This window comes from Pantoea sp. SGAir0184, from assembly GCF_043544755.1.
On the sequence record NZ_CP028050.1, the window covers coordinates 3,596,220 to 3,710,725 of the forward strand.

The following is a 114,506-nucleotide window of genomic DNA, read 5'->3' on the forward strand; positions in this document are numbered from 1 at the left end:
CGTGACTTCCAGCAGCCGCGGATTGCGCGCCTCACCGGTGAGGAAATGCACTGCTTCGCGCACTTCCAGCGCATTACCGGCGCTCGACGCCAGCACCTGGTTCATGTCGGTGAGCAGCGCGGTGGTTTTGCATCCCGCGCCGTTGGCGACGCCGACAATCGCCTGCGCCAGCTGCTGCGAAGCCTCAAAGGTTGGCATAAACGCCCCGGATCCGACTTTGACATCCATCACCAGCGCGTCTAATCCCTCGGCTAATTTTTTGGCGAGGATCGAGGCGGTGATCAGCGGAATGGAATCCACGGTGGCGGTGATATCGCGCGTGGCGTAGAACCGCTTGTCCGCCGGCGCCAGCGAATTAGTCTGACCGATAATGGCAACGCCGACCTGTTTGATGATCTGGCGGAAGCGATCGTCGCTGGGGAAGATATCGAAGCCGGGAATGGCTTCCAGCTTATCCAGCGTGCCGCCAGTGTGACCGAGGCCGCGCCCGGAAATCATTGGCACGTAGCCGCCGCAGGCCGCCACCATCGGACCCAGCATCAGCGAAGTGACATCGCCCACGCCGCCGGTCGAGTGTTTATCAACAATCGGTCCGTTGAGATTCAGCGCCAGCCAGTTGAGTACCGTGCCGGAATCGCGCATCGCCATGGTCAGCGCCACGCGCTCTTCCAGGTTCATGTCGTGAAAATAAATCGTCATCGCCAGCGCGGCGATTTGCCCTTCAGACACGCTGTTATCACGCACGCCGTTGATGAAAAAGCGGATTTCCGCTTCGCTCAGCGGCTGACCGTCGCGTTTTTTACGAATAATTTCTTGTGGCAGGAACAAGGTTGCCTCCCCGGAAAAGCGATGTATCGCTGAATGACAGCCGCCAGTTGCGCAGCAATGCGCACCTGACGGCAGTGACGCCGTGGGCCGCCATTTTAGCGACCGCGTGGATCAATAACCGGCTTTGCTGGTCGCCGTAGCGTGACCCAGGGTATTCAGCAGGCTGGCTAACAGGCTGGAAGCGCCGAAGCGGAAATGACGCGCATCCGCCCAGCCGCTGCCGAGGATGTCGTCGGCCAGCTGCAGGTAGATAGCGGCATCTTCCGCCGTGCGCACGCCGCCAGCCGGTTTGAAGCCCACCTGCTGCTGCACGCCTTTGTCACGGATTACCTGCATCATGATCGCCGCCACCTCTGGCGTGGCGTTGACCGGCACTTTACCGGTAGAGGTTTTGATGAAATCCGCGCCGGCATCGATCGCGATTTCGGACGCTGCACGAATCAGCGCTTCCTCTTTTAGCTCGCCGGTTTCAATGATCACTTTCAGCAGCACGTTCGCCGCCGCACAGGCCTCTTTACAGGCTTTTACCAGCGCAAAGCCAACGTCACGATTACCGGCAATCAGCGCACGGTACGGGAATACCACGTCAACTTCATCCGCGCCGTAGGCGATTGCCGCACGGGTTTCCGCCAGCGCGATGTCGATGTCGTCGTTACCGTGCGGGAAGTTAGTGACGGTCGCGATACGAATTTCCGGCGTGCCCTGCTCGCGCAGCGTCTTACGTGCAATCGGGATAAAGCGCGGATAGATACAGATCGCCGCCGTGTTACCGGCCGGTGATTTCGCCTGATGGCACAGCGCGATCACTTTTTCATCGGTGTCGTCTTCGTTCAGGGTGGTCAGGTCCATCAGTTGCAGCGCGCACTGCGCGGCCGCGTTCAGATCGGTCATGGTGCTCTCCAAAGTCAGGCCGGTGAAATCTGCTCACCGGAGAATGTGATAATTATAACAACCCACGCCGCGTAGAATTGCGAGGCTTGTCACAAGGAAAAGGAAACCGCGCTCTGATATACATGCATTTAGCGATTTTAATCACATTAAATCGCTATTTTGCCGAACAGCGCGGCACGATACGATTGTGATTATTATCACAAATGTTGCTGCAAAAAGGTATCGGATATCGTTAAAGCGTAGTTAATTTGCGACAGAGCGGGAGTTGTCAGCACATCAGCAGAAGTGGCAGAGGCGTTGCAGCGACGCGATTCATCGCGCAATAAATTGTGCCGCTGGCAAAACTGCAACGGCGATTAACCGTGACGGCGCTATTAGATGAAGTGAAGGGGCGGCAGGCGCAGGATCAATACTCAATCCGGCAGCGCGAACAAACGCAGGCTGTTGTGCCACAGCGCATCGGCGATCTCATCGAGCGGTTCCTGGCGCAGCTGGCACAATACTTCAAACACATTACGCGCGCGCTCCGGGCGATTGGGCTGGCCCTGAAAACCGTGCAGCGGCATATCCGGCGCATCGGTTTCCAGCAGCAGCGCCTGCAATGGCAGGCTGGCGATGGTGTGGCGGGTTTTGCTGGCGCGCGCATAGGTAATGGTGCCGCCGACACCAATCGCGTAGCCAAGCGCGATGAAACGCTCCGCCTGCTGCTGGCTGCCGGCAAAGCCGTGCACCACGCCGCGTCGCGGCACGTCGTGACGGCGCAAATACTGCGCCAGCTGATCGTGCGTACGTCGCGAATGCAGGATCACCGGCAAATCATAGCGCTTTGCCAGCTTCAGCTGCGCCTCCAGCAGCCGGGTTTGCCGCGCAAAATCCGGCGCTTCCATATACAGATCCAGCCCGATTTCCCCGATCGCCACGCGTTTTGCATCCGGCGTTTGCAGGTACTGCTCAAGGCGATCGAGATCGTCATCCTGATGTTGCGCAATATTGATCGGGTGCAGCCCGAGCGCGCTATACAGCGCCGGATGCTGCTGCGCCAGCTGGCTCACCACGGCAAAACGGCTGGCATCCACGCACGGCACGATGATGCGTTCCACGCCCGCCTGCGCCGCCTGCGCGATACTGTGTTCGGCAGCGGTGACAAATGGCGGAAAATCAAAGTGGCAGTGGGTGTCGATAAATCTCATGCCAGCGATCCTGCATCGTAGTCGGCGTCATTGCCCGCCAGCGGTGGCGTGCTGACCGGCCGGTTATCCGGCGCGTTTGCGACGGCGGCGGGCGGCGTCACGGCAATCGGTCGCGCCAGCGGTTCAGCATCGCTCAGCCACTGACCCAGCGTTGCCAGGAAATAGCGCCCGCTACGGCGCCCCAGATGATAATCCTGATTCAGCGACGCCAGACGACTGCCCAGCGCCATGCTGGCCAGCGGCTTTGGCGGAAAGATTTCAATGATGCGCAGATTATCCGGCGGCTGTTCAATAAACTGCTGAATCTGGCGGTAGCTCTCTTCGTGCTGATGCAGGATATTGATCATCGGCTGCAGGGCGCTGTCGCTCAGCCAGCGCTCCATGCGTTTAAACCACTTCGGCGTATACGCCATCTGTGACGGCACGGTACGGATCACCACAATAGTATCGGCGCCACGCCGCGCCGCTTCGCGCACCGGAATGGCATCACTGATGCCGCCGTCGAGATAGCTCACACCATCCATCAACACGCCGCTGCGGTAGAAACCGGGGATCGCGCTGGAAGCCTTAATGATGTCATGCCAGGTCAGATTGGTGGGATTGAAATACTGCGCGCTGTAATCATCGCTACGGCAGGCGCACATGTAAAATTCGCTGCCTTTGGCAAACAGGCTTTCGGCGCTGCTCAGCGCTAGAGGGAACTCCTGTTTAGTGATATCCACCAGCCAGTCGAGATCGATCAGGTGGCCACCGCGCACAAAACGCAGCGGATCGAAAAACAGTTTACTGGTGGTGTAACGGGTAATCACGCGCCGCGCATAACCGGGCTGAGCACAGACGAAGGCTGAGAGGTTTTGTGCACCGGCCGAAGTGCCGAGCATCAACTGAAAGGGGTTAAAGCCTGCGCGCTGAAATTCATCCAGTACGCCCGCCGTGAAAATGCCGCGTTGCCCGCCGCCTTCGCAGACCAGCGCGATTTTTTTGGATTTGAATGGCGTGAGTGCCAGTGGCTCAAAGGTGTCCAGCGACACCGGGATGCGTATTCCCAATGGATGTCCCTCAGTGTTTGCTGCTCTGAGGGAGGCGCTCAATCAGCATCCCGGAGAACCAGTCATTGTCGTTCCCTGACCAACCGCATCCTGCAATCGTCGCGGCGCACCTTCAATGGTGGCAATGACTGGCCTCCGCTTTATGTGACTAGCGGGTTAACATGGTTAACGCAGTGGGTCAGGGTCGTTTGCGCCCGGTAAACAGGCTCACGAGGAACAGAATAATACCGACAATAAAGACAATTTTAGCTGCCCATGCTGCCGTACCCGCCAGACCGCCAAAACCTAATGCTGCAGCAATCAGAGCGATGACCAGAAAGATAATACCCCAACGAAACATAAGCCTCTCCTTTACCATAGTGAAAATCGAACTGCTTATTCTTCACATCACTGTTTTTAATGCGGAACGGCACCGTTGGTGATGCCGTTCCGGTTGCGTTAAGATTTCACCTTGAGGTCATTCTTCACGCTTTTCACGCCTTCAATGGCTTTGGCGATCTTCTCAGCCCGATCGGACTGGGCCTGATTCGCCACTTCCCCGGACAGCTGTACCACGCCATCGGTGGTTTCCACCTTCACGTTGCGCGATGGCACAATGTCATCTGCTAAAAGTTTAGCTTTTATTTCACTGGTGGTTGCTGCATCACCTGCATAACCTTTCAATGAACTCTGTTTGCTGTCTCTGACGTGTAGTTTGTCGCTGACGGATTTAACCCCTTCCACCTTCTGCACCAGCGCCACAGCCTTCTCGGCCTGGTCCTGCGAGGTGACAAAACCGCTCAGCGTAACCACGCCTTGCTGCGTTTTGACGGAGATATCCGTACTTTTAATTGCTTCATCGTCCACCAGCGCGGCTTTGGCTTTGGCGGTGATGCCGCTGTCATCCATAAAGCCATCGACTTTTTTCATAGAACTATCGATTTTGGAACCCGCGCTGCTGCTGGTATCAGCCGCCATTGCCGCGCCGCTTAACAGTGCAGTACCGGCCAGTGCAGCAATCAGGGTTTTAGCAATCTTAGTCTTATTCATCGATATCATCCTTCTATCAGTTAACCCACTCGCAACCGCGAATGCGCCAGCAACACACCACGTTGCTGCGTGATGGACGTAATCAGACCCACAGGTCCGTTTTCTCGTCCGACAGAATAATCATAGTAGGGATTACAGCTTTTGCTGGCTTTTGTGGTTGATATCTCGCCAAAAAGCGATAACCGCAGCGCAATTAAGAGGAGTCTGTATCGGAGAAAACCGGGCGGCAGAAAGCAGCAGCCCGGTGAAGACGGCGAACTTAGTGCTCGCGCGTTTTACGGAAGGTCACGTCAGGATAGCGCTCCTGCGTGATGTTGAGGTTGACCATGGTCGGGGCGATATAGGTGAGGTTGTCACCGCCATCGAGCGCCAGGTTGATCTCGTTTTTGCGCTGGAAGTCGTCAAACTTCTTCGCGTCGCTGCACTCAACCCAGCGGGCGGTCGACACGTTGATGGCCTCGTAAATCGCCTCAACGTTGTACTCGCTCTTGAGACGCGCCACGACCACATCAAACTGCAGCACGCCCACCGCACCCACAATCAGATCGTTGTTGTGCACCGGACGGAACACCTGCACGGCGCCCTCTTCCGACAGCTGGACCAGCCCTTTCAGCAGCTGTTTCTGCTTCAACGGATCGCGCAGGCGAATGCGACGGAACAGTTCCGGAGCGAAGTTCGGAATACCGGTGAACTTCATGGTTTCGCCCTGGGTGAAGGTGTCGCCAATCTGGATGGTGCCGTGGTTATGCAGGCCGATGATATCGCCCGGATAAGCTTCCTCAACGTGCGAACGGTCGCCCGCCATGAAGGTCAGCGCATCGGAGATCACCACATCTTTACCGGTACGCACCTGACGCAGCTTCATGCCCTTCTCATATTTGCCGGACACCACGCGCATAAAGGCCACGCGGTCACGGTGTTTCGGGTCCATGTTGGCCTGAATCTTAAACACGAAGCCGCTGAACTTCTCCTCTTTGGCTTCGACTTTGCGGGTATCGGTCTGGCGCGGCATGGGCGCCGGCGCCCAGGCAACCAGACCATCCAGCATGTGATCGACGCCAAAGTTGCCCAGCGCGGTACCGAAGAACACCGGCGTGATTTCGCCGCTCAGGAACAGCTCTTTGTCGAACTCGTGCGATGCGCCCTGCACCAGCTCCAGCTCTTCGCGCAGCTGCTGCGCCAGCTCTTCGCCGACGGCCGCGTCCAGTTCCGGGTTCGCCAGCCCTTTTACCACGCGCACTTCCTGAATCGTGTGGCCTTTGCCGCTCTGATACAGGTAAGTTTCATCGTTGTAGAGGTGATACACGCCTTTGAACAGCTTGCCGCAGCCAATCGGCCAGGTGATCGGCGCACAGGCGATTTTCAGCTCGCTCTCGACCTCATCCAGCAGTTCCATCGGGTCGCGAATGTCGCGGTCCAGTTTGTTCATAAAGGTGATGATCGGCGTGTCGCGCAGACGGGTTACTTCCATCAGCTTGCGGGTACGATCCTCAACCCCTTTCGCGGCGTCGATCACCATCAGGCAGCAGTCCACCGCCGTCAGCGTACGGTAGGTATCTTCCGAGAAGTCTTCGTGCCCGGGGGTATCCAGCAGGTTAACCAGGCTGTCGCGATACGGGAACTGCATCACCGAGGTGGTGATGGAGATACCGCGCTGCTTCTCCATCTCCATCCAGTCTGATTTGGCATGCTGGCTGGAGCCGCGACCTTTAACGGTACCGGCGGTCTGGATCGCCTGTCCGAACAGCAGGACTTTTTCGGTGATTGTGGTTTTACCGGCGTCCGGGTGCGAGATGATCGCAAAGGTCCGGCGGCGCGCCACTTCTTCTAAAAAGGGAGCAATAGACATGAGTGAATTCTTCTTCAGGGCAACGCGCGAGCGGCGCGCTGCGAATAAATCATTCCGGAGCCAGTCCGGCGGATAACGGTGCCAATGGCGACGCATGCGCGTCGGGTCACAGCAGGGTGTGTGCGATCTACATTGGCGGCAGTCCGGTTATCCCATCAGCATTGAGGCGGCATAGCATACAATATTTCAGCAGGCGGGGGAATCTGCGGCAGGATGAGACGATGCTCGCGCAGTTCAGGACATGTCTTGTAAACACTAAGCGATGTCTGGCTGAGAATGCCTGTCCGGAACCGTCACCCCGGCAAGGACAGCAAAATGACTCTACAGCTTAACCCACATACCTACAGCCCGTCGCACCGAAACGCCGCCCTGTCGTCGTCCGCGCAGATGTACCGCAAACCCGGCGAGATGCTGCTGATCAACGCGCCGGATAACCCAGTGCTGCCTGCCACCGGCCGCGCTGATTTTTCCCGCAGCAGCCTGCCGGCGCACCTGCATTATCTGCTCACGCCGCGTCCCGGTTTTTCTGCCGGTCAGCATTTTGTCCCGGAGTATCCGTACATGCTGGACGCCGCGCTGTCGGTCACTGCCCGCCGGGGCGCGGTGTCGTTAGCACCGTATCACGCCGACAGCGACAAGTGCGCGCTGGTGATTGAGCGGCAGACGCTGGTGAAGTTTGATCTGCCGCCGCTACACGATTTGGTGCTGAGCTACATCGGTCTCAACACCTACTTTAGCGAAGTGCGCTTCTACAACCGTGCCGGACGCATCGTGGCGTTTCGTCGCCTGAACGCCAGCAAAAAGCGCCACGAAGTATTCTGCTTCGCTGGCATGAAGCCGGTCTCACTGGTGATTGAGACCAGCCAGCACAGCTCGATTTTGCTCGATGAGATGGTGTGGAATCAGACCGTGGGCGTGGGCGCGCGCTGAGGCGCGTTACCCCAGCATGCGCACCACTGCCGCCTTGAAGATTTTCACACCGATCTCCAGCGAACTCAGCTCAAAGCGCATCTGCGGATGGTGCAGTCCCGGCACCAGATTGGTTCCCAGCCCCCAGAAACCGGCTTTCACCTGCGGATTTTTCACCGGATAGTAGAAGAAATCCTCGCTGCCCGGCGTGGTTTTCGCCGCCAGTAATCCCTGCTCGCCGAGCACATCGACAATCGCGGCGCTCAGCAGCGCGGTGGCATCGGCATCAATTTCCGCCGCCGGCATCTCTTTCAGCACCACCACTTCAGCGGTTGCGCCCAGCGCGGCCACGCTGTGCTGAATCGCCTGGCTGACTTTCTCTTTAAGCAGTTCCATCGGCGCGTTCTCCTGCGAACGCAGATCCCACACCACGCGCGCCTCGTCCGGCACCGAGTTGGTCACGCCGGCGTCGCACAGGAAGCGCGTCGCTTTTACGCTCCAGGTGAGGCCCGGTGCCAGATGAATGCTGTTCACCGCCTGCACCGCCTGGACTGCCGCATCAAGCGCGTTGACGCCGAGATGCGGTCGCGCGGCATGGGCCGGAACACCTTTAATGGTGGCCTCCAGCGTGCTGCACGCTGAATAGATCACCGCAGGCGTCGCCTGCCCGACCTGGCACTCCTCCAGCGGGCGCAAATGGAAGCCGAGGATCATCTCCACGTCATCCAGCGCGCCGCCCTCAATCATCGCCAGCGCGCCGGCCCCCAGCTCTTCAGCCGGCTGGAACAGCAGCTTCAGCCGCCCTTTTTTAATAGCGCCTTCCTGCAGTAGCTCCTGCGCGGCGGTCAGCACCACCGACGAGTGGCCGTCATGGCCGCAGGTATGGCGGGCGCAGGCAACGCCGTCGATCACGTGCCCGAGCGCATCCATGTCGGCGCGCAATGCCAGCACCGGGCCGGGCACGCCGCTGTCGATCTCCGCCACGATGCCAGTGGTCTGGTTGATGCCGCGCGTGACCTTAATGCCAGCCTGTTCCAGCTGGCCGGCGATGTAGGCCGAGGTTTTAACTTCCTGAAACCCCAGCTCCGGGATTTCATGCAGAAAATGGTAGTGATCGAGAACTCTGGACACCGTTTCGCTCCTAAACAAAAAAACGCATCACGAACATAGCGATAACCGCATTGATAATGCTGGTGAGCATCAGCAGCGGCCAGTATTTTTTCGGCACATCGGCGACGCCCAGCAGGCGGCCCATGTACTGCAACTGTGACCCCATAAGAAAAATCGCCGGCGCGAGGATGGTGATGTCGGTACCGCTCAGCAGGCCTTTCGCCATCAGGCTTACCGCCACCCCGACGCTGGCCGAGGATGACAGCCACGCGGTCAGCAGCACGGTGATAGCCTCGCCGGGCAAACCGAAAATCCCCATCAGCGGTGCAAACGCGTGGCCAAGAAACTGCATGATGCCGAGCAGATTCAGCACTTCCGCCAGTACGTAGGCCATCACCACATTGGGCATCAGATTGTGAATAGCAATATGGAAGCCTTTACGCGCGCCGACAATAAAAATATCAAACGGATTATTATTGACCCGCGTCTGTACGTTATTTGACATCAGCAAAATCCTTCTTATAAACACTGTTTAACACAAAACGGACAAATGCCGCACCGACGAATTTCAGCACAAACATTAGCAGCAGCGGAATAATGATTGGTGCACTCATGGACGCAAATAGCGCCGAGCCAATGGCAAAATAATTATTGATCAGTCCGGCACCGGAATATTGCCAGGCGCTCATCACCACCAGCTCTTTTTTACCGATTTGCTGCTGATCCGCCATCTCTTTAGTGAGCGCCGCGCCGGCATCGGTACTTTGCAGATCGGTAATCAGCGCCAGGCCGCAGCGTCCCGGCAACCCCATCAGCGGTTTCAGCAGTGGCGTCAGCAGCGTGTGGGCGGCACGAATCGCGCCGTAGTGGGTGAAAATCTCCAGCACGCCCAGCGCCAGCATTACAGTAGGTGCCAGCGACAGCGCGAACAGAAAGCCGGCTTTGGCGCTGATGCCGCCGGCACCGAGAAAGGTGGAACCTGACTCTTTGATGGTGCCAAAGCTGCCACCCAGCGTGGTGAAATCAAACGCGCCCAGCCAGCTAAAGCCTTCGACCTTATAAAGCAAACCGGAAAAAAACACTATTGCCAGTATCAGCGCGAGATAATTTCCGGCGCTTGCCGTGACCGTTTGTGGCGCGGCCATGATTTTTTCTTCAGACATCTTTTCTCCTGCTGGCCTTATTTCTGCCAGACGTGGTTGCAATATACGGAACTATTAACCAAGCAGGATTTATGCCAATGCGTACTTTCTTTAATTTCGCTATGGCTAATTTTGTTCAGTAACAAGCAGCAGCCGGAATAAGCGTTTAAATCGCCGTGTCAGGTTTATTGCTGGTTGCGCCAGTGCTTATTTTATCGGCGGGGTGACTGGCGAAGAAGTGATCGGTGCAGTTGTGCGCTGCACCGCCAGCAGGCAACGCAGCTGCACTAAAACAGTGCTGCGGACTGTGAATGAAAATTAGTCAAAATTGAGAATTCTTCGCATTCAACTAGCGGAATAATTCCATTTATAATCAATAAGATAAATTCAACTTTTTTACGAAAAAACCTTCACAAAAAAGTATAGATTGATGCATAATTCGCCGTACTTCACCTGACAAATTAAAAAGGACTCAGCCATGTTAACCGCTGAAATGACCTCACGCCTGAACGACCAGCTCAATCTCGAATTCTTCTCCGCCAACCTCTATCTGCAGATGAGTGCCTGGTGCAGCGATAAAGGCTTCGAAGGTGCCGCCTCGTTCCTGAAAATGCACTCGCGTGAAGAGATGCAGCATATGCAGAAGCTGTTTGATTACGTCAGCGATGCCGGTTCACTGCCGGTGCTGGGCAGCATCGCCGCGCCGGCGATAAGCTGGAACTCGCTGAATGATGTCCTGGAAGAAGCGCTCAAGCACGAGCAGCTGATCACCAGCAAAATCAACGAGCTGGTGCACGCCGCGCTGACTTCGCAGGATTACTCCACCTTTAACTTCCTGCAGTGGTACGTTGCCGAGCAGCACGAAGAAGAGAAGCTGTTCAAAACCGTGCTGGACAAGTTGGCGCTGGTGGGCAACAAAGGCGAAGGTCTGTTCCTGGTGGACAAAGATTTGGGCCGCATGAACGTCGAAGGCCACGGCCAGTAAAAATAATAAAGATTATGCACAGCAGCATGCACAACGCCCGACCCTGTCGGGCGTTTTTTTGTGCTTACTCCAGCGCCTTCAGTCTGAGCTCCGACGGCTGTGGCCGGCCAAACAGGTAGCCCTGGAACAGCGTACAGCCCTCTTCGCGCAGGCGGACAAACTGCTCATTACTCTCCACGCCCTCTGCGGTGATCTGAATATCCAGGCTGCGGCTCATGCCGGTAATCGCGCGGATGATCGCCAGCGCCTCGCGGCTGTCGCCCATATCATTGATAAATGACTTGTCGATTTTGATCTTATCGAACGGGAACGAACGCAGATAGCTGAGCGACGAGTAGCCGGTGCCGAAGTCGTCGAGCGCAATCTGCACGCCCAGCGTTTTCAGGCTCTGCAGCGTACGAATATTGCCGAGCGTGTCATCCAGCAGCACCGATTCGGTGATCTCCACCTCCAGCCGATACGGCGCCAGGCCGGATTCGCGCAGCGCGCCCTCCACCACCGACACCAGCGAGCTGTTCTTAAACTGCAGCGGCGACAGGTTGACCGAGACCGACTGTTCGGTTTCCCAGCTCTGCGCCTCGCGGCAGGCTTCGTACAGTGCATAGGCGCCGAGCATGTGGATCAGCCCGGTCTCTTCGGCAATCGGAATGAAGTCATTCGGCATGATCAATCCTTTGATCGGATGATGCCAGCGCATCAGCGCCTCATAGCCAATGATGCCGGTTTCGTTGGTGATCGGCTGATAGTAGAGCTTGAGCTGCCGTCCGGTAATTGCCTCGCGCAGATCGTTCTCGATCACCCGGCGGCTGCGCGCCACATTATCCATCTCCAGCGTAAAGTGCTCATAACGGTTACGGCCGTTACGCTTGGCTTCATACAGCGCCATGTCGGCGCAGCGCAGCATGTGTTCCGGCGTATTGGTGGCCTGCGAGGTCAGCGCGATGCCGACGCTCAGCCCGACCGATAGGTTGTGGCCTTCAACATTCACCGGCGGGCGGATCGCCTCGATCAGGCGCTGCGCCACAATCGCAGCCTCATCGGCATTCCGCACGTTGGGCAGCACGATGGCAAACTCATCGCCGCCGATGCGCGCCAGCGTGTCCTGATCGCGCAGTACGCTGCGCAGCCGCTTCGCCACCACCCGCAGCAGATCGTCACCGATTTGATGCCCCAGCGCATCGTTCACGTTCTTGAAGTTATCCAGATCGAGACACAGCGTGGCGCTGGTCTGGCCCTGCTGCTGATCGACGCGCAGCGCCTCGCTCAGCTTCTGGCGAAACAGGATGCGGTTTGGCAGGCTGGTAAGATTATCGTGATGCGCCATGTGACGAATGCGCGCATCGGCTTCGCGCTGGTCGGTGACATCTTCCACAATTAGCATCACGTAATTCTGCCGCATGTCTTTGCCGCTGATGGTGGTGGCGCGGGTGTGCAGCACCCGCTCACCGCCAGCGGTCAGTAACAGCTGCTCGCGCGTGTGGATGCCTTCGCTGCGCAGCGCGATATCCGCCAGGCTGTTGAAGTAATCACTCAGTTCCGCCGACATACATTCGCGCGGCCGCTTATGCATAATCAGCGACTTACTGAAGCCAAACAGCTGCTCGGCTTTGTCATTGACCATCAGGATTTCGCGGCTGATGGCGTCTTCAACGATCACGCAGGAGGGAATGTTGCTGATGATGGTGTCGAGGAAGCCGGAAAGCTCCGACATTTTGGCGCTCTGCGCCTGCGCCAGATCGCGCGCGCGCAGCAGCTGCTGCTCGTGCTCGCGCCGCTCGGTGACGTCGCGGGTGATCTTGGCAAAGCCGATCATTTTGCCCTCTTCATCATGAATCGCGTCAATCACCACATGCGCCCAGAAGGCGGAGCCGTCTTTGCGGTAGCGCCAGCCCTCGTCCTCAAAGCGACCGGTTTTCAGCGCGATGCCCAGATTGGCATCCGGCGTGCGTGCCTGACGTTCCGGTGAGCCGTAGAACACGGAGAAGTGCTGGCCCACGATCTCGTCAGCCATGTAGCCTTTGGCGCGCTGCGCGCCGGCGTTCCAGTTCACCACCCGGCCCTGTAAATCCAGCATGTAGATGGCGTAATCCGTCACGCCTTCCACTAACAGGCGGAAGGTTTTCTCGTATTCACGCTGCTTGCGCAGCAGCGCCTGCTGTTCGGTGCAGTCGCGGGTGATTTTGGCATAGCCGATCAGTTTGCCGGCGTCATCGCGAATCGCGTCGATGATCACATGCGCCCAAAAGGCGCTGCCATCTTTGCGATAGCGCCAGCCTTCGTCTTCAAAGCGACCGGTTTTAAACGCGGTGGTCAGGTTGCGTTCCGGGATATGGTTCAGGCGATCCTGTGCGCTGTAGAAGCGCGAGAAGTGCTGACCGACAATTTCTTCGGCCACGTAGCCTTTGGCGCGCTGCGCGCCAGCGTTCCAGTTTTCGACGTTGCCGTCAAGGTCGAGCATGTAGATGGCGTAGTCCGTTACGCCTTCAACCAATAAACGGAAACGCTGCTCCTGTTCCTGTTGTTTACGCTGCTGCGCCTGCTGTTCGGTGCAGTCGCGGGTGATTTTGGCAAAGCCCAGCAGTTCGCCGTACTCATCGCGGATGGCGTCGATCACCACGTGCGCCCAGAAGGCGCTGCCGTCCTTGCGATAGCGCCAGCCTTCGGTTTCATAGCGCCCGGTGGCGGTGGCGATGGCCAGACCGCGCTGCGGCGCGCCGTTGCGCCGATCCTCTTCACTGTAAAACAGCGCAAAATTCTTCCCGACAATCTCTTCGGGGGTATAGCCTTTGGCGCGTTGCGCCCCGGTGTTCCAGTTAGCCACCGTGCCATCCGGCTTAATCATGTAGATGGCGTAATCCACCACGCTCTGCACCAGTAGCCGGTACATTACGTCAGAGTTATTGTTCATTGTTGTTCGCCTATGCTGGCCTGGTCTCGATGCGCAGTTAAGATAATTCTTAATCTTCAGGCAGACTTAAACGCAAAAGCGCATCGCTTACAAGCGCAAATCATCCGCTGACAAAAGTTGGTAGTGTGGTTATCGGCAGTGGCGAGAAAATGTTCAGTGGGATAGTGGATTTATTGCGCAAAGTTGACAGCACGCCGCGCGGAGATTCTCCGGCGGCGTGCTGTCAGGTGGCATTAACTGACGTCATCTGGCGCGTTCAGGTTAAATGCATGCCGATATAGCGCTCATAACGTGCGGGTTTCACGCGTGACAGATCGACCAGCACCAGACCATCAATGCAGTGATTGAAATCCGGATCGCTGCCGAAATCGATAAACTGCACGCCGCCCGGCTCGCACACTTCCGAATACTGTTTGTACAGCGTCGGAATCGCGGTACCGAGATTAGCCAGCAAATGCTTGAGACGCCGCAAATCGTCGGCGTAGTTATCGCCGGTGAACTGCGCCAGCACCTCCGGCAGCGACGCCGGATAAGGGCGGCGCGACTTCGCCAGCGGCAGATCGGTCGGAAAGTAGAGACGGTAAAACGCCACCAGCAGATCGCGTGCCGCCAGCGGCATGGTGCCGGAGATTGATACCGGGCCAAACAGGTAGCGCGTCTGCGGATAGCGCGCAATGTAAGCGCCGATGCCCATCCATAAATAATCCAGCCCGCGCTTGCCCCAGTAGGCCGGCTGAATGAAGCTGCGCCCCAGTTCCAGCCCCTGCTGAATAATCGGCAGCATGCGCTCGTCATAGTGGAACAGGCTGTCGCTGTAGATACCCTGCAGCCCGCGCCGCGCCAGCTGCTCGGCGCCGGGAATAAAGCGGTAGGCCCCGACAATCTCCAGCGCCTCGTCATCCCATAAAATCAGGTGATAGTAATCATCGTCATACTTGTCGAGATCGCGCCGCCGGCCGCTGCCCTCGCCCACCGCACGGAAGGCGATTTCGCGCAGCCGGCCCAGTTCACGCAGCAGCGGCACCCAGCTGGCCCCGTTGCGCCGCCACAAATAGATCTGTTTGCCGTCCGGCAGCGTCCCGAGCCGTTCACTCTCCAGCAACGCTTTTTTCAGCTCAGCGCGATCTTCCGGGCGGGCGATGGCGGCTTCAGTAAGAAACAGACCGCGCCGTCCCTGGCCGATGCGGTACAGATGCTTGCGCAGCCGCTTCGCCAGCTCTTTGCCCGGCGTATGGCCATCGTGCCAGTTGGCGAAAGGAATCTGCTCGCCGATATGCAGTTTGATGCGCGTGCCGCGCTGGCGGAACATTTCGCGCACCAGCATCAGCAGCGCCAGCGGTGCCGCCACCTTCGCCGCGGCGTAAAACGCCAGGCTGTTACGTCCCACCACGTGCACCGGTACCAGCGGCGCGCGGGCGCGGGCGGCCAGGCGCAGAAAACTGTGGTGCCAGTGACGGTCACGCACGCCGCGGCTCGACAGGCGCGAGACTTCACCGGCCGGGAAGATGATCAGCGCGCCCTGGTTGTCGAGATGCTGCTGCATGCGCGTCAGCTGCTCGCGGCTGGTGCGGTTGCCCATGTTATCCACCGGCAGCATCAGGTTGTTGATGGGTTCCAGCATCATCAGCATGCGGTTGGCAACGATTTTCACGTCGCGCCGCACCTGCGATACCGCCGCCAGCAGCGCCAGGCCGTCCAGCGCGCCAAGCGGATGGTTGGCGACGATCACCACCGGCCCGTGCGTCGGGATCTGTTCAAGGTCGCGTTCGCTGAGCTCACAGCGCACATCCAGGTGTTCCAGCACCTGCTCCACCATATCCACCCCTTTCAGATGCGGATAGCGCTGAGCAAAGTCCTGAAACTCCTGTTCACGCACCGCCCACTTCAGCAGGCTTTTCTGCCAGTTTGCTGGCTGCTGGCCTGGCCAGTAAGTATTGAGAAGCTGATCAACGGAAAACATGGTGCACCTTTTTATACGCAGCGGTTTATTCCCCTGACGTTAAAACGGCTTGTTTTCAGATTTATGACCACGGCAGATGCGGACAGGAAAAAGTATCGGCGCGCTTTGTGCTGGCGCATAAAAAAGTCAAATTTACCTTAAATGAGAATTTTCCAGACAGGACTTAAATCTTATTCTTAAGACCCGTGAATTAATCTGGTCACACCTCTGCTAATGAATTTTCATCGGTGTTTATTCCTTGCATTCTTTTTTTTGTTTATTTTTGGACTACACATATGATTCATTCGGTATTTATAGTTGATGACCACCCATTAATCTGTGCGGGTATTCAGGCACTGCTGCACGCTTATGACTATTCGGTTGCGGGCATTGCCAACAAAGGCGACTTATTGATTAGCGAATTACATCATGCGCAGCCAGACGTGGTGCTGCTGGACCTGACCATGCCCGGCCGCGCGGGTATTCCGCTGATTGCCGACATTAAACGTATTTTGCCGCAGCAAAAAATCATTGTTTTTACCGCCTCAGAAAGCCTGTTTTATCAACGCTGTTGCCTGCAGTTAGGGGTAGAAGGCTATGTGTGTAAACGCGGCGATTTGGAAACTTTATTGACAGCAATAAAAGAAGTCGAGCGCGGAAAACGTTTTTATCCGGTCACGCACAGCGCGGCGGATGCCGCCGAACTGATTGAAAGCGAGAAATTGATGAGTTTAACGCGTCGCGAATTGATTGTGCTGGTGAAACTGGCCTCCGGGATGAGTAATAAAGAGATCGCCTCGCAATTACAGCTGAGCAGTAAAACCATCAGCACTTATAAAATTAAAATTCTGCGTAAGCTCGGCCTGAAAGGGATTAGCGGAATTAATACGGCGGCGCGCGCCAATGAGCTGGTGTGAGTCAAACCCGGCCCGGTCCGCCAACGTGACGACCGGGCAGCAGGTCAGAGCTTGAGCGGCGGCAGCTGAGAAAATACGCTCAGCAACCCTTTGCTCCATAGCTGGCGGATCTGGGAAAAGTAGGGATGCTGTTCGGTGATGTGGTACTGCTCGCTGTCGCTGAAGCTGTCGCTGTGGTAAACCATCGCGTCGAGCGGCAGGCCGACGGAGATGTTACTCGCCAGCGTCGAATCCATGGAGATCAGCGCACACTGCATCGCCTGGCTGAGCGAGGTCTCATAGCGCAGCACGCGGTCAATAATTGGCTTACCGTATTTGCTCTCACCAATCTGGAAGTACGGCGTGTCGACGCTGGCTTCAATAAAGTTGCCCTGCGGATAGATCTGGAACAGCCGCGGCTCTTCGCCGCGAATCTGCCCGCCCAGCAGCAGCGTGCCGCCAAACTCCTCGCCGTCGCGCGCAATCACTTCACGCAGCGTGGCGCCTACCAGCAGCGCAATGTCGTACAGTGAACGCCCGTTGAGCAGATTGGGTTGTTCGCTGTCGTTACAGTTGCGCCGCAGCAGGCTCATCACGCTCTGCGTCGTCGCCAGATTGCCGGCGCTTTGCAGCACCAGCGTGCGCTCATCATCCACCTGAAACACATGCAGTTTGCGAAACGAGGAGATATGATCCACGCCCGCATTGGTGCGTGAATCCGAGACAAAAATCATCCCGGCCGATAAACGCATTGCCACACAATAAGTCATAGTTACGCCTGTTCCGATTACTGCTGCCCGTGCACCTGTTGCACCGCAGCCACCGCCAGCATATCTTCACCGCCGCCGCCCAGACGAATGCCGCGCACCGGACAGGCATCGAGATAGTCGACACCCACCGCCAGCCGCAAATGCTGCCGCGTACTGCGCGTGTTATTGGTGATATCAAAGCTGTGCCAACTGCCATCCAGCCAGGCTTCAACCCAGGCGTGGGTAGCAACGTGTTCAACGTTGTCAGTATACAGATAGCCACTGACGTAGCGCGCCGGGATCCCCAGGCTGCGACAGCAGGCGAGAAACACGTGGCTGTGATCCTGGCAAACGCCGCTGCCGGCAGCAAACACTTTCGCCGCGCTGTCGCTTACCTGCGTGCTGCCGGGCTGGTACGGCATTTTCAACAGCAGCTCGTCCATCAGTTTTTCCAGGCTGGCGAGCGGTTTCTCCGCCTGCCAGTAGCGCCGGGCGAAGTCGCGGATTGCCCCGTCCGGCTGGGTCAGCGGCGTGGCGCGCAGAAACACCAGCGGCGACAGCGTCGATTGCGGATCCGGCGCCAGCTCGCTGGCATCCAGAATCTCGACCACGCCGCGCGCGGCAATCTCCAGCAGCTGATGCGGCCTGTCCAGCGTCAGCACGTGCAGCACGTTGCCATAAGCATCCAGCGTGCGCGTCGCCTCACACGGCAGATCCAGCTGCCACGACAGCACCTGCTGGTGCACCGAATTCTGCGGCGTAAGGCGCAGATACTGGGTGCTGAGTTTTACCTGCTGCTCATAGGCGTACCAGGTTTTATGCTCAATGTTCAGTCTCATTTCGCCTCCAGATAGGTGTGATTGATGCTCTCTGCCAGCGCGTTGATGCGGCTAAGAAAATGGTCCAGCCACGGCTGCAGGCCGTCGCGCGTCAGGCTTTCCCAGGTGCTGAAGCGCATCTCCGCCAGCAGGACCGTACTGAGATAGCGCGGGCGATCCTCGCCGCTGCTGCCAATCTGCTCCAGCTGGCTGGCGATCTCCTCTATGCAGGAGTGCAGCGAGCGCGGACTTTCGCTGCGCAGGATCAGCATTTCGTTGACCAGCGGCGGCATCAGCTGCTGCTTAAAGATGGCGTTGTAGGCCTCGCGCGCCGACACCGCGCGCAGCAGGCTGTCGAGGCAGTAATATTCCCGCACCGTGTCGGGATGCTGCTCCAGCAGCTGCTGGTTAACGCTCAGCAGCCGCGCGGTGCCGTCGCTGCGCTCCATCAGCGTGCCAAGCCGGATAAAACGCAGCGCATCGCCGCGCAGCAGCGTGCCGGACATCGCGCCGCGAAACAGATGCGAACGCTCTTTCACCCAGTCGAAGAAGCTGTCGGCACCGGCCGGCGAGATACCGCGGCGGCGCGTGTTGCGCATCTCAATCCACGTCGAGTTAATGCTTTCCCACACTTCGGATGACAGGCTGCCGCGCACCGCGTGCGCGTTGTTCCACGCCGCCTGCCAGCAGCTGAAAATACTGCTCGGATTACGCTCATCCAGCGCGAAGAAGTTGAACAGCTGCGGCATGGTGCAGCGCCCGTTGAGCGTTTCAAACAGCTGACGCGTGCCGGTCAGGTTGAGCGGCAACAGCAGTTCGTCGCCCTGGCGATTGCGCACCGGCATCAGCGACAGACGATGGGTCACATCCAATACCCGGGCAAGTTGTTCTGCGCGCTCCAGATAGCGCGCCATCCAGTAAAGGCCACTGGCCGTCCGGCTTAGCATGATGTGTCATCCTCCAGCACCCAGGTGTCCTTGGTGCCGCCGCCCTGCGACGAGTTCACCACCAGCGAGCCTTCGGTCAGCGCCACGCGCGTCAGGCCGCCCGGCACCAGCCGGATATCCGCGCCATACAGCGCAAAAGGCCGCAGATCGATATGGCGCGGCGCCAGACCGTTGTCGATAAAGGTCGGGCAGGTGGAGAGCGAAAGCGTATCCTGGGCGATATAATTATCCGGCCGCGCCAGCAGCCGCTCGCGGAACTCGCTCAGTTGCTGCTGGCTGGCGACCGGGCCAATCAACATGCCGTAACCGCCGGCACCGTGCACCTCTTTCACCACCATCTGCGCCAGATTGGCCAGCACGTAGCTCAGATCCTGCGGCTTGCGGCACTGCCAGGTGGGCACATTGTTGAGGATCGGATCTTCATCAAGGTAGTAGCGGATCATCTCCGGCACGTACGGGTAGATCGACTTGTCATCGGCGACGCCGGTGCCGATCGCATTCGCCAGCACCACATTGCCGGATCGGTATACCGACAGTAATCCCGGCACGCCGAGCATCGAATCCGGCCGGAAGGCGAGCGGATCGAGAAAGGCGTCATCCACGCGGCGATAGATCACATCCACTTTGCACGGCCCGGCGGTGGTACGCATCAGCACCGCGCCGTCTTTGACGAACAGATCGGCGCTCTCCACCAGCTCCACGCCCATCTGCTGGGCGAGAAAGCTGTGTTCGAAGTAGGCGCTGTTGAAACGTCCCGGTGTCAGCACCACCACCACCGGATCGTTAACCGGCGAGCTTTCGCGCAGCGTCTGCAACAGGTGCGACGGGTAACGCTCCACCGGCGCGATATGCTGCGCGGCAAACAGCTCCGGATAGAGGCGCATCATCATTTTGCGGTTTTCCAACATGTAGGAGACGCCGGACGGCGTGCGCAGATTATCCTCCAGCACGTAATAGTCGCCGTCGCTGTTGCGTACCATATCGACACCGGTAATGTGCGCGTAGATCTGGCGATGCAGATCGACATCCTGCATACAGGGCTGATACTGATCGTTAACCAGCACCTGCTCGGCCGGCACGATGCCGGCTTTGAGAATATATTGCTGATGGTAGATATCGTGCAGGAAGGCGTTGAGCGCCTGAACGCGCTGGCGAATGCCGCGTTCCAGCATCGCCCACTCGCTGGCAGGAATGATGCGCGGCACGCTGTCGAACGGAATCAGCCGCTCGGCACCGCCGTCGTCACCGTAGACGTTGAAGGTGATGCCAACGCGATGAAACAGCAGTTCTGCCTCTTCACGTTTACGCGCCACCGCCTCTTTGTCCGCCTGTTGTAACCATTCCCAGTAATGCTGATAGTGAGCGCGGTGCTGACCGTCGCTCTGCAACATCTCATCGTAGAAGGTTGATGCTATCTGGTCGCGTGCTTTCATGATTTACCCGGCGCTTGTCAGAGGACCTGACTTCTCTCCTGCACAAAGTGTGCCAGAGGCCCGCCGCCGCAACGGCACGCGCGCCCCAAAAGCGGAGCCGCGCCGGATAATCGTTGCCTTGCACCTTACTGGTGCATCAGCTGCTGCGCCACTGGCAGCCAGATTTCGGTCATTGCTCCTTCGCCGCCGGTAAACGGGTCGCGATCCGGCAGCGGCACGCGCTGGATCTGCTCTTTCGACGCGCGCAGCCGGGAGGGTTCGTCGCGCACGGTTTCCGGTGACATCCCTTCAGGATAGGCGCCAACGGTGAAAAAGTCGTCGGAGGCAAACACCTGTTTATGGCCCACGCCGGCCGGGATCAGCACCGCATCCCCTTCACGCAGCGTCACCATGCGGCCGCTGTCGCCGCCAAACAGCACTTCCGCCCAGCCCGCGCCGACGCCCAGTACCTCATGGGTATTGGGATGATAGTGGGTGTAAGGAAAAATCGGCGCGCGCCACGCCGCAGGCCAGCCGCTGGCGCTAAAGGTTTTTTCAAACCAGGCCGCACTGTCCTCCTCCTCTTCCGGCACCATGCACGGCCAGATGATCAGCGGCAGCGGATTATTGGGTACACCGCCGGACGGCAGCGATAACATTAAATGCTGCGGGTTACCTGACGATCCCGCGGAAAAGGTACCGGCGGCGAAAGACATCAGTAACAGCAGACTGGAAGATTGGGCAGACATACTCTTTCTCCGGATAGCCACGTTGCCTAATTGTGGCAAAGCCACCGGGCATTGCAATGTGCGCACACCGGCAAAATTCACATAAAAGAATGATTTAGCTTACTAAAGCCAAATTACTTATTAACATATTTAACATTTCGTGGCATGCCCTGACGCGCCTCGTTTACCCGGCGTCTGCCGCAGCAAAAAACAGGCAAAAAAAACCGGTGGATTTCGCCACCGGTAGAATCAACAGTTGATTCAAAGGCACTGACAGGTTATCGCAGGCGGTCAGCGATGGGTTTCACCACGTTCTCCCCTTCGCGACCATAAAACTGAAACAGCGTCTCGGCTGCCGCCTCGGTGAGTACCATGATTTCAATGCGGCGGTTACGTGCGCTGAGCGGATCGGCTTTGTCCAGCGGCATACGGGATGACATGGCATTCACCTGCAGCACGCGCGTGCTTTCCAGCCCGCCGCGCTCCAGCGCGCGCCGCGCCGCCAGCGCACGGTCACCGGAGAGATTCCAGTTGTTGTACGCCGCGTTGCCGCTGTACTGCGCGGCGTCGGTGTGGCCGCTGATCATGATTTTGTTGTCGATACGGTTAAACACCGGACCGAGTTCGGTCAGCAGGCGCTGATAAAACGGCGTCAGCACCGCGCTGCCGCGCGGGAACATCATGCGATCCTGGTCATCCTGAATCAGGATACGCAGCCCCTGCGGCAGGGTTTCCAGCGTCAGCAGGTTCTGGGCGTGATAGCTGTTGATGATGCTCTGGATCTGCTGACGCAGCTGTGCCAGCTCGGCGTCGGAGCGCGACAGCACGCTGTCCAGATCTTCCTGCGGCTGGCTGGCATTGCTATTGCTGTCGCTGTTTTCCGCGCTGGTGTCACTGACGGTGGCGCCCTCGGTCGGCGGCGCAATCGCCAGCGTTTCACCAATGATGGCGGAGCCGCGTCCGGTTTCGACATCGAACGGATTAAAGCCGGAACCGTTAAACACCGAGGTGCCGTTGAGCTGCGCGACAATCTCCTTACGCTCGTCTTCGGTGACGGCGCCCATGATCAACTTTGTGGTGGTGACCAAAGGGGCCGAGCGTATTTCTGAAGTGTCGGCGCGCTTTACCCTCGACGCGCTGCCGGGCAAACAGATGGCGATCGACGCCGATCTCAACGCCGGGCTGATCAATCAGGAACAGGCGCGCGTGCGGCGTCAGGATGTGGCCAACGAGGCGGACTTCTACGGCGCGATGGACGGTGCCTCCAAGTTTGTGCGCGGTGACGCCGTCGCCGGCATCATGATCCTGCTGATCAACGTGCTGGGCGGCATCCTGATCGGCGTTTTCAAACACGGTTTACCGGCCGGCCAGGCGTTCGAACAGTATGTGCTGCTGACCATCGGTGACGGTCTGGTGGCGCAGATTCCGTCGCTGCTGCTGTCGACGGCGGCGGCGATCATCGTGACGCGCATCAGCGACGGTGCTGACATGGGCGAGGACGTGAAGTCGCAGCTGCTGGCGAAACCGGCCACGCTGTATACCGCCGCAGGCGTAATGTTTGTGCTGGCCATCGTGCCGGGCATGCCGCACATGGTGTTCCTCGTCTTCACCGCCCTGCTGCTGTTCGCCGCGTGGCGCCAGAGCCGCGTGGTGCAGAAGCCGACGCAAAGCCATGTCGACATGGAGGCGATCAATCAGGCGCTGGCGCAGCCGGACGAACAGCCGACCATCAGCTGGGACAATATTCCGCTGGTCGAGCCCATCGGCCTTAATCTGGGCTACAAGCTGGTCACGCTGGTGGATAAAGGCAAAGGCGCGCCGCTGACTCAGCGTATGCGCGGCGTGCGCCAGGTGGTGTCGGAAACCAGTGGCGTGCTGCTGCCGGAGATCGCCCTGCGTGAAGATTTCCACTTAAAGCCGTCGCAGTACGCCATCAAGATCAACGGCGTTCGCACCGCGGTGGGCGAAGTGCACGCCGACCGCCTGATGGCGCTGCCGACGCCGGATCAGTACGGCGAGATCGACGGCCTGCTGGATACCGATCCTGCATACGGTATGGCGGTGACCTGGATCCTGCCAGAGCAGAAAGCCAAAGCGCTGAATCTGGGGTATCAGGTAGTCGACTGCGCCAGCGTGGTGGCCACGCACGTCAACAAAGTGGTGCGCGAAAACCTGCCGGAGCTGTTTAATTACGATGATATTACTCAGCTGCATCAGCGGCTGGCGAGCGTGGCGCCGAAGCTGTCAGAGGATCTCAACGCCGCGGTGAACTACAGTCTGCAGCTCAAGGTGTATCGTCTGCTGCTCAACGATCAGGTATCGCTCAAGGACATCACCACCATCGCCACTACGCTGCTGGAGAGCGTGGCGATCACTAAAGATCCGATCCTGCTGACCTCCGACGTGCGTTACGCGCTGCGCCGCGCCATGGTGGCGGCGATTGCGCCGGACAACAAACCGCTGTCGGCCTATACGCTGGATAACAGCCTGGAAAACCTGCTGCTGGCAGCGCTCAATCAGGCGCAGCAGGGCGGCAAAGTGGCGCTGGACAGCTTCCCGGTCGACCCTAACATTCTCACCCAGCTGCAGAGCACGCTGCCGGTGATGATGGAGCAGCTGAAAGCGCAGAACCTGACGCAGGTGCTGCTGGTGACGCCGCAGCTGCGGCCGCTGATTGCGCGCTACGCCCGGCTATTCGCCAGCGGGCTGAATGTGCTGTCGTATAACGAGGTGCCAGACGATGCCAATCTGCAAATTGTCGGGCAGGTAAGCTGATGCGTTACGGAAAACTGTTATAAAAAAACACCGCTGATCTGTCTCTGCCGCCCTTCACTGTTATGTGGTTTACTGGCAGGCAGTGATATTCAGAGGTGAATAATGGACGCGATTAAACAAATTCTGATCGATGAAATCGACACGCTCAACCGCGAAGAGCGGCGCGATAATCTGCCGCGTTTTAGCTTTAACTTCCTGAAAACCCATCCGGGGCTGTGGGGCGTGATGTACCTGTGCTACGGCCTGTGCGTGGCGCTGATTTTCTCGACTGAGATGCTCGGCTGGCCAGCCTTCTGGTTCGCCACGGTGTTCGTGCTGGTGATGAGTTTTCTGATGCTGCTCGACATCAACCCGAAATACCGCTTCGAGGACATCGATACGCTGGATCTGCGCGTGTGCTACAACGGCGAGTGGTATTACGTGCAGCCGGTCTCACAGCAGGCGCTGGACAAGATCCTGGAGAATCCAGGCACGCCCGAGCGCGTGCGCAGCGGCATCGATCGCCTGATGCAGCAGAAAGGGGAAGTGGATTTTTATGATGTCTACTACCTGACCTGGGGCCATCAGCGCGCCGCGAAGATCTGATCGGGCAAATTCATTCGTACTTCCATGGTATTTATAAGCCCTTAATGACTCACTGCTTAATTACTACCCCCTGCGTCTTTACACAGAAGGTATGCGAAGCTAAAGAGGGTAGTAAGACAACGCCTGAAGGCTGGGTCAGGAAGTTTCGCCGCGCGCACCAAATCAAAACGCCGGCACGCCGCTGTGAAAGCGCAGCTCAGTGTCCGGTTCGCTGATCAAGCGCGCTTCCGCTGCCCCAATCGCCCGCACGCGCGGTGCGATATCCTTCGGTGAAATCTGTGCCGCCAGCGTCAGGTAATCCTGATAGTGGCGCGCTTCGGAACGCAGCAGTGAGATGTAAAACTTCTCCAGCTGCGCATCCAGGTACGGCGCCAGGCTGGCGAAGCGCTCGCAGGAACGCGCTTCGATATACGCACCGCAAATCAGTTTATCCACCAGCGTATCCGGTTCATGGGTAGTCACTTCACGCAGCAGCCCTTTGGCGTAGCGGCTGGCGGTGATCTTGCGATAGGGCAAACCGCGCGCCTGCATGATTTCCCACACCTGATAAAAGTGGTGCAGCTCCTCTTTGATCAGCAGCACCATCTTTTCCACCATCTCATCAGCCCACGGCAGTTCATTGCGCACAATGATGCTTTTGCTGAGATTCTTGTGGGCATTGATAAAATCGCTGTCGTGATTCTCGCCGAAAATAAAATCTTCGTACGGCTGCAGCCACGCCAGAATCGCGTCGCCACTGGGTTTATCCGCGACGTATTTGCGAATCAGCCACACCGCGGTCTGCGCCGCTTTCAACTCGCATACCATGTGATCGGTAAGCAGCAGCGTGAGATTTTCCGGCTTGCGCGCTTCATCAATCCACGCCTGCGGCGTGCGGCACTGTAAAAACTGGTGAATGGGGTCTAATAGCGAAGCGTAATTCATCGGAGGTTCTTTGCTGGCAGGAAAATTACCGGGCGGCACGAGCCGCCCGTCAGGGCTTAGTGACGCACACCGTCATCGTCTTCGTCGTCGGTCTCTTCGCCGTCGTCTTCATCTTCGGCATCCGGATCTTCAAAGTAGGTGCCCCAGCCGTCGTAATCGACGTTGTATTTCCCGACCAGATTCACCAGCTGCTCGACCTGCGCGTCAATCAGTTCCGGCTTCAGCGCCGATTCGCTCAGGATGTCGACGCACATCACGGTGCTGCCGTCTTCCAGCTCCAGCTCTTCCGGCTCGGTGACTTCATAGCCCAGCTTGAACGCGTCAACCGCGGCCTTCTCCAGCGAGTCGAAGTTGTTGCAGGAGAGATGATGCTCGATGGTGTAAAGCGCATCCGGATCGCTGCCGTCTTCCAGCAACTCTTCAATGATCAGGCGCGTCTCTTCGCGCTGTTCTTCCAGCAATGCTTCGTATGCCATGGGCGTGTCCTCAAAATAGTGGCAGTGAATGCAATTATTTTCCCACACTGCCTCGCGCGCCACTACACAAAACAGAAAGTTTCTTAGCGCTGGGGTTGAAAATGCATATTCATACGGTTAGATTGAATTTTAATTCATTATTGATGTAATGCGGAGCGCAGTATGAGTCAGCTGTATTCGAGACATTTCCTGAGATTGCTGGACTTCACCCCAGCCGAAATCACCGGTCTGTTATCACTCGCCAGTGAATTAAAACAGGCAAAGAAAAACGCCAGCGAAACCCAGTACCTGAAAGGCAAAAACATCGCGCTCATCTTCGAAAAAGACTCGACCCGTACCCGATGCTCTTTCGAAGTTGCCGCCTACGATCAGGGCGCTAACGTCACCTATCTCGGCCCGAGCGGCAGCCAGATCGGCCATAAAGAGTCGATGAAAGACACCGCGCGCGTACTGGGACGCATGTATGACGGCATTCAGTATCGCGGCTACGGTCAGGCGCTGGTAGAGACGCTGGCCGAATATGCCGGCGTGCCGGTGTGGAACGGCCTGACCACCGAGTTCCATCCGACGCAGCTGCTGGCTGACCTGCTAACCATGCAGGAGCATCTGCCGGGCAAAGCGCTGAACGAGATGACGCTGGTGTACGTCGGCGATGCGCGCAACAACATGGGCAACAGTATGCTGGAAGCAGCAGCGCTGGTGGGGCTGGATCTGCGGCTGGTGGCACCGAAAGGCTGCTGGCCAGAAGAGGAGCTGGTGGCGCAGTGCCGCGCGGCAGCGCAGCACACCGGCGGCAAAATCACCCTGACAGAAGAGATTGCCGAAGGCGTGCAGGGTGCTGATTTCATCTATACCGACGTCTGGGTATCGATGGGCGAAGCGAAATCGGTGTGGGAAGAGCGCATCGCCCTGCTGCGTCCTTATCAGGTGAACAGCGCGATGCTGGCGCTGACCGGCAATCCGCAGGTGAAATTCCTGCACTGCCTGCCCGCGTTTCATGATGACCAGACCACGCTCGGACGCCAGATGGCGGAACAGTATGGCCTGCACGACGGCATGGAAGTGAGCAACGACGTGTTTGAATCGGACCACAGCATCGTGTTTGACCAGGCGGAAAACCGCATGCACACCATCAAAGCGGTGATGGTAGCAACGCTGGGCCAGCGCTAAGCCTGCGCAGCGCAAACGTTTACCTCGCGCGTGATTTCTGCTTGATGCGGCTCAGTGAATGCGTATAATGCGCCACAATTTGCCGGAGGAAACATGCAACAGCGCAGCGCACAATTTGCCGCTCCCGTACGCCTGAATGCAGGCGGCACACCTGTTTCTTTCCGTCATTCATCGATCGCCAGAAAGCCCCTGTAAAGGGGCTTTTTTTTGTCCGCAATCCGGCAGCGCAGAGGAGAGAGCTATGGCCAACCCGCTATATCGCAAGCACATTATTTCCATCAACGACCTCAACCGCGATGAGCTGGAGCTGGTGCTGCATACCGCCGCCCAGCTGAAAGCCCATCCGCAGCCGGAGCTGCTGAAACACAACGTTATCGCCAGCTGCTTCTTTGAGGCCTCAACGCGCACCCGCCTGTCGTTTGAAACCGCGATGCACCGGCTGGGCGCGTCGGTGGTGGGGTTTGCCGACGGCAGCAACACCTCGCTGGGCAAGAAAGGGGAAACCCTCGCCGATACCATCTCGGTGATTGGCACCTATGTGGATGCCATCGTGATGCGCCATCCGCAGGAAGGGGCGGCGCGGCTGGCCACGGAGTTTTCGGGCGGCGTGCCGATTCTTAACGCCGGCGATGGCGCCAACCAGCACCCGACGCAGACGCTGCTCGATCTGTTCACCATCCGGGAAACCCAGAGCCGCCTCGATAACCTCAACGTGGCGATGGTCGGCGACCTGAAATATGGCCGCACCGTGCATTCGCTGACCCAGGCGCTGGCGAAATTCAGCGGCAACCGCTTCTACTTCATCGCACCGGATGCGCTGGCGATGCCGTCCTACATCACCGATATGCTGGATGAACAGAACATTGCCTGGTCGCGCCACGACAGCATCGAAGAAGTGATGCCGCAGCTGGATATTCTCTACATGACGCGCGTACAGAAAGAGCGTCTCGATCCCTCAGAGTATGCCAACGTGAAAGCGCAGTTCATCCTGCGGGCAGCCGATCTGGCCGGTGCGCGCGATAACATGAAGGTGCTGCATCCGCTGCCGCGCATTGATGAGATCACCACCGATGTCGACAGCACGCCGCACGCCTGGTATTTCCAGCAGGCCGGCAACGGCATCTATGCCCGCCAGGCCCTGCTGGCGCTGGTACTGAATAGCGAACTGGCACTGTAAGGAGCAGAACGATGACCCACGATAACAAACTGCAGGTTGAAGCCATCAAACGCGGCACGGTGATCGACCATATTCCGGCGCAGGTCGGCTTTAAGCTACTGTCACTGTTCCGCCTCACCGAAACCGATCAGCGCATCACCATCGGCCTTAATCTGCCGTCGGGCGAGATGGGGCGTAAGGATCTGATCAAAATCGAAAATACTTTTCTGACCGATGATCAGATCAATCAGCTGGCGGTGTACGCGCCGCACGCCACGGTGAATCGCATTGATGAGTATGAAGTAGTGGCGAAGATCGCACCGACGCTGCCGGAACGCATCGAGCGCGTGCTGACCTGCCCCAACGGCAACTGCATCAGCCGCAGCGAGCCGGTGTTCTCCAGCTTTGCGGTGAAGCAGCGCGATGACGATGTGCACCTGAAGTGTAAATACTGCGAGAAAGAGTTCGCGCGCCACGTGGTGCTCGGTCACTGGTAATCGCCCGTTTCCTCCCTATAATGGGGCGAACATTTTCGCGGCGGGCAAGGGTTCGCCGCGCATGCCTAAGGAGAAACAATGTCTCGCGAAATCAGTACTGAAAAAGCCCCGGCAGCGATTGGCCCGTACGTCCAGGGCGTGGATCTCGGCAGCATGATCATCACCTCCGGCCAGATCCCGGTCGATCCGGCCACCGGTGCGGTTCCGGACGACATCGCCGCGCAGGCGCGTCAGTCGCTCGAGAATGTGAAGGCGATTGTGCTGGCCGCTGGCCTGCAGGTGGGCGACATTGTGAAGACCACCGTGTTCGTCAAAGACCTGAACGATTTCGCCACGGTCAACGCCACCTATGAAGCGTTTTTTACCGAGCATCAGGCCAGCTTCCCGGCGCGCTCCTGCGTGGAAGTGGCGCGTCTGCCGAAAGACGTGAAGATTGAGATCGAAGCCATCGCGGTACGTCGCTGATTTAGCTGTCATCAATCACACAGCATGCAGGGGGCGTATCCGTGCGAACCTGGCGTGATGCCTGGTCGTCATCAATGACGACCCTGCATAGTTCGTGACTTCCGAACTTCCCTATCTCGACGATCGCAGCAGTTTCTCCAGCGGTCGCACCAGCGCCAGCACCGTTTCATCCTGCACCTGCGCCGCCGCATCCAGCCGGGCGTGCATCTGCGCCACCTCGCCTGCGCCATAGGCCTGGTTGCGCTCCAGTGCGTTCACCAGATCCAGCCCCATCCGGCTCAGCTCTGCAACCTGGCGCACCTGCGGCTGCAGTGCTTTCAGTTGATAATTGCCCAGCACCAGCGGCATCACCGCATCGCTGTTGCGCTGCCAGCGCTGCAGCTGATGGCGCAGGGCGCTGGCGGCAGCATGATCGCCGCGATTGGCAATCAGCGCATCCACCTGCTTATCCAGCAGCCGCACCGGCTCGCTCTCGGCCGGCAGTACGTCCGCCAGCCGGTTCAGCGGCTCAAAATAGTCATAATGCCCGGCCTGAAACTTCAGGTGCTGGCGGGTGTAATACTGCGCCGGTTCCAGCACTTCCGCCAGCACGCGCAGCGGAGTGATATCGCTGCTGTTAGTCAGCCGCATCATCTGCACCTCGGCCTGCTGATGCTGCTGCAGGCCGACCGACACCGTCCCCCAGCGATCAATCGCGCTGAGCCGCTGGTACATATTCTCGCTGTCGGTCACATCCTGCGCCGACCACAGCCGCTCCGCCACCACAAAGGCGCGCGGCCACAGCCGCGTATCAATCACCCGGCTATTCACGTTCTCCGCCCACAGCGCCGCTTCACCGCCCAGCAAATCACGCTGCAGCTGAGCGGGCGTGGGCAGTACCGGGGCAATACCGGCCGGTATCTGCGCCAGCCTGCTGCCTGTGGTCGGATAGCGTATGTTGCCCACCAGCACGTAGCCGGTCAGGCTGTCACGCGTCAGCGTCACCACCGGCTGAAACGGCCCCATCCAGCTGTCGACGCTGAAGGTCAGCTGCGTCGGTGATAGCCAGCGAATGTCGCTGACCTGGCGCCGCGCCTTGCCGCTGAAATCGATAAAACCGCGCCAGCCGTTTTTGCTCTCAATCAGGGTGAAACAGCCCTGCACCGCGCTGCCTTTCAGACGCGGCATAGTGAACTGCCAGCTTTGCGCCTGATCGTCGGCGCGTAGTTGATCGACGCCGTTCAGCCCCTGCGGCCAGAGCTCGTTGCGATAGTGATACGCGGCGCTCTGCGGCTGGTCGAGATAAAAACCGGTGGAAAGAATGCCGCGATACCCCTGCTTTACCACTTCGCTGAGCGCGTCCTGCCCCTGCCACGACTGAATCACAATACTTTTCGGCAGGTCGGGATGGTACACCTCATCCCAGCCAAGCATGCGCCGCTGATGCGCGGCGAGAATCTTCTCAACCCGCTGGTTGAACCACGCCTGCAGCGCATGGGCGTCCTGCAGGCCGTGGTCACGCATAAACTGCTGAATCTTCGGTGAGGCGTTCCACTGACTGGGATCGACTTCATCCCCGCCGATGTGAATGTAGGGATCGGGAAAGATCGCCGCGACTTCGCCAATCAGCGTATCAATAAAGCGAAACACCGCTTCATTGCTGGGATCGAGCAAGGGTTTAAACACGCCCCAGCCGCGCTCCATGGCATATGGCCCCGGCGCGCTCATCAGCTCCGGCATCGCTACGGCCAGGGCGGAAGCATGGCCGGGCAGATCGATTTCCGGCACCACGCGCACGCCGCGCTGGGTGGCATAGTGCACCAGCTCGCGCATTTGCTGCTGGCTGTAGAACAGGCCATCACTGGCCTGCTGCTGCAGCTGCGGATAGTGACTGGAAGCAAAGCGCCAGCCCTGATCGTCGGTCAGGTGCCAGTGGAACACGTTCATGCGCGCCGCGGCGATACCATCAATCTGCCGCTTGAGGGTTTCCAGCGGCAGGAAGTGGCGCACCGGGTCGATCAGCACGCCGCGCCACGGGAAGCGCGGCCGATCGTCAATGGTGACAAAGGGAATTTGCGTGCCGCTGGCGGTGTTGGCGATCAGCTGCAGCAGGGTTTCCATGCCGCGCATCGCGCCAAAACGGGTAGGTGCCTGCAGCAGTACGCCACTGCTGCTGACCTCCAGACGGTAGCTTTCGTCGCTGTCCGGTTGCGGTAGCGGATCGACCGCGTCGGCAATCCGGATCTGAATGGCGGGACGATCGCTGGCCGGGCTGGCGGGCAGCAGCGCCCAGCCGGTTTGCCGCGCAATGCGGGCGCGCCAGCGCGCTTCGGCCCCTTCCAGGTGATCGCCGGTGATGTGCAGCGAAAATTGCGGCGTCAGGGTAAACGCGCCACCGCCTGCGGGCTGCGTCACCTGCTGTGGCCACGGCATCAGCGGCAGATCGCCTGCCGGTGCGGCCTGCGTGGAAAACGTCAGGGAACACAAAACGGCCAGCAGCGTACGGGGCAGAAGCATGGTGGGCATCCTTGTAAGGCAAAACGATGGGCCGGAAATGGCGCAAAACGCTCATTAAACCTGTTTCGCAACGCAAAGCAAGTTGCAACCGGCTGAAGTTTGCCCGGCTTAAAACTTTTCAGTGTAGCGGCTGTTGACCACTGCACGGCTTTCAGGCGCTGGCCGCGCTTCTTTGCGACAGGTCAAAAACAGTGCGATTAATTCCCTCTGAAACACCACATGTTGCGATTACACTCCTTAAAATTATCTACATGTAGTTTCCAGCGGAGAAAGGGAAGATGGCAACGGTAGTGATTAAGCGTGACGGCTGCAGGGTGCCGTTTGATGCCCGGCGCATTGAAGCTGCAGTGCGGGCCGCCGCGCAGGCTGCCCAGGTTGACGACCTGGCCTGGTGCACGACGGTCGCTCAGCAGGTCAGCGCGCAGCTGGCAACGCAGGCTGAAGTCGATATTCGCGACATCCAGTGTGCCGTGGAAGAGGCGCTGATGAGCGGACGCTGGCCGCAGCTGGCACGCGCCTATATTGAATACCGTCACGACCGCGATCTGGCGCGCGAGCAGCGCGGCAAGCTGCACCATGCCATTCGCGGCCTGGTGGAACAGACCAACGCGGCGCTGCTCAACGAGAACGCCAACAAAGACAGCAAAGTGATCCCGACGCAGCGCGACCTGCTGGCCGGCATCGTGGCCAAACATTATGCCCAGCAGCAGTTACTGCCGCGCGATGTGGTGCTGGCGCACGAGCGTGGGGAAATCCATTATCACGACCTCGACTACTCCCCCTTCTTCCCGATGTTTAACTGCATGCTGATCGATCTGCACGGCATGCTGACGCACGGCTTCAAAATGGGTAACGCCGAGATTGAACCGCCAAAATCCATCGCCACCGCCACCGCGGTGACGGCGCAGATCATTGCGCAGGTCGCCAGCCATATTTACGGCGGCACTACCATTAACCGCATTGACGAAGTGCTGGCACCGTTTGTCACCCTCAGTCTCGACAAGCATCGCCAGATTGCCCGCGAATGGCAGATTGCTGACGTGGAAGCTTACGCGCGCGCGCGCACGGAAAAAGAGTGCTACGACGCGTTTCAGTCGCTGGAGTACGAGGTTAATACGCTGCACACCGCCAACGGCCAGACGCCGTTCGTCACTTTTGGCTTTGGCCTCGGTACCGACTGGGCGGCGCGCCTGATTCAGCAATCGATTCTGCGCAACCGCATTGCCGGGCTGGGCAAAAACCATAAAACCGCGGTGTTTCCTAAGCTGGTGTTTGCCATTCGCGAAGGCGTCAACCGCCGCGCCGGCGACATCAATTACGACATCAAACAGCTGGCGCTGGAGTGTGCCAGCAAGCGCATGTATCCGGATATCCTCAACTACGACAAAGTGGTGGAAGTCACCGGCTCGTTTAAAACGCCGATGGGCTGCCGCAGCTTCCTCGGCGTTTACGAGGAAAACGGCGAGCAGATTCATGAGGGCCGCAACAACATCGGCGTGATCAGCCTCAACCTGCCGCGCATTGCGTTAGAAGCCGAGGGAGACGAAGCCCGCTTCTGGACGCTGCTGGATGCGCGCCTGGCGCTGGCGAAGCGGGCGCTGATGACCCGCATTGCCCGGCTGGAAAAAACCAAAGCGCGCGTCGCACCGATTCTTTACATGGAAGGCGCCTGCGGCGTACGGCTCAACGCGGACGACGAGGTGGGCAAGATCTTCCGCAACGGCCGCGCCTCGATCTCGCTGGGCTATATCGGTCTGCATGAAACGCTTAACGCGCTAAGCGGCAACGCCGTGCATCCGTATGATGCCGCGCACCTGCGCGCAACCGGCGTGGCGATTGTGACGCATCTGCGCCAGGCGGTGGATGCGTGGAAAGCGGAAACCGGCTACGGCTTTAGCCTGTACAGTACGCCCAGTGAAAACCTGTGCGATCGCTTCTGTCGCCTTGATGCCGCCGAATTTGGCGTAGTGCCGGGCGTGACCGACAAGGGCTATTACACCAACAGCTTCCATCTCGACGTAGAGAAAAAGGTCAATCCGTACGACAAAATCGACTTTGAAGCGCCCTACCCGGCCATCGCTAACGGCGGCTTCATCTGTTACGGCGAATACCCCAACATTCAGCACAACCTGCGGGCGCTGGAAGATGTGTGGGATTACAGCTACGACCGCGTGCCCTACTACGGCACCAACACGCCGATCGATGAGTGCTACGAGTGCGGCTTCAGCGGCGAGTTCAGCTGTACCAGCAAAGGCTTTACCTGTCCGAGCTGCGGCAATCACGATCCGGCGCGCGTTTCGGTCACGCGCCGCGTCTGCGGCTATCTTGGCAGCCCGGATGCGCGGCCGTTCAACGCTGGCAAGCAGGAAGAGGTGCAGCGCCGCGTCAAACACCTTGATACCGGACAGCTGGGATGATGCACATTCATCGCTACTACGATGTGGATATCGTGAATGGTCCCGGCACGCGCTGCACGCTGTTTGTCGCGGGCTGCGAACATCAGTGTCGCGGCTGCTACAACCAGAGCACCTGGCGGCCTGACTCCGGCGTGCCGTTTACGCTGGCCATGGAGGAGCAGCTGATCGCCGATCTGCAGGATCAACGCATTCCACGTCAGGGGCTGTCGCTGAGCGGCGGCGATCCGCTGCATCCGCACAATGTGCCGCATATTCGCCGGCTGGTGAAACGCGTGCGGCGCGACTGTCCGGATAAAGATATCTGGCTGTGGACCGGCTACACCCTGGCGGAACTGACGGCGGCGCAGCGTGAAGTGATTGCGGAAATCGACGTGCTGATTGATGGACGTTTCATCGAAGCGGAGAAAGATGCGCGGCTGCTGTGGCGCGGCAGCCGCAATCAGACTATCTGGTATCTACGCCAGCCACAGTGCGAGGATGCCGAGCAGCATGCCGCTGACGGCCACGCCGCAGAAGGCGATCCACAGCGCGCGCGGTGGGAACGCGCGATGCAGCATCAGTAGCGACGGCACGCTGACTGCGGGCAGCGTCACCAGCAGCGCCAGCGCCGGTGCGATGCCCATGCCCGCCAGCATCATGGTTTGCACGATAGGGATTTCGGCAGCGGTCGGGATCACAAACAGGCAGCCGGCGATGGCCATCAGCATTACCCAGAACAGCGTATTGCCCACCGCCCCGTCCGCGTGCGGAAACAGCCAGACGCGCGCGGCGCCGAGCAGCAGCACCGCCACGATGTAGAGCGGAATGGTGTTACAGAACAGCCGCCACATCACGCGCAGCCAGCGCGTCACAAACCGTTCATGGCTTTCTTGCGGCAACAGCGGCGCGGCAACGGCGGTTTCCGGTACGCTGCGCTGCACCAGCAGGGCAATGCCCAGCACCATCACCCCACCCGCCACCAGCCGAATGGCGGCAAACTGCCAGCCGAGCACAAAGCTCATAAACACCAGCGTTGCCGGATTGAGCAGCGGATTCGCCAGCCAGAACGCCATCGCCGCGCCGCTTGAAACCTGCGCCTGGCGCAGGCCGACGGTCACCGGCGCGGCACAGCAGCTGCACATCATGCCCGGCAGGCCAAAACCGGTGCCGACCAGCGTGGCCCCCAGCCGGTTGCTGCCCATCAGGCGCAGCAGCCAGCGGCGCGGAATCAGCACCTGTACCAGCGAGCCCAGCACCACACCGAGCACCGCGGCTTTCCACACCGCGAGAAAATAGACCATGGCGTAATCCAGCGCGGCGCGCCACGGCGAATCTGCGGCATTGGCAAGAATAGAGCGGCCGATGGAATGGGTTTCTGCGGCCGTGAAGGCTTTGCCATAGTAAGGCTGCCATTTTACGTACCACAGGCCGATAAGCACCACGGCGAGGAACAGCAGCGGTTTCCACCAGGCGAAGCGGGCCGCTGGTGCAGGTGAGGCGAATTGGGTCATGACCGGTTCCGTATTCAACTGAATAACGTATGCCGCGCGGAGGGCGCGACGCAGATCCCACAGTGTTATTCAGGTTATGCCCGTGTGCCAGCGTCGTCACGCTTAAACTTGATCTGTCTCCGGAATTTAACCAATCCCGCCTGCGCCGGCTGGCTTGCGTTTCCGCGCTCAGGGTCCAGACTTGTCTGTTGAAACGTGTCACGCACAGCAGGTGCGTGACCAGCAAGGAGGAGAAAGATGAGCAAGAAAATAGCGGTTCTGATTACCGATGAATTTGAAGACTCAGAGTTTACCTCACCAGCCGAGGCCTTCACCAAAGCGGGCCATGAAGTGGTCACTATTGAGATGCAGGCGGGCAAAACCGTGAAGGGAAAACAGGGCAAAGCCGAAGTCAAAATCGACAAGGATATTGACCATGTCAGCCCGGCCGAGTTCGACGCGCTGCTGCTGCCCGGTGGTCATTCGCCTGACGCGCTGCGCGGTGACGATCGCTTTGTCACCTTTACCAAAGAGTTTGTTGCCAGCGGCAAACCGATTTTCGCCATCTGTCACGGTCCGCAGCTGCTGATCAGCGCGAACGGCGTGCGCGGTCGCAAAATGACCTGCGTGAAAGCTATCGCCATCGATCTGCGTAATGCCGGCGCGGACTTTTACGATAAAGAGGTGGTGGTTGATGATGACAAGCTGGTTACCAGCCGCACGCCTGAAGACCTGCCCGCGTTTAACCGCGAATCCCTGCGCATTCTGAACGCAGCGTAAGGCGGTCGCCCGGTGCGCCTGCGCGCGTGCCGGGCTAACGCTGCCAGACAATCTTTTTGCCAAACCCCAGCGCGTTATCGGTCATTTTCAACTCATCCAGCATAATTTCCCACAGCGGCGCGGTGACTTTTTTTGCCACCGGAAAGCGCGACTGATAGGCCTTCAGCGCCTGCGCCTCATCGGTCAGTTGTATACGCCCGCGATACTGCACGCCTTTAATCAGCAGCACCGTTTTCGGCTGGCCGTTCACCGTGCCGGCAACGCGTGGATGACGCGCCATCAGCGCGCCGTGACGCGTATCGGCTTCGGTCATCAGCCAGAACGCCATGCGCGCTTCATCGAATACGTAGAAACAGTTGGCGCACCATAGCGCATCGCCGTCGCTGGCACACAGCGACAGCACGTGCTGTTTTTTCAGATAGCGAATCAGATGAGAATGGTCAGACAAGAGCAACTCCGTGCGTTGATAGCGATGCGGCCGCAGGCGCGTTACACTGCCCGCCAGCACATGAACGAGGTTTGTAAATGGAACAGGGCTGGCAGCTGTATATGCTGCAAACCGCCGCCGGGATGCTTTATACCGGCATCACCACTGACGTCAACCGTCGCCTGCAGCAGCACCAGCAGGGGCGCGGTGCCCGTGCGCTGCGCGGCAAAGGTCCACTGACGCTGGTGTTTCACTGCGCGGCTGGCGATCGCGCGGCGGCTTCCCGGCTGGAGTATCAGGTAAAACAGCTGAGCCGGACGCAGAAACTGCTGCTGGTTGCCCAGCAGCCGGCCTGCTTAACGGCGTGGTTTAGTCGATACGATTGAAAGGTGCCGAGAAGGCGATCAGCCCTTCTGCCCCATCGAACGCATCGTCCGCCAGTTTATACACCTGAAACGCCGCTTCGCTGCCGGGCCAGCGGCAGTGCAGGCCGTGACGCGCCGCCGGTTCAAAGCCGAGCGGATTGTAGAACTGCGGATCGCCCAGCACCACCACGGCGCTGTAGCTGAACTCATTGAGCGAATCGAGCCCTTCATACACCAGCTGTTTAGCAATGCCCTGACTGCGCACCGAGGCATCAACCGCCAGCGGCGCCAGCGCCACCCAGTTACGATCCTCGCCCTGCAACGTCACCGGACTGAAGGCGGCATAACCCAGCACCTGGCCTTCGTCATCGGTGGCCACCACGCCCAGCGTGAGTAAACCGTCTTCACGCAGCTGCTGTACCAGTTCCGCTTCGGCTGCGGTGGCAAAACTGCGCTTTAACAGGCTGTCGATGCCTGCCGCGTCCACACCAATTTCAGTACGAATCAACATGAGATCCCCGCGCGCGCCTCAGCGGCCTTCGCGTCCTGTGTCATTCCTGCCTCAACAAAAGCAGCCAGCTGCAGCAACCCCGTGCGCAATGGCGTGGGCATGGCGTCCAGTTCTATGGCATCCATCAGATTCTTCACCTCCAGTCCCAGCTCCGTGTCGCCCTCAATCACCAGACGGCGCTGAAAGAACAACATATCGGGGTCGGCTTTGCGTGCTGCTACCAGCAGCAGATCGTTGGCTTCGCCACGAAACCAGACATCTGCTTCGGCGTCGCGCGAAACGGTCAGGCGCCCGTCCTGCAGCGTGGTGATCCAGCGCAGATTGACGTCCGCGATCTCAATGCCGAGATAGCGCCCTTGCAGAAAGTCTAACTCACCTTCAGCCAAAGCATGACGAAATTGCCAGTTTAGGAGTTGTTGCAAAACCGTTTTTTTCACGGCGAATGGTGTTAGCGACACCGGTAAAGCGAGGAATTCCGGCCCTTTTTCAATTAACAGGCCGCGTAAGCGTGCGAACATGCGCTGCACTCCCTTGAGAAAATTTTATCTATATTGCCACATCCGTCGGCTTTCGCCTCAACCGGGATCAAGGAAATCGCCCCGCGTCTGTGCGAAAATTCTCCATTCCGCCCTGGCAATCCCGCTTTCACTGCCTTAAATCAACATTGCTGCACCTGCGCTTCCTTACACTCAACGGCGTTCAGAATCCGGGGGAGGAAATTGTATGGAACTGCTGTGTCCGGCGGGGAATTTACCTGCGCTGAAATCGGCGGTGGAGCACGGCGCTGACGCGGTGTACGTCGGCCTGAAAGATGACACCAACGCCCGCCACTTTGCTGGCCTCAATTTTACCGATAAGAAACTGGCAGAAGCCGCGCGCTTCCTGCATCAGCACCGGCGTAAACTGCACGTGGCGATCAATACGTTTGCCCATCCCGACGGTCTCAACCGCTGGCAAAGCGCCATTGACGTCGCCGCACAGAACGGTGCCGATGCGCTGATTCTGGCCGATATCGCCACGCTGGAGTACGCCGCCAGCCGCTATCCGCAGGTTGAACGTCACCTTTCAGTGCAGGCGTCCGCTACCAATCTGCAGGCCATTCAGTTTTATCACCGCCACTTTGCGCTGAGCCGCGTGGTGCTGCCGCGCGTGCTGTCGATGCACCAGGTGAAGCAGCTGGCGCGCGAAACGCCGGTGCCGCTCGAGGTGTTCGCCTTTGGCAGCCTGTGCATCATGGCCGAAGGCCGCTGCTATCTCTCGTCGTGGCTGACCGGCGAGTCGCCGAACAGCGCGGGCGCCTGTTCACCGGCCAAATTTGTGCGCTGGCAGCAGACGGCACAGGGCATGGAGTCGCGCCTGAACGAAGTGCTGATTGACCGTTACGCCGCCGATGAGAGTGCGGGCTATCCGACGCTGTGTAAAGGGCGCTATGAGGTGGATAACCAGCGCTATCACGTGCTGGAAGAGCCCACCAGCCTCAATACCCTGGCGCTGCTGCCGGAGCTGCTGCGCGCCAATATCGCGTCGGTGAAAATTGAGGGACGCCAGCGCAGCCCGGCCTATGTGGCACAGGTGGCTAAAGTGTGGCGTCAGGCGATCGATCGCTGCATGGCCGATCCGCAACAGTTCACGGTGCAGGCGCCGTGGATGCGCGCGCTCGGTGAACTTTCTGAAGGCAGCCAGACCACGCTTGGCGCCTATCACCGCGACTGGCAATAAGGAGACCGTATGAAATACGCCATCGGCCCGGTGCTGTGGTACTGGCCTGCCGCCACGCTGGAACAGTTTTACCAGCGCGCCGCAGAAAGTAGCGCAGAAATCGTCTACCTCGGCGAAGCGGTGTGCAGCAAACGCCGCGCCACCGCGTTCAGTCAGTGGATGGAGATGGGCCGCACGCTGGCGGCCAGCGGCAAACAGGTGGTGCTGAGCACGCTGGCGCTGCTGCAGTCGCCTTCCGAAGTCAAAGAGCTGCGCCGCTATGTTGAAAACGGTGAGTTCTTACTGGAAGCCAACGATATCGGCACCGTGAACATGGCGGCAGAGCGCAAACTGCCGTTTGTCGCCGGTCCCACCCTGAATGTCTATAACGCGCAGACGCTCCAGCTGCTGCTGCAGGAGGGCATGACGCGCTGGTGCATGCCGGTGGAGATGTCACGCGACTGGCTGATCCAGCTGTTGCAGCAGTGCCATGACGCTGGTCTGCGCGACCGGTTTGAGGTTGAAGTGCTCGGCTATGGCCATCTGCCGCTGGCGCTGTCGGCGCGCTGCTTTACCGCGCGTTCCGAAAACCGTGCCAAAGATGATTGCCAGACCTGCTGTATTGATTATCCCACCGGGCGCCGCGTGCTGTCGCAGGAGGGCCAGCAGGTATTTGTCCTGAACGGCATTCAGACCATGAGCGGCTACTGTTACAACCTTGGCAACGATCTCGCCGGTATGCATGGCTGGATCGATATTGTGCGCCTGTCGCCGCAGGATGAGAGCACCCTGGCACAGGTTGATCGCTTCCGCGCTAACGAAGCGGGTGAAGCGCCGCTGATGATGGCGCGCGGCAGCGACAGCAACGGTTACTGGCGCCGCCTGGCCGGAATGGCGCTGGATAGCGGCGGTTAAAGGCACATTCCGGCTATATTCCTGCCGTTATTAGCAGTTTTAATATGGGTAATGATGCGTAATACTGACTGGTGCAGGTTTACTTATCACCTGCGCCATCCTTTGCTGGAGTACCCATGTCTGAGAAGAAAACTGTTCGCCTGTCCGTACTGGATCTGGCCCCCATTCCGCAAGGCTCGTCTGCGCGCGATGCCTTCCATAATTCGCTGGCGCTGGCGCGTCAGGCTGAAGCCCTTGGCTTTCATCGCTACTGGCTGGCCGAACACCATAACATGACCGGCATCGCCAGCGCCGCAACGTCGGTGCTGATTGGCTATCTCGCCGCTAACACCGAAACGCTGCGCCTCGGCTCCGGCGGGATCATGCTGCCCAACCACGCACCGCTGGTGATTGCCGAACAGTTTGGCACCCTGGAATCCCTCTACCCTGGCCGTATCGATCTCGGACTGGGCCGCGCGCCCGGCTCCGATCAGCGCACCATGCTGGCGCTGCGCCGTCATCTTTCGAGCGCCCAGGCCGACAGCTTCCCGGAAGATGTGGCCGATCTGATCCGCTGGTTCGATGCCGAAGAGGGCGAACATCCGCCGGTGCAGCCGGTGCCCGGCCTCGGGCTGAAAATTCCGGTATGGCTGCTGGGGTCCAGCCTGTATAGCGCGCAGCTGGCGGCGCAGCTTGGTCTGCCGTTTGCCTTTGCTTCACACTTCGCGCCAGACCTGCTGTTGCAGGCGCTGCACCTGTATCGCGAAAAATTCCAGCCCTCTGCGCGTCTGGCAAAACCTTACGCTATGGTGTGTGTCAACGTGGTGGCGGCTGACAGCGATCGTGATGCGCGCTTCCTGTTCACCTCGATGCAACAGCAGTTCATTAATCTGCGCCGCGGCAAGCCTGGCCCGCTGCCGGCGCCGGTGGAGAACATGGATAACCTGTGGTCGCCATCCGAACAGTATGGCGTGCAGCAGGCGCTGAGCATGTCGGTGGTGGGCGATAAAGATAAAGTGCGCCACGGCCTTGCCGCGCTGCTGCGCGAAACCCAGGCGGATGAGATCATGGTCAACGGCCAGATTTACGATCCGCAGGCGCGCCTGCGTTCGTTCGCGCTGGCGATGGAAGCCGCACGCACGCTGTAAGCCTTACTGCGGTGGGGAGAGTCCTTCCGGCCCCACCGCCATCTTGCGCACATCGCGCGCCGGTGACTGGCCATAAAAACGGCTGTACTCCCGGCTAAACTGCGACGCACTCTGATAGCCTACCCGGTAGCCCGCCGTCCCGGCATCCAGCTTCTCAATCATCATCAGCCGGCGCGCTTCGTTGAGCCGCAGCTGCTTTTGATACTGCATCGGCGTCATTGCCGTAACCGCTTTAAAGTGATGGTGCAGCGATGAAATGCTCATGCCAACGCTGCTGGCCAGCTGATCCACCTTCAGCGGCTGATGAAAGTTTTCGCGCAGCCAGCGCGCCGCGCGCGCCACTTTATTGCCCGGGCGCTCGGTCAGCGCCATGTTCAGAATACGCGGCCCTTCCGGCCCGGTCAGCAGGCGATAGAAAATCTCCTGCTCAATCAGCGGTGCCAGCGCGGCGATATCCTGCGGCTGATCCAGCAGCGCCACCAGCCGCATCACCGCATCCACCAGCGGCGGCGCGACTTTATGGACGGTAATGCTGCGTTCTGGGGCGGCGCTGCCAATCTGCTGCGGCGGGAAATGCTCCAGATAGCGCAGCAGGCGCGCTTCGTTGATGGTGATGCCGACGCCAAGACAGGGTTTCTCTGGTGTCGCCAGCACCACGCAGGACTGCACCGGCATGTCCATGGTGACCAGCAGCAGATCGCCCGGCCCGTAATGCATCACATCATCGCCCATGCGCAGTGCTTTCTGGCCCTGGGCCATCAGCGCAAAACCCGCCCAGCTGGCAATGTGCGCCAGGCTGGAGGGGTGCGAGCTGCGGCCAAAAGAGAGAAAATCAATCGCGCTGGCGGTACGCCCATCCTGCTGCGCGTGACGGGCAATCATCGCCACCAGCTGCTGCCACTGTTCCTGATGAATCATGCGTTATGCACTCCGCAATGAAAAATCACTGAATCCCCATTCTTACCTGCCGATGCGGTTGCGCCTAGTCCCTGCGCCACAGATTTGCAGGATCGTGCAAAAAGCTTGCAGGATTGCGCTACCGCACAAAGCGGCAACAGCGCATGCTTTACTCACCCGAAATCTCAGGTGGAGAGACACAATGCAAGCACTTGAAGGCAAAATTGCGCTGGTGACGGGCGCGTCGAAAGGCATTGGCGCCGCCATCGCCATGACTTTCGCCGCGGCCGGCGCCCGGGTGGTGGTGAATTATCGTCAGGATGAAGCGGGCGCGGCGGATGTGGTGACCGATATCTGCGCGCTGGGAAGCGACGCCATCGCCGTACAGGCCGATATATCCCGTGAAGCTGACGTGCAGCGCCTGTTCGCCAGCAGTATTGCGCAGTTTGGCGCGCCAGACATCGTGGTCAACAACGCCGGCATGTTTCACCATGGCGACTTCGCCAGCCTCAGCGTCAGCGACATGCAGCAGCAGCTCAACGTCAATCTGCTCGGTACGCTGCTGGTGTGCCAGCAGGCGGCGCAGCATTTCCCGGCGCGCGGCGGCTGTATCATCAACCTCAGCGCGCTAAACAGCCAGCGCAGCCTGCCCGGCTCGGTACTGTGGTCAGCGACCAAAGGCGCAATCGATACCTTAACGCAGGGGCTGGCACGTGAGCTGGGCCCGCGTAATATTCGCGTCAACGCGCTGGCGCCGGGGATCATTCTGACCGAAGGGCTGCTGGCAGCGAAAAAAATGAATGCGGAATTTAAAGCGCAGCTGATCGCGGCCACGCCGCTGGGACGCTTTGGCCTGCCGGAGGATGTGGCGCAGGTGGCGCTGTTTCTGGCGTCGGAAGAGTCGGCTTATGTTACCGGTGAGCGGGTGCTGATTGCCGGCGGCGTGTAAAGCCCGCGTTACAGACATAAAAAAAGGACGCTTGCGCGTCCTTTTTATTTTTAAGCGATTAACGCTTATGCATCACGGCGACGTGGTGCAGCTGCACCTTCGTCGCGACGTGGGCCACGGCCACCTTCACGGCTGAAACGTCCGCCTTCACGACCGCCTTCGCGACGCTCAGAGAAACGACGCGGTGCGCCACCTTCACGGTTGCCACCCTCGCGGTTACCACGACGCTCACCACCGAAGTCACGACCGCCGCTACGACGCTCGGTGCGCTCGTGTGGCTGTGCATCGCCCAGCAGCTGCATATTCATCGGCTTGTTGAGAATACGCGTACGCGTGAAGTGCTGCAGGACTTCACCCGGCATGCCTTTTGGCAGCTCGATAGTGGAGTGAGTACCAAACAGCTTGATGTTACCGATGTAACGGCTGCTGATGTCGCCTTCGTTAGCAATCGCGCCCACGATATGACGCACTTCAACACCGTCATCACGGCCCACTTCAATGCGGTACAGCTGCATTTCGCCAACGTCACGACGTTCGCGACGTGGACGATCGCCACCTTCGCGGCTGTCACGGCTGTCACGACGTGGACGGTCGCCGCCACGCTCATCGCGATCGCGGAATTCACGACGCTGTGGACGTGGTGCATCCGGTGGCAGAATCAGTGGACGTTCGCCCTGCGCCATTTTCAGCAGTGCAGCGGCCAGCGTTTCCATATCCAGCTCTTCTTCTGGCTGCATTTTAGCCAGCAGCGCACGGTACTGATCCAGATCGCTGCTTTCCAGCTGCTGCTGAACTTTGGCAGCGAACTGCGCCAGACGACGCTGACTCAGCAGCTCGGCGTTAGGCAGCTCAACTTCCGGAATAGTCAGCTTCATGGTGCGTTCGATGTTGCGCAGCAGACGACGCTCGCGGTTCTCAACGAACAGCAGCGCACGGCCAGCACGACCCGCACGACCGGTACGGCCGATACGGTGTACATACGATTCGGCATCCATCGGGATGTCGTAATTAACCACCAGGCTAATACGCTCAACGTCCAGACCACGGGCCGCAACATCAGTCGCGATCAGGATATCCAGACGACCGTCTTTCAGGCGCTCCAGCGTCTGCTCACGCAGCGCCTGGTTCATGTCACCGTTCAGCGCGGCGCTGTTGTAGCCGTTACGCTCCAGCGTTTCTGCGACTTCCAGCGTGGCATTTTTGGTGCGCACGAAGATGATGGCAGCATCAAAGTCTTCCGCTTCGAGGAAACGCACCAGCGCGTCAGACTTACGACCGTAAGCGGTCCAGTAAGACTGAGAAATGTCCGGGCGTGTAGTGATGCTGGACTGGATGCGCACTTCCTGCGGATCCTTCATGAAACGCTTAGTGATACGGCGAATCGCTTCCGGCATGGTTGCAGAGAACAGTGCGGTCTGATGACCTTCCGGGATCTGCGCCATGATGGTTTCAACGTCTTCGATGAAGCCCATACGCAGCATTTCATCGGCTTCGTCCAGTACCAGACCACGCAGGCTGGACAGGTCCAGGGTACCGCGTTTCAGGTGATCCAGCAGACGGCCCGGGGTACCAACCACGATCTGTGGACCCTGGCGCAGTGCGCGCAGCTGCACGTCATAACGCTGGCCACCGTACAGGGCCACGACGTTAATACCGCGCATGTGTTTAGAGAATTCTGTCATCGCTTCAGCCACCTGAACCGCCAGTTCGCGGGTCGGCGCCAGCACCAGGATTTGCGGTGCGCGGACAGAAGGATCAACGTTGTTCAGCAGCGGCAGCGAGAACGCTGCTGTTTTACCACTACCGGTCTGCGCCATACCCAGCACATCACGGCCCGCCAGCAGGTGAGGAATACACTCAGCCTGGATTGGCGATGGCTTAACGTAGCCCATACCGTTCAGTGATTCGAGGATGTCGGCGTTCAGGCCCAGATCAGCAAAAGTGGTTTGAATATCAGTCATGTAGTACACGTGCCTCTTAGATTGCGGCGGCCAGTCTACATAACTCGTCGTGAAAACTTTCAGTCATTTTCATCAAAAAGTGTGAACCGGCTCAAATTAGAAGTTTTGACGAACAGAAAAGCCCTCACCTGTTCAGGCGATGACTTTACGGGTAAATCAGGCAATAAAAGTTCGTCAGCTATTGCTGGTCAGATTCTGATAAATCGTCTTGTGTCTGGCCGAGTTGCGCCAGTTCCAACAATGCGTATCGGTGTTCAACAAAGTTATTGACGTTGTTGGCCACCGCCAGTTTGAACAACGCTTTCGCGTCGTCCTTCTCCCCCAGACTTAGGTAGTACTTACCTAAATAGAAGTTGGTTTCACTGAGATGTTCAGCGAGCGAGGTGTTATCCGTTGCGTCCGCCTTGAGACGTTCCATCAATGTTTTTTCACTGATGTCGCCCAGGTAGAACTCGACAATATTCCATCCCCATTGGTCCTTAGCCGCCTTGTCGTAACGCTGTTGTAGCGTCACTTTTGCCTTGTCGGCATCCATCTCGCGTTCAACGAGGTAGAGCCACAGGCTGCGGAACGGATCGTTAGGATCGTCTTGATAAAACGCCAGCAGATCATCTTGCGCTAACTTGTATCGACCGCCGTAATAGAGGGCGATACCACGGTTTAAATGCGCATAGTTGTAAGTTGGATCAAGCTCAAGTACAGAATCAAACGCTTCATAGGCAGCATCAAAATTGCCTGCCTGCGTTAAGTAAATGCCGAGATAGTTAAACACTTCCGGCATATCCGGTCTGATAGACAGCGCTTGCGAGAAATCGTTTCGCGCTAATGCCCTCAGACCTAAACTATCATACAACACTCCGCGCTCATATAACAGCTGTGCGCGTTCATCATCGGTCAGGGCCCGACTGGCAAGAATTTGTTCCATTCGCGCCAGAATAACCTCTTGCTGCAGTGTGGGCTGCAAAGGTACTGCCAGAACTTCGTTCTTACGCCAATTGGAGTTGCTGCATCCTGCCAGCGTGATAGCTGTCGCAACAAAACACCAGCGCAAAAAAGGCTTCATTTCCCACTCCCGAATACAAACATTGGGATAACCATCCTGTCATCCGCCTGCTATGCACAAGGGTTCCCGCCCTCGCGATGATACCCGTCCTGCTTCAGCTGCACTGACACGCTGACCAGCGCGCCACGCATTCCGGGTATACAAACACCGCTCCCCGCCAGCAGGCAGGGAGCGGCTGATCAGGAAAAACGCTTACTCGGCGTCAGGCGTCGTCACCGCAGCGGTTTCTTCTGCTGGCTTCTGCTCTGTCGCTTCTTTGATGCTGAGACGAACGCGGCCCTGCCGATCCACTTCCATCACTTTAACTGGCACTTCCTGACCCATCTGCAGGTAATCGGTCACTTTCTCTACGCGCTTGTCGGCGATCTGAGAAATGTGTACCAGACCTTCTTTACCGCCGCCGATCGCCACGAAGGCACCGAAATCAACGATACGGGTCACTTTACCGGCGTAGATACGGCCCACTTCGATCTCAGCGGTGATCTCTTCGATGCGGCGAATCGCTTCTTTGGCTTTCAGGCCGTCGGTCGCTGCGATCTTCACAGTGCCATCATCTTCGATTTCGATGGTGGTGCCGGTCTCTTCGGTCAGCGCACGGATAACTGAACCGCCTTTACCGATGACGTCTTTGATCTTGTCTGAGTTGATCTTGATGGTGTAGATGCGCGGCGCGAACTCGGAGATCTCCTGACGCGGCGTGCTGATCGCCTGTTCCATCACGCTCAGGATGTGCAGACGCGCACCCTTAGCCTGGTTCAGTGCCACCTGCATGATTTCGCGGGTGATACCTTCAATTTTGATGTCCATCTGCAGCGCGGTGATACCTTCACGGCTACCGGCTACTTTGAAGTCCATATCGCCGAGGTGATCTTCGTCGCCGAGGATGTCAGACAGCACCACGAACTTCTCGTCTTCTTTCACCAGACCCATCGCGATACCGGCTACGGCCGCTTTGATCGGGACGCCAGCGTCCATCAGTGCCAGTGATGCACCGCACACGGAGGCCATAGAAGAAGAACCGTTCGATTCGGTGATTTCAGACACGACGCGCACGGTGTACGGGAACGCATCCTGTTTAGGCATCACTGCCAGCACGCCACGCTTCGCCAGACGGCCGTGACCAATTTCACGACGCTTCGGTGAGCCAACCATACCGGTTTCGCCCACGGAGTACGGAGGGAAGTTGTAGTGGAACAGGAAGCTGTCAGTACGCTCGCCCATCAGCTCATCGAGATTCTGTGCGTCACGCGCGGTACCGAGGGTGGCAGCGACCAGCGCCTGCGTTTCACCACGGGTAAACAGCGCAGAACCGTGGGTACGCGGCAGTACGCCAGTGCGCACGTCCAGACCACGGATCATATCTTTTTCGCGGCCATCGATACGCGGTTCGCCGTTCAGGATACGGGTACGCACCACGTTCTTTTCCAGGCTGTGTACGATGTCACCGATTTCGGCATCATCCAGCGTTTCGTCTTCAGCCAGCAGTGCGGCGATGGTTTCGTCTTTGATGACGCCAACCTGCGCATAGCGCTCCTGCTTGTCAGTGATACGGTACGCATCGCTGATGCGCGCTTCGGCCAGGGCGGCAACGCGTGCGATCAGCGCATCGTTCGCCGGCTCTGGCTGCCAGTCCCAGCGTGGTTTGCCTGCTTCAGCCACCAGCGCATTGATGTTTTCAATTACAACCTGCTGCTGGTCGTGGCCGAACACCACAGCACCCAGCATCTGGTCTTCGGTCAGGATGTCCGCTTCAGATTCCACCATCAGCACTGCATTCTGCGTACCGGCAACCACCAGATCCAGACGAGACTGTTTGATCTCATCCGCGGTTGGGTTCAGCACGTACTGATCGTTGATGTAACCGACGCGTGCCGCACCGATTGGGCCGTTGAACGGAATGCCAGACAGTGACAGCGCAGCAGAAGCACCGATCATCGCAACGATGTCCGGGTTAACCTGCGGGTTCACAGATACCACAGTCGCGATAACCTGTACTTCGTTAACAAAACCTTCCGGGAACAGCGGACGCACCGGGCGGTCAATCAGACGCGCAATCAGGGTTTCGCCTTCGCTTGGACGGCCTTCACGACGGAAGAAGCTGCCCGGAATACGGCCAGCGGCGTAAGTACGCTCCTGGTAGTTCACTGTCAGAGGGAAGAAGTCCTGACCGGCTTTGGCTTTTTTCTGGCCCACGACGGTAACGAATACCGCTGTGTCGTCCATGCTTACCATTACTGCTGCGGTGGCCTGGCGCGCCATCATGCCGGTTTCCAGCGTGACGGTATGCTGACCATATTGGAATTTGCGTACGATCGGGTTCAGCAAAATTTAAGTCCTTAAATTCGTGGCAAAGCCTGCTCGGCCCGCCGGGGATTACCGATCTTTAGTTGCATCCTCGCGACTAATGACAACCCTTAACCGCCCCTGCGGTAAAGCCTCTCATTAGCCGCGCGAACCTCTGCAAGCAAAGATCACTCTCAGCAACAATACATGAGTTTGGTCCGGATTGCTGCGGATTGCTCGAAAAAAGGGGCCATAAAGGCCCCCTTTTCGCGAAACTCGCACAAATCTGATCGCCAGATGCGGTTTTTTGCATACTGCATGCGCTACATCGTTGATCAGATTCTTCAGACTTAGCGACGCAGACCCAGGCTTTCGATCAGGCTGGTGTAACGTGCAACGTCTTTACGCTTCAGGTAGTCCAGCAGCTTACGACGCTGGGATACCATGCGCAGCAGACCGCGACGGCTGTGGTGGTCTTTCTTGTGCTCAGAGAAGTGACCCTGCAGGTGGTTAATCTGAGCAGTCAGCAGAGCAACCTGAACTTCAGTTGAACCGCTGTCGTTAGCGCCACGACCGTATTTAGCAACGATCTCTGCTTTAGCTTCTACGCTTAGAGACATAATAAACTCCAGTAAAAAATGAATGTATGGGTGCCGATCTCTAATTCAGCAGCCCGCTTTTAAAGCCGCACTATTCTACTCTTCGCCCGGTAGCAACGCAAATGCGCTGTAACGGCCAGCGGTAATACGCGGTCAGTCGGCAAACTCCACTACCAGACGACGTGGTGCCACGCGGCCATCGTCGACGATTTCCGCCATGCCGATAAATTTCTGCTCATCGCCTTCGGTCACCCGCACCAGCCCGCTGGCCGGCGCGTTTTCCGCCTGGACCGGCATGCCCTGTTTGAACCAGGCTGCGACCGGCGTGGGCAGATTAACCGCTGGAAAATCTTCCGCCGGGCTGTCCATTGGCAACAGCAACGCGTCCAGCGGTGCGTAATCCGGCGTTTCCGCCGCATTAACCTGCGCCGCCAGCGCCTGCAGCTGTTCCAGCGTCATCATGCGCGCAATCGGGTAACGCGCCACCTGCAGACGGCGCAGCATGATCACGTGTGCGCCGCAGCCGAGCTTCTCACCTAAATCGTCAATGATGGTGCGAATGTAGGTGCCTTTGGAAACATGGATTTCCAGTTCCAGCTCGTCGCCCTGCCAGCGAATAAACTGCAGTTCAAACACGGTAATCGGTCGCGCTTCACGCGGCACGGTGACGCCTTCGCGCGCATATTCGTACAGCTTGCGGCCCTGATACTTGAGCGCCGAGAACATAGTAGGCACCTGCAGCGTCTCGCCGCGAAAGCTTTCCAGCGCCGCATCCAGCTCAGCCTGGCTGAAGGTCACCGGCCGCGTTTCGACGATATTGCCGTCCGCATCGGAGGTATCGGTGCGCTGGCCCAGACGGGCAATTACGCGGTAACGCTTGTCCGAATCCAGCAGATAGCGGGAAAACTTGGTGGCTTCGCCGAGACAAATCGGCAGCATACCGGTGGCCAGCGGATCGAGCGCGCCGGTATGGCCCGCCTTGTTAGCATTAAACAGGCGTTTTACTTTTTGCAGCACATCGTTGGAGGATGCGCCCTGGTGTTTATCCAGCAGGAAAACACCGTGGACATCACGACCACGGCGACGAGGACGACTCATCAGTCCTCCTTGTCGTCTTCCGCCGGGCTTTCACCCCGTCGCTCAGCATCGTTTCTGATCACGTTAGACACCAGATTCGACATGCGCATCCCTTCAATCAGCGAGTTATCGTAGAAGAAGGTCAGCTCCGGCACGATGCGCAGACGCATCGCTTTACCGAGCAGAATACGGATGTAGCCAGACGCTTCTTTCAGCGCTTTGAGGCCGTTTTTCACCGCTTCTTCATCCTGGTCGTTCAGGAAGGTCACGAACACTTTGGCATACGCCAGATCGCGTGACACCTCAACGCCAGACACGGTGACCATCATACCCAGACGCGGGTCTTTGATTTCGCGCTGCAGGATGATCGCAATCTCTTTCTGCAACTCCTGCGCCACGCGCTGTGGGCGACCAAACTCTTTCGCCATACTATTTCTCCCAAATAATTCGGGAGGCCAGAGGCCTCCCAAATTGCATCACATCGACCAGCAATTACTCGATGGTGCGTTTAACTTCAATCACTTCGAACACTTCGATCATGTCGCCAACGCGAACGTCGTTGTAGTTCTTCACGCCGATACCACACTCCATGCCGTTACGCACTTCGTTGACGTCATCTTTGAAGCGACGCAGAGATTCCAGCTCGCCTTCATAGATAACCACGTTGTCGCGCAGTACGCGGATCGGGTTGTGACGTTTGATGTTGCCTTCGGTGACCATACAGCCGGCAATCGCGCCAAATTTCGGTGACTTGAACACGTCACGGACTTCGGCCAGACCGATAATCTGCTGTTTGAACTCCGGTGCCAGCATGCCGCTCATGGCTGCTTTCACTTCGTCAATCAGGTTATAGATGACGGAGTAGTAGCGCAGGTCAACGTTTTCAGCGTCAATCACGCGACGCGCAGAGGCATCAGCACGCACGTTGAAGCCGAGGATGATTGCGTTGGACGCAGCGGCCAGGGTGGCGTCGGTTTCGGTAATACCGCCCACGCCAGAACCGATAATCTTCACCTTCACTTCGTCGGTGGAGAGTTTCAGCAGTGAGTCGGAGATCGCTTCCACAGAACCCTGTACGTCGGACTTCAGGACGATGTTCAGCTCGGACACTTCGCCTTCGGTCATGTTGGCAAACATGTTTTCCAGCTTGGACTTCTGCTGACGCGCCAGTTTGACTTCGCGGAATTTGCCCTGACGATACAGCGCCACTTCACGCGCTTTCTTCTCGTCACGCACCACGGTCGCTTCGTCACCCGCTGCCGGCACACCGGACAGACCGAGGATTTCCACCGGAATCGATGGACCCGCTTCCAGCACTTCGCGACCCAGTTCGTCACGCATCGCACGCACACGGCCGTATTCGAAGCCGCACAGTACGATATCGCCCTTGTTCAGCGTACCTTCACGCACCAGCACGGTGGCTACCGGACCACGACCTTTGTCGAGGAACGATTCGATCACCACACCGCTCGCCATACCCTGACGAATCGCAGTCAGCTCCAGTACTTCCGCCTGCAGCAGAATCGCGTTCAGCAGGTCGTCGATGCCGGTACCGGCTTTCGCCGAGACGTTAACGAACATGTTCTCGCCGCCCCACTCTTCCGGAATGATACCGTACTGGGTCAGCTCGTTCTTCACGCGATCCGGATCGGCTTCTGGCTTGTCGATCTTGTTCACGGCCACGACCACCGGCACACCGGCCGCTTTCGCGTGCTGGATAGCTTCGACGGTTTGTGGCATCACGCCATCGTCCGCCGCCACCACCAGGATAACGATATCCGTGGCCTGCGCACCACGTGCACGCATTGCGGTAAACGCGGCGTGGCCCGGGGTGTCGAGGAAGGTGATCATGCCGTTATCGGTTTCAACGTGATACGCACCGATGTGCTGGGTAATCCCGCCCGCTTCGCCGGAGGCGACTTTGGTGGAGCGGATGTAGTCCAGCAGCGAGGTTTTACCGTGGTCAACGTGACCCATGATGGTCACGACCGGCGCACGGCTTTCCTGCGCAGCATCGGTATCACGATCGTCCATTACCGCTTCTTCCAGCTCGTTCTCGCGGCGCAGGATCACTTTGTGACCCATCTCTTCGGCCACCAGCTGGGCGGTTTCCTGGTCGATAACCTGGTTGATGGTCGCCATGGCACCCATCTTCATCATCGCTTTAATAACCAGCGAGCCTTTCACCGCCATTTTGTTGGCCAGTTCGGCAACGGTGATGGTTTCGCCAATGATGACGTCACGGTTCACCGCCTGAGCAGGTTTGTTGAAGCCCTGCTGCAGCGTGCTTGGTTTACGATGTTTGCCACCTTTACCGCCGCGTACCTGAGCACGCGCTTCTTCACGGTCAGTTTTGGCTTCAGAGTGCTTGTTGCCCTTTTTGGCCGGACGCGCTGCCTTGGTGGTGCGGGTGCGACCACGACCGCCTTCAACTTCGCGATCGTTTTCGTCTTCTGCCTGACGGGCATGAGTTGAAGTGGTGACGTGGTAGTCGCCCTTATCTTCTTCCTCTGGTTTTTCCCATTCAGCGGCTTTCTCTTCGGCCAGACGACGGGCTTCTTCCGCCGCGCGGCGCGCATTCTCTTCCAGCTTACGGCGCGCTTCTTCTTCCGCTTTACGCTTCAGTTCGGCGGCTTCAGCTTCACGACGGGCTTTGTCAGATTGCGCAGCCTTGGTCATTTCGTCGGTAGGTTGATTAGTCACTTTCTCATTTTCCGCTGCTTCACGCTTAGCCTTGTCAGCGGCTTCGCGCTTGGCTTTCTCTTCGGCTTCACGTTGCGCTTTTTGTTCAGCTTCGCGACGGGCTTGTTCTTCAGCCTCGCGACGCGCCTGCTCTTCCGCTTCACGCTGCGCCTCGGCTTCTGCTTCCGCCTGAGCTTGCTCAGCGTCGGCATCACCTTTCACGTATGTGCGCTTTTTGCGGACTTCGATTTGCACCGACTTACTTTTACCCCCGGTGCCTGGAATATTCAAGGTGCTGCGCGTTTTGCGCTGCAACGTCAGTTTGCCTGAACCGGTCTGACCGTGCTCACGATTCAGGTGGGACAGTAAGGTCTCTTTCTCTTGCTGGGATACGGCGTCGTTTTCAGACTTACGGATCCCTGCATCAGCAAATTGCTGTACCAGGCGATCGACCGGAGTCTGAATTTCGGCGGCCAGCGATTTTACGGTTACATCTGTCATGCTGTTCCTTCCTGTTATTACGCGTCATCGCCGAACCAGCAGATATTACGTGCAGCCATAATCAGCGCACCGGCTTTCTCATCATCCAGCCCTTCAATATCTGTCAGATCGTCAACACCTTGCTCAGCGAGATCTTCCAGCGTGCAAACGCCTTTTGACGCCAGGCGATACGCCAGCGCACGATCCAGGCCTTCAAGATTCAGCAGGTCCTCAGCAGGTTCCTGATTACCAAGGCTCTCTTCTTTCGCTAATGCCAGGGTGGTTAACGCATTTTTTGCTCGTTCACGCAGGGCTTCAATGGTCTCTTCGTCGAGGCCGTCGATTTCCAGCAGCTCGTTGATTGGCACGTAAGCCAATTCTTCCAGCGAAGAGAAGCCCTCTTCCACCAGAACGGTGGCGAACTCTTCGTCGATGTCGAGATGTTTAGTGAACATATCGATCGCTGCATGGGCTTCGGCCTGATGCTTCGCCTGCAGATCATCGACGGTCATCACGTTCAGCTCCCAGCCGCTCAGCTGGGATGCCAGACGCACGTTTTGGCCATTACGGCCAATCGCCTGAGCCAGATTGCCGGCTTCAACAGCGATATCCATGGTGTGATTGTCTTCATCCACCACAATTGACGCCACATCGGCAGGTGCCATGGCGTTAATCACGAACTGTGCCGGGTTGTCGTCCCACAGCACGATATCAATACGCTCGCCGCCCAGCTCGCTGGACACCGCCTGCACGCGCGCACCGCGCATACCGACGCAGGCACCGACCGGATCGATACGTTTGTCGTTAGTTTTTACCGCAATTTTGGCGCGTGAACCCGGATCGCGCGCTGCCGCTTTGATCTCGATAACTTCTTCGCCAATCTCCGGCACTTCAATGCGGAACAGTTCGATCAGCATCTCCGGTTTGGAGCGGGTAACGAACAGTTGCGCACCACGCGCTTCCGGACGCACGGCATACAGCACGCCGCGAATACGGTCACCCGGGCGGAAGTTTTCACGCGGCAGCATGTCTTCACGCACAATCACCGCTTCGGCGTTGTTGCCGAGATCCAGTGAAATGTTGTCGCGATTCACTTTCTTCACCACGCCGGTGATGATTTCGCCTTCCTGCTCGCGGAACTGATCGACCACCATCGCGCGCTCGGCTTCACGCACTTTCTGGACGATAACCTGTTTCGCGGTCTGCGTGGTGATACGGTCGAAGGTGACAGATTCGATCTGATCTTCAACATAATCGCCCAGATTGAAGGCTTCATCTTCAAAGCGTGCTGCTTCCAGCGTGATCTCGCGCGTTGGCTGCGTGACTTCTTCTACAACCACCCAGCGACGGAAGGTGTCGAAATCGCCGCTGCGACGGTCAATGCTGACGCGCACGTCGATTTCCTGCTCATACTTCTTCTTGGTCGCAGTGGCCAAAGCGCTCTCCAGCGCTTCGAAGATTTTCTCACGCGGCAGGGCTTTTTCGTTAGAAACGGCTTCTACTACAGCTAAGATCTCTTTGTTCATCCTGGTTAGCCTCAATCCGGACTTTTAAAAGTGGGGGACCAGGTTCGCTTTCTGAATGTTGCTCAGCGCGAACACTTCATCGTTACCCTCAACGGTTACCGTGATCATCTCGCCTTCGACAGACTTGATGATGCCCTGCCATTTACGGCGGTTCTGCACGGCCATACGCAGTACCAGGCTCACCTCTTCACCAGCGAAACGCGCATAGTGCTCCGCGGTGAACAGAGGGCGATCGAGACCCGGTGAGGAAACTTCAAGGTTGTAAGCCACCGTAATAGGATCTTCCACATCCATTACAGCGCTGACCTGGTGGCTAACATCGGCGCAATCATCAACATTGATACCCTCTTCACTATCAATATAGATGCGCAAGGTTGATGTGCGACCACGAATGAACTCGATACCGACCAATTCGTAGCCAAGCGCTTCTACCGGAGCAGAGATCAACTCTGTCAACTTTTGCTCTAATGTGGACAAGCCCACCCCCAAGACATAAAAAAAGGGCCTAAAGCCCAGTGTTACGATTTCCTGATAACAAAAAACCCCGAAAATTCGGGGCTTTTTGTGACTGGACCCTGTATGCCGCGATGCGGCTTCGGCACACCATCCAGCAGAATTTTTTTCAAAACTGACTGCGGATGCGTCCGTCGATGCATACAGTATATTTGAAAAAGAACTCTAAGGGAAAGTGGTTGCGGGGGCCGGATTTGAACCGACGACCTTCGGGTTATGAGCCCGACGAGCTACCAGGCTGCTCCACCCCGCGTCCGAAAACGTGGCGAATATTACGCCGATCTTGCGAAAAATGCAAGTTATACTGAGATTTGGTACCGAGGACGGGACTTGAACCCGTAAGCCCAATCGGGCACTACCACCTCAAGGTAGCGTGTCTACCAATTCCACCACCTCGGCACTTCACTGACTGCGACGATACGATGTCGCTTTAGCGCTGACGATCTTACTGCGGGATATCATTGCCCGGCGTAGCCGGTTTAGCTGGCTGAGTCTGCTGTTGAGACTGAGCCGGCGCGCTGAGGTTTTCCCACTCGCTTCCTTTGGAAGTCTTGTTACTGTTCAGGTTGCCCAGAATCAGACTGATGATGAAGAACAGCGTAGCCAGTACCGCGGTCATGCGAGTCATGAAGTTACCAGACCCGGTTGAACCGAACAGCGTACCAGAAGCGCCTGCACCGAATGAGGCTCCCATATCAGCGCCTTTGCCTTGCTGCAGCATGATCAGACCAACGAGGCCAATCGCTACAATAAGGAAAACAACCAACAGAGCTTCGTACATAATCAACCTGTTTCCTTGCGCGTTATCCGCACAGTTAAAGCTTCAACCAATATTGACGGGGAGTCTCGTCATCACCCATCAGAAGCGGGTGTGAATACTAACCAAAGGCGCATACCTCTGCAAGCGCAATTTACATGAAGTTTTGCGATTGCGGAAAAAAGCGCCATCCCGGTGATTTTACAGGCGGAAAGCAGCAAACTGACCGCCCGTAACGCGGTTACACCGCTTTTACCGCATCAGCAATTTTGTGCGCCAGCTCGGTCACCTGCGCCTCATCCTCGCCTTCCACCATTACGCGAATCAGCGGCTCGGTGCCGGATTTACGCAACAGCACGCGCCCGCGCCCGGCCAGCGTTTTTTCCACCTCTGCGGCAGCCGCTTTGACGCTGTCGCTCTCCAGCGGATCGTGGCTGCCGCTGAAACGCACATTCACCAGCACCTGTGGCAGCATCTTCATGCCGCTGCACAGATCGTGCAGACTCATGTGGTTGCGCACAATCGCAGTGAGCACTTGCAAACTTGCTACGATGCCGTCACCGGTGCTGATTTTATCCAGCAGGATCACATGGCCGGAGTTCTCCGCGCCCATGCGCCAGCCCTTCTCCTGCATTTTTTCCAGCACATAGCGGTCGCCCACTTTGGCGCGGGTAAACGGAATCCCCAGCTGTTTCAGCGCCAGCTCCAGCCCCATGTTGCTCATCAGCGTGCCGACCACGCCGCCACGCAGCTGGCCCTGACGCAGCGCTTCACGCGCGATGATGTAGAGAATCTGGTCGCCATCCACCTTCTGTCCAAGGTGATCCACCATCATGATGCGATCGCCGTCGCCGTCATAGGCCAGGCCGAGATCGGCTTTTTCATCCAGCACGCGCTGCTGCAGCTGACGCAAATCGGTAGCGCCGCACTCTTTGTTGATGTTCATGCCGTCCGGCTGCACGCCAATCGCAATCACCTTCGCACCCAGTTCACGCAGCACATTCGGCGCGATGTGATAGGTCGCGCCGTTGGCACAGTCCACCACGATCTTCAGCCCGTTCAGGCTCAGCTCGCTGGGAAAAGTGCCTTTGCAGAACTCGATGTAGCGCCCGGCGGCATCGACGATGCGGCTGGCACGGCCCAGCTCAGCGGACTCGACACAGGTCAGCGGCTTCTCCAGCTCCAGCTCAATGGCGGCTTCAACGTCGTCCGGCAGTTTGGTGCCTTCGGCAGAGAAGAATTTGATGCCGTTGTCGTCAAACGGGTTATGCGACGCGGAGATCACGATGCCCGCCTCGGCGCGGAAAGTGCGCGTCAGGTAGGCAATGGCCGGCGTGGGCATCGGGCCGGTGAAAGCCGCAGACAGCCCGGCAGCCGCCAGACCGGCTTCCAGCGCCGATTCCAGCATGTAGCCGGAAATACGGGTATCTTTACCAATCAAAACTTTGCGCGAGCCGGAACGGGCCAGCACTTTGCCGGCAGCAAAACCCAGCTTCAACACAAAGTCCGGGGTAATGGGCGCTTCACCCACTTTGCCGCGAATCCCATCAGTACCGAAATATTTACGATCGCTCATGCCTTTATCCTTTTGCTCTCCGTGTCGCCTCGACGATGCGCATCGCTTCGACAGTTTCTTTAACGTCATGCACGCGAATAATCTGCGCGCCCTGCATGGCGGCGATCACCGCGCAGCTCAGGCTGCCGGTCAGGCGCTGTGCCGGGCCGACGTTTAACAGCTGGCCAATCATCGACTTACGCGACATACCCACCAGCAGCGGCAGGCCGTGATGGTGAAAATCACTGAGATGCGCCAGCAGCTCATAATTGTGGCTGAGATTCTTACCGAAACCGAAGCCCGGGTCGAGCAGTAGACGCTCTTTTTTAATGCCGGCCGCTTCACAGCGGGCAATCTGCGCAGCGAAGTAAGCGTCCACTTCGCTTACGATGTGCTGATATTCCGGTGCCTGCTGCATGGTGCGTGGTTCGCCCTGCATGTGCATCAGGCATACCGGCAGACCGGTCTCTGCGGCGGCCTGTAACGCACCCGGCTCGGACAGCGAGCGGATATCGTTGATGATGTGAGCGCCCACTCGCGCGGCTTCGCGAATCACTTCTGCTTTTGACGTATCCACCGAAATCCACACTTCAAAGCGCTGCGCAATGGCTTCCACCACCGGGATCACCCGCGCCAGTTCCTCTTCCACTGAGACTTCATCGGCACCGGGACGGGTTGATTCGCCGCCCACATCGATAATCGTGGCACCGGCATTCACCATCTCGTTGGTGTGCGTGAGCGCGTCGACCAGCGTGTTGTGCGTTCCGCCATCAGAAAAGGAGTCCGGCGTGACATTTAAAATTCCCATCACATGGGGAAACGACAGATCGAGATGGGTATCACGGGCGTACAACTTCATGGCGAAAATCTCCCTGAGGAATCACTGGATTGTGGAATGTAAAAAACCCCGGACCAGCCGGGGTTTTTGCTTAGGAACAGGCCTGTTACTTGTCGAACTGTTCTGACATGGTGTTGCCTGGGTTTGGCGTACGCGGTTCATCAACCGGACGTGGCGCCTTTGGCGTACCGTTGCTGTCAGAATTGTTGCTGCCTGGATCTTCCCAGCCCGCTGGCGGACGCACTTCGCGGCGCGCCATCAGGTCGTCGATCTGCGGTGCATCAATGGTTTCATACTTCATCAGCGCGTCTTTCATCGCGTGAAGGATGTCCATGTTCTCACCCAGAATACGGCGTGCACGCTGGTAGTTGCTGTCGATCAGGTGCTTAACTTCCTGGTCGATGATGCGTGCCGTTTCGTCCGACATGTGTTTGGCTTTCGCCACTGAACGGCCGAGGAACACTTCACCGTCCTCTTCCGCATACAGCAGCGGACCGAGTTTTTCCGAGAAGCCCCACTGCGTCACCATGTTGCGCGCCAGGTTGGTCGCCACTTTGATGTCGTTTGAAGCACCGGTAGAAACGTGTTCCGCCCCGTAGATGATCTCTTCTGCCAGACGACCGCCGTACAGCGTTGAAATCTGGCTCTCCAGCTTCTGACGGCTGGCGCTGATCGCGTCGCCTTCAGGCAGGAAGAAGGTCACACCCAGCGCACGGCCGCGCGGGATAATCGTCACTTTATGCACCGGATCGTGTTCCGGCACCAGGCGACCAATAATCGCATGGCCCGCTTCGTGATACGCGGTGGATTCTTTCTGCGCTTCCGTCATCACCATGGAGCGACGTTCCGCACCCATCATGATTTTGTCTTTCGCTTTCTCGAACTCGACCATCGACACTACGCGCTTGTTGCCACGCGCAGCGAACAGCGCCGCTTCGTTGACCAGGTTCGCCAGGTCCGCACCGGAGAAGCCCGGCGTACCACGTGCGATAATCGCGGCATCAATGTCGGTTGCCAGCGGCACGCGACGCATATGCACTTTCAGAATCTGTTCACGGCCGCGCACGTCTGGCAGACCTACCACCACCTGGCGGTCAAAACGGCCTGGACGCAGCAGCGCCGGGTCCAGTACGTCCGGACGGTTAGTCGCGGCGATGACGATGATGCCTTCATTGCCTTCGAAGCCATCCATCTCAACCAGCATCTGGTTCAGCGTCTGCTCACGTTCGTCGTGACCACCGCCTAAACCGGCGCCACGCTGACGACCCACCGCATCGATCTCATCGATAAAGATGATGCACGGTGCCGCTTTCTTCGCCTGCTCGAACATGTCGCGCACACGTGATGCACCGACACCGACAAACATTTCTACGAAGTCAGAACCAGAAATCGTGAAGAACGGTACTTTCGCTTCGCCGGCAATCGCTTTCGCCAGCAGCGTTTTACCGGTACCCGGAGGGCCCACCATCAGCACGCCTTTCGGGATTTTACCGCCCAGCTTCTGGAAGCGGCTCGGCTCACGCAGGTATTCCACCAGCTCACCCACCTCTTCTTTTGCTTCGTCGCAACCCGCAACGTCAGCAAAGGTGGTTTTGATCTGGTCTTCGGTCAGCATACGGGCTTTGCTCTTGCCGAAGGACATCGCGCCCTTGCCGCCGCCGCCCTGCATCTGCCGCATAAAGAAGATCCATACGCCAATCAGTAGCAGCATCGGGAACCAGGAGATGAAGATAGAAGCCAGCAGGCTCGGCTCTTCCGGTGGTTCACCCACAACTTTGACGTTTTTGGTCAACAGGTTATCGAGTAACTTGGGATCGTTGACAGGAATGTAGGTCGTGTATTTATTACTGTCTTTTTTGGTTACGTTGATCTCACGCCCGTTAATACGTGCCTCGCGGACCTGATCCTGGTTCACTTCCGACAGGAAGGTTGAATAATCAACCCTACGGCCATTCGACTCGCTGGGCCCAAAGCTCTGGAATACTGACATCAGCACGACCGCGATGACTAACCAGAGAATCAGGTTTTTCGCCATGTCACTCAAGGGATTAACCTCATATTACAACGGTGTTAACAGACAGCGTAGGGTACTATATATCCTTCATACCTGGAATCGCGGCGCTGATGATTTTGCCTGTTTAGCCTGAAACTCAGAATTACGCATCAGAATAAACGCCGTTTCGCCTTGCTTTGATTCCGGTATGGAGGGCTACAGTTTGCGCCCTGTCGCCACAATGTACACTTCGCGCGAACGTGATCGCGAAGCGTCCGGCTTACGAATTTTCACTTTCGTAAACAGGGAGCGAATTTCCCGCAGGTATTCATCGAAGCCATCTCCCTGAAACACTTTCACTACAAAACTGCCGCCAGGTGCCAGTACATCCCGACACATTTCTAACGCCAGTTCAACTAAATACATGGAACGCGGGATATCAACCGCAGGCGTACCGCTCATGTTCGGCGCCATGTCCGACATCACCACCTGCACTTTCTGGTCGCCCACGCGCTCCAGTAACGCTTTCAACACCGCTTCGTCGCGAAAATCGCCCTGCAGGAAGTCAACGCCAACGATGGGATCCATCGGCAGCAGATCGCAGGCAATAATACGGCCACCCGAACCAATCTGTTGTACCACATATTGCGACCAGCCGCCGGGCGCAGCGCCCAGGTCAACCACGGTCATACCGGGTTTGAACAGCTTGTCACCCTGCTGAATTTCATCCAGTTTAAACCAGGCGCGCGAGCGCAACCCTTTTTTCTGTGCCTGTTGCACATATTTATCGCTAAAGTGTTCCTGAAGCCAGCGACTGGAACTGGCCGAACGCTTTTTACCCGTCATAATATTTCCAGTTAAATCGTCATCGTAGCGATAAATCAGCACGCAATGGGTCGCGTTGATTTGGCGATATACCCGAGATGGCGGTAGAATGAACCGTTTTCAATCCCTGAGTAAGCAAAAAATACGATGAATCTGAGTACCAAACAAAAACAGCACCTGAAAGGCCTTGCCCATCCACTGAAGCCAGTGGTCATGCTGGGCGGCAATGGCCTGACTGAAGGCGTGCTCGCCGAGATCGAACAGGCGCTCGAACATCACGAATTGATCAAGGTAAAAATTGCCTCGGAAGATCGTGAAACCAAGCAGCTGATCGTGGACGCTATCGTGCGTGAAACTAAGGCAAACAACGTTCAGGTCATCGGCAACGTGCTGGTGCTGTATCGCCCTGCCAAAGAGCGCAAAATTACTCTGCCACGTTAAGCGTACCGTTACGGCTCGTCCGACGGGCAGAGAAAGTGCCATGCTCCTGCATGGGATAAAAGGCCGCAGCGCGGCCTTTTTCCTTTCTTTACAATATGCAGCTGCGCATTTCAAAGCGTAGCAATATCTTAGATGTATTCCACTTTCAGCACTTCATATTCCACATCGCCGCCTGGGGTTTTGACAATAGCCACGTCATCGGCCTCTTTGCCCACCAGACCGCGCGCCATCGGCGAATTCACGGAAATCAGGTTCTGTTTAAAGTCCGCTTCGTCATCACCGACAATCCGGTAAGTAAACTCTTCATCGGTATCGACATTCAGCACGGTGACGGTGGCGCCAAAAATCACGCGGCCGGTTTTCGGCATGGCGGTCACGTCAATCACCTGTGCATTGGAGAGCTTGGCTTCAATCTCCTGAATACGCCCTTCGCAGAACCCCTGTTCTTCGCGCGCGGCGTGGTATTCGGCATTCTCTTTCAGATCGCCGTGCTCACGGGCTTCGGCGATAGAGGCGATGATGCGCGGACGCTTAACGGTTTTCAGTTCGTTCAGCTCTTCACGCAGCTTCTCAGCGCCTTTCAACGTCATCGGAATCTGATTCATTTTGGCTCCTCGTCATCTATCCTGGTTAACGGCGTCATCCTGACCGGTGACAGCAGAAGATCGGCTTCTGCGGCGCGTAACCTCTTTTCACAAGCAAAAGAATCCTGACCCGGAAAGCTTTCCGGGTCAGGTATCGGTTTTGCATTTTGATACGTATTTTACCCCAGAGTTCCCTGTGGGTCATTGTTTACTTTGCACCGTCCGGGGACATAGTATTGACGCCTTCACCCGTCAGTTACCGCGAGATTATGCGATTTTCACGACTTGTTACCGGATTAACCTGTGCGTTTATGCTGCAGGCACAAGCAGCACCCGTTGAAGAATACATGCAGTATTTGCCAGACGGCGCAAACCTGGCGCTGATGGTACAAAAAGTGGGCGCATCCACCCCGATAATCGACTATCACGGCAAACAGATGGCGTTGCCGGCCAGTACCATGAAAGTGATCACCGCGCTGGCGGCACTGCTGGAGCTGGGCCCGGACTTCCGTTTTCAGACCACGCTGGAGACCAAAGGCGCGGTCAGCGATGGCACCTTAAATGGCGACCTGGTGGCGCGCTTTGCCGGCGATCCGACGCTCAGCCGCCAGGATCTGCGCAATATGGTGGCGGCGCTGAAAAAGCAGGGCATCAACCATATCAAAGGCAATCTGGTGATCGACACCTCGGTGTTCGCCAGTCACGATATGGCGCCAGGCTGGCCGTGGAACGATCTGACACAGTGCTTCAGCGCCCCGCCAGGTGCGGCGATTGTTGATAAAAACTGCTTCTCGGTTTCGCTCTACAGTGCCAATACGCCCGGCGAAAACGCCTTTGTGCGCATCGCCTCTTACTATCCGGCGCACATGTTCAGTCAGGTGCGCACGATCGGACGCAACAGCGGTGACGGGCAGTATTGCGAGCTCGACGTGGTGCCCGGAGAGCTCAATCGCTACACGCTGACCGGCTGTATGCGCCAGCGTGCGGAACCGCTGCCCCTGGCATTTGCCGTGCAGGATGGCGCCGCGTGGGCCGGCGAGATCCTTAAAGCGCAGCTGCGCGACGCCGATATTGATTACAGCGGCCATTTAGTGCGCCAGACGCAGGTGACGTCACCGGGCACGGTGCTGGCCTCGACGCAGTCCGCACCGCTGCACAACCTGCTGCACACCATGCTGAAGAAGTCAGACAACATGATCGCTGATACCGTGTTCCGCACCATCGGCCATCACTACTTTAACGTGCCGGGCACCTTCCGCGCCGGTTCGGATGCGGTCAGGCGTGTGCTGCGCGAAAAAGCTGGCGTTGACCTCGGCAACAGCATTCAGGTGGATGGCTCCGGCCTGTCGCGTCATGACCTGATCGCGCCGGATACCATGATGCAGGTGCTGCAGTTCATCGCCAAAAATGACGCCACGCTGAATTATATTTCGATGCTGCCGCTGGCGGGTTATGACGGCACGCTGCAGTATCGCGGCGGTCTGCACGAAGCGGGGCTGGATGGCAAAGTGTCGGCAAAAACCGGTTCGCTGCAGGGCGTCTATAATCTGGCTGGGTTCATCACCACGTCGAGCGGTGCGCGCGTGGCCTTTGTCCAGTTCCTCTCTGGCTATGCGGTACCGCCGGAAGACCAGAAAACGCGGCGGATTCCGCTGGTGCGCTTTGAGAGCCGCCTCTATACCGACATTAACAAGAACAACTAATGAAACTGTTGATCGTTGAAGATGATGCGTTATTACAATCGGGGCTGGCGCAGGCGCTGAGCAGCGAGGGCTACGCCGTGGATTGCGCTGGCAGCGCGGCGGAAAGCAACGCCCTGCTGCGCAGCAGCCAGTACAGCCTGATCGTGCTGGATCTCGGTCTGCCGGATCGCGATGGCGCCACGCTGCTGCGCCAGTGGCGGCGCGACGGCATCGCGGTGCCGGTGCTGATCCTGACCGCGCGCGATGCGCTGGAGGATCGCGTCGACGGGCTGGACGCCGGTGCCGATGATTACCTGGTCAAGCCGTTTGCGCTGGCAGAACTGCAGGCGCGGGTGCGCGCGCTGATCCGCCGTTATCAGGGGCACAGCGACAACCTGCTGCAGCAGGGCGATCTGACGCTCAATCTCAGCTCGCAGCAGGTGCTGCTGGAGAATCTGCCGCTGGAGATCACCCCCAAAGAGTTCGCCCTGCTCACCCGCCTGCTGATGCGCGTGGGGCAAAATGTGCATCGCGAAACGCTGCAGCAGGATCTCTACAGCTGGAACGACGATCCCGGCTCCAACACTTTAGAAGTCCACATTCATAATCTGCGCCGCAAGCTGGGGAAAGATCGCATCAAAACCGTGCGCGGCGTTGGCTACCGGCTGGAACTGCGCGAATGAACAGCATGCGTCAGCGGTTACTGATCATGCTGGCGCTGATTCTCCTCACCTGCCAGGTGATGAGCGCCATCTGGCTGTGGCACGAAAGCCGCGAACAGATCAGTTTCCTCGTCAACGAAACCCTGTCGGCCCAGGCGCGTAACGATCGCGTGGAGAATGAGATCCGTGAGGCCATCGCTTCGCTATTGCTGCCTTCGCTGGTGATGGTAAGCCTGACGCTACTGCTGTCGTTCTGGGCCATCAACTGGATTATCCGTCCGCTCAAATCGCTACAGGACAGCCTTGCCCACCGCTCTGCCGACAACCTGACGCCGCTGCCGATTTACTCCGAGATGGATGAGATCGTTGCGGTCACCTCCTCCATCAACCAGCTGTTTTCCCGTCTCGATCACACGCTGCAGCAGGAGCGATTATTCACCGCCGACGCCGCGCACGAGCTGCGTACGCCGCTGGCCGGGCTGCGCCTGCATCTCGAGCTTCTGCATCAGCAGCAGGTGCCGCAAAGCGCCATGCTGATTGAGCGTATCGACCAGCTGATGCACACCGTCGAACAGCTGCTGATGCTGTCGCGCGCCGGTCAGGCGCTGGCGGGCGGCCACTATCAGCAGCTGCAGTGGCAGCGTGACATCATGCAGCCGCTGATGCCGGAGATGGCTGAATTGTATGCCCAGCGTCAGCAGACGCTGCACTGGCCAGACGGCGACGATGTGCCGCAGCAGGGTGAAGCGGTGCTGCTGCGCCTGATGCTGCGCAATTTGCTGGAGAACGCGTCGCGCTACAGTCCGGAAGGCAGCAGCGTGCAGGTGAAGCTGCGTCAGGTACAACAGCAGGTCTGGGTTGAAGTGTGGGATCAGGGGCCGGGTATTGATGCCGATGCGGCAGAAGAGCTGACGCAGGCGTTCCGGCGGCGCGATCAACGCTATGGCGGCAGCGGCCTGGGCCTGAACATTGTGCTGCGTATTGTGCAGATGCATCGCGGCAGGCTGGAACTGGTGAACCGCGAAGACAGCAGCGGACTGGTCGCCCGCTGCTGTTTGCCAACGCAACTGATTGGCTGAACGCCGTCAGAAGTGGGTGTTGAGGCTCATATAGTAAGTACGGCCTGATTCGTTATAGGTATTGGCACCGGCACCGTAGAGATAAGCGCCGGTGGTAGCGTTACCGGTGGTTTGCGCATTGCCCTCACGGAAGTGGCGCTTATCGAACAGGTTATCGATGCCCAGCGTCACGCTGGCGTACTTATTGATATCGTAAGTACCGCTCAGGCCGACAATCGAGTACGGGCTCACTTTGTCGGTGGCGCTGCCGGTCACCGGCTGTCCTTTGTAGTCGTACTTCTTCGGCGTCTGGGTGCCGTACCACGTCAGGGTGGTTTGCAGCGACAGATCCTGCGTTGCCTGCCAGCTCAGCGTCGAGTTCAGCGTATACTCCGGAATGATCGACAGACGATCGCCGGTCTCCTTGTTCTTGCTCTGCAGCATGTAGGTGAAGTTGTTATTCCACATCACGCTGTCAGAGAAAGGAACATTGACCGTACCTTCCAGCCCTTCCACCACCGCTTTCGGCACGTTCTCCCAGCGATAGATATCCGTGGTGCCGTTAGAGGCTTTACCTGAAGGCGCATAGCCGGCTTCAATCTTGTTGCGGTAGTCGTTACGGAACCAGGTCAGACCGGCCTGATAACCTTCATGCTTCCACTCCAGCCCAACTTCTTTATTGATGCTGTTTTCCGCCTTCAGATTCGGATTACCCTGCAAATAGCAGGCGCCGGTGCTGGCGGCGCAGCCCTGGCCGTTGCTGTACAGCAGGTAGTTCGGGTTCGTCTGGTACAGACTCGGCGCTTTGTAGGCCCGGCCAATCCCCATCTTCAGCGTGAAGTCATCGCCCAGCCCCTGTGACAGGTTAAGCGACGGGCTCCAGTTGTTGCCAACGATGGAGTGATGATCGAAGCGCAGCGCCGGCGTCAGCATGGTGCTGTCGGTCAGCTCCATGTTGTCTTCGGCAAACAGGGAGAAAATCTCCGCCTGGGCATAAGGACTGCGGCCGGTGCTGGCGATGCCTGGCACGGCGCCGTTGCTGGCAGCCTGGGTGGTCGACGAAGGATCTTTCATGCGCTGCTGGTTCCACTCGGTGCCCAGCGTCGCGGTCTGATTGACGCCCAGCTCAAACGGCAGGCTGATTTCACTGTGCAGCAGCACATCGTCCAGCTGAATGGTATTGAACCCGCTGTTGGAGAAGATCCCTTCCGTGCCGCCCGCCAGACCTTCATTGATGCGCGTATTGCGGGTTTTCTCGTAGCGCGCCCAGCTGCTGGTGCTGATGCCGTTATCCCACGCGCCGGTCCATTTCAGTGAAATATTCTGGCGATACAGACGGTTGGTCTCATCGCCGTACAGGCTTTTCACCAGCGCGTTAGTGTTGGTGTTCTGCGTATCGCCCGCGTACAGGTTGCCCTGACGACTATAACCGGCCTGCAGCTCCAGCGTCTGCATGGGGGCAAACGCCCAGCTCAGCAACGCATTGATATCTTTGTTAACCGAACCTTCGCGGCCTGCCGGGTAGCTGCCGGCATAGCTGCCGGTGCGCGCTGCCGCATGTCCTTCATTGATGTCGTACGCGTCGGCCTGGGTTTTGGCTAAACCGCCATACAGCCGGAAGTTGAAGTCGTCACCGAGCGGCCCTTCAAGGCTGAAGTTGGTGCGTTTGGTCGCCCCTTCCGATTTGTGTTCCGGCGCGTTGAAGTAGGTATTCCACGAACCGTGCCACTGCTGATCGCTGTACTTTTTGGTGATGATGTTCACCACACCGCCCGCCGCGCCGTTACCGTAGCGCACCGCGGCCGGCCCGCGAATCACGTCGATGTGATCGATCATTTCCGGTGGCACCCAGTTGGTATCGCCACGCGTGTCGCGTTCGCCGCGCCAGCCGAGACGCACTGAGTTACGGCTGGTGATCGGCATGCCGTCCACCATAATCAGCGTGTTTTCCGGTCCCATGCCGCGAATATCGATCTGCCGGTTGTTGCCGCGCTGGCCGCTGGTCGAGTTGCCGGTCAGGTTGACGCCTGGCATGGTACGGATAATTTCTGAAACATCGCGCGCCGGCGGATGCTTTTTGATCTCATCGGCGGTGATGGTGGAAACCCCCGGTGCCTGCAGCGTCTGCTGCTGGGCCGTCACCATTAAGGTGCCACCGTCCATTGCGCTGGCGTCGGGAGAAGAGGCGTTGCTGGAAGTCGTCTTGCTGGAAGTCTCTGCTGCCCAGGCGCTGCCGGAAAGCAGTGAGGCGCTGAGCCCCAGTTCAATCAAAATAGCGAAGGTTAACCGCGAGTAATGCTTCATTTTTTTCATTCCTGGAAGGCCAGTTCTGCGCCACAGCGGAGTGACTGGCGAGCCGGTGAGAAGATCCCTGTCTTTATCGCGCAGCCGTTCACACCTGGCAGGGCCATCCTTTGCTGAATCCCATGACTTACCGGGTGCCAGACGGAACGTGCGTGCTCATTTTGAGCGCAGCCACCCTATTGCAAATGCAAATAATTATCAATAGTATTATTTATCAATCCTATGTAAACCTCCCCGTACAGACGGCGACTGGCAGCCCCTATGACCTGGCGAAATGATGGAATTGGTAGCGAAGCCTGGTGGCAGGAGCAACAGACTCAGGGCATTCCGCGCATTGAGCCGCAGCAGGATGGCACCTGTCTGGTGACCTTCTTCTGGCGCGATCCGCAAGGCAGTGAAACCACCTCCCACACCCAGCGCGTGTGGATCAACATCACCGGCGTGACCGATCACCATCAGCGGCGCCCGCCGCAATCGCTGATGCGCGTCGCCAGTAGCGATGTCTGGTACTGGCAAACCGTGCTGCCGTCACACTGGCGCGGCAGCTACTGCCTGATGCCGGATCGGCAGGCCAGCGATTTCAGCGGCGAGCCTGACATGCATGCGCTGCGCCACTGGTGGCGCGAAAAATTCCCTGCCGCGCAGGCCGATGCGCTCAATCCGCTGCGCAGCTGGTCTGGCGGACGCGGCATGGGCGTGTCACCGCTGCACCTGCCTGACGCGCCCGACCAGCAGGTGTGGCGTGCGGTGGATGAGGGCCGCGCCCCGGCGCTGACGCTGCAGGAGCAGCAGTGGGACAGCGCGCTGCTCGGCAATCGTCGCCGGGTGTGGCTGTACGCCACAGGCGAGGCGCAGCACGGCCCGCGTCCGCTGGCGATACTGCTCGATGGTCAGTTCTGGGCGCAGCAGATGCCGATCGCCGGCCCGCTGCAGCAGCTGACCGCTGCGGGCAAGCTGCCGCCGGCGGTCTACCTGTTTATCGACATCATCGATCGCGAACACCGCAGCCGCGAGCTGCCATGTAATCCGCAATTCTGGCAGGCAGTGCAGCAGGAGCTGTTGCCGCAGGTGGCACGCTGGATGCCGTACGATGCGCAGCCGGCGCGCACGCTGGTCGCCGGACAAAGCTTCGGCGGTCTGGCCGCGGTGTTTGCCGCACTGCACTTTCCCCACACCTTTGGTAATGCGCTCAGCCTGTCCGGCTCCTTCTGGTGGCCCGAGCGCGGTAACCCGCATGGCTGGCTGCTGCAGGCGCTGGACCATGGCCTGGCACCTCGCCAGCCGCTGCGTTTCTGGCTGGAGGCAGGCCAGCGTGAAGGCCTGATTCTGCAAGCCAATCAACAATTACAACAACAACTTACCGCTGCCGGCTATCAGGTGCATTACCAGCCGGTAGAGGGCGGCCATGACGCGCTGTGCTGGCGCGGTGGCCTGCTCGACGGTCTGCAAGCTTTGTGGCGCAATCCAAATTCATTCATCACGCCAGACGTGAACCGGAGCGACAGTAAATTCTCTGATGAACGACACTATGATTGACCAACAAACTCTGCCGCTGGTGGCGGCGCAGCCTGGCATCTGGATCGCCGACCAGCTCAGCCGCCATCACAACGCCTATGCAGTGGCGCACTTTATCGAGCTGCGCGGTGAAATCAACAGCGCGCTGCTGGCACAGGCCATCGTCGATGGCATGCAGGAAGCCGATACCCTGAATATGGCGTTCGGCGAAATCGACGGCGAGCCGCTGCAGTGGCCGCAGCCGCAGACCTTCAGCCTGCCAGACATCGTTGACCTGCGCGGCGAAGCGGATGCCGCCGCCGTTGCGCGCGCACAGATGCGCGCCGATATGCAGGGCGACCTGCGCGTGCTGAGCGGCGCGCCGCTGTGGCACCATCGCCTGTTCCGCCTCGGCGAGCAGCACTGGTTCTGGTATCAGCGCTATCACCATCTGGTGGTGGATGGCTTCAGCTTTACCGCGCTGACGCGCCGCATCGCCAACCTGTACAGCGCCGCCGTACAGCAGCAGCCGCCTGAGCCGACACCGTTTATTCCGTTCAGCGCCGTGGTTGACGAGTATCAGCGCTATCAGCAATCGGCGTCTTACACCCGTGACGGCGAATTCTGGCGCGAAAAAGGCCGCGCCCTGCCCGCGCCCGCCTCGCTGTCGCCGCTGCCGCTGGCCGGTCAGAGCGCCAGCACCGATCTGCTGCGCCACAGCGTTACGCTGGATCGTCACCGCTTCCAGACGCTGACCAGCCAGCATCCACAGCACAGCGCCGCCGATCTGGCCTTTGCACTGGTGGCGCTGTGGCTGGCTCGTCTTAGCGGGCAAAATGATTTTGCTGCCGGCTTCATCTTCATGCGCCGCATCGGCTCCGCCGCGCTGTGCGCCACCGGTCCGGTGATCAACGTGCTGCCGATGGCGGTGCACTATCAGCCGGGACAAACGCTCGGCGATCTCGCCGCTCAGCTGGCCGCGGAAGTGAAAAAAATGCGCCGTCATCAGCGCTACGATGCTGAACAGGTGCAGCGCGATCTCGGCCGCCCCGGCGATAGCGATCCGCTGTATGGCCCGGTGATCAACCTGAAGATGTTTGACTACCAGCTCGATTTCGCCGGCATTGAAGGCATCACGCATCAGCTGGCCTCCGGCCCGGTGCGCGATCTGGAAATCGCAATTTACCTCAGCGAGCACGGTGATCTGACGCTGGAGCTGCTCGCGAACGCGCAGCGCTATGCTGCGGAGACGCTGCAGCGCCATGCCAGCCGCTTTGCCCTGCTGCTCAGCCAGCTGGCCGCGCAGCCGCAGCGCGCGCTGGGCGAGCTCGATCTGCTGACGCCAGCGGAGCAGCAGCAGATTGCGGCCATCAATCAGACCGCCCATCCGCTGCCGGCGGAAACCCTGGCGTCGCTGCTGGCGCAGCAGGCGCAGCGCACCCCGGACGCACCGGCGCTGGCCGATGCGCAGCACCAGCTGAACTATCGCCAGATGCAGCAGCAGGTATTCGCGCTGGCGGCAGATCTCAGCGCGGCCGGCGTGCAGCGGGGCGATATCGTCGCCGTGGCGCTGCCGCGTTCGGTGCAGCTGTCGCTGGCGCTGCAGGCGATTGTGACGCTCGGGGCCGCTTATCTGCCGCTGGATACCGGCTATCCGGACGAGCGGCTCCAGCTGATGCTGGAAGACGCCGCGCCTAAAACGCTGATCACCGCTGCCGCGCTCAGTGCCCGCTTCCGCGCCATCGCGCCGGTCAGTCAGCTGCACTTTGACACCCTGTACAATGCTGAACATGCACCGGCCCCGGCCAGCACGCCGACGCCGCAGGATGGCGCGTACATCATCTATACCTCCGGCTCTACCGGCCGGCCGAAAGGCGTGCTGGTCGGCCATCAGGCGATCGTTAATCGCCTGCTGTGGATGCAGGATCGTTATCCGCTGCAGGCGGATGACGTGGTGCTGCAGAAAACGCCGAGCAGCTTTGATGTCTCGGTGTGGGAGTTCTTCTGGCCGCTGCTGGTCGGCGCGCAGCTGGTGATGGCGCCGCCGGATGCACACCGCGATCCGGAAGCCTTACAGCAACTGTTTGCCCGCTACAAAGTCACCACCACGCATTTCGTACCCTCGATGCTGGCGGCCTTTGTCGCGGCGCTCGACCACCCGGCCGCGATAGCCTGCTGCGCCAGCCTGCGCAATGTGTTCTGCAGCGGTGAAGCATTGCCCACCGATCTGTCGCGCAGCTGGGAAACATTGACCCGCGTGCCGCTGCACAATCTGTATGGGCCGACCGAAGCGGCCGTTGATGTCAGCTGGTATCCGGCGTATGGCGCGGCGCTCGCCGCCGTCGATGGCCCGAGCGTACCGATCGGCTTCCCGGTGTGGAACACCGGCCTGCGCATTCTTGATGCGCAAATGCAGCCGGTGCCGCCGGGCGTGGCCGGCGATCTCTATCTTACCGGCATTCAGCTGGCGCATGGCTATCTCAACCGACCGGAGCTGACCACCAGCCGCTTTATCGCCGACCCGTACGTCGCTGGCGAGCGCATGTACCTGACCGGCGACGTAGCGCGCTGGCTGGACAACGGTGCGGTGGAGTATCTCGGGCGCAGCGATGACCAGCTGAAGATCCGCGGTCAGCGCATTGAGCTGAACGAAATCGATCATGCGCTGTGCGCCCAGCCCGGCATTGAGCAGGCGGTGACGCATGCGGTGGTGCTGGGTAGTGCGACGGCACAGGGCGATGCGCGTCAGCTGGTGGGCTACGTGGTGGCGCCTCAGCCGGTGGATGGCGACGCGCTGCGTCACGCGCTGGCACAGCAGCTACCGGCACACATGGTGCCGGTGGCCATCGTCCAGCTGGAGGCGCTGCCGCTCAGCAGCAACGGCAAACTGGATCGCAAAGCGCTGCCGCTGCCGCAGAGCACCACGCAGCGCCAGGGGCGCGCGCCACTGCCCGGTTTAGAGAGCACGCTGGCCGCAGCGTTCTGCCGCCTGCTGGCCTGCGACACGATCGGTGCGCAGGATGATTTCTTTGCGCTCGGTGGCCATTCGCTGCTGGCGATGCGCCTGGCCGCGCAGTTGCGCCGCGAGCTCCAGCTGCCGGTCTCGGTCGGGCAGATCATGATCGCCCCGACGGTGGAAAAACTGGCGGCGCTGCTGAGCGATGGACAATCCCATCAGCAGGCGGGCTTTGAAGCAGTGCTGCCGCTGCGTAAAGGCAGCGGACCGACGCTGTTCTGCTTCCACCCGGCGTCCGGCTTCGCCTGGCAGTTCAGCGTGCTGCAGCGTTACCTTGACCCACGCTGGTCACTGGTCGGCATTCAGTCGCCAGACACGCAGGGACCACTGAACCAGAGCGCGCACCTCGATGAGGTCTGTGAAGCGCATTTGCGTACGCTGCGCGAGGTACAACCGCACGGGCCCTACTATTTCCTCGGCTACTCGCTGGGCGGTACGCTGGCGCAGGGCATTGCTGCCCGGCTGGAAGCGGCGGGTGAAGAGGTCGCCTTCCTTGGCCTGCTCGACACCTGGCCGCCGGAAACGCAGAACTGGGATGAGAAGCGCGGCGAGAATGTGCTGGATCCGGCGGTGCTGGAGGAGGTGAATCGCGAGCGCGAACAGTTTATCGCCGCGCAGCGCCATCAGGCCGGTGAAGAGATGCAGGCCATGTTCGATACCATCGAAGCCAACTACGCCAGCTCGGTGCGTCTGCTGGCCACGGCGCACAGCGCACGCTTCGGCGGCCGCGCTACGCTGTTCCTCGCCGAACAGACGCAGCAGCCAGGCCAGGATGCGCGCCGCGCCTGGGCGCCCTATGTCGGTGAGCTGACGGTGTGGCCGATGGATTGCGCCCACGTCGAGATTATCTCGCCTCGCATGTTTGAGCAGATCGGGCCGCTATTGCAGCAGTTGCTGGCATAGCGGTTTTGCCCTCACCCTCTCCCGACGGGAGAGGGAACCGCATGGCAGAAAACGTTTACACCACAGCCTCTTCTCCGCCTTAGCGCCCGCGCCCCAGCGGCACAATCATTGGCGTATGCGCCACCGGATCCTCAACAATCACACAGCGTAATCCGTACACCTGCTCAATCAGTGCTGGCGTCACAATCTCGCCAGGCTTGCCCTCGGCAATGATCTTCCCGTGACGCATGGCGATCAGATGGGTGGCGTAGCGGCAGGCATGATTAAGGTCGTGCAGCACCACCACCAGCGTGCGGCCATGCTGCTGGTTGAGCGTCTGCATCAGCTCAAGCAGCTCAATCTGGTGGGTAATATCCAGCCAGGTGGTGGGCTCATCCAGCAGCAGCAGCGGCGTCTGCTGTGCCAGCACCATGGCGATCCATACGCGCTGACGCTGCCCGCCGGACAGAGTATCGACCGCCTGTTGCGCCAGGTCCGCCACGCCGGTGGCCAGCATCGCCTGCTGCACCGCCGCTTCATCCTCCGCGCGCCAGCGGCCAAACAGTGACTGATGCGGATAACGTCCGCGCGCCACCAGCTCGCTCACGCTGATGCCCGCCGGTGCGTTTGAACTCTGCGGCAGCAGGCCAAGACGGCGCGCCACCTCTTTGGTGGGATAACGTGCAATCGCCTCGCCGTCCAGCAGCACGTCGCCTTTCAGCGGTGCCTGCAGGCGGCTGAGAGTGCGCAGCAGGGTGGATTTACCGCAGGCGTTAGGGCCGATAATCACGGTCAGCTCCCCTTGCGGAATCGCCACCGAGAGATTTTCCGCCACCACTTTTTTGTCATAACCCAGCGTCAGGCCTTCGCCATACAGCCGAGAAGGAATATCGATCATTGGCGTCGCGCCTCCCGCACCAGTAATGCAATCAGATAGAGTCCGCCCAGGCTGACGGTGATCACGCCAACCGGCAGTTGATAAGGCAGGAACAGATGCTGCGCGGCATAATCGGCGGCGCACAACAGCAGCGCGCCGCACAGCGCCGCCAGCCACAACGCGCCTTTTTCCCCGCCGCTCAGCCGGCGCGCAATCTGCGGTGCCAGCAGCGCCACGAACGAGATCGGCCCCGCCAGCGCGGTGGACGCCGCGGTCAGCAGCACGCCCAGCAGCATCAGCCACAGGCGGCTGCGCTCCACCGGCACGCCGAGCGCGCAGGCGGTGTCGTCGCCCATCTCCAGCAGACGCATGCGGCGCGTTAACAGCGCCACCAGCAGCAGCGACAGCAGCAGCACCGTCACCACCGGCGGCGTTTTCGCCCAGGTGATGCCGTTAAGCGAGCCGGCGCTCCACAGCCCGGCGCTGAGCGCCGACTCCAGCGAAGCGCTGATAATCAGCCAGGCATTGAGCGCCATCAGCAGCGCACGCACGCTGATGCCCACGATGATTAACCGAAACGTTTCCACCCCGTTGCGCCAGGCAAACAGATACACCAGCGCAGCCGTCGCGATACCGCCGATCAGCGCGGCCCCGGTCATCGCGGTAATACTTTGATTGAACAGCACCAGCGCCACCAACACGCCGCTGTAAGCGCCGGTATTGAAGCCGAGAATATCCGGGCTGCCGAGCGGGTTACGCAGCAGCGACTGAAAAATTGCCCCGCTGACACCCAGCGCCGCACCGATCAGCAGCGCCATCAGCACGCGCGGCAGCCGCCACTCCACCACAATCAGCTGCACATTAGCCGCTCCCTGCCCGCGCAGCGCCTGCCACACCTGCTCCGCCGTAATCGGCAGCGCACCGCGCGTCAGCGCCAGCCATGTCAGCAGCGCACACGCTAATAGCAGCCAGCCGCCATGCAACCAGGCACGCCGCGTCATAGTCCACCTCGCCCGCGCTGGCGCCGCACCAGCAAAATCAGCATCGGCGCGCCAAGGATGGCGGTCACAATTGAGACACGCAGTTCGCCTGCCACCATCATCCGCCCCAGAATATCCGCCGCCAGCAGCAGCGCCGGGGTGATCAGCGCCGTCGCCGGCAGCAGCCAGCGGTGATCGTTGCCCACCAGCCAGCGGGCAAAATGCGGCGTCATCAGGCCGATAAAAGCGATCGGCCCGACGGCGGCGGTCGCCGCGCCGCTCAGTAAGGCAATCGCCAGCAGGCCCAGCAGTTGGGTGCGCACCACGCGCGTACCCAGCGCCGCCGCCATATCACCGCCCATGCTCAGGCTGTTCAGCGATTGCGCCAGACCCAGCGCCAGCGCCGCACCGGCCAGCACCGCCGGGCTCAGGGTACGCAACACGCTGAAATCGCGGATATCCAGCGAGCCGCTTTGCCAGAAGCGCAGGTGATCGTAAATGTCCGGATTGAGCAGCGACAGGCCGGAGGTTAAGCCCTCCAGCACCGCCGCCAGCGCCACGCCCGCCAGCGTCAGACGCACCGGATTGACGCGCCCGCCGCCCATCGCGCCAATCACCGTCATCAGCAGCGCCGCCAGCAGCGCGCCGCTGAAGGCCAGCGTCAGCCACTGCAGCGGGGAGTCCGCCCCCAGCAGCGCGATGCCGAGCACGATGGCAAAACCGGCGCCGGCGTTCACGCCCAGAATGCCCGGCTCGGCCAGCGGATTACGCGTAAGACTCTGCATCAGCGCGCCCGCCAGCCCCAGCGCCACGCCCGCCAGCAGCCCGGCCAGCGTGCGCGGCAGGCGCGCATCGCGCACGATGATGCACTCCGCGCTGGAGCAGGAGGCGGTGAGAGCGTGATACACATCGGAAAGCGGTATTGATTTGGCACCCAGCATCAGACTGAGCGCCATGAGGAGCAAAAGCAGAATCCCTGAGCCTGCTAATGCACGGATCTGGCGCATAGCGTTCTAAACCTTCACTGTTCGACGTCGTTGCGGTGCAACGTAATGTGATAATGATATTTGTTATCGTTATTACTCGCGTTTGCCTATGTTACCATGAGTCGCCTCGCGGATGATGAGGAAAATTGGTGCAAAAAGGCGAAACAATGAACAAACCCTCTCACTTTATCGATCTCTCACTGCTGAAAACCCACGCGGCGTTTCGCGCGGTGTTTATTGCGCGTTTTATCTCGATTGTGGCGCTCGGTATGCTGGCCGTTGCCGTGCCGGTGCAGATTCAGCAGATGACCCATTCACCGTTGCTGGTGGGCCTCGCCGTCACACTGTCCGCTGCCGGCATGTTTACTGGCCTGCTGACCGGCGGCGTGCTGGCCGATCGCTATGAGCGTAAGAAGTTGATCCTGTTTGCCCGCACCACCTGCGGGCTGGGCTTTGTCGCGCTGGCGATAAATGCCGCGCTGCCCGCGCCTTCGCTGCTGGCGGTCTATCTGCTGGGCTTGTGGGACGGCTTTTTCGGTGCGATTGGCGTCACGGCGCTGCTGGCCGCTACGCCGGCGCTGGTGGGACGCGAAAACATTATGCAGGCCGGCGCGATCACCATGCTGACGGTGCGCTTCGGCTCGATTTTATCGCCGGCAATTGCTGGTGTGGTGATCGCGCACGGCGGCGTGCTGTGGAATTACGGACTGACCGCCTTCGGCACGCTGCTGACGGTGCTGACGCTGCTGCAGCTACCTGCGCTGCCCCCGCCTCCGCAGCCGCGCGAGCATCCGCTGCGGGCGCTGGCAACCGGCGTGCAGTTCCTGTTCGCCAGCCCGCTGGTCGGCATGGTGGCGCTGACCGGTGCGCTGGTGACGCTGGCCAGCGCCATCCGCGTGCTGTACCCGGCGCTGGCACCGCACTGGTCAGTCAGCGCCGACCAGCTAGGTATGCTGTACGCCGCCGTGCCGCTCGGTGCCGCCGTGGGTGCATTTACCAGCGGCAGGCTGAAACAGGCGGCGCGCCCTGGGCGGCTGGTGCTGGGCAGTGCCGTGGCCGGTTTCGTCGCCCTGGGCCTGTTCAGCCTGATGCCGACGCTGTGGCTGGCGCTGCTGTGTCTGGCGGGCTTCGGCTATTTCAGTGCCATCAACAGCCTGGTGCAGTACGCGATGATTCAGCTGCTGACGCCGGATCATCTGCTGGGCCGCATCAACAGCCTGTGGACGGCGCAGAACGTGTGCGGCGATGCCCTCGGCGCCGCGCTGATTGGTGCCCTCGGTTCGTGGCTGTTACCGGCGCAGGCTGCCGCGGCGTTTGGCTGTGCCGCGACACTGCTTGGCGTCATGATGTGGCTGATGATGAAAGGATTACGGCGCTATCAGGCGCCCGCGCCCGTGCTGGCGCAGCAAACATCATGATTTGACGAACAGCTGATGCAGACGCGTCAGCAGATTGCTGGCGCTGTAGTAATCCAGCCGGAAGGTGTCGATGCCCAGCGCATAGACCTGCTTATCGCGCACCGCCGCGTTTTGTGCCAGGAACGGGTTGCTCAGCACTGACTGCGCGGTTTTGTCATCGCCAGCAAACAGCAGGAAGCTGTGACCGGTCAGGCTGGCGGCGAGATTCTCGCCCGAGAGCTGAATAATGTCTTTGCGCTGGCCCATGCTGTGCCCCTGTTGCGTGTCAGCCGGCGGCTGCGCCAGAGTAAAACCGAGCTGCTGCAGCAGTTTGCCCTGCGCCGATGCGGCGGTCCACAGATTCACTGCCCGGCCATCACCGTTCCATACCATCGCGGAGACCGGCTGCGGTGGCAGCGTAATAGCCTGCTTCAGCGCCGCTTCGCGATCGTCGAACTCTTTTACGCGCTGCGCCGCCTGTGCTTCATGGCCGGTGGCCTGCCCCAGCAGCGTAACCACATCCTGCCAGCTCTTATCGTCGTAGTTGACCACCAGCGTGGGTGCAATGGCGGACAGCTGACTGACCAGCTTCAGGGCGGAGTCATTACCGGTGGCGCTGACGATGATCAGATCCGGGGCTTGCGCCGCAATCGCCTCGGCGCTCGGTTCACCAATATACAGCCGCTTAACGTGGCGCTGCTTTGCCACCTCGCCCCACTGACGGAAGAAGCCCTGATCGTCGGCCAGGCGGCTTTTCGGTGCGGTCGCGCCTGAGGCGATGACCGGCGCGTCAATCGCCAGCAGCGAGCCGGTCAGCGTGACGCTGGTGGAGACAATGCGCTGCGGTGCCTGGTGAAGCGTTACCGTTCCGGTCGCGCCCTGTACGCTGCGCGGCCAGCCCTGGTCGGCCCGCGCTGTCCCTGACAGCGACTGGAAAATGAACAACAGGACAGCCATGCCCCATAAACCGCATTTATTCATAAGTTTTGATCCACCTTTTAGCTTAATGCCTGGCCCGGCGTCAGCCGCCGCTTACGTCTGACAGCACGGTAAATCCCGCGAATGGATTGACTCTTTGCCCCTTTCGACGTAGGTTACAGAGCCATAATAAAAATGATAATCATTCTTAATAATCTTATCATTTATAGGTGAAAATTATGGTGGAAAGCTCCACGTTTGAAAATGCCTGGCTGAAGGATTTTTCCGCGCTGTGCCGCGGTTTCCTTTTCACCTCGCCATGGCGCAGCCTGGCCACCCAGGGGTGCTATACCACGATCAACACGCCGGTGGGCGATGCCGCGCTGCTGCAGGGCGACTTTCAACAGCAGCTGCGCCAGCACTTTGCCGCGGCGAAAAAGCAGGGGATCGCCAATCCGCTGCTGGTGGGCGCGATTCCGTTTGACGTCAGCCAGCCAGCGTCGCTGTTCATACCCGAATCCTGGCAGAGCTTTAATCGCGCCGACCTGCAACAGGCGCTGCCGGTGCAGCAGAGCGATCTGCCGGCAGTGCGGCGGCGGACGGCAGTGCCAGACCACGCGGTATTTACCGGCATGGTGGCCGACGCCGTTGCCACCATCCAGCGCGGCGATCCGGACAAAGTGGTGCTGTCGCGCCTGATGGATATCGTCACGGAGCAGCCGGTGGATACCGCCGCGCTGATGCAGCGCGTGATCGCGCAAAATCCCAATAGCTACCATTTCCATCTGCCGCTGGCGGAAGGAGGCGCGCTGGTAGGCGCCAGCCCGGAACTGATGCTGCGCAAACAGGGGCGCGATTTCTCCTCCTGCCCGCTGGCCGGCTCGGCGCGCCGCCATCATGACGACGTCAGCGCCGATCGCGCGGCAGGTAACACCCTGATGGCGTCAGCCAAAGATCGCCACGAACATCAGCTGGTGACCGACGCGATGCGCAGCACGCTGCAGCCGCGTAGCCGCCTGCTGTCAGTGCCTACCGTGCCGTCGCTGATCACCACCGCCACGCTGTGGCATCTGGCGACGCAAATCGATGGCGAAGTGCAGGATGAGCGCGAAAACGCGCTGTCGCTGGCTGCGCTGCTGCACCCAACCCCTGCCCTGAGCGGCTTCCCGCACGCCCGCGCGCAGCAGCTGATTCAGCAGCTCGAACCCTTTGATCGCCAGCTGTTTGGCGGCATCGTCGGCTGGTGCGACAGCGAAGGCAACGGCGAATGGGTAGTGACCATTCGCTGCGGAACGGTAAACGGCACGCGCGTGCGGCTGTTTGCCGGCGCTGGCATCGTCGCCGACTCGCAACCGGAATCAGAATGGCGCGAAACGGGTGTGAAGCTGGACACCATGTTGCGCGCTTTTGGACTGCAATAAAGGAACAAGCATGAGCATTCCCTTCAGCCGCTGGCCGGCACATCTGGCCGCGCGCTACCGCGAAAAAGGCTACTGGATCGACGTGCCGCTGACCGACATCATCGACCGCCATCGCGAAAACGACGCTATCGCCGTGATCGACGGCCCTGTGCAGCTCAGCTACCGCCAGCTGGCGCAGCGCAGTGATAATCTGGCGGCGGCGCTGCAGCGGCGCGGTTTACAGCGCGGTGACACGGCGCTGGTGCAGCTCGGCAACGTGGCGGACTTTTACGTTACGCTGTTTGCCCTGTTTAAGCTGGGCGTGGTCCCGGTGTACGCGCTGTTCAGCCATCAGCGCACTGAACTGCTGGCCTATGCGCAGCAGATTGCACCGAAACTGCTGATCGCCGATCGCCAGCACGCGCTGTTTGCCAGCGACGACTTCATCGCCACGCTGTGCGAGGCGCAGCCCACGCTGCAGCAGGTGATCCTGCGTAACGACGCGCAGGCGGAAAATACGCTGGCGTCGCTGCAGGATGAAGCGGCTGGCGATTTTGTCGCGACACCGACGGCCGCCGATGAAGTGGCGTTTTTCCAGCTCTCCGGCGGCAGCACCGGCACGCCGAAGCTGATTCCGCGCACCCACAACGACTACTACTACAGCATTCGCGCCAGTGACGAGATTTGCCACATCAACGCCGACACGCGCTATCTGATCGCCCTGCCCGCGCCGCATAACTTTGCCATGAGTTCCCCCGGTTCGCTCGGGGTGTTCTATGCCGGCGGCCAGGTGATTCTCGCCGCGGATCCCAGCGCCACGCTCTGCTTCCCGCTGATTGAGCAGCACCAGGTGACCGATACCGGCCTGGTGCCGCCGGCGGTCAGCCTGTGGTTGCAGGCAATTCAGGAGTGGGGCAGCAATACAGCGCTGGCCTCGCTGCAGCGCATTCAGGTGGGCGGAGCCAAACTGGGCGAAACGCTGGCCGCACGCATTCAGCGTGAAATCGGCTGCCAGCTGCAGCAGGTGTTTGGCATGGCGGAAGGGCTGGTTAACTACACGCGCTTCGGCGATGACGAGCAAACCATTCTGACTACCCAGGGGCGGCCGATTTCGGACGATGACGAAGTGTGGGTGGCCGACGAGAACGGCAATCCGCTGCCGCCGGGCCAGGTGGGTCGCCTGATGACGCGCGGCCCTTACACCTTCCGGGGCTACTACAACAGCCCGGAGCACAATGCCGCCAGCTTCGACGCCAACGGTTTTTACTGCTCAGGCGATCTGATTGAGATCAACGCTCAGGGTTACATCACCGTACAGGGACGCGAAAAGGATCAGATCAACCGCGGTGGCGAGAAGATCGCCGCAGAAGAGATCGAAAACTTGCTGCTGCGCCATCCGGATGTGATCCACGCCGCGCTGGTGTCCATGCATGACGAGCTGATGGGTGAAAAGAGCTGTGCCTTCATTGTGGCGCGCCAGCCGGTGAAACCGGTCGCGCTGCGCCGCCATCTGCGCGAGCTGGGCATTGCCGAATTCAAACTTCCCGACCGCATTACCTGCGTCGACGCCCTGCCGCTGACCCCGGTGGGCAAAGTGGATAAAAAACGTTTACGCCAACAGCTTGCTGAGCAGACGCAAGCCTGATTTTTTCCGGAGATTGTAATGGCTATTCCAAAACTGACCTCTTATGCGCTGCCCGCCGCCACTGAGCTGCCGGCTAACAAAGTACAATGGGCGCTGGAGCCGCAGCGCGCGGCGCTGCTGATTCACGATATGCAGGCCTATTTCCTCAACTTCTGGGGCGAAGACAGCCCGCTGGTGAATCAGGTGGTGGAGAACATTGCCCGCCTGCGCGCTTACTGCAAAGCGCAGGGCATTCCGGTGTTCTATACCGCCCAGCCCAACCAGCAAAGCGATGAGGATCGCGCGCTGCTGAATGATATGTGGGGACCGGGGCTGAACAAACATCCGGATCAGCAGAAGATCGTCGACGCGCTGGCACCGGATCAGGATGATCAAGTGCTGACTAAATGGCGCTACAGCGCGTTCGTGCGCTCGCCGCTGGAATCTATCCTGCAGGAGATGGGCCGCGATCAGCTGATCATTACTGGCGTGTATGCCCACATCGGCTGCCTGACCACCGCTACCGACGCCTTCATGCGTAACATCCAGCCGTTTATGGTGGCCGATGCGCTGGCCGACTTCTCGCGCGACGAGCATATGATGGCGCTGACCTACACCGCAGGTCGCAGTGGCAAAGTGGTGATGACCGCCGACCTGATGCCGCTGCCACAGAGCAAGGACGCGCTGCGCGCGCTGATTCTGCCGCTGCTGGAAGATGATGACGTGCCGGAAGATGATGAAAACCTGATCGATTATGGGCTGGATTCGGTGCGCGTGATGGCGCTGGCGGCGCGCTGGCGTCAGGTGCACAGCGATATCGACTTCATCAGCCTGGCGAAAAACCCCAGCATTGATGGCTGGTGGGCGCTGCTGTCACGGGTGCCAGCATAATGAGCGCCTGTTTTGATTTCAGCGGAAAAATTGTCTGGGTGACCGGTGCCGGCAAAGGCATCGGCTATCACACCGCGCTGGCGTTCCATCAGGCCGGTGCGCAGGTGACCGGTTTTGATTTGCACTTTGGCCAGGATGACTATCCGTTTACCACCTGCCAGCTGGACGTCGCCGATAGCGCTGCGGTGCGCGACTGCTGTCAGTCACTGCTGGCCAGCCAGCCGCGGCTGGATATCCTGGTGAACGGCGCGGGCATTCTGCGCATCGGCAGCACCGATGCGCTGTCGTTTGATGACTGGCAGGCGTGCCTCGCCGTCAACGCCGGCGGCGCGTTTAACCTGTTCCAGCAGACGCTGCCGGTCTTCCGCCAGCAGCGCGCTGGCGCGATTGTCACTATCGCCTCTAACGCCGCGCACGCCCCGCGCCTCGGCATGTCAGCCTATGGCGCGTCCAAAGCAGCGCTGCGCAGCCTGTGCCAGACGGTTGGCCTGGAGATGGCGCCCTACGGCGTGCGCTGCAACATTGTCTCACCGGGATCAACCGATACCGATATGCAGCGCAGCCTGTGGCATACGCCGGAAGCCGAGCAGGAGATGATTAACGGTTTCCCGGATCAGTACAAGCTGGGGATCCCGCTGCGTAAGATCGCCCAGCCGCAGGAGATCGTGAACAACATCCTGTTCCTCGCCTCGGATCTTGCCAGCCACGTGGTGCTGCAGGATATTGTGGTGGACGGTGGCGCAACGCTGGGAGCCTGAGGCATGGCAATCTGGAAACGTACGGTGGATCTCGCCACGCTGAATCAGCTGGGCGATAACTCGCTGGTGGCGCATCTGGGCATCGTGTTTACCGCGATCGGTGGCGATTATCTGGAGGCCACCATGCCGGTAGACAGCCGCACGCAGCAGCCGTTTGGCCTGCTGCACGGCGGCGCGTCGGTGGTGCTGGCGGAGTCGATGGGCTCCATTGCCGGTTACCTGAGCGTGGAAGAAGGTAAAAGCGTGGTGGGCATTGAGGTGAGCGCCAGCCATCATCGGGCGGTGAGCAGCGGCGAGGTGCGCGGTGTTTGTCGTCCGCTGCATCTGGGGGCGCGCAATCAGAGCTGGCAGATTGAGATACGCAATGGTCGCGATCAGCTGTGCTGCAGTTCGCGGCTGACGGTGGCGGTGCTGGGGTAGGTTTGGTTCCGCTGCGGCCTGATGCCCTCACCCTGCCCTCTCCCACGGGGAGAGGGAATGTTTGTGCGGGCTGGTACTTTCTCCTGCGGGGAGAGGGAATGATGGTGCGGGCTGGTGCTCTCTCCCGCGGGGAGAAGGAATGATTGTACGGGCTGGTGCTCTGCGCTAAACAGCAATAAAAAAAGCGGCCATCTGGCCGCTTTTTTCGCTGACATCAACGCTGATAAATGATCTCGACGCCTTCGTCGTCGTCTTCATCCCAGTCGTCATCCCAGTCTTCGTCTTCTTCCACTTCCTGAGCATTTTCCAGCGCTTCACGGTGGTAATCATCCCACATGAAGGCCACTTTCTCTGGCTGCTTCGCTTCTTCTTCCGCTTCTTTTGGATTCGCGATGATAAAGCTCATCACATCCCAGCACAGCTCATTGACACCATCACGGCTGGCAGCGGAGATCAGATAGTATTTCTCATCCCAGCCCAGCGCTTCGGCAATCGCTTTAGCGCGGCTTTCCGCCTCTTCACGGCTCAGCAGGTCGGTTTTATTGAATACCAGCCAGCGCGGTTTCTGGTACAGCTTGTCGCTGTATTTCTCCAGCTCGCCGAGAATGATGCGGGCGTTCTCTACCGGATCGGATTCGTCGATTGGCGCGATGTCGATGAGGTGCAGCAGCACACGGCAGCGCTCCAGATGCTTGAGGAAGCGAATTCCGAGACCCGCGCCTTCCGCTGCGCCTTCAATCAGGCCGGGAATGTCGGCGACCACGAAGCTCTTTTCGCTGTCCATACGTACCACGCCGAGGCTTGGCACTAAGGTAGTGAACGGATAATCCGCCACTTTTGGCTTCGCCGCTGATACCGCGCGGATAAAGGTCGATTTACCAGCGTTAGGCAGACCCAGCATCCCCACGTCTGCCAGCAGCATCAGTTCCAGCTGCAGGTCGCGCTTCTCACCTGGCGTGCCCATGGTTTTCTGACGCGGCGTACGGTTCACGGACGATTTGAAGCGGGTGTTGCCCAGACCGTGCCAGCCACCCTTCGCCACCATCAGCTTCTGCTCATGGCGCGTCATGTCGCCCAGCGTTTCGCCCGTGCCCTGATCGATCACGCGCGTACCGACCGGCACTTTAACAATGATGTCTTTACCGCGTTTACCGGTACAGTCACGGCTCTGGCCATTCTGGCCGCGTTCGGCGCGGAAAGATTTTTCGAAACGATAATCGATCAGGGTGTTGAGGTTTTCATCCGCCAGCAGGTAAACATCACCGCCGTCACCGCCGTCACCGCCGTCCGGTCCCCCTTTGGGAATGTACTTCTCGCGGCGGAAGCTGACGCAACCGTTGCCACCATCACCCGCGACCACCAGGATCGTCGCTTCATCAACAAACTTCATTTTTTATCTCCGTCACACTGTCGTTTGCGCCACGCTGCGGGCGACAAACGGGTCCGCCAGGGTCTTCTGCGCTGACCGGCGGCGGATAATACAGGATTGGCAAAGCCATGTGTACATAAAGTGTACAGCAAACTGAGGCGCAAGGTCAGCGTGATTGCCGTAACCTGCGGCAGAATGTAAAAAGCCCCGCAAAGCTGCGGGGCCTTCCATTCGTGTGTTCAGACGTTAATCGTCTGCGGCACAACAACCTTACTCAGCAACGATGCTGATGTATTTACGGTTGTTAGGACCTTTAACTTCGAATTTAACTTTGCCGTCTGCGGTAGCAAACAGAGTGTGGTCACGACCACAACCTACGTTGTTACCGGCGTGGAATTTGGTACCACGCTGACGAACGATGATGCTACCTGCCAGAACAGATTCACCACCGAAACGCTTAACACCCAGACGTTTTGCATTGGAGTCGCGACCGTTACGAGTCGAGCCACCAGCCTTTTTATGTGCCATTTGTCAGATCTCCTCTTACGCGCTGATCACAGTGATTTTCACATCAGTGAACCACTGACGGTGACCAGCTTGCTTACGGTAGTGTTTACGACGACGAAACTTAACGATTTTAATTTTCTCGCCACGACCGTGAGCAACAACTTCTGCCTTGATCACACCGCCTGAAACCAGTGGCGCGCCGATTTTCACGTCTTCGCCATTTGCAATCATCAGAACCTGGTCGAACTCGATGGTTTCACCGGTTGCGATGTCCAGCTTTTCCAGGCGAACGGTCTGACCTTCGCTTACTCGGTGTTGTTTACCACCACTTTGGAAAACCGCGTACATATAAAACTCCGCTTCTGCGCATGCCTTTCTGTTCATCAGGCGGCGCGATAAATATTCACAATAGGGCGCGAATTCTACGCAAAACTCCAGCAGAAGACAAGTGCACTTTGCACTCTCTTGCAGAAAAAAAGCGCAGGACGAATGCAAACGTTTCTCAACCCGATTTTTCAAGTACAATCAGTAACAGATTACCTGAACTCACGCTGGGTAAAAGCGCTTACCATGCAGAAAACGAGTCAAAGCTGAACAGACGAATGAACTTAGAACAGATTAACGAATTAACCGCGCAGGACATGGCGGCCGTCAACCAGACCATCCTCGACCAGCTGAATTCAGATGTCTCACTGATTAACCAGTTGGGCTATTACATCATCAGCGGGGGAGGCAAACGCATCCGTCCGATGATCGCGGTGCTGTCAGCACGCGCGCTGAATTATCAGGGATCGCTGCATGTGACCAATGCGGCGCTGATCGAATTTATCCACACGGCGACGCTGCTGCACGATGATGTGGTGGATGAATCCGATATGCGCCGTGGCAAAGCCACCGCTAACGCCGCGTTCGGCAATGCGGCGAGCGTGCTGGTCGGGGATTTTATCTATACCCGCGCCTTCCAGATGATGACCAGCATGGGATCGCTGAAGATCCTTGCACTGATGTCCGAAGCGGTGAACGTGATCGCCGAAGGGGAAGTGCTGCAGCTGATGAACTGCAACGATCCGGATATCACCGAAGAGAGCTACATGCGGGTGATCTACAGCAAAACCGCCCGCCTGTTTGAAGCCGCTTCGCAGGCTTCGGCGATTCTCGCGGAAGCCACGCCAGCGCAGGAGAAAGCGCTGCAGGATTATGGCCGCTATCTCGGTACGGCGTTTCAGCTGATCGACGATCTGCTGGATTACAGCGCCGACGGCGAGACGCTGGGCAAAAATACCGGTGACGATCTGAGCGAAGGTAAGCCGACGCTGCCATTGCTGCACGCCATGCACAACGGCACGCCAGAGCAGGCGCAGATGATCCGCAAGGCGATCGAAGAAGGTAATGGCCGTCATTTGCTGGAGCCGGTGCTGGCGGCAATGCAGCAAACCGGTTCGCTGGAATGGACGCGCAAACGCGCCGAAGAAGAGGCGGATAAAGCCATCGCGGCGCTACAGGCACTGCCAGAAACGCCGTGGCGCAGCGCGCTGGAAGCGCTGGCACATATGTCGGTGCAGCGCGATTTCTGACCTGCTACGGGGCCGTCCGGCCCCGTTTTTATTTCTCCCCCTGCCCTGCCGGTCTGATTACATTCCCTTGCAGCATTTTTGCGAAAAACTGCGCAGTTTCGTGCACAGGCAAAACAATTACTGGAAACATATGGAAATTATTTGCTATAAAAATCCGGATTTTTCCAGTTATCTCTGCGCAGGAGAGCCACAGCGCTGCAGAGATGGAGCACTAACACGGACACGGACACGGAGAAGAGAGTTATGCATGCAAGGAGAGAAGACTGGCATCCGGCAGATATCATTGCGGCCCTGCGCAAGCGCGGTACGTCACTGGCCGCCCTGTCACGTCAATCTGGCCTCAGTTCATCGACGCTGGGCCAACGCGCTGTCACGCCCCTGGCCTAAAGGTGAATGGCTGATCGCCACGGCGCTGAAGGTCCATCCTTCCGAGATCTGGCCCAGCCGCTATTTTGATCCGGTCACACAGCGTCTGCTGGATCGTAAAAAGCGCATTCGATCGCCCCAGGATCTGAAAAAGATCGTCTCACGCGGGTAAAGCAAAAAAAAACCAGCCACGCTGTCGTGACTGGTTTTCATGCCTGGCAATCAGGACAAAGGATTACTCGCCGCTGACGCGCTCGATGTTGGCGCCTAACGCTTTCAGCTTGTCTTCAATGTGCTCGTAGCCACGATCGATGTGGTAGATACGATCCACCAGCGTCGCACCTTCTGCAATGCAGCCTGCCAGTACCAGACTGGCTGACGCACGCAGATCGGTCGCCATCACCTGCGCGCCGGACAAGGTTTCAACACCGTGACAGATAGCGGTGTTGCTTTCGATTTCGGCGTGCGCGCCCATACGAATCAGCTCCGGGATGTGCATGAAGCGGTTTTCGAAGATGGTCTCGGTAATGACGCCGGTGCCTTCAGCCACCAGGTTGAGCAGCGTAAACTGCGCCTGCATGTCGGTCGGGAAACCCGGGTGCGGTGCGGTACGGATGTTAACCGCTTTCGGACGCTTGCCGTGCATATCCAGGCTCACCCAGTCTTCGCCGACTTCAATCTCCGCACCCGCGTCACGCAGTTTCGCCAGCACGGCGTCCAGCGTGTCTGGCTGCGCATTGCGGCACACCACTTTGCCGCGCGAGATAGCGCCGGCCACGAGGAAGGTGCCGGTTTCGATACGGTCCGGCAGCACGCGATAGACGCCGCCGCCGAGGCGCTCAACGCCCTCGATGGTGATTTTGTCGGTGCCGGCGCCGCTGATTTTCGCGCCCAGCGTGTTAAGGAAGTTTGCCGTGTCGACAATCTCCGGTTCACGCGCCGCGTTTTCAATGATGGTGGTGCCCGTCGCCAGCGTTGCGGCGCTCATGATGGTCACGGTCGCGCCCACGCTGACCTTATCCATCACAATGTGCGCGCCCTTCAGGCGGCCATCCACAGAGGCTTTAACATAGCCCTCTTCCAGTTTGATCTCGGCACCCAGCTGCTCCAGGCCGGTAATGTGCAGATCGACCGGACGCGCACCAATCGCACAGCCGCCCGGCAGAGAAACCTGGCCCTGGCCAAAACGCGCCACCAGCGGCCCCAGCGCCCAGATGGAGGCGCGCATGGTTTTCACCAGATCGTACGGCGCACTGAAGACATTAACTTCGCGCGCATCAACGTGGACCGAACCATTGCGTTCCACGCGCGCACCGAGCAGGCTCAGCAGCTTCATGGTGGTATCGATGTCACGCAGCTTCGGCACGTTCTGAATCTCTACCGGCTCTTCAGCCAGCAGCGCAGCAAACAGAATCGGCAGCGCAGCATTCTTCGCCCCGGAAATGGTCACTTCACCGCTTAAACGGGTGGGGCCTTGCACACGAAATTTGTCCATTAACACGGCTCTCAATTATCTATCAACAAAACAGCCAGAGTGGCGCTTAGAAACCGTTGAGTTTACGGTCGCGCGCCCACTCGGCTGGGGTATAAGTCTTGATGGACACCGCATGAATACGGTTATCCGCAATGTATTCCATCAGCGGCGCGTACACAGCCTGCTGTTTCTTTACGCGGCTCAGCTCGCCAAACATTTCGCCTACGGCAATGACCTGGAAATGGCTGCCATCGTTGCTGAGGACATGTACTTCTTCTAACGGCAGCGCCTGCATTAGCACGGCCTGAACTTCACTATTTTCCATCGCTCATTGCTTCACTTGATAATAATAAGGCGGATATCTTAGAGGAAAGCGCCTGACTCTTAAATACGCAAAAGCCCCTGAAAAAATCAGGGGCTTTGTCAGCAGCGCCGTTAATCAGGCGATTTGTTCCGCAGAAACAATAATCTGCTGCAGGTTGTACAGCTTGATTAACGAGTCGAGCTTATCGGTGATACCACTGAAAAGCGGCGTCGTGCCCTGCGCCCGCGCGATTTCGCGCAGATGCACCAGCAGCGCCAGCCCGGCAGAATCAACCCGATCCAGCGCCGCCACGTCAATCGTGGTGATACCGGCCATGGCGCTGTCACGCGCCTGCCACAGCGCCAGCAGCGTATCGCGGTCCAGTTTGCCGCTCAGGGCCAGCGTGCTGGCAGTGCGCTGCCAGCGTAACGGTTCGCTCATTATTGCTGCTTGTCCAGGGTGATAGGCTGCGCGGCATAGGTTTTCAGCTGCGCAGTCAGGCCGTCGATGCCTTTGGTGCGCAGCAGATCGCTCCACTCATTCTGTTTGGTGGTGATCATGCTGATGCCTTCGGCAATCATGTCATAAGCCTGCCAGTTGCCGGTCTGGCTGTTCTTGCGCCACTGGAAATCAAGGCGCACCGGCGGACGGCCGTTGGGATCGATGATGGTGACGCGAATCGCCACGATATTGGCATCGCCAATCGGCTGCTCAGGCTGAATCTGGTAAGTCTGGCCGTGATACAACGCCAGCGCCTGACCATAAGCCTGCGCCAGATAATCCCCGAACGCGGCAAAGTAGGCGTCGCGCTGCGCCGGCGTGGCTTCGCGGTAGTAACGGCCCAGTACCAGCGCCCCCGCGTATTTAATCTGCACGTACGGCAGCAGCTCCTGGCGCACGATTTCGCGCAGGTAATTCGGATCCTGCTTAATCTTCGGCTGTTCGTTCTTCAGGCGGGTAAAGGTTTTCTCCGCCGCTTCGTTCATCATCTTGTACGGATTGCTCTGGTTGGCGTCCGCTGCGTTTGCCGCCAGTGGCGCGATGGCCAGCAGGGCCACCATCAGGAAACGTTTTAACATCGTGTTGTACCTCTCTGGGTTATTCCGTTGTAGCAGGTGCTGCCGGGGCGCTCGCGCTGGCGGCGCCCGACGATTTCTCATTGTCCTTGTTGTCGCCGCTCTTGTAGAGGAACTGGCCGATCAGGTCTTCCAGCACCAGCGCCGATTTGGTATCCCGCAGCGTGCCGCCATCTTTCAGCATCGCCGAGCCAAGCTCCGGATCGTCAAAACCTAAGTTGAGCGCGAGGAACTGCTCACCCAGCAGACCCTGGGTGCGAATCGCCAGCGAGCTGGTGTCAGGAATTTTATTGGCATACTGCTCGCTGATGTCCATGGTGACGCGCGGCGACAGCGTTTTGTCATCCAGTGAAATGTCGGTGACGCGGCCAATCACCACGCCGCCAATTTTCACCGGCGAGCTGACTTTCAGGCCGCCGATATTATCGAAGGTGGCGTACAGCTTCCACGTTGGCTCAGTACCCAGCGATTTAAGATCGGCGACACGCAGGCTGAGGAACAGCAGCGCCAGCAGCGCAGCCAGCATAAACACGCCAACCCAGATTTCGTTTTTTTTGCTTTGCATTGCATTAATTCCCAAACATCAGTGCCGTCAGCACAAAATCCAGTCCAAGCACCGCTAGCGAAGCATGGACTACGGTACGCGTCGTCGCGCGACTGATCCCTTCCGAAGTCGGGATGGCGTCATACCCATTGAACAGCGCGATCCAGGTCACCGTGATGGCAAACACCGCGCTCTTGATCAGGCAGTTGATCACATCGGTACGAAAATCCACCGCGTTCTGCATCGCCGACCAGAAAAAGCCCGGGTCGATGCCTTTCCAGGCCACCCCGACCAGCGCGCCACCGGCAATGCCCACCGCGGTAAAGATCAGCGCCAGCAGCGGCATACTGATAAAGCCGGCCCAGAAGCGCGGCGAGACCACGCGGCGCAGCGGATCAACCGCCATCATCTCCATGCTGGAGAGCTGCTCAGTGGCTTTCATCAGGCCAATTTCCGCAGTGAGCGCCGAACCGGCGCGCCCGGCAAACAGCAGCGCGGTGACTACCGGCCCCAGTTCGCGCAGCAGCGACAGCGCCACCAGCATGCCCAGGCTGGTTTCCGCGCTGTAAGTGGTGAGTACCAGATAGCCCTGCAGCCCCAGCACCATGCCAATGAACAGGCCGGAGACCACAATGATCAGCAATGACAGCACGCCCACGCTGTACAGCTGCTTCACCAGCAGCGGCGCATGCTTACGAAACGCCGGTTTACCCACCAGCGCATGGAAGAGCATTAAGCCCGCCCGGCCAAAGGCCGCACAGGTGTTAATTCCCTGACGCCCAAATGACGCCAGTGCCTGTAACCACATCAGTTTAGCTTCTCCCTGTGCGGGTCAGATCGCTGAGGTAATCCCCGGCAGCGAAGCGGAACGGCACCGGACCATCCGCATGACCCTCAATAAACTGGCGCACGCGCGGATCGGGATTCTCCCTCAGCTGCGGCGCACTACCCTGAGCAATAATCTTTTGCCCGGCAACAATATAGGCATGGTCGGCAATGCTCAAGACCTCCGGCACATCGTGTGAAACCACAATGCAGGTGACGCCCAGCGAATGGTTGAGCTCATCAATCAGCTTGACCAGCACGCCCATGGTAATGGGATCCTGGCCGACAAAGGGTTCGTCGAACATGATCAGCTCCGGCTCCAGCGCAATTGCACGCGCCAGCGCCGCCCGGCGCGCCATGCCGCCGGAGAGTTCGGCCGGCATCAGCTGTGCTGCGCCGCGCAGTCCGACGGCTTCCAGCTTCATCATCACCGTGCTGTGCAGCAATTCAGCTGGCAGCCGGGTGTGTTCGCGCAGCGGCCAGGCAACGTTTTCATAGACGTTAAGGTCGGTGAACAGCGCACCGGACTGGAACAGCATGCTCATTTTTTTACGCACGTCATACAGCTTACGGCGCGACAGCGTCGGAATGTTCTGGTCACGGAACCAGATCTCACCTTTGTCCGGCTGCAGCTGCCCGCCAATCAGGCGCAGCAGGGTGGTTTTACCGATGCCGGAAGGGCCCATAATCGCCGTGACTTTGCCCGCCGGAACGGTCAGCGAAATGTCGTCGAAGATGGTGCGATTGCCGCGCGTAAAACTGACGCCACGAACCTCAACCAGATTCGTTTGCTGCTGGATCATCATTACCTCTTTAAACGGATCGGGCGTAATTAACGTGGTGGATGGTAGCCTGGTAAACCACAATGCACGATAGTTTTACAGAAACTTACCCGTCCGGTGTGGCGAAAACGGCCTTAAAATTTACTTTTGCCTCTCAGACAGTCAAAATCAGCGCCTGATTCCGCACGCGCACTGCTTTTACCTGTCGGACAAGGTTTGCCGGCACCGTTATCCATCAAGGATTTTTCATGTTCGTAGCCACTGCCCTGCTGTTTATCGGATTGATTTTACTGGCTTACGGAGCTGACCGCCTGGTGTTCAGCGCCGCGATCCTGTGTCGATCCCTTGGCATTCCCCCGTTGATCATTGGCATGACGGTGGTGAGCATTGGCACTTCACTGCCGGAACTGATCGTCTCGTTCTCTGCCGCACAGCATGGTCAGATGGATTTAGCCGTGGGTACCGCGCTGGGCTCGAACATCACCAATATTCTGCTGATTCTGGGTGGCGCTGCGCTGCTGCACCCTTTAACCGTACACTCCAATCTGATTCGCCGCGAACTCCCTCTGCTGCTGCTGGTCTCACTGCTCAGCGGCATCATGCTGTTTGATAACCAGCTCAGCCGGCTGGATGGCGTGGCGCTGCTGCTGCTGGCGCTGGGGTATCTGCTGGTGGCAATCCGCATCGCCCGGCGGGCCGAGCGCGATAATAATGACACCCTGACGCGTGAACAACTGGCGGAGCTGCCGCGCGATGAAAGCGGCAACACGGTGGCGTTTCTCTGGCTGGCGGTGGCGCTGATTATTCTGCCGATGTCGACGCGCATGGTGATCGACAACGCCACGGTGTTTGCGGATTACTTCGGCGTTAGCGAACTGGTGATGGGACTGACGCTGATTGCTGTCGGTACCAGCCTGCCGGAACTGGCCACGGTGCTGGCCGGCGCGCTGAAAGGCGAAGACGATATCGCCATCGGCAACCTGATTGGCGCCAATATCTTCAATCTGGCGATTGTGCTGGGCCTGCCGGCGCTGGTGCATCCCGGCGCGATCGATGCGCACGCCTTTGCGCGGGATTACTGGATTATGCTGGGCGTCAGCGTGCTGTTCGCCCTGCTGTGCCTGCTGCGCAAGCGCCGCATCGGCCGCATAGCGGGCACGCTGCTGTTAGGTGGATTTATCGTGTGGGTGCTGTGGCTGTGGCTCAGCCCCACGCTTATCGCAAGCTATTAAGGATGACTGACCATGTCACATCAGCAACCGGATTTCGACTTCCAGCAGGCAGGTAAAGCGGTACTGCGCATTGAACGCGAAGGGCTGGAACAGCTCGATCAGTATATTAACGCCGACTTCAGCCGCGCCTGCGAAATGATCTTTGCCTGCCGTGGCAAAGTGGTGGTGATGGGCATGGGCAAATCCGGCCATATCGGCAAGAAGATGGCCGCCACCTTCGCCAGCACCGGCACGCCGGCGTTCTTCGTCCACCCGGGTGAAGCCAGCCACGGCGATCTCGGCATGGTCAGCACCAACGATGTGGTGATCGCCATCTCGAACAGCGGCGAGTCAGGCGAAATCCTCGCGCTGATCCCGGTGCTCAAACGGCAGAAAGTGCAGCTGATTTGCCTGACCAGCCGTCCGGAGAGCGCCATGGGCCGGGCTGCCGATGTGCATTTATGCGTGAAAGTACCGCAGGAAGCCTGTCCGCTCGGGCTGGCACCGACCTCCAGCACCACCGCCACGCTGGTGATGGGCGATGCGCTGGCGGTGGCGCTGCTGGAAGCGCGCGGCTTCACGCAGGAAGATTTCGCGCTGTCGCACCCGGGCGGCGCGCTGGGGCGCAAACTGCTGCTGCACGTCAGCGACATTATGCACAGCGGCGATGAAATTCCCCACGTCACCCGTGACGCCTCACTGCGCGACGCGCTGCTGGAAATCACGCGCAAAAACCTCGGCCTGACGGTGATTGTCGACGACCTGATGAAAATCGAAGGGATTTTCACGGACGGTGACCTGCGCCGCATCTTCGATATGGGCATCGATTTCCAGTCGGCCCGCATCCAGGATGTGATGACGCGCGGCGGGATTCGCGTGCGCCCTAACCTGCTGGCGGTGGACGCGCTTAATCTGATGCAAAACAAAAACATCACTGCGCTGCTGGTGGCCGATGACGATCGCCTGCTCGGTGTGGTACATATGCATGACATGCTGCGCGCTGGCGTGGTCTGAACGGGAAACAACAATGAGTGCTGAAACCACGATGGTCGACACCTGCTACGGCCCGGTGAGCGCCGACGTGATGGCGCGGGCGGCCAACATCCGCCTGCTGATTTGCGATGTCGACGGCGTGATGTCCGACGGCCTGATTTACATGGGCAACAGCGGTGAAGAGCTAAAGGCCTTTAACGTGCGCGACGGTTACGGCGTGCGCTGCCTGCTGACCTCGGACATCGAAGTGGCTATTATTACCGGCCGCCGCGCTAAACTGCTGGAAGATCGCTGTAAAACGCTCGGCATTACGCATCTTTACCAGGGACAGTCGGATAAGCTTTTGGCCTGGCGCGAACTCCTGGATAAACTGTCACTATCGGCAGACCAGGTCGCGTATATTGGTGACGACCTGATCGACTGGCCGGTAATGGCACAGGCGGGTTTGAGCGTGGCCGTCGCCGATGCGCATCCGGTGTTACTGCCGCGCGCGCATTACGTGACGCGCATTGCTGGCGGTCGCGGTGCAGTACGTGAGCTATGCGACCTGATTTTGCTAGCGCAGAACAAATTTGAGGATGCCAAAGGGCAATCAGTATGAGTAAAAGCAGGCGTTGGATAACGCTGATTCTGGCGCTGATCGCCCTGGTGCTGATCGGCTGGAATCTTACCAACCAGGACGACAGCGCCACGCCGGTGGCGACCAACGATCAGGCGCCGACCTACACCAGCGCCAACTCCAGCACCGTGGTGTATAACCCGACGGGTGCGCTGGCCTATAAGCTGGTCTCGGATAAAGTGACCTACTTTTCGGCCGAAGAAGTGAGCTGGTTCGATAATCCGGTGATGACCACTTACGACGAAAACAAAGTGCCCACGTGGTCGGTTCGTGCTGACAAGGCAAAGCTGACGAAAGATCGTATGCTGTATCTTTATGGCCACGTTGAAGTACACACATTGACGCAGGATTCCCAGCTTGAGCGCATCATCACGGATAATGCTCAGGTTAATCTGGTCAGCCAGGATGTGACGTCTGACGATCAGGTCACCCTATTTGGCCGCAGTTTTAACTCCACTGGCATGAAGATGCGCGGCAACCTACGGACAAAGAATGCCGAGCTGCTTGAAAAGGTCAAAACCTCCTATGAAATTCAAAATGAACAAAAATAGCCTTAAGTTGCTGCTGGTGAGTGCGCTGCTGGCAACCAGCCTGCCGGCGCTGGCGTTAACGGGCGATTCGGACAAGCCGGTTAACATCGACTCGGTGAACCAGGCGCTCGATTTGCAGGGTAACGTCGCCACCTTTACCGGCAACGTGATCGTGACCCAGGGCACCATCAAAATTACCGCCGATAAAGTGGTGGTAACGCGTCCCGGCGGCGACAGCAACAAAACCATCGTTGATGCCTACGGCAATCCGGCCACCTTTTATCAGATGCAGGACAACGGCAAACCGGTGCAGGGTCACGCCGCCAAACTGCACTATGAGCTGGCCAACGATTTCGTCGAGCTGACCGGCAACGCCTTTATTGAGCAGCAGGACAGCAACATCAAAGGCGATCGCATCACCTATCTGGTGAAAGAGCAGAAAATGCAGGCCTACAGTCAGGGCCAGAGCAAGCGTGTCACCACCGTGCTGGTGCCGTCGCAGCTGCAGGATAAAAACGGTTCGTCTGCGAGCCCCAAAAAGAGTAACTGATCGCTATGGCCACATTAGTCGCTGAAAACCTGGCGAAAGCCTACAAAGGCCGTCGCGTAGTAGAAGATGTCAGCCTGCAGGTGAAATCCGGCGAGATTGTCGGCCTGCTGGGCCCCAACGGGGCCGGTAAAACCACCACCTTCTACATGGTGGTCGGCATCGTGCCGCGTGATGCCGGCCGCATCATCATTGATGAAGAAGATATCAGTATTCTGCCGCTGCATGCGCGCGCGCGCCGCGGCATCGGTTATCTGCCGCAGGAAGCGTCGATCTTTCGCCGTCTGAGTGTCTACGACAACCTGATGGCGGTACTGCAGGTGCGTGACGACCTGACGGAAGAGCAGCGTCAGGATCGCGCCAATGAGCTGATGGAAGAGTTCCACATTGGCCATCTGCGCGACAGCATGGGCCAGGCGCTGTCGGGCGGTGAACGTCGCCGCGTCGAGATTGCCCGTGCGCTGGCCGCCAATCCAAAGTTTATCCTGCTGGATGAACCTTTTGCCGGCGTTGACCCCATCTCCGTTATCGATATCAAAAAGATCATCGAACACCTGCGTGACAGCGGCCTCGGCGTGCTGATCACCGACCACAACGTGCGTGAAACGCTCGCGGTGTGTGAGCGCGCATATATCGTCAGCCAGGGCCATCTGATTGCCCACGGCACGCCAGATGAAATTCTTGCAGATGAGCAGGTTAAGCGGGTTTATTTGGGCGAAGAGTTCAGACTCTGATAAGGTGTCGGCATACCCGACATTTGCTTAGGAAATTCTAGCCGGATTATGAAGCAAGGTTTGCAACTCAGGCTCAGCCAACAGCTGGCGATGACCCCCCAGTTGCAGCAGGCAATCCGCTTGCTGCAACTCTCTACGCTTGAACTCCAGCAGGAACTGCAACTGGCGCTGGAAAGCAATCCGCTGCTTGAACAAACCGATCTGCACGATGAAGTCGACGCCCGCGAATTTCAGGAGAACGAGGCGTTAGATACCCGTGAGGCACTCGAACAGAAAGAGATGCCGGAAGAGCTGCCGCTCGATGCCACCTGGGACGAGATCTACACGGCCGGTACGCCCTCCGGCACCGGCACCGATTACCAGGACGACGAGCTGCCGGTGTATCAGGGTGAAACCACGCAGTCGCTGCAGGACTATCTGATGTGGCAGGTAGAACTGACGCCGTTCACCGACACCGACCGCGCCATCGCTACCTCCATCGTCGATGCCATTGACGATACCGGTTATCTCACCGTCAGCTTACAGGACATTTGTGACAGTATTGGTGACGAAGAGCTGACGCTGGAAGAGGTGGAAGCGGTGCTGAAGCGCGTACAGCGTTTCGATCCGGTGGGCGTCGGCGCACGCGATCTGCGTGACTGCCTGCTGGTGCAGCTGTCGCAGTATGCGGCTGATATGCCGATGCTGAACGAAGCACGGCTGATTGTCAGCGAGCACCTCGACCTGCTAGCTAACCACGATTTCCGCAGCCTGATGCGCGTGACGCGGCTGAAAGAAGAGGTGCTGAAGGAAGCGATGCTGCTGATTCAGTCGCTCGATCCGCGCCCCGGGCAGTCCATCAATACCAGCGAGCCCGAGTATGTGATTCCCGATGTGCTGGTGCGCAAGACTGGCACGCGCTGGACGGTGGAGCTGAACGCTGACAGCCTGCCGCGCCTGAAGATTAATCAGCATTACGCCGCGATGGGCGGTTCTGCGCGTAATGACAGTGACAGTCAGTTTATTCGCAGCAACTTACAGGAAGCCCGCTGGCTGATTAAGAGCCTGGAGAGCCGCAACGACACGCTGCTGAAAGTGACGCGCTGTATTGTCGAACAGCAGCAGGCGTTTTTTGAACAGGGTGAAGAGTATATGCGTCCGATGGTGCTGGCGGATATCGCCCAGGCCGTGGATATGCATGAATCCACCATTTCCCGCGTCACCACGCAAAAGTATTTGCACAGCCCGCGTGGCATTTTTGAACTGAAGTATTTTTTCTCCAGTCACGTCAGCACCGAAGGCGGTGGCGAAGCCTCGTCGACGGCGATCCGTGCACTGGTGAAAAAATTAATCTCCGCGGAAAATCCCGCAAAACCCTTGAGCGACAGCAAACTGACCTCCATGTTATCTGAACAGGGCATCATGGTGGCGCGACGTACGGTTGCTAAGTATCGCGAGTCTTTATCTATACCGCCATCAAACCAGCGCAAGCAGCTGGTTTGACCGAAACAAGAAGGAAGACCTATGCAGCTAAACCTTACCGGACTGAATGTTGAGATAACCGACCCACTGCGCGAATTTGTAAATAACAAATTTGCCAAACTGGAACACTATTTTGATCGTATCAATCAGGTTTATATTGTTCTGAAAGTGGAGAAGGTGACGCAGATTGCGGAAGCAACCCTGCACGTCAACGGCGGGGAGCTGCACGCCACATCGGAAGCGGAAGACATGTACGCGGCCATCGACGGGTTGATTGACAAGCTGGCCCGTCAGCTGACCAAACACAAAGACAAACTGAAAAAACACTAACCTTCACGCTTGCAGAGTGCTGACGGGTTCAGCACTCAGAGGAGAAATGGGGCGGGTCACCGCCCCGTTTTGTCATCTGCGCAAGCGCCTGCAGTCACCTGCCCTGCCCGTTCGCGGTGTCCCGGTACGTGCCTTACGGCTATGTGAACACGCAAGTGAAACGATGATGAACAACGATCTGACACTGGAATTGAGCGCGGTCCTTTCGCTGGACTGCACCCGCAGCGGCGTACACTGCCAGAGTAAAAAGCGCGCGCTGGAAATTATCAGCGAGCTGGCCGCTAAGCAGCTCAATCTGCCGCACCAGACGCTTTTTGAAGCCATCCTGACCCGTGAACGCATGGGCAGTACCGGCATTGGCAACGGCATCGCCATCCCGCACGGCAAGCTGGAGGAGGATACGCTGCGCGCCGTTGGCGTGTTTATCAGCCTCGACCAGCCTATCGCCTTTGACGCCGTCGACAACCAGCCGGTTGACCTGCTGTTTGCCCTGCTGGTGCCCGCAGACCAGTGCAAAACCCATCTGCACACCCTGTCGCTGGTGGCGAAACGCCTGGCGGATAAAACCGTCTGCCGCCGTTTGCGCGCGGCACAGAGCGATGAAGAGCTCTACGCCATCATTACAGAAGCTCAGGAAGATCACGCTTAAGCGACAGACACTTTTACCGGCCTGCGTGCCGGTTTAACACGGGAGAAATGTGATGGTGCTGATGATCGTTAGCGGTCGGTCAGGCTCAGGAAAATCAGTCGCGCTGCGCGCCCTTGAGGATATGGGCTTCTACTGTGTCGATAACCTGCCGGTGGTGCTGCTGCCGGAGCTGGCGAACACCTTAACCGAGCGCAATATCTCAGCGGCGGTTAGCATTGACGTGCGCAACATGCCGGAATCACCGGAGGTGTTTGAGCAGGCATTGAACAATCTGCCGGAAGCGTTCTCGCCACAGCTGCTGTTTCTGGACGCCGATCGCAATACGCTGATCCGCCGCTACAGCGACACGCGCCGCCTGCATCCGCTCTCCAGCAAAAATCTGTCGCTGGAAAGCGCCATTGATGAGGAGAACGATCTGCTGGAGCCGCTGCGCTCGCGTGCCGATCTGATCATCGATACCTCAGAGATGTCGGTGCATGAGCTGGCAGAAATGCTGCGCACGCGCCTGCTGGGCAAGCGTGAGCGTGAACTCACCATGGTGTTTGAATCCTTCGGCTTCAAGCACGGCATCCCGATCGACGCCGATTACGTGTTTGACGTGCGGTTCCTGCCTAACCCGCACTGGGATCCGAAGCTGCGTCCGATGACCGGGCTCGATCGTCCGGTGGCGGCCTTCCTCGATCGTCACACCGAAGTGCACAACTTTATCTACCAGACGCGCAGCTATCTCGAGCTGTGGCTGCCGATGCTGGAAACCAATAACCGCAGCTATCTGACGGTGGCGATTGGCTGTACCGGCGGTAAGCACCGTTCGGTCTACATTGCCGAACAGCTGGCAGACTATTTCCGTTCGCGCGGTAAAAATGTGCAGTCCCGTCATCGCACCCTGGAAAAACGTAAATCATGACCGTGAAGCAAACCGTTGAGATTCGAAATAAGCTGGGTATGCATGCGCGCCCGGCGATGAAGCTGTTTGAGCTGGTACAGAGTTTTGATGCGGAAGTGCTGCTGCGTAACGAGGCCGGTACCGAAGCCGAAGCCAGCAGCGTGATTGCGCTACTGATGCTCGACTCCGCTAAAGGCGGTCATATCGAAATCGAGGCCAGCGGCCCGCAGGAAACCCAGGCGCTGGCCGCGGTCATTGAGCTGTTTGAAGCCGGTTTTGACGAAGACTAACCGCGTCAGTGCAGCTGGTAACGGTTGAGGAAGCCCTCGCCGCCCAGCTGGCGCATCTGGCGCATAATCCACTGCTGGCGCTGACGAATGTAGCCGGACGGCGCATCCGCGCGGAAGCGAATCGGATTCGGCAGCACCGCCGCCAGCAAAGCGGCTTCCGCCATGCTCAGCCGACTGGCAGGCTTGTGGAAATAGCGCTGCGATGCCTCTTCCACACCAAACACTCCATTACCGAACTCCGCAATATTCAGGTACACCGTCAGAATGCGGCGTTTGGTCCATACCGTTTCCAGCCCCACCGTCAGCCCGGCCTCCAGCCCTTTGCGCACCCAACTGCGGCCATCCCACAAGAACAGGTTCTTCGCCGTCTGCTGAGACAGCGTTGATGCGCCGCGCATCCGTTCGCTGCCGTCATTGTCCAGCACCTGCTGAATGGCATGCACGTCAAAGCCCCAGTGCTCAGGAAACTTCTGATCTTCCGAGGCGATCACCGCCAGCGCCATCCACGGTGAAATCTCATCCATTCCCACCCAGTCTGAATGGGCGACATAATCGAAGCGTCCGCTCAACCACGCGCCAAGCTGCCGCTCCACCATTACCGCCGAAAACGGCACCGGCAAAAATGCGAACAGCACAATACCGGCCAGCCACAGACCCAGCCATGCCAGAAGCACCCTGCCAGCCAGCCGCTTCAGGCGCTGGACCATCTTCCCTTTACTCTTACTCATGCAATCGTCTCTTACCGGTTCCCTGGATTAATCAATTACTCAGGTCATGATTTCAAATAGCGGTGATGCAAGCCGGAATTTTATCTCTGCGGCATCGCGACCACCAGCCAAACTCATTGCGCGGGCAACCATCGTTCCTCTATTAGAGCCAGTCGCATCAAGCACTTCCGGCAAAAAGGAATCGGTTCCATGCAGAAAAATCGCGCAGCGCGCACAGGCATAAATACTTAACCGATTGTGATACCGCTCACGTTAAACCTTTCACGATGTTTAACTATCATCTTTAGTAGTCAGTGAAGATGTTCATTGACAACCGAGACCATTCTGAAAAACACGGCGCAAATAGCGACAATTACGCTTCAGGCCAGGGCGCAACATGTAAAACGTTTTATCGCCCATCCGGTTTACGCTAACCGTTCAATGCCCGAACTGGAACTTTCAGCCGGGGGTTTCCAAAACGTTTTGGATAACCGCCACAAAATCTGGTTATTCATTATTAGAATCAATAACATGAGCATAAAAAAGACCGTTGCGCTGCGCTTTTTGCCGTTTCCCTTCGCCGCGCAGCGCTTTCCGGACCGCGACTGTGGGAAAACCAGGCAAAAAACCGGACATTTGCTCAAAAATAGTGCAATACGCTAAAGAAATTGATTCCTTGCTTGACTGTGTCAGCAAATTAATGTTTTCTGTATTTAAACGCTGCTCAACATCACACAATTTAATGAATCTTGTCACAAGCTGTGGCGAATTTGCTAAGGTGATTTTGAAGCGTTAACCAATACCACGCTGTTGCTTTTGTATTCGATTTCTAATAATAGCAGCAGCGCCCATTTCCCTGGTGTTGGCGCAGTATTCGCGCACCCCGGTTTCGACTGGGGTCATTTTTTTTCTGGCCCGCGCTATTTTTCCCGCTCCGCAACCCAGTTCCGTAATACTTCAACGTCGTGCCGCCACTCGTGTTTCAGCTCGTCGACCCACTCCTGCACGTTATCCCACCAGGCCGGCAATTCCGGTGACTGAATCTGTTTCGCCAGTTTCTGCAGATGCAGCAGGCCGACGGAGCCCGCCGCGCCTTTGATCTTGTGCCCCTCTTCGGCGATGCCCTTCTGGTCACGCGCCATCATGTTGGAGTCCAGCACCTCAAGATAACCCGGCATCATCTGCTCGAACATCGTCAGGCTTTGGGTGATCAGCCCCGGACCAACCAGCTCGATATACTGCTCCAGCATGTCGACATCCAGCAGCGTGCGTGACTGTTCCGCGTCGGCGTCACTCACCACCGCTTCGGCTTCGGCCTGGTAATCCCAGAATTTCTTGATCATCGCGGTCAGCGCCGGCACCGCCAGCGGTTTGCTCAGCACATCGTCCATGCCGGCATCGAGATACTCTTTTTTATCCTTCAGCACGTTGGCAGTCAGCGCGACCAGCGGCGGCAGCGTCACGCCGGCATGCTGCTGATGAATGGCGCGCGACACATCGAGGCCAGTCATGTCCGGCAGCTGGATATCCAGCAGCACCAGGTCGAACTCCTGCGGATCGAACATCGCCAGCGCCTCACCGCCGGTCATCGCCACCTCCACGCTGCAACCCAGCTTCTCCAGTACCGAGCGCGCCACAATCACGTTGAGCTCGATATCTTCTACCAGCAGCACATGCAGCGCCGGCAACGGCATGCTGTCGTCCTGATCCTCATCTTCCACTTCATCCGCCACGCGCGGCGCGTGAATTTCCACGGTAAAGCATGAGCCCTGACCCGGTGCGCTGCTGACGGTAATATCGCCGCCCATCGCCTGCGCCAGCCGGCGTGACACCGCCAGGCCAATCCCGGTCCCGGTGGCCGGTTTACCGCCGTGCTGATCTTTCACCTGGTAATACATGGCGAAGATTTTGTCCTGCTCTTCCTGCGGAATGCCCATCCCGGAGTCCTGCACCTCAAAGTGCAGCGTTTCGTCCTGGCGATAGGCGACGCGCACCACGATTTCGCCCTGCCGGGTAAACTTCACCGCATTGCCAATCAGGTTCCACAGAATCTGGCGCAGGCGCGTGCCGTCGGCGGAGATCTTGTGCGGCAGCGGCAACTCCGGTGCCATGACGAACTTCAGCCCTTTCGGCTGCGCCAGCAGGCCGGAGAGGTTTTCCAGGTCGGCGAGGAAGCCGGTGAAATCCAGCGGCTGGTTATCCAGCTGCACTTTGCGCCGCTCAATCTTGTCGACTTCGATCACATCATTAAAGATATTGCCGAGCGTGATGGCCGAGACGTGAATGGTTTTCAGGTACTTCAGCTGCTCCTGGTTGAGATCGGTATCCAGCAGGATGCGGCTTAACCCGACGATGCCGTTAAGCGGCGTACGCAGCTCGTGGCTGATGGTGGAGATAAAGGTGGTCTTTTCACGGCTGGCGTTCTCCAGCGCGTCCTGATAGCGCTTACGCTCGGTAATATCGCGTCCGAAGCCCATCAGGCCGCTACGCTTACCGACGCGGTCGTAATACGGCACTTTGCGGATTTCAAAGCAGGCTTTGCGCCCGTCCGGATACTGCAGCCACTGTTCATAGGTGAGCGACACATTGTGGCGAAACACCTTCTCATCGGTCTCCAGCACTTTGGTGGCGGCATCTTCGTCATAAATGTCGCGCGGCGTCAGGCCAATCAGCTGCTTCTCGCTCAGGCCGGTGAGCAGTTCCATGGCGCGGTTACAGCCGGAGAACTGTTTGTCGATGTTGCGATAGAACACCAGGTCGGGCGAGGCGTCGAGGAACGAACGCAGGAAGGAAGATTGCTGCTCCAGCTCAATCTGCGCCTGTTCACGCCGCGTCATCTCTTCGCGCAGCTTATCCATCACCTGCTCGCGCGCCTGCTCTGCTTTAATACGGTCGCTGATTTCCTGGTTCAGCTGGCTGATGGTCTCTTTCATCTGCTGATTCAGTTCAAGGTCGCGCGTGCGCATCTCCTCCAGCTTGTCCACCAGCTTCGACAGCCGCTGGCGCGACTCCTCCAGCTGATCGACCACCACGGAGAGAAAGTAGACCGCCCATGGGGTAATCAGCAGGCCAAAAAACACTGAACGCACCACGTCGATACTTTCAACGTGGCCACGCAGCACCATGGTGACCGCCATCTGCACCACCATTGCCAGCACCACCAGCGCCGAAGCCAGCAGCAGCGAAAACCGCACCAGCCCGAGCTTGACCATTAAATCCACGTAGTACTGTGCTAAAAGACGAATCTGTTTCATTACGCGCTCCCTGAACGAATCTGGCTCATCATAGCGTAATTATCCGCGCGCTGCGCCGCCGCACGCGCCGTGCGGACTGACTTTACGCCCTGTTATGGTGCAGCAGCGCGGCGTTTCGCCGACGTTCGCGCCTTTATGCCTAAAGCGCTTGACTAATTCTGCTAACTGAATAATCTGGAGTGCCGCGCTTTTGCGGGTCCCGGTGCCGCGTGCCCGGCGCATCCGCTTTCTGCAGCCATCCCTCCTGATGGTTGCCTTCCGTTATTGCATATCCATTCAGCTTAAGTGCTGTTTTAATCACACACTGGTTAATTAATTTTACTAATGGCAACCGCGTTTTGATTCAAATGTTCCGCCATAAGAAAAACAGATACATGCTGTGCACGAAACGGTCCAAACAGAATTTTGTGCTGGCATCCCCACATTCAACAGCATGGTCTGGAAATATGAGGCCGATCACACAGTGAGACGGCTCACACTTCATAAGGGAATCAGAAAGGTCAGATTGACATATATTTACGTAATAAAAACATAATAATCATACAGTTAAATCGCAAAAAGGCTGATTAACCGTAATAAAGCTGGCTATTTGACCTGAGTTCGCTTTCCCGATAAGTTGGAATTCCGCTGGATGCTTTCCAGTCGGGACTGTGTCTCGGCATATCTATGCAGCAAGAAGACTCCCTCTGGATGCAAGTTATCTCCCTTAGAGACCGGATTTTATGGACAGCCAATCAAGGACGTGAATCAGTGCCTTGATTGTCGTTGTCCGGTGTTGCGACGTCCGCGTAAAGCGCGCGAAAACAAATTGATACAGCACGCAGCAGCGCTCTGTGCCTGAAATAATGCAGGTAATGTCTAAAGCAGTTTAAGGAGACCCTCAATGTCCACTCAACAACCTAACCCCTGGGGTTTGTATGATCCATCAGCAGGAAGCGACAGCTGTGGTGTAGGTTTCATTACCCGCAAGGACGGCGAGCAGACCCATGAAATCCTGCAGATGGCGCATAGCGCCCTGTGCACGGTACCGCACCGTGGCGGGATGTCTGCAGAGGGCGTGGGCGATGGCGCGGGTGTTAACGTTGACCTCTCCCTGAACTTCTTCCGTAAGCTAACTGGTCAGGCGCTGGAAGCCGGACGCTTTGGCGTGGGCAACTTCTTTGTGCCGAAAGATGCGGCGCTGCGCGCGAACGCAGAGCGCCTGGTTGAAGAGACGCTGGCCGCTTACAATTTCCCGGTGCTGCTGAAGCGTGACATGCCGCTGGATAACAGCGTCACGCGCCCGGCGGCACAGCAGTTCCAGCTGCCGATTGTGCAGTGGGTGTTTGCCGCACCGCAGGATGTAACCGAACAGACTGAATTCGAGCGCCACATCTACCGTGCGCTGCTGGATATTGAAGCGCGCGCCTTTACTGAAAGCGAATTCGGCGGTCTCTATCCGCTGTCGCTGTCGTCGCGCACCCAGGTGTTCAAAGCCCGCCTGAACTCCAACGAAGTGATTCCTTACTTCAAAGATCTGACCGATCCCGATCATCAGGTGCGCGGACTGTTTTTCCATACCCGCTTCTCCACCAATACCGATCCGCATACCACAATGGCGCAGCCGTTCCGCCTGATGGCGCACAACGGTGAGCTGAACACGGACCGTAAAAACCGCATCGCGGAAGCGGCACTGATGCTGGCGCGCGGCAAAAAGATCGTGCGGCCAAAAGGCCAGTCTGACAGTTCGCGTCTCGATCAGAGCATCCACAGCCGTCTGATGGAAGATAACCTCGATCTGATCAACGCCGTGGTTTCAATGATGCCGCCGGCGTGGGAAAACGACACCTCGCTGTCGGCTGAAGTGCGCGCCATGCTGGAATACTTCTCGCTGTATGAAGAGAAGAACGACGGCCCCGCCGCGCTGATCTTCGGTAACGGCGAAGTGATCGGCGCACGGCTGGACCGTCTTGGCCTGCGTCCGCTGCGCTCCGTCGAAACCGCTGAGTACATTGGTGCGATGTCAGAAGCCGGCCAGATCGCCTTCCCACCGGAGAGCGTGCTGCGCCGTGGCCGTATCGAAGCTGGCGGCATGCTCTATTACGATCACAAAGAGAAACGCTCTTACACCACCGTGCAGGCGCTGGAAAAGCTGGCGGCAGAAAAAGATTATCTCTCCCTGGTGCAGGCGGCACGCGTTGAACTGCAGCAGCTGCCGGAAGTGCCGGCAGAGAAACTCGGCTCACCGCTGCGCTATCGCGGCGACCTGAAAACCTATCAGCGCTTTGTGGCTTACTACTACAACCAGGAAAGCTTCAAATTCATGATGGACCCGATGCTGCAAACCGGCGCTGAGAAGATCTCCGCGATGGGTTACGGCAACGCCATCAATGGCCTGTCCGATCATGAAGGCGGCATGGCGCACTACTTCTCGCAGCGCTTTGCACAGGTCACCAACCCGCCGCTCGACTCCATCCGTGAAGCGGACGGCATGACGCTGCGCGTGGCGCTCGGCGCTAAACCGCACCTCGGCCGCAGTAAAGGCCAGCAGATCATCGTGCCAAGCCCAATCCTGACGCACCTGGACATGCTGCGTCTGCGCGAGCAGAAAGTGGCGCCGTATGCGCGCTTCGAGATGCTGTATGAGCCGGTGATCGGTAAAGACATCGTCAGCCGCGCCGCCAACGCCAAAGCGCTGGAAAACGCTATCGATAACCTGGCGCAGCAGGTGGTGGATTTTGCCCGTCAGCAGGGCGGCATCGCGGTGATCACCGATCGCCATATCTCTTCAACTCATGCGGCCATTCCGATGCTGCTGATGGTGTCGGCCATCAACCAGCGTCTGGTGCAGGAAGGCCTGCGTCTGGATGTGTCACTGGTGGTCGAGAGCGGCCAGAGCATCTCCTCGCACCATATCGCCGCCACGCTCGGCTTTGGCGCCTCTGCCGTGTATCCGCTGGGCGTACAGATGCGTGCAGAAGAGAAGTTTGGCGAAGGTGAAGAAGGCAACAAAGCGTTCAAACGCTATGCCAAAGCGGCAGAAAAAGCGCTGATGAAAACCATGGGCAAAGTGGGCCTGTGTACCGTTGAGAGCTACAGCTGCGGTGAGTTCTTCGAGCCGAACTTCCTCGATACCGAAGATCCGGTGCTGAAGAAATATTTCCCGAATATCAAAACCCCGGTGGGCGGCGCGGGCTTCCCGGCCATCGCGCAGATGGCGGTGGACTGGCACCAGAGCGCGCTGAAAATTCAGGGCGAAGCCGAAGTACCGCTGCTGGGGCTGTTTAAAGAACGTGCCGAAGGCGCGGGCCACTCGTACGGCACCATCGCGGTACGTACTTTTATTGATATGACAGAGCAGCCGATTCGCTTCGCTGACAAAGCGCGCGAAGAGGACAACTTTATCCGTCTGATGACGCTGGCCAGGCTGGACAACGCGTTCAGTATCAAAGCCGAAGCGTTTAAAGACAGCAGCTTCGAGCGCATCCCGAATGCGGTGATCGACAGCTTTACTATCACGCCGGATTACCGTCAGTTCTCCAGCCTGATGCACGCTGAGCGTAAGCGTCGTCCGGCGGCGCTGCGCGACATCCTCGCGCTGCCATGCGATCTGACCCACGTGGACAGCGAAGCCGAATTTGGCCGCAAGCTGGGCCGCTACTCGCTGGTTAACAACGGCTTCGCCATTCGCGGCCTACGCTGCGAAGCGGTGAACGGTAGCCTCAACCAGTTTGAGCTGCGTCTGATTGATGCCATTGCCGGCCTGAAGCCGGAGAGCGAGCGTCTGGCCGCGCTGTCACGCGCGCTGAAAACCCGCTTTAACGATGAGATCGAAAGCAGCAGCATCACTGAAGGCGTGTTGCACATTACCGCTTACGGTCAGGCAGCAGACTATCTGGCAAAAATCTTTACCGCGCTGCCCTCGCTGCCGCTGGAAGAGATTCAGCCGGCGCACGAAATCACCCGTACCTTCGCCTCAGGCGCCATGAGCCACGGCGCGCTGGTCGCGCCGGCGCACGAAGCGGTAGCGCACGGCACCAATATGGTGGGCGGAATGAGTAACTGTGGTGAAGGTGGCGAACACTATTCACGCCACGGCACCATCCGCGCATCGCGCATCAAACAGCTGGCGTCCGGTCGTTTCGGCGTATGGGCGGCTTATCTGGCCGACCCGATGCTGGAAGAGCTGGAGATCAAAATTGGCCAGGGCGCTAAACCGGGCGAAGGCGGTCAGCTGCCAGCACCGAAAGTGACGGTGGAGATTGCGGCCGCACGTGGCGGTACGCCGGGCGTTGAGCTGGTATCACCGCCGCCGCACCACGATACTTATTCTATCGAGGATTTGGCGCAGCTGATCCACGACTGTAAAGCGGCGCGCGTGCGCGTTATCGTCAAACTGGTGTCGTCTGAAGGCATCGGTACTATCGCAGTCGGCGTGGCAAAAGCCGGCGCAGACGTCATCAACGTCGCCGGTAACACCGGCGGCACCGGTGCGGCGTCGGTCACCAGCCTGAAATACACCGGGCGCGTGGCGGAAATCGGCATCGCCGAAGTGCACCAGGCGCTGTGCGCGAACGGGCTGCGTGACAAAGTGCAGCTGCGCTGCTCCGGCGCACAGCAGACCGGCAGCGACGTGATCAAATCGGCCCTGCTCGGCGGCGACAGCTTCGAGTTCGGCACCACCGCGCTGATGATGCTGAAATGCGTGATGGCGAAAAACTGTAACGTCAAATGCCCGGCAGGCCTCACTACTAACGCTGAAGCCTTCGATGGCGATCCGCGTCAGCTGGCGCAGTACTTCATCAACGTGGCGCAGGAAGTGCGTGAGTTCCTCGCACGCCTCGGTCTGCGTTCGCTGCGTGAAGCGCGCGGCCGCTCTGACCTGCTGCACCTGATGGATCATCCGCTGGAAGTGGGCAAACTCGATCTGCGCGCCATGCTGACCGTGGTGCCGGAGCAGAAGATCGCTCAGCCAGTGTATCTGGAAAAAGATTTCGAGCTGGACGATGGCTGGGTAGACGAGCTGAAAGCGCAGCTGGTTGATGCTGCCCGCCCTGAGATTACGCTGGGTAACGGCGTAACGCTGAACAACCGTAACAAGAGCGTTGGCGGTCAGCTGGCGATCGATATTGAGCGCATGCTGAACCACGAGCTGTCGGCGCAGCAGCTGGCCGCGCTGCCGGCGGTACTGCAGGATGACCGTGGCCGGAAATATCTGGCACCGCGCACAGTGCAGATTGATACCCGCGGGTCAGCCGGTCAGTCATTTGGCGCGTTCTGCAACGACGGCATGCAGATGAAGCATTACGGCACCTGTAACGATGGCGTCGGTAAAGGTCAGTGTGGCGGCGAACTGGTGGTGATGTCACCGGGCGGCGGCGCACAGGACAGCGACGGCAACGTGCTGATCGGTAACTTTGCGCTGTTCGGCGCGACCGGCGGTCGTCTGTTTGTTCAGGGCCAGGCCGGTGACCGTTTCGCCGTGCGTAACTCAGGCGCCACCGCGGTGGTGGAAGGCGTCGGCGACTTCTGCTGTGAATACATGACCAACGGCGCGATTCTTAACCTCGGCACCTTTGGTAAAGGTTTCGGTAACGGCATGAGCGGCGGCTTCGCCTATCAGTACGATCCGTACCGTTCCCTGGCCGCGCACGCCGCCGGTGATTCGGTGCTGTTCGGCTCCATCGCTGACGAAGACGAAATGGCGCAGGTGCACAAGCAGGCAGTGCTGACCATGCTGCACTGGCACCTCGAAGCCACCCAGTCGCCGCGCGCGGCGTGGCTGCTGGAGAACTGGGAAACCGAGTGTCAGCACTTCGTTTACGTCATGCCGCGCTCGCTGCTGCTGTATCAGGACGGCGGCGAAATCCTGAAAGCGAAAACGCGTAAGGATTTGCTGGAAGAGCTGTCCACGTCGCTGGCCGCGCATCAGGTTGCTAAGTTCAAATCAGCCTGGCGTGCGGGCAAAACCATCGCCGACGGTGCGGTACCGGCCTACGGCGCGACCGATACGCAGGAGATGTTTGTTCTGCTGAATAACTACACCGTTCTGAGCTTCGCGCAGCAGCTTGCGCTGGGCAAACTGCCGAAAGGCACAGCGGTGGAAGACGCGGCAGTCGAGAAAGCGGTTCGCAACCTGCTGATGACCGAAGATTTCGCGCTGGTCAGCAAGCTGCAGCGTCATGCCCGTGCGGCCATTGAGAACTACAGCGATGATGAGCTGGCAAGCCTGATCGCCGCCAAGCGTATGTCGGATTACAAAGCCGCGCTGACGCAGCGTAACATTCGCTCCATGGACAGCCTGGCAACCTATGGCTGGATCATTTATCAGGACGCCTGCAACCGTGAGGTGCTGGGCCATCTTCCTGATTTTGAAGAGCTGTTTGCACGCGCCGCACTGCCAGAGATTGCCGCCGCGGTCGGGAAACTCTCCTGATTGCGCTGCGAAAGAAGATTGATGACGATAAAACGGTTTGAGTACTGATATCCATGAAGATTCCTTACATTCCTGAAGACGCGCCGTTTAACGGCGAACAGAAATACTGGCTGGCGGGGTTTCTCGCCGGTCTCCACTCGCGCCTGCTGGTATTAGAAGACAAGCAGACCGCACCGGCAGCGGGCGCCAGCGCCACCACCCAGCTGCATATTCTGTTTGGTTCCCAGACCGGTAACGCCGAAGCGCTGGCGCAGACCGCAGCCAAAGCGGCGCGCGCTAAAGGCCTGGTGCCGGTAGTGCAGGCGCTGGGTGAAGTGGATCTGGATGTGTTCGCCACCATGCGTCATGTACTGATCGTCACCTCCACCTACGGCGAAGGCGAAATGCCAGACAACGCACAGCTGTTCTGGCAGGCCATCTCAGCCAGCACCGCGCCGCGTCTGGAGCAGATGCACTTTGCCGTGCTGGCAATCGGCGATACCGGCTACGACGGTTTCTGCCAGGCCGGTAAGTTCATTGATATGCGCCTGGAGCAGCTGGGGGCGAAACGCGTGGTGGATCGCATCGACTGCGACATCGATTACGAAGAGCCTTCCAGCGAGTGGATTGGCAGCGCCATGCCACAGTTTGCCGCCAGCGCGGGCAGCAGCGGCACGGTGCTGGAGAGCGCGCCGGAAGCGCCGGTGATCCCGGGCAGCAACAAGCAAAACCCGTACGCGGCGGCGCTGGTGACTAATAAGCGTCTGTCCGGCGAGCAGTCCGCCAAAGATATCCGTCACTTCGAATTTGACCTGAGCGACAGCGGCCTGAAATACGAAGCCGGTGATGCGCTGGGCGTGATCCCGGTGAACGATGCCGGGCTGGTGAGCCTGCTGCTGAGCGAGCTGAAAGCCGACTACGAAACCCCGGTGCCAGGCTTTGACCGTAACCTCGGCGATCTGCTGACTTATCAGTTCGAGATTTCTGAGCCGTCGCGCAAGCTGATCGAGTGGGTCGGACAGCACACCACCAACCAGGAGCTGCTGCACGTCCTGCAGCACGACGATAAAGACACGCTGGCCAACTGGCTGTGGGGCAAAGATACGCTGGATCTGCTGCAGCTCGAACTGAAGCGTAATCTGTCGGTGCCGGAGCTGGTGGCGATGCTGCGTCCGCTGCAGCACCGTGCTTACTCCATTTCGTCCAGCTCGAAGGCGCACCCTAACCAGGTGCATCTGACCATCGCTTCCGTGCGCTATCACAGCGGTGGCCGCGAGCGTAAAGGCGTGTGCTCCACCTATCTTGCTGAACGCGTGCGTCGCGGAGAGAAGCCGGCGATCTTTATTTCGCCGAACAAAGCGTTCCGCGTGCCGGCGAACAATAACGCCCCGCTGATCATGGTCGGTCCGGGTACCGGCATCGCGCCGTTCCGCGCCTTCCTGCAGGAGCGTCAGGCGACCGGTGCTGAAGGTAAAAACTGGCTGTTCTTCGGCGACCAGCATCAGGAACATGATTACATTTACGCGGATGAGCTGGCGGGCTGGCAGCAGAGCGGTCTGCTGACGCATCTCGACCTGGCCTTCTCCCGCGATCAGGAAGAGAAGATTTACGTGCAGAACCGCATGCTGGAGAAAGGCGCTGAGCTGTACGCCTGGCTGCAGGAAGGCGCCTACTTCTACGTCTGTGGCGATGCCTCACGCATGGCGAAAGATGTCGATGCCGCGCTGTATGAAGTGGTGCGTCAGTTCGGTGGTCTTTCCAGCGAGCGTGCCGCAGCCTATATCGATCAGCTGAAGAAAGATAAGCGTTATCTGCGCGACGTTTATTAAGATCGGTACAAAGGGAGCGCTACGCTCCCTTTGGTCTGCTGCGCGCTAAGCCGCGCCGCGACACAGGCATAAAAAAACGGGCTAATCAGCCCGTTTTTTATTTTCCGCGATTTACTTCACTACACGCAGTGAAGGACGTCCACCGCGCGGCGGCGGTTCGTCATCCGGTGAAGAGTCGTCATCCGTCGCATCGTCCGGACGGTCACCATCAATCACCGACATCAGCGTCTCTTCCTGGCCGCCTTCCTGCTCGTCGCCGGACAGCTCATAAGCAGGCTCCGGTTCGAACATGGTGCCGGCGCCGTTTTCGCGCGCGTAAATCGCCAGCACCGCAGCCATCGGCACGGATACCTGGCGCGGCACGCCGCCGAAACGCGCATTGAAGCGTACCTGATCGTTGGCAAGCTCAAGGTTACCCACCGCGCGCGGTGCGATGTTCAGGACAATCTGTCCGTCACGAGCGTACTCCAGCGGCACCTGTACGCCAGGCAGATTGATATCCACCACCAGATGCGGCGTCAGCTGGTTGTCGAGCAGCCATTCATAAAAGGCCCGCAGCAGATAGGGACGGCGGGCAGTAAGTTGCGACATTTCCATAGATTAGCCCCGGGCTTGCAGGCGCATTTCACGTTCGGCTTCCGTCAAAGAAGCGAGGAAGGAGTCACGTTCAAATACGCGCGTCATGTAGCCTTTCAGCTCTTTCGAACCTGCGCCAGCCAGATCCACACCCAGCTGCGGCAGACGCCACAACAGCGGCGCCAGATAGCAGTCAACCAGGCTGAACTCTTCGCTCATAAAGAACGGCGTACGTGAGAACAGCGGCGCAATGGCGAGCAGCTCTTCGCGCAGTTGCTTGCGCGCGGCATCGGCTTCGGCACCGCTGCTGGTTTCAATGGTACGCATCAGGCTGTACCAGTCCTGCTCAATGCGGTGCATCATCAGACGGCTTTCACCGCGCGCGACCGGATAAACCGGCATCAGTGGCGGATGCGGGAAACGCTCATCGAGGTATTCCATGATGATGCGGGATTCATACAGCGTCAGTTCACGGTCGACCAGCGTTGGCACAGTGCGATACGGGTTGAGGTCAATCAGATCCTGCGGCAGATTATCCGTTTCAACCTGCTCGATCTCCACGCTGACGCCCTTCTCAGCCAGCACGATACGTACCTGATGGCTGAAAATGTCAGTCGGACCAGAAAACAGCGTCATTACCGAACGTTTGTTGGCAGCGACAGCCATGAAAA

103 protein-coding genes, 2 tRNA genes and 3 pseudogenes (1 of these 108 only partly in view) are annotated in these 114,506 nt (G+C 58.7%); 45 read left to right on the forward strand and 63 right to left on the reverse strand.

The window, feature by feature from the left end; all coding sequences use genetic code 11:
• From deoA to prfC, 7 genes are all read right to left on the reverse strand, one after another.
• On the reverse strand, positions 1-828 hold the 5' portion of the coding sequence (gene deoA, locus C1N60_RS17085; protein ID WP_394521139.1) for a thymidine phosphorylase. Its footprint begins 495 nt before the window's first position; the window shows 828 of its 1,323 coding nt (coding positions 1-828); its start codon is at positions 826-828; its stop codon lies beyond the left edge, outside the window.
• A gap of 111 nt (positions 829-939) precedes the next feature.
• Positions 940-1,719, reverse strand: a complete 780-nt coding sequence (deoC, locus tag C1N60_RS17090; protein ID WP_394521140.1) for a deoxyribose-phosphate aldolase — start codon at positions 1,717-1,719, stop codon at positions 940-942.
• Between the two features lie 413 nt (positions 1,720-2,132).
• Entirely contained in the window at positions 2,133-2,909 is a 777-nt protein-coding gene (locus C1N60_RS17095) for a TatD family hydrolase (RefSeq protein ID WP_394521141.1), read from the reverse strand.
• Complete coding sequence (locus C1N60_RS17100; RefSeq protein WP_031279725.1) at positions 2,906-3,958, reverse strand: patatin-like phospholipase family protein; 1,053 nt, start codon at positions 3,956-3,958, stop codon at positions 2,906-2,908. The genes C1N60_RS17095 and C1N60_RS17100 overlap by 4 nt, the downstream gene beginning before the upstream one ends.
• 178 nt (positions 3,959-4,136) lie before the next feature.
• Positions 4,137-4,298 (reverse strand): DUF1328 domain-containing protein, encoded by a 162-nt coding sequence (locus C1N60_RS17105; protein ID WP_007893192.1) that lies wholly within the window; start codon positions 4,296-4,298, stop codon positions 4,137-4,139.
• Positions 4,299-4,396: 98 nt separating this feature from the next.
• Positions 4,397-4,987, reverse strand: a complete 591-nt coding sequence (gene osmY, locus C1N60_RS17110) for a molecular chaperone OsmY (RefSeq protein WP_021507660.1) — start codon at positions 4,985-4,987, stop codon at positions 4,397-4,399.
• 259 nt (positions 4,988-5,246) lie between these two features.
• A complete protein-coding gene (gene prfC / locus C1N60_RS17115; protein ID WP_394521142.1) occupies positions 5,247-6,836 on the reverse strand; it encodes a peptide chain release factor 3 in 1,590 nt (529 codons plus the stop codon).
• A 315-nt stretch (positions 6,837-7,151) separates the two neighbouring features.
• Between prfC and C1N60_RS17120 the strand changes: the two genes are divergently transcribed.
• Positions 7,152-7,766, forward strand: a complete 615-nt coding sequence (locus C1N60_RS17120; protein ID WP_282996923.1) for a hypothetical protein — start codon at positions 7,152-7,154, stop codon at positions 7,764-7,766.
• A gap of 6 nt (positions 7,767-7,772) precedes the next feature.
• On the opposite strand, the gene C1N60_RS17125 is transcribed toward C1N60_RS17120, so the two are convergent.
• From C1N60_RS17125 to C1N60_RS17135, 3 genes are read right to left on the reverse strand one after another with little or no spacing between them, the layout of a single operon-like run.
• The gene (locus C1N60_RS17125; protein ID WP_058759555.1) at positions 7,773-8,876 is read right to left on the reverse strand and encodes a M20 peptidase aminoacylase family protein; all 1,104 of its coding nucleotides are present in this window, start codon (positions 8,874-8,876) and stop codon (positions 7,773-7,775) included.
• Positions 8,877-8,886: 10 nt separating this feature from the next.
• Positions 8,887-9,360 carry a YjiG family protein gene (locus C1N60_RS17130; protein ID WP_021507664.1) on the reverse strand — a complete coding sequence of 158 codons (474 nt, stop codon included), beginning with the start codon at positions 9,358-9,360 and terminating at the stop codon, positions 8,887-8,889.
• Complete coding sequence (locus tag C1N60_RS17135; RefSeq protein WP_394521143.1) at positions 9,350-10,018, reverse strand: nucleoside recognition domain-containing protein; 669 nt, start codon at positions 10,016-10,018, stop codon at positions 9,350-9,352. Before C1N60_RS17135 ends, C1N60_RS17130 begins: the two co-directional genes overlap by 11 nt.
• A gap of 457 nt (positions 10,019-10,475) precedes the next feature.
• Between C1N60_RS17135 and ftnA the strand changes: the two genes are divergently transcribed.
• Positions 10,476-10,982 carry a non-heme ferritin gene (gene ftnA / locus C1N60_RS17140; protein WP_058774869.1) on the forward strand — a complete coding sequence of 169 codons (507 nt, stop codon included), beginning with the start codon at positions 10,476-10,478 and terminating at the stop codon, positions 10,980-10,982.
• A gap of 64 nt (positions 10,983-11,046) precedes the next feature.
• On the opposite strand, the gene C1N60_RS17145 is transcribed toward ftnA, so the two are convergent.
• Positions 11,047-13,890: a sensor domain-containing protein gene (locus C1N60_RS17145; RefSeq protein ID WP_394521144.1), complete on the reverse strand. Its 2,844-nt coding sequence runs from the start codon at positions 13,888-13,890 to the stop codon at positions 11,047-11,049.
• Positions 13,891-14,146: 256 nt separating this feature from the next.
• Positions 14,147-15,850 carry a lysophospholipid acyltransferase family protein gene (locus tag C1N60_RS17150; protein ID WP_141496213.1) on the reverse strand — a complete coding sequence of 568 codons (1,704 nt, stop codon included), beginning with the start codon at positions 15,848-15,850 and terminating at the stop codon, positions 14,147-14,149.
• A 275-nt stretch (positions 15,851-16,125) separates the two neighbouring features.
• Here C1N60_RS17150 and C1N60_RS17155 point away from each other — a divergent pair, with 275 nt between their 5' ends.
• Complete coding sequence (locus tag C1N60_RS17155) at positions 16,126-16,746, forward strand: response regulator transcription factor (protein WP_021507669.1); 621 nt, start codon at positions 16,126-16,128, stop codon at positions 16,744-16,746.
• 44 nt (positions 16,747-16,790) lie between these two features.
• On the opposite strand, the gene C1N60_RS17160 is transcribed toward C1N60_RS17155, so the two are convergent.
• From C1N60_RS17160 to C1N60_RS17185, 6 genes are all read right to left on the reverse strand, one after another.
• Positions 16,791-17,495, reverse strand: a complete 705-nt coding sequence (locus C1N60_RS17160) for a proteasome-type protease (RefSeq protein WP_031279727.1) — start codon at positions 17,493-17,495, stop codon at positions 16,791-16,793.
• Positions 17,496-17,512: 17 nt separating this feature from the next.
• The gene (locus C1N60_RS17165; protein WP_058759558.1) at positions 17,513-18,313 is read right to left on the reverse strand and encodes a transglutaminase family protein; all 801 of its coding nucleotides are present in this window, start codon (positions 18,311-18,313) and stop codon (positions 17,513-17,515) included.
• Complete coding sequence (locus tag C1N60_RS17170; protein ID WP_021507672.1) at positions 18,310-19,239, reverse strand: alpha-E domain-containing protein; 930 nt, start codon at positions 19,237-19,239, stop codon at positions 18,310-18,312. The genes C1N60_RS17165 and C1N60_RS17170 overlap by 4 nt, the downstream gene beginning before the upstream one ends.
• Positions 19,233-20,672 carry a circularly permuted type 2 ATP-grasp protein gene (locus C1N60_RS17175; protein WP_058770669.1) on the reverse strand — a complete coding sequence of 480 codons (1,440 nt, stop codon included), beginning with the start codon at positions 20,670-20,672 and terminating at the stop codon, positions 19,233-19,235. Before C1N60_RS17175 ends, C1N60_RS17170 begins: the two co-directional genes overlap by 7 nt.
• A 125-nt stretch (positions 20,673-20,797) precedes the next feature.
• Positions 20,798-21,400 (reverse strand): hypothetical protein, encoded by a 603-nt coding sequence (locus C1N60_RS17180; protein ID WP_058774872.1) that lies wholly within the window; start codon positions 21,398-21,400, stop codon positions 20,798-20,800.
• A gap of 257 nt (positions 21,401-21,657) precedes the next feature.
• Positions 21,658-22,443, reverse strand: coding sequence for an OmpA family protein (locus C1N60_RS17185; RefSeq protein WP_132465897.1), 786 nt, complete (start codon positions 22,441-22,443; stop codon positions 21,658-21,660).
• Between C1N60_RS17185 and C1N60_RS17190 the strand changes: the two are divergent.
• Positions 22,442-24,154: pseudogene (locus C1N60_RS17190) on the forward strand (flagellar biosynthesis protein FlhA); the annotation flags it as partial. The gene C1N60_RS17185 and the pseudogene C1N60_RS17190 overlap by 2 nt on opposite strands.
• Positions 24,155-24,256: 102 nt before the next feature.
• Entirely contained in the window at positions 24,257-24,739 is a 483-nt protein-coding gene (locus tag C1N60_RS17195) for a YlaC family protein (protein WP_021507677.1), read from the forward strand.
• 162 nt (positions 24,740-24,901) lie between these two features.
• Here the strand turns inward: C1N60_RS17195 and C1N60_RS17200 are convergent, their stop codons facing one another.
• Together C1N60_RS17200 and rraB are read right to left on the reverse strand one after the other, a co-directional pair.
• Positions 24,902-25,663, reverse strand: coding sequence for a tRNA isopentenyl-2-thiomethyl-A-37 hydroxylase MiaE (locus C1N60_RS17200; RefSeq protein WP_031279729.1), 762 nt, complete (start codon positions 25,661-25,663; stop codon positions 24,902-24,904).
• A 56-nt stretch (positions 25,664-25,719) separates the two neighbouring features.
• Entirely contained in the window at positions 25,720-26,139 is a 420-nt protein-coding gene (gene rraB, locus C1N60_RS17205; RefSeq protein ID WP_211725289.1) for a ribonuclease E inhibitor RraB, read from the reverse strand.
• A gap of 162 nt (positions 26,140-26,301) precedes the next feature.
• Between rraB and argF the strand changes: the two genes are divergently transcribed.
• From argF to ridA, 4 genes are all read left to right on the forward strand, one after another.
• Complete coding sequence (argF, locus tag C1N60_RS17210; RefSeq protein ID WP_394521145.1) at positions 26,302-27,309, forward strand: ornithine carbamoyltransferase; 1,008 nt, start codon at positions 26,302-26,304, stop codon at positions 27,307-27,309.
• 241 nt (positions 27,310-27,550) lie between these two features.
• On the forward strand, positions 27,551-28,486 hold the full coding sequence (pyrB, locus tag C1N60_RS17215; RefSeq protein ID WP_021507680.1) for an aspartate carbamoyltransferase: 936 nt from the start codon (positions 27,551-27,553) through the stop codon (positions 28,484-28,486).
• Positions 28,487-28,497: 11 nt separating this feature from the next.
• Complete coding sequence (gene pyrI, locus C1N60_RS17220; protein WP_010615964.1) at positions 28,498-28,962, forward strand: aspartate carbamoyltransferase regulatory subunit; 465 nt, start codon at positions 28,498-28,500, stop codon at positions 28,960-28,962.
• 78 nt (positions 28,963-29,040) lie between these two features.
• Positions 29,041-29,427 carry a 2-iminobutanoate/2-iminopropanoate deaminase gene (gene ridA / locus C1N60_RS17225; RefSeq protein WP_010615965.1) on the forward strand — a complete coding sequence of 129 codons (387 nt, stop codon included), beginning with the start codon at positions 29,041-29,043 and terminating at the stop codon, positions 29,425-29,427.
• A 111-nt stretch (positions 29,428-29,538) separates the two neighbouring features.
• On the opposite strand, the gene C1N60_RS17230 is transcribed toward ridA, so the two are convergent.
• Positions 29,539-31,923 (reverse strand): beta-N-acetylhexosaminidase, encoded by a 2,385-nt coding sequence (locus C1N60_RS17230; protein ID WP_394521146.1) that lies wholly within the window; start codon positions 31,921-31,923, stop codon positions 29,539-29,541.
• A 278-nt stretch (positions 31,924-32,201) separates the two neighbouring features.
• Here C1N60_RS17230 and nrdD point away from each other — a divergent pair, with 278 nt between their 5' ends.
• Both nrdD and nrdG read left to right on the forward strand, forming a co-directional pair.
• A complete protein-coding gene (gene nrdD / locus C1N60_RS17235) occupies positions 32,202-34,340 on the forward strand; it encodes an anaerobic ribonucleoside-triphosphate reductase (RefSeq protein ID WP_215786652.1) in 2,139 nt (712 codons plus the stop codon).
• Positions 34,337-34,801, forward strand: a pseudogene (gene nrdG, locus C1N60_RS17240) (anaerobic ribonucleoside-triphosphate reductase-activating protein); the annotation flags it as partial. The gene nrdD and the pseudogene nrdG, both read left to right, overlap by 4 nt.
• Here nrdG and C1N60_RS17245 read toward each other — a convergent pair.
• Positions 34,796-35,830 (reverse strand): permease, encoded by a 1,035-nt coding sequence (locus tag C1N60_RS17245; protein WP_394521147.1) that lies wholly within the window; start codon positions 35,828-35,830, stop codon positions 34,796-34,798. The pseudogene nrdG and the gene C1N60_RS17245 overlap by 6 nt on opposite strands.
• A gap of 237 nt (positions 35,831-36,067) precedes the next feature.
• On the opposite strand from C1N60_RS17245, the gene C1N60_RS17250 reads away from it, so the two are divergent.
• The gene (locus C1N60_RS17250) at positions 36,068-36,589 is read left to right on the forward strand and encodes a type 1 glutamine amidotransferase domain-containing protein (RefSeq protein ID WP_021507686.1); all 522 of its coding nucleotides are present in this window, start codon (positions 36,068-36,070) and stop codon (positions 36,587-36,589) included.
• 34 nt (positions 36,590-36,623) lie between these two features.
• On the opposite strand, the gene C1N60_RS17255 is transcribed toward C1N60_RS17250, so the two are convergent.
• A complete protein-coding gene (locus C1N60_RS17255; protein ID WP_058774879.1) occupies positions 36,624-37,037 on the reverse strand; it encodes a YhbP family protein in 414 nt (137 codons plus the stop codon).
• A 77-nt stretch (positions 37,038-37,114) separates the two neighbouring features.
• Here C1N60_RS17255 and C1N60_RS17260 point away from each other — a divergent pair, with 77 nt between their 5' ends.
• Complete coding sequence (locus C1N60_RS17260; protein WP_058770681.1) at positions 37,115-37,402, forward strand: GIY-YIG nuclease family protein; 288 nt, start codon at positions 37,115-37,117, stop codon at positions 37,400-37,402.
• On the opposite strand, the gene C1N60_RS17265 is transcribed toward C1N60_RS17260, so the two are convergent.
• Together C1N60_RS17265 and C1N60_RS17270 are read right to left on the reverse strand one after the other, a co-directional pair.
• Complete coding sequence (locus tag C1N60_RS17265; protein ID WP_021507689.1) at positions 37,386-37,892, reverse strand: GNAT family N-acetyltransferase; 507 nt, start codon at positions 37,890-37,892, stop codon at positions 37,386-37,388. The genes C1N60_RS17260 and C1N60_RS17265 overlap by 17 nt on opposite strands.
• The gene (locus C1N60_RS17270; protein ID WP_058759570.1) at positions 37,886-38,410 is read right to left on the reverse strand and encodes a ubiquinone anaerobic biosynthesis accessory factor UbiT; all 525 of its coding nucleotides are present in this window, start codon (positions 38,408-38,410) and stop codon (positions 37,886-37,888) included. Before C1N60_RS17270 ends, C1N60_RS17265 begins: the two co-directional genes overlap by 7 nt.
• 205 nt (positions 38,411-38,615) lie before the next feature.
• Between C1N60_RS17270 and C1N60_RS17275 the strand changes: the two genes are divergently transcribed.
• From C1N60_RS17275 to C1N60_RS17285, 3 genes are all read left to right on the forward strand, one after another.
• Positions 38,616-39,611 carry a ubiquinone anaerobic biosynthesis protein UbiU gene (locus C1N60_RS17275; RefSeq protein ID WP_058759571.1) on the forward strand — a complete coding sequence of 332 codons (996 nt, stop codon included), beginning with the start codon at positions 38,616-38,618 and terminating at the stop codon, positions 39,609-39,611.
• A gap of 9 nt (positions 39,612-39,620) precedes the next feature.
• Positions 39,621-40,505, forward strand: a complete 885-nt coding sequence (locus tag C1N60_RS17280) for a U32 family peptidase (protein WP_058759572.1) — start codon at positions 39,621-39,623, stop codon at positions 40,503-40,505.
• A gap of 116 nt (positions 40,506-40,621) precedes the next feature.
• Entirely contained in the window at positions 40,622-41,632 is a 1,011-nt protein-coding gene (locus tag C1N60_RS17285) for a luciferase-like monooxygenase (RefSeq protein WP_021507693.1), read from the forward strand.
• 3 nt (positions 41,633-41,635) lie between these two features.
• Here C1N60_RS17285 and C1N60_RS17290 read toward each other — a convergent pair whose 3' ends face one another.
• The gene (locus tag C1N60_RS17290; RefSeq protein WP_059009545.1) at positions 41,636-42,550 is read right to left on the reverse strand and encodes an AraC family transcriptional regulator; all 915 of its coding nucleotides are present in this window, start codon (positions 42,548-42,550) and stop codon (positions 41,636-41,638) included.
• Positions 42,551-42,731: 181 nt separating this feature from the next.
• Between C1N60_RS17290 and C1N60_RS17295 the strand changes: the two genes are divergently transcribed.
• Positions 42,732-43,478: an SDR family NAD(P)-dependent oxidoreductase gene (locus C1N60_RS17295; RefSeq protein ID WP_021507695.1), complete on the forward strand. Its 747-nt coding sequence runs from the start codon at positions 42,732-42,734 to the stop codon at positions 43,476-43,478.
• Positions 43,479-43,543: 65 nt separating this feature from the next.
• On the opposite strand, the gene C1N60_RS17300 is transcribed toward C1N60_RS17295, so the two are convergent.
• The 17 genes from C1N60_RS17300 to rlmE form a co-directional block, all read right to left on the reverse strand.
• Entirely contained in the window at positions 43,544-45,439 is a 1,896-nt protein-coding gene (locus C1N60_RS17300) for a DEAD/DEAH family ATP-dependent RNA helicase (RefSeq protein WP_058759574.1), read from the reverse strand.
• A gap of 16 nt (positions 45,440-45,455) precedes the next feature.
• The gene (gene yrbN / locus C1N60_RS17305) at positions 45,456-45,512 is read right to left on the reverse strand and encodes a protein YrbN (protein ID WP_098053093.1); all 57 of its coding nucleotides are present in this window, start codon (positions 45,510-45,512) and stop codon (positions 45,456-45,458) included.
• A gap of 105 nt (positions 45,513-45,617) precedes the next feature.
• Entirely contained in the window at positions 45,618-46,502 is an 885-nt protein-coding gene (gene nlpI / locus C1N60_RS17310; protein WP_021507697.1) for a lipoprotein NlpI, read from the reverse strand.
• A gap of 192 nt (positions 46,503-46,694) precedes the next feature.
• The gene (gene pnp / locus C1N60_RS17315; protein ID WP_058770684.1) at positions 46,695-48,827 is read right to left on the reverse strand and encodes a polyribonucleotide nucleotidyltransferase; all 2,133 of its coding nucleotides are present in this window, start codon (positions 48,825-48,827) and stop codon (positions 46,695-46,697) included.
• A 308-nt stretch (positions 48,828-49,135) separates the two neighbouring features.
• Entirely contained in the window at positions 49,136-49,405 is a 270-nt protein-coding gene (gene rpsO / locus C1N60_RS17320) for a 30S ribosomal protein S15 (RefSeq protein ID WP_010615981.1), read from the reverse strand.
• Between the two features lie 132 nt (positions 49,406-49,537).
• Positions 49,538-50,482 (reverse strand): tRNA pseudouridine(55) synthase TruB, encoded by a 945-nt coding sequence (gene truB / locus C1N60_RS17325; protein ID WP_058759576.1) that lies wholly within the window; start codon positions 50,480-50,482, stop codon positions 49,538-49,540.
• Positions 50,482-50,889 (reverse strand): 30S ribosome-binding factor RbfA, encoded by a 408-nt coding sequence (gene rbfA / locus C1N60_RS17330; protein WP_021507701.1) that lies wholly within the window; start codon positions 50,887-50,889, stop codon positions 50,482-50,484. Before rbfA ends, truB begins: the two co-directional genes overlap by 1 nt.
• 64 nt (positions 50,890-50,953) lie before the next feature.
• Positions 50,954-53,644 (reverse strand): translation initiation factor IF-2, encoded by a 2,691-nt coding sequence (gene infB, locus C1N60_RS17335; RefSeq protein WP_021507702.1) that lies wholly within the window; start codon positions 53,642-53,644, stop codon positions 50,954-50,956.
• Positions 53,645-53,661: 17 nt separating this feature from the next.
• Positions 53,662-55,149: a transcription termination factor NusA gene (gene nusA, locus C1N60_RS17340; protein WP_021507703.1), complete on the reverse strand. Its 1,488-nt coding sequence runs from the start codon at positions 55,147-55,149 to the stop codon at positions 53,662-53,664.
• Positions 55,150-55,173: 24 nt separating this feature from the next.
• On the reverse strand, positions 55,174-55,626 hold the full coding sequence (rimP, locus tag C1N60_RS17345; RefSeq protein ID WP_031279732.1) for a ribosome maturation factor RimP: 453 nt from the start codon (positions 55,624-55,626) through the stop codon (positions 55,174-55,176).
• A 212-nt stretch (positions 55,627-55,838) separates the two neighbouring features.
• Positions 55,839-55,915: transfer RNA gene (locus C1N60_RS17350), tRNA-Met, on the reverse strand.
• A 59-nt stretch (positions 55,916-55,974) separates the two neighbouring features.
• A tRNA-Leu gene (locus C1N60_RS17355) sits at positions 55,975-56,061 on the reverse strand.
• A gap of 46 nt (positions 56,062-56,107) precedes the next feature.
• Positions 56,108-56,443 carry a preprotein translocase subunit SecG gene (gene secG / locus C1N60_RS17360; RefSeq protein WP_010617340.1) on the reverse strand — a complete coding sequence of 112 codons (336 nt, stop codon included), beginning with the start codon at positions 56,441-56,443 and terminating at the stop codon, positions 56,108-56,110.
• Positions 56,444-56,660: 217 nt separating this feature from the next.
• Positions 56,661-57,995 (reverse strand): phosphoglucosamine mutase, encoded by a 1,335-nt coding sequence (gene glmM / locus C1N60_RS17365; RefSeq protein ID WP_021507705.1) that lies wholly within the window; start codon positions 57,993-57,995, stop codon positions 56,661-56,663.
• 4 nt (positions 57,996-57,999) lie between these two features.
• Positions 58,000-58,833 (reverse strand): dihydropteroate synthase, encoded by an 834-nt coding sequence (gene folP, locus C1N60_RS17370; protein WP_058780381.1) that lies wholly within the window; start codon positions 58,831-58,833, stop codon positions 58,000-58,002.
• An 85-nt stretch (positions 58,834-58,918) separates the two neighbouring features.
• A complete protein-coding gene (gene ftsH, locus C1N60_RS17375) occupies positions 58,919-60,847 on the reverse strand; it encodes an ATP-dependent zinc metalloprotease FtsH (RefSeq protein WP_021507707.1) in 1,929 nt (642 codons plus the stop codon).
• Between the two features lie 174 nt (positions 60,848-61,021).
• The gene (gene rlmE / locus C1N60_RS17380; RefSeq protein ID WP_021507708.1) at positions 61,022-61,651 is read right to left on the reverse strand and encodes a 23S rRNA (uridine(2552)-2'-O)-methyltransferase RlmE; all 630 of its coding nucleotides are present in this window, start codon (positions 61,649-61,651) and stop codon (positions 61,022-61,024) included.
• Positions 61,652-61,777: 126 nt separating this feature from the next.
• Between rlmE and yhbY the strand changes: the two genes are divergently transcribed.
• Positions 61,778-62,071, forward strand: a complete 294-nt coding sequence (yhbY, locus tag C1N60_RS17385; RefSeq protein ID WP_010617345.1) for a ribosome assembly RNA-binding protein YhbY — start codon at positions 61,778-61,780, stop codon at positions 62,069-62,071.
• A gap of 128 nt (positions 62,072-62,199) precedes the next feature.
• On the opposite strand, the gene greA is transcribed toward yhbY, so the two are convergent.
• On the reverse strand, positions 62,200-62,676 hold the full coding sequence (greA, locus tag C1N60_RS17390; RefSeq protein ID WP_021507709.1) for a transcription elongation factor GreA: 477 nt from the start codon (positions 62,674-62,676) through the stop codon (positions 62,200-62,202).
• A gap of 248 nt (positions 62,677-62,924) precedes the next feature.
• Here greA and dacB point away from each other — a divergent pair, with 248 nt between their 5' ends.
• Genes dacB through pmrB form a run of 3 tightly spaced genes read left to right on the forward strand, consistent with a single transcriptional unit; the run spans position 62,925 to position 66,078 of the window.
• On the forward strand, positions 62,925-64,358 hold the full coding sequence (gene dacB / locus C1N60_RS17395) for a serine-type D-Ala-D-Ala carboxypeptidase (RefSeq protein ID WP_031279733.1): 1,434 nt from the start codon (positions 62,925-62,927) through the stop codon (positions 64,356-64,358).
• Positions 64,358-65,020: a two-component system response regulator PmrA gene (gene pmrA / locus C1N60_RS17400; protein WP_021507711.1), complete on the forward strand. Its 663-nt coding sequence runs from the start codon at positions 64,358-64,360 to the stop codon at positions 65,018-65,020. Before dacB ends, pmrA begins: the two co-directional genes overlap by 1 nt.
• A complete protein-coding gene (gene pmrB / locus C1N60_RS17405) occupies positions 65,017-66,078 on the forward strand; it encodes a two-component system sensor histidine kinase PmrB (RefSeq protein ID WP_021507712.1) in 1,062 nt (353 codons plus the stop codon). Before pmrA ends, pmrB begins: the two co-directional genes overlap by 4 nt.
• Before the next feature lie 6 nt (positions 66,079-66,084).
• Here pmrB and C1N60_RS17410 read toward each other — a convergent pair whose 3' ends face one another.
• Positions 66,085-68,361, reverse strand: a complete 2,277-nt coding sequence (locus C1N60_RS17410; RefSeq protein ID WP_058770686.1) for a TonB-dependent siderophore receptor — start codon at positions 68,359-68,361, stop codon at positions 66,085-66,087.
• A gap of 261 nt (positions 68,362-68,622) precedes the next feature.
• Here C1N60_RS17410 and fes point away from each other — a divergent pair, with 261 nt between their 5' ends.
• On the forward strand, positions 68,623-69,897 hold the full coding sequence (gene fes / locus C1N60_RS17415; protein WP_058759581.1) for an enterochelin esterase: 1,275 nt from the start codon (positions 68,623-68,625) through the stop codon (positions 69,895-69,897).
• Complete coding sequence (locus C1N60_RS17420) at positions 69,890-73,774, forward strand: enterobactin synthase subunit F (RefSeq protein WP_241494893.1); 3,885 nt, start codon at positions 69,890-69,892, stop codon at positions 73,772-73,774. The genes fes and C1N60_RS17420 overlap by 8 nt, the downstream gene beginning before the upstream one ends.
• Positions 73,775-73,853: 79 nt before the next feature.
• On the opposite strand, the gene C1N60_RS17425 is transcribed toward C1N60_RS17420, so the two are convergent.
• Genes C1N60_RS17425 through fepD form a run of 3 tightly spaced genes read right to left on the reverse strand, consistent with a single transcriptional unit; the run spans position 73,854 to position 76,617 of the window.
• Positions 73,854-74,651 (reverse strand): ATP-binding cassette domain-containing protein, encoded by a 798-nt coding sequence (locus tag C1N60_RS17425; RefSeq protein ID WP_058780378.1) that lies wholly within the window; start codon positions 74,649-74,651, stop codon positions 73,854-73,856.
• Complete coding sequence (gene fepG / locus C1N60_RS17430; protein WP_058759584.1) at positions 74,648-75,631, reverse strand: iron-enterobactin ABC transporter permease; 984 nt, start codon at positions 75,629-75,631, stop codon at positions 74,648-74,650. The genes C1N60_RS17425 and fepG overlap by 4 nt, the downstream gene beginning before the upstream one ends.
• Positions 75,628-76,617, reverse strand: coding sequence for a Fe(3+)-siderophore ABC transporter permease (gene fepD, locus C1N60_RS17435; protein WP_058759585.1), 990 nt, complete (start codon positions 76,615-76,617; stop codon positions 75,628-75,630). Before fepD ends, fepG begins: the two co-directional genes overlap by 4 nt.
• A 146-nt stretch (positions 76,618-76,763) precedes the next feature.
• Between fepD and entS the strand changes: the two genes are divergently transcribed.
• Positions 76,764-78,014, forward strand: a complete 1,251-nt coding sequence (gene entS, locus C1N60_RS17440; RefSeq protein WP_058774889.1) for an enterobactin transporter EntS — start codon at positions 76,764-76,766, stop codon at positions 78,012-78,014.
• Here entS and fepB read toward each other — a convergent pair.
• Positions 78,009-78,974, reverse strand: coding sequence for a Fe2+-enterobactin ABC transporter substrate-binding protein (gene fepB, locus C1N60_RS17445; RefSeq protein ID WP_058780377.1), 966 nt, complete (start codon positions 78,972-78,974; stop codon positions 78,009-78,011). The genes entS and fepB overlap by 6 nt on opposite strands.
• 179 nt (positions 78,975-79,153) lie before the next feature.
• Between fepB and C1N60_RS17450 the strand changes: the two genes are divergently transcribed.
• The 5 genes from C1N60_RS17450 to C1N60_RS17470 are packed head-to-tail and all read left to right on the forward strand — an operon-like array spanning position 79,154 to position 84,004.
• Positions 79,154-80,332: an isochorismate synthase gene (locus C1N60_RS17450; RefSeq protein WP_394521764.1), complete on the forward strand. Its 1,179-nt coding sequence runs from the start codon at positions 79,154-79,156 to the stop codon at positions 80,330-80,332.
• Between the two features lie 10 nt (positions 80,333-80,342).
• A complete protein-coding gene (locus C1N60_RS17455) occupies positions 80,343-81,956 on the forward strand; it encodes a (2,3-dihydroxybenzoyl)adenylate synthase (RefSeq protein ID WP_394521148.1) in 1,614 nt (537 codons plus the stop codon).
• Between the two features lie 18 nt (positions 81,957-81,974).
• A complete protein-coding gene (locus C1N60_RS17460) occupies positions 81,975-82,826 on the forward strand; it encodes an isochorismatase family protein (RefSeq protein ID WP_088516019.1) in 852 nt (283 codons plus the stop codon).
• Positions 82,826-83,584 (forward strand): 2,3-dihydro-2,3-dihydroxybenzoate dehydrogenase, encoded by a 759-nt coding sequence (gene dhbA, locus C1N60_RS17465; protein WP_104188004.1) that lies wholly within the window; start codon positions 82,826-82,828, stop codon positions 83,582-83,584. The genes C1N60_RS17460 and dhbA overlap by 1 nt, the downstream gene beginning before the upstream one ends.
• A 3-nt stretch (positions 83,585-83,587) precedes the next feature.
• Positions 83,588-84,004 (forward strand): hotdog fold thioesterase, encoded by a 417-nt coding sequence (locus C1N60_RS17470; protein ID WP_215480823.1) that lies wholly within the window; start codon positions 83,588-83,590, stop codon positions 84,002-84,004.
• 214 nt (positions 84,005-84,218) lie between these two features.
• Here the strand turns inward: C1N60_RS17470 and cgtA are convergent, their stop codons facing one another.
• From cgtA to rplU, 3 genes are all read right to left on the reverse strand, one after another.
• On the reverse strand, positions 84,219-85,394 hold the full coding sequence (gene cgtA, locus C1N60_RS17475) for an Obg family GTPase CgtA (RefSeq protein ID WP_058759590.1): 1,176 nt from the start codon (positions 85,392-85,394) through the stop codon (positions 84,219-84,221).
• A gap of 249 nt (positions 85,395-85,643) precedes the next feature.
• On the reverse strand, positions 85,644-85,901 hold the full coding sequence (gene rpmA / locus C1N60_RS17480; protein WP_006121751.1) for a 50S ribosomal protein L27: 258 nt from the start codon (positions 85,899-85,901) through the stop codon (positions 85,644-85,646).
• A 15-nt stretch (positions 85,902-85,916) separates the two neighbouring features.
• Positions 85,917-86,228 (reverse strand): 50S ribosomal protein L21, encoded by a 312-nt coding sequence (gene rplU / locus C1N60_RS17485; protein ID WP_021507728.1) that lies wholly within the window; start codon positions 86,226-86,228, stop codon positions 85,917-85,919.
• Between the two features lie 254 nt (positions 86,229-86,482).
• Between rplU and ispB the strand changes: the two genes are divergently transcribed.
• Both ispB and C1N60_RS17495 read left to right on the forward strand, forming a co-directional pair.
• Positions 86,483-87,454 (forward strand): octaprenyl diphosphate synthase, encoded by a 972-nt coding sequence (ispB, locus tag C1N60_RS17490; RefSeq protein WP_021507729.1) that lies wholly within the window; start codon positions 86,483-86,485, stop codon positions 87,452-87,454.
• A gap of 243 nt (positions 87,455-87,697) precedes the next feature.
• Positions 87,698-87,992: pseudogene (locus C1N60_RS17495) on the forward strand (helix-turn-helix domain-containing protein).
• A 63-nt stretch (positions 87,993-88,055) separates the two neighbouring features.
• On the opposite strand, the gene murA reads toward C1N60_RS17495, so the two are convergent.
• The 7 genes from murA to mlaF all read right to left on the reverse strand — a co-directional run bounded on the left by murA (position 88,056) and on the right by mlaF (position 92,846).
• Positions 88,056-89,315, reverse strand: coding sequence for a UDP-N-acetylglucosamine 1-carboxyvinyltransferase (gene murA, locus C1N60_RS17500; protein ID WP_021507731.1), 1,260 nt, complete (start codon positions 89,313-89,315; stop codon positions 88,056-88,058).
• Between the two features lie 46 nt (positions 89,316-89,361).
• Positions 89,362-89,619, reverse strand: coding sequence for a BolA family iron metabolism protein IbaG (ibaG, locus tag C1N60_RS17505; protein ID WP_007886637.1), 258 nt, complete (start codon positions 89,617-89,619; stop codon positions 89,362-89,364).
• 114 nt (positions 89,620-89,733) lie between these two features.
• The gene (gene mlaB / locus C1N60_RS17510; RefSeq protein WP_021507732.1) at positions 89,734-90,039 is read right to left on the reverse strand and encodes a lipid asymmetry maintenance protein MlaB; all 306 of its coding nucleotides are present in this window, start codon (positions 90,037-90,039) and stop codon (positions 89,734-89,736) included.
• Positions 90,039-90,677, reverse strand: coding sequence for a phospholipid-binding protein MlaC (mlaC, locus tag C1N60_RS17515; protein WP_021507733.1), 639 nt, complete (start codon positions 90,675-90,677; stop codon positions 90,039-90,041). The genes mlaB and mlaC overlap by 1 nt, the downstream gene beginning before the upstream one ends.
• Before the next feature lie 19 nt (positions 90,678-90,696).
• Positions 90,697-91,239, reverse strand: a complete 543-nt coding sequence (gene mlaD / locus C1N60_RS17520) for an outer membrane lipid asymmetry maintenance protein MlaD (protein ID WP_021507734.1) — start codon at positions 91,237-91,239, stop codon at positions 90,697-90,699.
• A 4-nt stretch (positions 91,240-91,243) separates the two neighbouring features.
• Positions 91,244-92,026 (reverse strand): lipid asymmetry maintenance ABC transporter permease subunit MlaE, encoded by a 783-nt coding sequence (gene mlaE, locus C1N60_RS17525; RefSeq protein ID WP_021507735.1) that lies wholly within the window; start codon positions 92,024-92,026, stop codon positions 91,244-91,246.
• Positions 92,027-92,030: 4 nt separating this feature from the next.
• Positions 92,031-92,846 carry a phospholipid ABC transporter ATP-binding protein MlaF gene (gene mlaF, locus C1N60_RS17530; RefSeq protein WP_021507736.1) on the reverse strand — a complete coding sequence of 272 codons (816 nt, stop codon included), beginning with the start codon at positions 92,844-92,846 and terminating at the stop codon, positions 92,031-92,033.
• Positions 92,847-93,073: 227 nt separating this feature from the next.
• On the opposite strand from mlaF, the gene C1N60_RS17535 reads away from it, so the two are divergent.
• The 11 genes from C1N60_RS17535 (at position 93,074) to npr (ending at position 101,075) form a co-directional block, all read left to right on the forward strand.
• Positions 93,074-94,057 carry a calcium/sodium antiporter gene (locus C1N60_RS17535; RefSeq protein WP_021507737.1) on the forward strand — a complete coding sequence of 328 codons (984 nt, stop codon included), beginning with the start codon at positions 93,074-93,076 and terminating at the stop codon, positions 94,055-94,057.
• 12 nt (positions 94,058-94,069) lie between these two features.
• On the forward strand, positions 94,070-95,050 hold the full coding sequence (gene kdsD / locus C1N60_RS17540; protein WP_021507738.1) for an arabinose-5-phosphate isomerase KdsD: 981 nt from the start codon (positions 94,070-94,072) through the stop codon (positions 95,048-95,050).
• 13 nt (positions 95,051-95,063) lie between these two features.
• Positions 95,064-95,630, forward strand: coding sequence for a 3-deoxy-manno-octulosonate-8-phosphatase KdsC (gene kdsC, locus C1N60_RS17545; protein ID WP_021507739.1), 567 nt, complete (start codon positions 95,064-95,066; stop codon positions 95,628-95,630).
• Positions 95,627-96,199, forward strand: coding sequence for an LPS export ABC transporter periplasmic protein LptC (gene lptC, locus C1N60_RS17550; protein ID WP_021507740.1), 573 nt, complete (start codon positions 95,627-95,629; stop codon positions 96,197-96,199). The genes kdsC and lptC overlap by 4 nt, the downstream gene beginning before the upstream one ends.
• Positions 96,174-96,728 (forward strand): lipopolysaccharide ABC transporter substrate-binding protein LptA, encoded by a 555-nt coding sequence (gene lptA, locus C1N60_RS17555; protein WP_031279739.1) that lies wholly within the window; start codon positions 96,174-96,176, stop codon positions 96,726-96,728. Before lptC ends, lptA begins: the two co-directional genes overlap by 26 nt.
• A gap of 5 nt (positions 96,729-96,733) precedes the next feature.
• Complete coding sequence (lptB, locus tag C1N60_RS17560) at positions 96,734-97,459, forward strand: LPS export ABC transporter ATP-binding protein (RefSeq protein WP_021507742.1); 726 nt, start codon at positions 96,734-96,736, stop codon at positions 97,457-97,459.
• A 48-nt stretch (positions 97,460-97,507) separates the two neighbouring features.
• On the forward strand, positions 97,508-98,941 hold the full coding sequence (gene rpoN / locus C1N60_RS17565; protein ID WP_031279740.1) for an RNA polymerase factor sigma-54: 1,434 nt from the start codon (positions 97,508-97,510) through the stop codon (positions 98,939-98,941).
• A gap of 21 nt (positions 98,942-98,962) precedes the next feature.
• Complete coding sequence (gene hpf / locus C1N60_RS17570; RefSeq protein ID WP_010618250.1) at positions 98,963-99,250, forward strand: ribosome hibernation promoting factor; 288 nt, start codon at positions 98,963-98,965, stop codon at positions 99,248-99,250.
• 166 nt (positions 99,251-99,416) lie between these two features.
• A complete protein-coding gene (gene ptsN, locus C1N60_RS17575) occupies positions 99,417-99,899 on the forward strand; it encodes a PTS IIA-like nitrogen regulatory protein PtsN (protein ID WP_031279741.1) in 483 nt (160 codons plus the stop codon).
• A gap of 52 nt (positions 99,900-99,951) precedes the next feature.
• The gene (gene rapZ, locus C1N60_RS17580; RefSeq protein WP_021507744.1) at positions 99,952-100,806 is read left to right on the forward strand and encodes an RNase adapter RapZ; all 855 of its coding nucleotides are present in this window, start codon (positions 99,952-99,954) and stop codon (positions 100,804-100,806) included.
• Positions 100,803-101,075, forward strand: a complete 273-nt coding sequence (gene npr / locus C1N60_RS17585) for a PTS phosphocarrier protein NPr (RefSeq protein ID WP_058759594.1) — start codon at positions 100,803-100,805, stop codon at positions 101,073-101,075. The genes rapZ and npr overlap by 4 nt, the downstream gene beginning before the upstream one ends.
• Before the next feature lie 5 nt (positions 101,076-101,080).
• Here the strand turns inward: npr and mtgA are convergent, their stop codons facing one another.
• Positions 101,081-101,803 (reverse strand): monofunctional biosynthetic peptidoglycan transglycosylase, encoded by a 723-nt coding sequence (mtgA, locus tag C1N60_RS17590; RefSeq protein WP_127833599.1) that lies wholly within the window; start codon positions 101,801-101,803, stop codon positions 101,081-101,083.
• A gap of 306 nt (positions 101,804-102,109) precedes the next feature.
• On the opposite strand from mtgA, the gene C1N60_RS17595 reads away from it, so the two are divergent.
• Positions 102,110-102,445, forward strand: a complete 336-nt coding sequence (locus C1N60_RS17595) for a hypothetical protein (RefSeq protein WP_127833598.1) — start codon at positions 102,110-102,112, stop codon at positions 102,443-102,445.
• A 257-nt stretch (positions 102,446-102,702) separates the two neighbouring features.
• Here C1N60_RS17595 and arcB read toward each other — a convergent pair whose 3' ends face one another.
• Complete coding sequence (gene arcB / locus C1N60_RS17600; RefSeq protein WP_058759597.1) at positions 102,703-105,036, reverse strand: aerobic respiration two-component sensor histidine kinase ArcB; 2,334 nt, start codon at positions 105,034-105,036, stop codon at positions 102,703-102,705.
• Positions 105,037-105,919: 883 nt separating this feature from the next.
• On the opposite strand from arcB, the gene C1N60_RS17605 reads away from it, so the two are divergent.
• Complete coding sequence (locus tag C1N60_RS17605) at positions 105,920-111,451, forward strand: glutamate synthase-related protein (RefSeq protein WP_394521149.1); 5,532 nt, start codon at positions 105,920-105,922, stop codon at positions 111,449-111,451.
• Between the two features lie 53 nt (positions 111,452-111,504).
• The gene (locus C1N60_RS17610; RefSeq protein WP_058770697.1) at positions 111,505-113,259 is read left to right on the forward strand and encodes a sulfite reductase subunit alpha; all 1,755 of its coding nucleotides are present in this window, start codon (positions 111,505-111,507) and stop codon (positions 113,257-113,259) included.
• Positions 113,260-113,370: 111 nt separating this feature from the next.
• Here C1N60_RS17610 and sspB read toward each other — a convergent pair whose 3' ends face one another.
• Complete coding sequence (sspB, locus tag C1N60_RS17615) at positions 113,371-113,856, reverse strand: ClpXP protease specificity-enhancing factor (RefSeq protein WP_021507752.1); 486 nt, start codon at positions 113,854-113,856, stop codon at positions 113,371-113,373.
• A gap of 3 nt (positions 113,857-113,859) precedes the next feature.
• On the reverse strand, positions 113,860-114,501 hold the full coding sequence (gene sspA, locus C1N60_RS17620) for a stringent starvation protein SspA (RefSeq protein WP_021507753.1): 642 nt from the start codon (positions 114,499-114,501) through the stop codon (positions 113,860-113,862).
• Between the last annotated feature and the right edge of the window lie 5 nt (positions 114,502-114,506).

Bases quoted from the DNA above. Each gene is read 5' to 3' on its own strand.
- deoC (WP_394521140.1), bottom strand. From the start codon at position 1,719: ATGACCGATCTGAACGCGGCCGCGCAGTGCGCGCTGCAACTGATGGAC.
- C1N60_RS17095 (WP_394521141.1), bottom strand. From the start codon at position 2,909: ATGAGATTTATCGACACCCACTGCCACTTTGATTTTCCGCCATTTGTC.
- C1N60_RS17105 (WP_007893192.1), bottom strand. From the start codon at position 4,298: ATGTTTCGTTGGGGTATTATCTTTCTGGTCATCGCTCTGATTGCTGCA.
- osmY (WP_021507660.1), bottom strand. From the start codon at position 4,987: ATGAATAAGACTAAGATTGCTAAAACCCTGATTGCTGCACTGGCCGGT.
- prfC (WP_394521142.1), bottom strand. From the start codon at position 6,836: ATGTCTATTGCTCCCTTTTTAGAAGAAGTGGCGCGCCGCCGGACCTTT.
- C1N60_RS17120 (WP_282996923.1), top strand. From the start codon at position 7,152: ATGACTCTACAGCTTAACCCACATACCTACAGCCCGTCGCACCGAAAC.
- C1N60_RS17130 (WP_021507664.1), bottom strand. From the start codon at position 9,360: ATGTCAAATAACGTACAGACGCGGGTCAATAATAATCCGTTTGATATT.
- C1N60_RS17135 (WP_394521143.1), bottom strand. From the start codon at position 10,018: ATGTCTGAAGAAAAAATCATGGCCGCGCCACAAACGGTCACGGCAAGC.
- ftnA (WP_058774869.1), top strand. From the start codon at position 10,476: ATGTTAACCGCTGAAATGACCTCACGCCTGAACGACCAGCTCAATCTC.
- C1N60_RS17145 (WP_394521144.1), bottom strand. From the start codon at position 13,890: ATGAACAATAACTCTGACGTAATGTACCGGCTACTGGTGCAGAGCGTG.
- C1N60_RS17150 (WP_141496213.1), bottom strand. From the start codon at position 15,850: ATGTTTTCCGTTGATCAGCTTCTCAATACTTACTGGCCAGGCCAGCAG.
- C1N60_RS17155 (WP_021507669.1), top strand. From the start codon at position 16,126: ATGATTCATTCGGTATTTATAGTTGATGACCACCCATTAATCTGTGCG.
- C1N60_RS17160 (WP_031279727.1), bottom strand. From the start codon at position 17,495: ATGACTTATTGTGTGGCAATGCGTTTATCGGCCGGGATGATTTTTGTC.
- C1N60_RS17165 (WP_058759558.1), bottom strand. From the start codon at position 18,313: ATGAGACTGAACATTGAGCATAAAACCTGGTACGCCTATGAGCAGCAG.
- C1N60_RS17170 (WP_021507672.1), bottom strand. From the start codon at position 19,239: ATGCTAAGCCGGACGGCCAGTGGCCTTTACTGGATGGCGCGCTATCTG.
- C1N60_RS17175 (WP_058770669.1), bottom strand. From the start codon at position 20,672: ATGAAAGCACGCGACCAGATAGCATCAACCTTCTACGATGAGATGTTG.
- C1N60_RS17180 (WP_058774872.1), bottom strand. From the start codon at position 21,400: ATGTCTGCCCAATCTTCCAGTCTGCTGTTACTGATGTCTTTCGCCGCC.
- C1N60_RS17185 (WP_132465897.1), bottom strand. From the start codon at position 22,443: ATGGGCGCCGTCACCGAAGACGAGCGTAAGGAGATTGTCGCGCAGCTC.
- C1N60_RS17195 (WP_021507677.1), top strand. From the start codon at position 24,257: ATGGACGCGATTAAACAAATTCTGATCGATGAAATCGACACGCTCAAC.
- C1N60_RS17200 (WP_031279729.1), bottom strand. From the start codon at position 25,663: ATGAATTACGCTTCGCTATTAGACCCCATTCACCAGTTTTTACAGTGC.
- rraB (WP_211725289.1), bottom strand. From the start codon at position 26,139: ATGGCATACGAAGCATTGCTGGAAGAACAGCGCGAAGAGACGCGCCTG.
- argF (WP_394521145.1), top strand. From the start codon at position 26,302: ATGAGTCAGCTGTATTCGAGACATTTCCTGAGATTGCTGGACTTCACC.
- pyrB (WP_021507680.1), top strand. From the start codon at position 27,551: ATGGCCAACCCGCTATATCGCAAGCACATTATTTCCATCAACGACCTC.
- pyrI (WP_010615964.1), top strand. From the start codon at position 28,498: ATGACCCACGATAACAAACTGCAGGTTGAAGCCATCAAACGCGGCACG.
- ridA (WP_010615965.1), top strand. From the start codon at position 29,041: ATGTCTCGCGAAATCAGTACTGAAAAAGCCCCGGCAGCGATTGGCCCG.
- C1N60_RS17230 (WP_394521146.1), bottom strand. From the start codon at position 31,923: ATGCTTCTGCCCCGTACGCTGCTGGCCGTTTTGTGTTCCCTGACGTTT.
- nrdD (WP_215786652.1), top strand. From the start codon at position 32,202: ATGGCAACGGTAGTGATTAAGCGTGACGGCTGCAGGGTGCCGTTTGAT.
- C1N60_RS17245 (WP_394521147.1), bottom strand. From the start codon at position 35,830: ATGACCCAATTCGCCTCACCTGCACCAGCGGCCCGCTTCGCCTGGTGG.
- C1N60_RS17250 (WP_021507686.1), top strand. From the start codon at position 36,068: ATGAGCAAGAAAATAGCGGTTCTGATTACCGATGAATTTGAAGACTCA.
- C1N60_RS17260 (WP_058770681.1), top strand. From the start codon at position 37,115: ATGGAACAGGGCTGGCAGCTGTATATGCTGCAAACCGCCGCCGGGATG.
- C1N60_RS17265 (WP_021507689.1), bottom strand. From the start codon at position 37,892: ATGTTGATTCGTACTGAAATTGGTGTGGACGCGGCAGGCATCGACAGC.
- C1N60_RS17270 (WP_058759570.1), bottom strand. From the start codon at position 38,410: ATGTTCGCACGCTTACGCGGCCTGTTAATTGAAAAAGGGCCGGAATTC.
- C1N60_RS17275 (WP_058759571.1), top strand. From the start codon at position 38,616: ATGGAACTGCTGTGTCCGGCGGGGAATTTACCTGCGCTGAAATCGGCG.
- C1N60_RS17280 (WP_058759572.1), top strand. From the start codon at position 39,621: ATGAAATACGCCATCGGCCCGGTGCTGTGGTACTGGCCTGCCGCCACG.
- C1N60_RS17285 (WP_021507693.1), top strand. From the start codon at position 40,622: ATGTCTGAGAAGAAAACTGTTCGCCTGTCCGTACTGGATCTGGCCCCC.
- C1N60_RS17290 (WP_059009545.1), bottom strand. From the start codon at position 42,550: ATGATTCATCAGGAACAGTGGCAGCAGCTGGTGGCGATGATTGCCCGT.
- C1N60_RS17295 (WP_021507695.1), top strand. From the start codon at position 42,732: ATGCAAGCACTTGAAGGCAAAATTGCGCTGGTGACGGGCGCGTCGAAA.
- C1N60_RS17300 (WP_058759574.1), bottom strand. From the start codon at position 45,439: ATGACTGATATTCAAACCACTTTTGCTGATCTGGGCCTGAACGCCGAC.
- nlpI (WP_021507697.1), bottom strand. From the start codon at position 46,502: ATGAAGCCTTTTTTGCGCTGGTGTTTTGTTGCGACAGCTATCACGCTG.
- rpsO (WP_010615981.1), bottom strand. From the start codon at position 49,405: ATGTCTCTAAGCGTAGAAGCTAAAGCAGAGATCGTTGCTAAATACGGT.
- truB (WP_058759576.1), bottom strand. From the start codon at position 50,482: ATGAGTCGTCCTCGTCGCCGTGGTCGTGATGTCCACGGTGTTTTCCTG.
- rbfA (WP_021507701.1), bottom strand. From the start codon at position 50,889: ATGGCGAAAGAGTTTGGTCGCCCACAGCGCGTGGCGCAGGAGTTGCAG.
- infB (WP_021507702.1), bottom strand. From the start codon at position 53,644: ATGACAGATGTAACCGTAAAATCGCTGGCCGCCGAAATTCAGACTCCG.
- nusA (WP_021507703.1), bottom strand. From the start codon at position 55,149: ATGAACAAAGAGATCTTAGCTGTAGTAGAAGCCGTTTCTAACGAAAAA.
- secG (WP_010617340.1), bottom strand. From the start codon at position 56,443: ATGTACGAAGCTCTGTTGGTTGTTTTCCTTATTGTAGCGATTGGCCTC.
- glmM (WP_021507705.1), bottom strand. From the start codon at position 57,995: ATGAGCGATCGTAAATATTTCGGTACTGATGGGATTCGCGGCAAAGTG.
- folP (WP_058780381.1), bottom strand. From the start codon at position 58,833: ATGAAGTTGTACGCCCGTGATACCCATCTCGATCTGTCGTTTCCCCAT.
- ftsH (WP_021507707.1), bottom strand. From the start codon at position 60,847: ATGGCGAAAAACCTGATTCTCTGGTTAGTCATCGCGGTCGTGCTGATG.
- rlmE (WP_021507708.1), bottom strand. From the start codon at position 61,651: ATGACGGGTAAAAAGCGTTCGGCCAGTTCCAGTCGCTGGCTTCAGGAA.
- yhbY (WP_010617345.1), top strand. From the start codon at position 61,778: ATGAATCTGAGTACCAAACAAAAACAGCACCTGAAAGGCCTTGCCCAT.
- greA (WP_021507709.1), bottom strand. From the start codon at position 62,676: ATGAATCAGATTCCGATGACGTTGAAAGGCGCTGAGAAGCTGCGTGAA.
- dacB (WP_031279733.1), top strand. From the start codon at position 62,925: ATGCGATTTTCACGACTTGTTACCGGATTAACCTGTGCGTTTATGCTG.
- pmrA (WP_021507711.1), top strand. From the start codon at position 64,358: ATGAAACTGTTGATCGTTGAAGATGATGCGTTATTACAATCGGGGCTG.
- pmrB (WP_021507712.1), top strand. From the start codon at position 65,017: ATGAACAGCATGCGTCAGCGGTTACTGATCATGCTGGCGCTGATTCTC.
- C1N60_RS17410 (WP_058770686.1), bottom strand. From the start codon at position 68,361: ATGAAGCATTACTCGCGGTTAACCTTCGCTATTTTGATTGAACTGGGG.
- fes (WP_058759581.1), top strand. From the start codon at position 68,623: ATGACCTGGCGAAATGATGGAATTGGTAGCGAAGCCTGGTGGCAGGAG.
- C1N60_RS17420 (WP_241494893.1), top strand. From the start codon at position 69,890: ATGATTGACCAACAAACTCTGCCGCTGGTGGCGGCGCAGCCTGGCATC.
- C1N60_RS17425 (WP_058780378.1), bottom strand. From the start codon at position 74,651: ATGATCGATATTCCTTCTCGGCTGTATGGCGAAGGCCTGACGCTGGGT.
- fepG (WP_058759584.1), bottom strand. From the start codon at position 75,631: ATGACGCGGCGTGCCTGGTTGCATGGCGGCTGGCTGCTATTAGCGTGT.
- fepD (WP_058759585.1), bottom strand. From the start codon at position 76,617: ATGCGCCAGATCCGTGCATTAGCAGGCTCAGGGATTCTGCTTTTGCTC.
- entS (WP_058774889.1), top strand. From the start codon at position 76,764: ATGAACAAACCCTCTCACTTTATCGATCTCTCACTGCTGAAAACCCAC.
- fepB (WP_058780377.1), bottom strand. From the start codon at position 78,974: ATGAATAAATGCGGTTTATGGGGCATGGCTGTCCTGTTGTTCATTTTC.
- C1N60_RS17455 (WP_394521148.1), top strand. From the start codon at position 80,343: ATGAGCATTCCCTTCAGCCGCTGGCCGGCACATCTGGCCGCGCGCTAC.
- C1N60_RS17460 (WP_088516019.1), top strand. From the start codon at position 81,975: ATGGCTATTCCAAAACTGACCTCTTATGCGCTGCCCGCCGCCACTGAG.
- dhbA (WP_104188004.1), top strand. From the start codon at position 82,826: ATGAGCGCCTGTTTTGATTTCAGCGGAAAAATTGTCTGGGTGACCGGT.
- C1N60_RS17470 (WP_215480823.1), top strand. From the start codon at position 83,588: ATGGCAATCTGGAAACGTACGGTGGATCTCGCCACGCTGAATCAGCTG.
- cgtA (WP_058759590.1), bottom strand. From the start codon at position 85,394: ATGAAGTTTGTTGATGAAGCGACGATCCTGGTGGTCGCGGGTGATGGT.
- rpmA (WP_006121751.1), bottom strand. From the start codon at position 85,901: ATGGCACATAAAAAGGCTGGTGGCTCGACTCGTAACGGTCGCGACTCC.
- rplU (WP_021507728.1), bottom strand. From the start codon at position 86,228: ATGTACGCGGTTTTCCAAAGTGGTGGTAAACAACACCGAGTAAGCGAA.
- ispB (WP_021507729.1), top strand. From the start codon at position 86,483: ATGAACTTAGAACAGATTAACGAATTAACCGCGCAGGACATGGCGGCC.
- murA (WP_021507731.1), bottom strand. From the start codon at position 89,315: ATGGACAAATTTCGTGTGCAAGGCCCCACCCGTTTAAGCGGTGAAGTG.
- ibaG (WP_007886637.1), bottom strand. From the start codon at position 89,619: ATGGAAAATAGTGAAGTTCAGGCCGTGCTAATGCAGGCGCTGCCGTTA.
- mlaB (WP_021507732.1), bottom strand. From the start codon at position 90,039: ATGAGCGAACCGTTACGCTGGCAGCGCACTGCCAGCACGCTGGCCCTG.
- mlaC (WP_021507733.1), bottom strand. From the start codon at position 90,677: ATGTTAAAACGTTTCCTGATGGTGGCCCTGCTGGCCATCGCGCCACTG.
- mlaD (WP_021507734.1), bottom strand. From the start codon at position 91,239: ATGCAAAGCAAAAAAAACGAAATCTGGGTTGGCGTGTTTATGCTGGCT.
- mlaE (WP_021507735.1), bottom strand. From the start codon at position 92,026: ATGTGGTTACAGGCACTGGCGTCATTTGGGCGTCAGGGAATTAACACC.
- mlaF (WP_021507736.1), bottom strand. From the start codon at position 92,846: ATGATCCAGCAGCAAACGAATCTGGTTGAGGTTCGTGGCGTCAGTTTT.
- C1N60_RS17535 (WP_021507737.1), top strand. From the start codon at position 93,074: ATGTTCGTAGCCACTGCCCTGCTGTTTATCGGATTGATTTTACTGGCT.
- kdsD (WP_021507738.1), top strand. From the start codon at position 94,070: ATGTCACATCAGCAACCGGATTTCGACTTCCAGCAGGCAGGTAAAGCG.
- kdsC (WP_021507739.1), top strand. From the start codon at position 95,064: ATGAGTGCTGAAACCACGATGGTCGACACCTGCTACGGCCCGGTGAGC.
- lptC (WP_021507740.1), top strand. From the start codon at position 95,627: ATGAGTAAAAGCAGGCGTTGGATAACGCTGATTCTGGCGCTGATCGCC.
- lptA (WP_031279739.1), top strand. From the start codon at position 96,174: ATGAAATTCAAAATGAACAAAAATAGCCTTAAGTTGCTGCTGGTGAGT.
- lptB (WP_021507742.1), top strand. From the start codon at position 96,734: ATGGCCACATTAGTCGCTGAAAACCTGGCGAAAGCCTACAAAGGCCGT.
- rpoN (WP_031279740.1), top strand. From the start codon at position 97,508: ATGAAGCAAGGTTTGCAACTCAGGCTCAGCCAACAGCTGGCGATGACC.
- hpf (WP_010618250.1), top strand. From the start codon at position 98,963: ATGCAGCTAAACCTTACCGGACTGAATGTTGAGATAACCGACCCACTG.
- ptsN (WP_031279741.1), top strand. From the start codon at position 99,417: ATGAACAACGATCTGACACTGGAATTGAGCGCGGTCCTTTCGCTGGAC.
- rapZ (WP_021507744.1), top strand. From the start codon at position 99,952: ATGGTGCTGATGATCGTTAGCGGTCGGTCAGGCTCAGGAAAATCAGTC.
- npr (WP_058759594.1), top strand. From the start codon at position 100,803: ATGACCGTGAAGCAAACCGTTGAGATTCGAAATAAGCTGGGTATGCAT.
- mtgA (WP_127833599.1), bottom strand. From the start codon at position 101,803: ATGAGTAAGAGTAAAGGGAAGATGGTCCAGCGCCTGAAGCGGCTGGCT.
- arcB (WP_058759597.1), bottom strand. From the start codon at position 105,036: ATGAAACAGATTCGTCTTTTAGCACAGTACTACGTGGATTTAATGGTC.
- C1N60_RS17605 (WP_394521149.1), top strand. From the start codon at position 105,920: ATGTCCACTCAACAACCTAACCCCTGGGGTTTGTATGATCCATCAGCA.
- C1N60_RS17610 (WP_058770697.1), top strand. From the start codon at position 111,505: ATGAAGATTCCTTACATTCCTGAAGACGCGCCGTTTAACGGCGAACAG.
- sspB (WP_021507752.1), bottom strand. From the start codon at position 113,856: ATGGAAATGTCGCAACTTACTGCCCGCCGTCCCTATCTGCTGCGGGCC.
- sspA (WP_021507753.1), bottom strand. From the start codon at position 114,501: ATGGCTGTCGCTGCCAACAAACGTTCGGTAATGACGCTGTTTTCTGGT.